Source organism: Clostridium sp. (assembly GCF_036660475.1).
In the GTDB taxonomy this organism is placed as follows: Bacteria; Bacillota; Clostridia; order Clostridiales; family Clostridiaceae; genus Clostridium_J.
In genome coordinates, this window is sequence record NZ_JAVXAO010000001.1 from 346,030 (window position 1) to 461,372 (window position 115,343).

At 31.0% G+C, this 115,343-nt stretch carries 88 protein-coding genes, 1 other RNA gene, 1 pseudogene and 3 riboswitches (2 of these 93 only partly in view); of the genes and pseudogenes, 11 read left to right on the forward strand and 79 right to left on the reverse strand.

Annotated elements, in window-relative coordinates; genetic code table 11:
- On the reverse strand, positions 1-3,093 hold the 5' portion of the coding sequence (locus RSA29_RS01485; RefSeq protein WP_346941683.1) for an AAA family ATPase. Its footprint begins 279 nt before the window's first position; only the first 3,093 of its 3,372 coding nucleotides appear in the window; it begins with the start codon at positions 3,091-3,093; its stop codon lies off the left edge, out of view.
- A 339-nt stretch (positions 3,094-3,432) separates the two neighbouring features.
- Between RSA29_RS01485 and RSA29_RS01490 the strand changes: the two genes are divergently transcribed.
- Positions 3,433-4,833 (forward strand): MATE family efflux transporter, encoded by a 1,401-nt coding sequence (locus RSA29_RS01490; protein ID WP_346941957.1) that lies wholly within the window; start codon positions 3,433-3,435, stop codon positions 4,831-4,833.
- 64 nt (positions 4,834-4,897) lie between these two features.
- Positions 4,898-5,350, forward strand: coding sequence for a MarR family transcriptional regulator (locus RSA29_RS01495; RefSeq protein WP_346941682.1), 453 nt, complete (start codon positions 4,898-4,900; stop codon positions 5,348-5,350).
- 128 nt (positions 5,351-5,478) lie between these two features.
- On the opposite strand, the gene RSA29_RS01500 is transcribed toward RSA29_RS01495, so the two are convergent.
- Entirely contained in the window at positions 5,479-6,255 is a 777-nt protein-coding gene (locus RSA29_RS01500) for an endonuclease/exonuclease/phosphatase family protein (protein WP_346941681.1), read from the reverse strand.
- A 261-nt stretch (positions 6,256-6,516) separates the two neighbouring features.
- On the opposite strand from RSA29_RS01500, the gene RSA29_RS01505 reads away from it, so the two are divergent.
- From RSA29_RS01505 to RSA29_RS01515, 3 genes are all read left to right on the forward strand, one after another.
- On the forward strand, positions 6,517-7,416 hold the full coding sequence (locus RSA29_RS01505; RefSeq protein ID WP_346941680.1) for a hypothetical protein: 900 nt from the start codon (positions 6,517-6,519) through the stop codon (positions 7,414-7,416).
- A 174-nt stretch (positions 7,417-7,590) separates the two neighbouring features.
- A complete protein-coding gene (gene uvsE / locus RSA29_RS01510) occupies positions 7,591-8,490 on the forward strand; it encodes a UV DNA damage repair endonuclease UvsE (RefSeq protein WP_346941679.1) in 900 nt (299 codons plus the stop codon).
- A 289-nt stretch (positions 8,491-8,779) separates the two neighbouring features.
- On the forward strand, positions 8,780-9,718 hold the full coding sequence (locus RSA29_RS01515; RefSeq protein WP_346941678.1) for an AEC family transporter: 939 nt from the start codon (positions 8,780-8,782) through the stop codon (positions 9,716-9,718).
- Between the two features lie 113 nt (positions 9,719-9,831).
- Here the strand turns inward: RSA29_RS01515 and RSA29_RS01520 are convergent, their stop codons facing one another.
- Both RSA29_RS01520 and RSA29_RS01525 read right to left on the reverse strand, forming a co-directional pair.
- A complete protein-coding gene (locus RSA29_RS01520; RefSeq protein ID WP_346941677.1) occupies positions 9,832-10,203 on the reverse strand; it encodes a NifB/NifX family molybdenum-iron cluster-binding protein in 372 nt (123 codons plus the stop codon).
- A 3-nt stretch (positions 10,204-10,206) separates the two neighbouring features.
- Entirely contained in the window at positions 10,207-10,590 is a 384-nt protein-coding gene (locus tag RSA29_RS01525; protein ID WP_346941676.1) for a metalloregulator ArsR/SmtB family transcription factor, read from the reverse strand.
- A gap of 275 nt (positions 10,591-10,865) precedes the next feature.
- Between RSA29_RS01525 and RSA29_RS01530 the strand changes: the two genes are divergently transcribed.
- Together RSA29_RS01530 and RSA29_RS01535 are read left to right on the forward strand one after the other, a co-directional pair.
- Positions 10,866-11,435: a LemA family protein gene (locus tag RSA29_RS01530; protein ID WP_346941675.1), complete on the forward strand. Its 570-nt coding sequence runs from the start codon at positions 10,866-10,868 to the stop codon at positions 11,433-11,435.
- Between the two features lie 2 nt (positions 11,436-11,437).
- Positions 11,438-12,241, forward strand: coding sequence for a TPM domain-containing protein (locus RSA29_RS01535; RefSeq protein ID WP_346941674.1), 804 nt, complete (start codon positions 11,438-11,440; stop codon positions 12,239-12,241).
- Positions 12,242-12,448: 207 nt separating this feature from the next.
- On the opposite strand, the pseudogene RSA29_RS01540 reads toward RSA29_RS01535, so the two are convergent.
- From RSA29_RS01540 to RSA29_RS01770, 47 genes and pseudogenes are all read right to left on the reverse strand, one after another.
- Positions 12,449-12,550 (reverse strand): annotated as a pseudogene (locus RSA29_RS01540) (undecaprenyl-diphosphatase); the annotation flags it as partial.
- A 59-nt stretch (positions 12,551-12,609) separates the two neighbouring features.
- On the reverse strand, positions 12,610-13,806 hold the full coding sequence (gene gltS, locus RSA29_RS01545; RefSeq protein WP_346941673.1) for a sodium/glutamate symporter: 1,197 nt from the start codon (positions 13,804-13,806) through the stop codon (positions 12,610-12,612).
- 97 nt (positions 13,807-13,903) lie between these two features.
- Positions 13,904-14,440: a DUF5662 family protein gene (locus tag RSA29_RS01550; protein ID WP_346941672.1), complete on the reverse strand. Its 537-nt coding sequence runs from the start codon at positions 14,438-14,440 to the stop codon at positions 13,904-13,906.
- Between the two features lie 290 nt (positions 14,441-14,730).
- Positions 14,731-16,128, reverse strand: a complete 1,398-nt coding sequence (locus RSA29_RS01555) for a peptidoglycan binding domain-containing protein (protein ID WP_346941671.1) — start codon at positions 16,126-16,128, stop codon at positions 14,731-14,733.
- 225 nt (positions 16,129-16,353) lie between these two features.
- Entirely contained in the window at positions 16,354-17,784 is a 1,431-nt protein-coding gene (gene pyk / locus RSA29_RS01560; protein WP_346941670.1) for a pyruvate kinase, read from the reverse strand.
- 152 nt (positions 17,785-17,936) lie between these two features.
- On the reverse strand, positions 17,937-19,202 hold the full coding sequence (locus RSA29_RS01565; RefSeq protein ID WP_346941669.1) for a GntP family permease: 1,266 nt from the start codon (positions 19,200-19,202) through the stop codon (positions 17,937-17,939).
- 22 nt (positions 19,203-19,224) lie between these two features.
- Positions 19,225-20,367: a glycerate kinase gene (locus RSA29_RS01570; RefSeq protein ID WP_346941668.1), complete on the reverse strand. Its 1,143-nt coding sequence runs from the start codon at positions 20,365-20,367 to the stop codon at positions 19,225-19,227.
- Between the two features lie 263 nt (positions 20,368-20,630).
- On the reverse strand, positions 20,631-21,719 hold the full coding sequence (locus RSA29_RS01575; RefSeq protein WP_346941667.1) for a sugar diacid recognition domain-containing protein: 1,089 nt from the start codon (positions 21,717-21,719) through the stop codon (positions 20,631-20,633).
- Between the two features lie 22 nt (positions 21,720-21,741).
- Positions 21,742-22,905: an SAM-dependent methyltransferase gene (locus RSA29_RS01580; RefSeq protein ID WP_346941666.1), complete on the reverse strand. Its 1,164-nt coding sequence runs from the start codon at positions 22,903-22,905 to the stop codon at positions 21,742-21,744.
- A 226-nt stretch (positions 22,906-23,131) separates the two neighbouring features.
- A complete protein-coding gene (locus RSA29_RS01585) occupies positions 23,132-23,755 on the reverse strand; it encodes a DUF47 family protein (RefSeq protein ID WP_346941665.1) in 624 nt (207 codons plus the stop codon).
- A gap of 60 nt (positions 23,756-23,815) precedes the next feature.
- Positions 23,816-24,868, reverse strand: a complete 1,053-nt coding sequence (locus RSA29_RS01590) for an inorganic phosphate transporter (RefSeq protein WP_346932484.1) — start codon at positions 24,866-24,868, stop codon at positions 23,816-23,818.
- A gap of 283 nt (positions 24,869-25,151) precedes the next feature.
- Positions 25,152-25,506, reverse strand: a transfer-messenger RNA (tmRNA) gene (ssrA, locus tag RSA29_RS01595).
- A gap of 302 nt (positions 25,507-25,808) precedes the next feature.
- Positions 25,809-26,702, reverse strand: a complete 894-nt coding sequence (locus RSA29_RS01600; protein WP_346941664.1) for a DUF1002 domain-containing protein — start codon at positions 26,700-26,702, stop codon at positions 25,809-25,811.
- 319 nt (positions 26,703-27,021) lie between these two features.
- On the reverse strand, positions 27,022-27,489 hold the full coding sequence (gene smpB / locus RSA29_RS01605) for an SsrA-binding protein SmpB (protein WP_346932486.1): 468 nt from the start codon (positions 27,487-27,489) through the stop codon (positions 27,022-27,024).
- Between the two features lie 355 nt (positions 27,490-27,844).
- Complete coding sequence (locus tag RSA29_RS01610) at positions 27,845-29,011, reverse strand: iron-containing alcohol dehydrogenase (protein ID WP_346941663.1); 1,167 nt, start codon at positions 29,009-29,011, stop codon at positions 27,845-27,847.
- 392 nt (positions 29,012-29,403) lie between these two features.
- Positions 29,404-31,617: a ribonuclease R gene (gene rnr / locus RSA29_RS01615; protein ID WP_346932488.1), complete on the reverse strand. Its 2,214-nt coding sequence runs from the start codon at positions 31,615-31,617 to the stop codon at positions 29,404-29,406.
- Positions 31,618-32,287: 670 nt separating this feature from the next.
- Positions 32,288-33,004 (reverse strand): pseudouridine synthase, encoded by a 717-nt coding sequence (locus RSA29_RS01620; RefSeq protein ID WP_346941662.1) that lies wholly within the window; start codon positions 33,002-33,004, stop codon positions 32,288-32,290.
- 414 nt (positions 33,005-33,418) lie between these two features.
- Positions 33,419-34,243 carry a lytic transglycosylase domain-containing protein gene (locus RSA29_RS01625; protein ID WP_346941661.1) on the reverse strand — a complete coding sequence of 275 codons (825 nt, stop codon included), beginning with the start codon at positions 34,241-34,243 and terminating at the stop codon, positions 33,419-33,421.
- A gap of 356 nt (positions 34,244-34,599) precedes the next feature.
- Positions 34,600-36,609, reverse strand: a complete 2,010-nt coding sequence (locus tag RSA29_RS01630) for a triple tyrosine motif-containing protein (protein WP_346941660.1) — start codon at positions 36,607-36,609, stop codon at positions 34,600-34,602.
- Positions 36,610-36,816: 207 nt separating this feature from the next.
- Positions 36,817-37,266, reverse strand: a complete 450-nt coding sequence (locus tag RSA29_RS01635) for a YaiI/YqxD family protein (RefSeq protein WP_346932492.1) — start codon at positions 37,264-37,266, stop codon at positions 36,817-36,819.
- A 2-nt stretch (positions 37,267-37,268) separates the two neighbouring features.
- Positions 37,269-38,624, reverse strand: coding sequence for a glucose-6-phosphate isomerase (locus RSA29_RS01640; RefSeq protein ID WP_346941659.1), 1,356 nt, complete (start codon positions 38,622-38,624; stop codon positions 37,269-37,271).
- 351 nt (positions 38,625-38,975) lie between these two features.
- Positions 38,976-40,505 (reverse strand): glutamine-hydrolyzing GMP synthase, encoded by a 1,530-nt coding sequence (guaA, locus tag RSA29_RS01645; protein WP_346941658.1) that lies wholly within the window; start codon positions 40,503-40,505, stop codon positions 38,976-38,978.
- 249 nt (positions 40,506-40,754) lie between these two features.
- Entirely contained in the window at positions 40,755-42,209 is a 1,455-nt protein-coding gene (gene guaB / locus RSA29_RS01650; protein WP_346941657.1) for an IMP dehydrogenase, read from the reverse strand.
- A 322-nt stretch (positions 42,210-42,531) separates the two neighbouring features.
- Positions 42,532-42,628, reverse strand: a riboswitch (purine riboswitch).
- A gap of 237 nt (positions 42,629-42,865) precedes the next feature.
- Entirely contained in the window at positions 42,866-45,694 is a 2,829-nt protein-coding gene (locus RSA29_RS01655; RefSeq protein WP_346941656.1) for a vWA domain-containing protein, read from the reverse strand.
- 45 nt (positions 45,695-45,739) lie between these two features.
- Positions 45,740-46,243, reverse strand: a complete 504-nt coding sequence (locus RSA29_RS01660; RefSeq protein ID WP_346941655.1) for a prepilin-type N-terminal cleavage/methylation domain-containing protein — start codon at positions 46,241-46,243, stop codon at positions 45,740-45,742.
- Between the two features lie 18 nt (positions 46,244-46,261).
- Positions 46,262-48,397 (reverse strand): hypothetical protein, encoded by a 2,136-nt coding sequence (locus RSA29_RS01665; RefSeq protein ID WP_346941654.1) that lies wholly within the window; start codon positions 48,395-48,397, stop codon positions 46,262-46,264.
- Positions 48,398-48,429: 32 nt separating this feature from the next.
- Positions 48,430-49,320 carry a prepilin-type N-terminal cleavage/methylation domain-containing protein gene (locus tag RSA29_RS01670; protein ID WP_346941653.1) on the reverse strand — a complete coding sequence of 297 codons (891 nt, stop codon included), beginning with the start codon at positions 49,318-49,320 and terminating at the stop codon, positions 48,430-48,432.
- The gene (locus RSA29_RS01675) at positions 49,307-50,557 is read right to left on the reverse strand and encodes a hypothetical protein (RefSeq protein WP_346941652.1); all 1,251 of its coding nucleotides are present in this window, start codon (positions 50,555-50,557) and stop codon (positions 49,307-49,309) included. The genes RSA29_RS01670 and RSA29_RS01675 overlap by 14 nt, the downstream gene beginning before the upstream one ends.
- Positions 50,544-51,119 carry a PilN domain-containing protein gene (locus RSA29_RS01680; RefSeq protein WP_346941651.1) on the reverse strand — a complete coding sequence of 192 codons (576 nt, stop codon included), beginning with the start codon at positions 51,117-51,119 and terminating at the stop codon, positions 50,544-50,546. Before RSA29_RS01680 ends, RSA29_RS01675 begins: the two co-directional genes overlap by 14 nt.
- 8 nt (positions 51,120-51,127) lie before the next feature.
- On the reverse strand, positions 51,128-52,417 hold the full coding sequence (gene pilM, locus RSA29_RS01685) for a pilus assembly protein PilM (protein WP_346941650.1): 1,290 nt from the start codon (positions 52,415-52,417) through the stop codon (positions 51,128-51,130).
- Between the two features lie 395 nt (positions 52,418-52,812).
- The gene (locus tag RSA29_RS01690; protein WP_346941649.1) at positions 52,813-53,283 is read right to left on the reverse strand and encodes a prepilin-type N-terminal cleavage/methylation domain-containing protein; all 471 of its coding nucleotides are present in this window, start codon (positions 53,281-53,283) and stop codon (positions 52,813-52,815) included.
- Between the two features lie 74 nt (positions 53,284-53,357).
- Positions 53,358-54,563: a type II secretion system F family protein gene (locus tag RSA29_RS01695; protein ID WP_346941648.1), complete on the reverse strand. Its 1,206-nt coding sequence runs from the start codon at positions 54,561-54,563 to the stop codon at positions 53,358-53,360.
- Between the two features lie 17 nt (positions 54,564-54,580).
- Complete coding sequence (locus tag RSA29_RS01700) at positions 54,581-56,269, reverse strand: ATPase, T2SS/T4P/T4SS family (protein WP_346941647.1); 1,689 nt, start codon at positions 56,267-56,269, stop codon at positions 54,581-54,583.
- 37 nt (positions 56,270-56,306) lie between these two features.
- Positions 56,307-57,044 carry a prepilin peptidase gene (locus RSA29_RS01705; protein WP_346941646.1) on the reverse strand — a complete coding sequence of 246 codons (738 nt, stop codon included), beginning with the start codon at positions 57,042-57,044 and terminating at the stop codon, positions 56,307-56,309.
- An 80-nt stretch (positions 57,045-57,124) separates the two neighbouring features.
- Positions 57,125-57,208, reverse strand: a riboswitch (cyclic di-GMP riboswitch).
- 246 nt (positions 57,209-57,454) lie between these two features.
- Entirely contained in the window at positions 57,455-59,086 is a 1,632-nt protein-coding gene (groL, locus tag RSA29_RS01710) for a chaperonin GroEL (protein ID WP_346941645.1), read from the reverse strand.
- A gap of 110 nt (positions 59,087-59,196) precedes the next feature.
- On the reverse strand, positions 59,197-59,481 hold the full coding sequence (gene groES / locus RSA29_RS01715; protein WP_346932508.1) for a co-chaperone GroES: 285 nt from the start codon (positions 59,479-59,481) through the stop codon (positions 59,197-59,199).
- Between the two features lie 170 nt (positions 59,482-59,651).
- On the reverse strand, positions 59,652-60,386 hold the full coding sequence (locus RSA29_RS01720) for a TVP38/TMEM64 family protein (protein ID WP_346941644.1): 735 nt from the start codon (positions 60,384-60,386) through the stop codon (positions 59,652-59,654).
- A gap of 56 nt (positions 60,387-60,442) precedes the next feature.
- Positions 60,443-61,327, reverse strand: a complete 885-nt coding sequence (locus RSA29_RS01725; RefSeq protein WP_346941643.1) for a DNA glycosylase — start codon at positions 61,325-61,327, stop codon at positions 60,443-60,445.
- Positions 61,328-61,475: 148 nt separating this feature from the next.
- Complete coding sequence (locus RSA29_RS01730; protein ID WP_346932511.1) at positions 61,476-61,889, reverse strand: C-GCAxxG-C-C family (seleno)protein; 414 nt, start codon at positions 61,887-61,889, stop codon at positions 61,476-61,478.
- Positions 61,890-62,154: 265 nt separating this feature from the next.
- On the reverse strand, positions 62,155-63,537 hold the full coding sequence (gene gltA, locus RSA29_RS01735; protein ID WP_346932512.1) for an NADPH-dependent glutamate synthase: 1,383 nt from the start codon (positions 63,535-63,537) through the stop codon (positions 62,155-62,157).
- Positions 63,537-64,400: a sulfide/dihydroorotate dehydrogenase-like FAD/NAD-binding protein gene (locus RSA29_RS01740; protein ID WP_346941642.1), complete on the reverse strand. Its 864-nt coding sequence runs from the start codon at positions 64,398-64,400 to the stop codon at positions 63,537-63,539. The genes gltA and RSA29_RS01740 overlap by 1 nt, the downstream gene beginning before the upstream one ends.
- Positions 64,401-64,843: 443 nt before the next feature.
- Complete coding sequence (locus RSA29_RS01745; RefSeq protein WP_346941641.1) at positions 64,844-65,692, reverse strand: 3-hydroxybutyryl-CoA dehydrogenase; 849 nt, start codon at positions 65,690-65,692, stop codon at positions 64,844-64,846.
- Between the two features lie 217 nt (positions 65,693-65,909).
- Positions 65,910-66,917, reverse strand: a complete 1,008-nt coding sequence (locus RSA29_RS01750) for an electron transfer flavoprotein subunit alpha/FixB family protein (protein ID WP_346932515.1) — start codon at positions 66,915-66,917, stop codon at positions 65,910-65,912.
- 140 nt (positions 66,918-67,057) lie between these two features.
- Positions 67,058-67,843 (reverse strand): electron transfer flavoprotein subunit beta/FixA family protein, encoded by a 786-nt coding sequence (locus RSA29_RS01755; RefSeq protein WP_346941640.1) that lies wholly within the window; start codon positions 67,841-67,843, stop codon positions 67,058-67,060.
- Positions 67,844-67,856: 13 nt separating this feature from the next.
- Positions 67,857-68,996, reverse strand: coding sequence for an acyl-CoA dehydrogenase (locus RSA29_RS01760; RefSeq protein ID WP_346941639.1), 1,140 nt, complete (start codon positions 68,994-68,996; stop codon positions 67,857-67,859).
- Positions 68,997-69,019: 23 nt separating this feature from the next.
- Entirely contained in the window at positions 69,020-69,799 is a 780-nt protein-coding gene (locus RSA29_RS01765; RefSeq protein WP_346932518.1) for a short-chain-enoyl-CoA hydratase, read from the reverse strand.
- Between the two features lie 253 nt (positions 69,800-70,052).
- Positions 70,053-70,706 carry a redox-sensing transcriptional repressor Rex gene (locus RSA29_RS01770; protein ID WP_346941638.1) on the reverse strand — a complete coding sequence of 218 codons (654 nt, stop codon included), beginning with the start codon at positions 70,704-70,706 and terminating at the stop codon, positions 70,053-70,055.
- Between the two features lie 502 nt (positions 70,707-71,208).
- On the opposite strand from RSA29_RS01770, the gene abc-f reads away from it, so the two are divergent.
- Positions 71,209-73,122 (forward strand): ribosomal protection-like ABC-F family protein, encoded by a 1,914-nt coding sequence (gene abc-f, locus RSA29_RS01775; RefSeq protein ID WP_346941637.1) that lies wholly within the window; start codon positions 71,209-71,211, stop codon positions 73,120-73,122.
- Between the two features lie 258 nt (positions 73,123-73,380).
- On the opposite strand, the gene RSA29_RS01780 is transcribed toward abc-f, so the two are convergent.
- From RSA29_RS01780 to RSA29_RS01875, 20 genes are all read right to left on the reverse strand, one after another.
- Positions 73,381-74,169 (reverse strand): OAM dimerization domain-containing protein, encoded by a 789-nt coding sequence (locus RSA29_RS01780; RefSeq protein WP_346941636.1) that lies wholly within the window; start codon positions 74,167-74,169, stop codon positions 73,381-73,383.
- The gene (locus RSA29_RS01785; RefSeq protein WP_346941635.1) at positions 74,169-75,728 is read right to left on the reverse strand and encodes a lysine 5,6-aminomutase subunit alpha; all 1,560 of its coding nucleotides are present in this window, start codon (positions 75,726-75,728) and stop codon (positions 74,169-74,171) included. The genes RSA29_RS01780 and RSA29_RS01785 overlap by 1 nt, the downstream gene beginning before the upstream one ends.
- A complete protein-coding gene (locus RSA29_RS01790) occupies positions 75,718-77,196 on the reverse strand; it encodes a hypothetical protein (protein WP_346941634.1) in 1,479 nt (492 codons plus the stop codon). The genes RSA29_RS01785 and RSA29_RS01790 overlap by 11 nt, the downstream gene beginning before the upstream one ends.
- Before the next feature lies 1 nt (position 77,197).
- A complete protein-coding gene (locus RSA29_RS01795) occupies positions 77,198-78,223 on the reverse strand; it encodes a hypothetical protein (RefSeq protein WP_346932526.1) in 1,026 nt (341 codons plus the stop codon).
- Between the two features lie 28 nt (positions 78,224-78,251).
- On the reverse strand, positions 78,252-79,499 hold the full coding sequence (gene ablA, locus RSA29_RS01800; protein ID WP_346932527.1) for a lysine 2,3-aminomutase: 1,248 nt from the start codon (positions 79,497-79,499) through the stop codon (positions 78,252-78,254).
- An 81-nt stretch (positions 79,500-79,580) separates the two neighbouring features.
- Positions 79,581-80,618, reverse strand: a complete 1,038-nt coding sequence (locus RSA29_RS01805; protein ID WP_346941632.1) for an L-erythro-3,5-diaminohexanoate dehydrogenase — start codon at positions 80,616-80,618, stop codon at positions 79,581-79,583.
- A gap of 62 nt (positions 80,619-80,680) precedes the next feature.
- Positions 80,681-81,505, reverse strand: a complete 825-nt coding sequence (locus RSA29_RS01810; RefSeq protein ID WP_346932529.1) for a 3-keto-5-aminohexanoate cleavage protein — start codon at positions 81,503-81,505, stop codon at positions 80,681-80,683.
- A gap of 59 nt (positions 81,506-81,564) precedes the next feature.
- Positions 81,565-81,945: a hotdog domain-containing protein gene (locus tag RSA29_RS01815; protein ID WP_346932530.1), complete on the reverse strand. Its 381-nt coding sequence runs from the start codon at positions 81,943-81,945 to the stop codon at positions 81,565-81,567.
- Positions 81,946-82,075: 130 nt separating this feature from the next.
- Positions 82,076-82,247, reverse strand: a riboswitch (Lysine riboswitch).
- Between the two features lie 115 nt (positions 82,248-82,362).
- Entirely contained in the window at positions 82,363-82,956 is a 594-nt protein-coding gene (locus tag RSA29_RS01820) for a hypothetical protein (RefSeq protein ID WP_346941631.1), read from the reverse strand.
- Positions 82,957-83,047: 91 nt separating this feature from the next.
- Positions 83,048-83,884: a formate/nitrite transporter family protein gene (locus RSA29_RS01825; RefSeq protein WP_346941630.1), complete on the reverse strand. Its 837-nt coding sequence runs from the start codon at positions 83,882-83,884 to the stop codon at positions 83,048-83,050.
- 108 nt (positions 83,885-83,992) lie between these two features.
- Positions 83,993-85,006 (reverse strand): hypothetical protein, encoded by a 1,014-nt coding sequence (locus tag RSA29_RS01830; RefSeq protein WP_346941629.1) that lies wholly within the window; start codon positions 85,004-85,006, stop codon positions 83,993-83,995.
- Positions 85,007-85,208: 202 nt separating this feature from the next.
- Entirely contained in the window at positions 85,209-87,236 is a 2,028-nt protein-coding gene (locus RSA29_RS01835) for a urocanate hydratase (protein ID WP_346941628.1), read from the reverse strand.
- 160 nt (positions 87,237-87,396) lie between these two features.
- On the reverse strand, positions 87,397-89,373 hold the full coding sequence (locus RSA29_RS01840) for an aminopeptidase (RefSeq protein WP_346941627.1): 1,977 nt from the start codon (positions 89,371-89,373) through the stop codon (positions 87,397-87,399).
- 229 nt (positions 89,374-89,602) lie between these two features.
- The gene (locus tag RSA29_RS01845; RefSeq protein WP_346941626.1) at positions 89,603-89,812 is read right to left on the reverse strand and encodes a heavy-metal-associated domain-containing protein; all 210 of its coding nucleotides are present in this window, start codon (positions 89,810-89,812) and stop codon (positions 89,603-89,605) included.
- Positions 89,813-89,850: 38 nt separating this feature from the next.
- Positions 89,851-92,280 (reverse strand): heavy metal translocating P-type ATPase, encoded by a 2,430-nt coding sequence (locus RSA29_RS01850; protein ID WP_346941625.1) that lies wholly within the window; start codon positions 92,278-92,280, stop codon positions 89,851-89,853.
- 15 nt (positions 92,281-92,295) lie between these two features.
- A complete protein-coding gene (locus tag RSA29_RS01855; RefSeq protein ID WP_346932538.1) occupies positions 92,296-92,562 on the reverse strand; it encodes a metal-sensing transcriptional repressor in 267 nt (88 codons plus the stop codon).
- 618 nt (positions 92,563-93,180) lie between these two features.
- Entirely contained in the window at positions 93,181-95,295 is a 2,115-nt protein-coding gene (locus RSA29_RS01860; RefSeq protein ID WP_346941623.1) for a GGDEF domain-containing protein, read from the reverse strand.
- A 205-nt stretch (positions 95,296-95,500) separates the two neighbouring features.
- Positions 95,501-96,523 (reverse strand): tRNA (adenosine(37)-N6)-threonylcarbamoyltransferase complex transferase subunit TsaD, encoded by a 1,023-nt coding sequence (gene tsaD / locus RSA29_RS01865; protein ID WP_346941956.1) that lies wholly within the window; start codon positions 96,521-96,523, stop codon positions 95,501-95,503.
- Between the two features lie 377 nt (positions 96,524-96,900).
- Positions 96,901-97,611: a YkgJ family cysteine cluster protein gene (locus RSA29_RS01870; protein ID WP_346941622.1), complete on the reverse strand. Its 711-nt coding sequence runs from the start codon at positions 97,609-97,611 to the stop codon at positions 96,901-96,903.
- 256 nt (positions 97,612-97,867) lie between these two features.
- On the reverse strand, positions 97,868-98,260 hold the full coding sequence (locus tag RSA29_RS01875) for a hemerythrin family protein (protein ID WP_346941621.1): 393 nt from the start codon (positions 98,258-98,260) through the stop codon (positions 97,868-97,870).
- A 274-nt stretch (positions 98,261-98,534) separates the two neighbouring features.
- Here RSA29_RS01875 and RSA29_RS01880 point away from each other — a divergent pair, with 274 nt between their 5' ends.
- The 3 genes from RSA29_RS01880 to RSA29_RS01890 all read left to right on the forward strand — a co-directional run bounded on the left by RSA29_RS01880 (position 98,535) and on the right by RSA29_RS01890 (position 100,967).
- Complete coding sequence (locus tag RSA29_RS01880) at positions 98,535-99,215, forward strand: RusA family crossover junction endodeoxyribonuclease (RefSeq protein ID WP_346941620.1); 681 nt, start codon at positions 98,535-98,537, stop codon at positions 99,213-99,215.
- Positions 99,216-99,388: 173 nt separating this feature from the next.
- Positions 99,389-99,925: a sigma-70 family RNA polymerase sigma factor gene (locus RSA29_RS01885; protein ID WP_346941619.1), complete on the forward strand. Its 537-nt coding sequence runs from the start codon at positions 99,389-99,391 to the stop codon at positions 99,923-99,925.
- Positions 99,909-100,967, forward strand: coding sequence for a DUF4179 domain-containing protein (locus tag RSA29_RS01890; RefSeq protein WP_346941955.1), 1,059 nt, complete (start codon positions 99,909-99,911; stop codon positions 100,965-100,967). The genes RSA29_RS01885 and RSA29_RS01890 overlap by 17 nt, the downstream gene beginning before the upstream one ends.
- 241 nt (positions 100,968-101,208) lie before the next feature.
- Here RSA29_RS01890 and RSA29_RS01895 read toward each other — a convergent pair whose 3' ends face one another.
- The 8 genes from RSA29_RS01895 to RSA29_RS01930 form a co-directional block, all read right to left on the reverse strand.
- Positions 101,209-104,964, reverse strand: a complete 3,756-nt coding sequence (locus RSA29_RS01895; RefSeq protein ID WP_346941618.1) for a cobaltochelatase subunit CobN — start codon at positions 104,962-104,964, stop codon at positions 101,209-101,211.
- A 204-nt stretch (positions 104,965-105,168) separates the two neighbouring features.
- Positions 105,169-107,166 carry a magnesium chelatase subunit D family protein gene (locus RSA29_RS01900; RefSeq protein WP_346941617.1) on the reverse strand — a complete coding sequence of 666 codons (1,998 nt, stop codon included), beginning with the start codon at positions 107,164-107,166 and terminating at the stop codon, positions 105,169-105,171.
- Positions 107,167-107,185: 19 nt separating this feature from the next.
- A complete protein-coding gene (locus tag RSA29_RS01905; protein ID WP_346941616.1) occupies positions 107,186-108,226 on the reverse strand; it encodes an AAA family ATPase in 1,041 nt (346 codons plus the stop codon).
- 82 nt (positions 108,227-108,308) lie between these two features.
- Entirely contained in the window at positions 108,309-109,043 is a 735-nt protein-coding gene (locus tag RSA29_RS01910) for an ABC transporter permease (protein WP_346941615.1), read from the reverse strand.
- Positions 109,043-109,882: an ABC transporter ATP-binding protein gene (locus RSA29_RS01915; RefSeq protein ID WP_346941614.1), complete on the reverse strand. Its 840-nt coding sequence runs from the start codon at positions 109,880-109,882 to the stop codon at positions 109,043-109,045. The genes RSA29_RS01910 and RSA29_RS01915 overlap by 1 nt, the downstream gene beginning before the upstream one ends.
- 12 nt (positions 109,883-109,894) lie before the next feature.
- Positions 109,895-110,917 carry a radical SAM protein gene (locus RSA29_RS01920; RefSeq protein WP_346941613.1) on the reverse strand — a complete coding sequence of 341 codons (1,023 nt, stop codon included), beginning with the start codon at positions 110,915-110,917 and terminating at the stop codon, positions 109,895-109,897.
- A 13-nt stretch (positions 110,918-110,930) separates the two neighbouring features.
- Positions 110,931-114,686 carry a cobaltochelatase subunit CobN gene (gene cobN / locus RSA29_RS01925; RefSeq protein WP_346941612.1) on the reverse strand — a complete coding sequence of 1,252 codons (3,756 nt, stop codon included), beginning with the start codon at positions 114,684-114,686 and terminating at the stop codon, positions 110,931-110,933.
- Positions 114,679-115,343, reverse strand: partial view of an adenosylcobinamide amidohydrolase gene (locus RSA29_RS01930; RefSeq protein WP_346941611.1) — the 3' portion only. 484 nt of this gene lie beyond the right edge of the window; the window shows 665 of its 1,149 coding nt (coding positions 485-1,149); the start codon falls outside the window, past its right edge — the gene reads right to left on this strand; the stop codon is at positions 114,679-114,681. The genes cobN and RSA29_RS01930 overlap by 8 nt, the downstream gene beginning before the upstream one ends.

Below are 115,343 nucleotides of genomic sequence, written 5' to 3' on the forward strand. Positions count from 1 at the left end.
TCCCCCTTCATCATAGTTATCAAAATCAACCCAAGTTGGGAATCTATAATTTAAAGATTGATTAGATAACACTAGTTTTTTCATTTCATCCTTATTTCCTGATAGCACTATAATAATTCTATTATTATTCTTATCTATAAATTTAATTAATTCTGCAATTATCTTATTACATTGTTCTTCTTCAATAAGTAAATGCGCCTTATCTATAAATAAAATTTTCCCTATGGACTTATTAAACATATCTTCTATTTTTATTCCTTTATTAAGCATACATATAAGTTCATATTTATCCATTTCAACTATAGTTTTTGCCTTAACAATTCCCATACTGTAATACATTTCTGAGAGTATATTTACTACTGCTTTCTTTCCAGTCCCCGCTTCTCCAGTGAAAATTATATTATTATACTTATTTATATCTAATCCAACACCTAGCTTCTTCCTTTTTTCTTTTATTTTCATTAGTTTATATTGATTTCGTAAAAATTCTTTTGACTTCTCACTTCCGACTAATGCTTTTAACCTTTTTTCCAAATCAAAATTATTATCATAATCTGATATGTTTATCTTCTCTATATCTTTTGATGTTATTAGATTCATTTCATAAACACTAATATCTTCTTCAACGATTCTTATACTTTGGTTTCTAATTAACTTCTCAACATAGTTTCGTACCATTCTACCATTCCCAGATTGAGCATCAGCATTCTCATAGATATCTACAAAGCTTTTCTTTAGTGCTACATTAGCATTTTTAGATAGTTTAAAGCCCTTTGACTCAACTAACTTTATAGCCATCCCTAGAAGCTCATTTGGATTATAATCTTGGAAATTAGTCCATAACGGAAATCTTGATCTTAGTCCTATGTTAACATCAAAGAAATCCTCCATTTCCTCTTCATATCCAGCAAGTATTACTATTACTTCCTTAGAATAATCTTCAATTAACTTAAGAAGTGTTTCTACCACCTCTATCCCTAATGAATCATTAGCAAGGGTATAAGCTTCATCTATAAACAAAATCCCACCTATAGCCTCTTTAAATTTCGCCTCAGTCTTCTTTGAGGTTTCCCCTGGAACATCCGATACAAAACTAGATCTGTCTGTTTCAATTAATTGTCCAATCTTTAATAATCCCATGCTATTTAACATTTCAGCTACGAGTCTTGCTATACTAGTTTTACCTGTACCTGGATTCCCCGTAAATACCATATTTAAATTTTGTTCTATTTTAGTATTTACTCCTACTGATTTTCTTTTTTCTTGTGCAACTATTAATTTATATTGACTTCTTAAAAGTTTTTTTACATCTTCAAGACCTATAATTCCATTTAATTTCTCTTCTAAATCAAATTTAGCATTAACCTTAAAGTTAAAGTTATCTCTCTCTAATAGATCTATTTGCTTTTCACTATTTGTTAAATATTTTTTCGATGCATCCATTATTGCATTTTCAACTATATTTCTTACAAATCTAGCATTCCCTAAATCATTTTTGCCTGTAAGTTGGTTTCTTGTAAATAAATCTATTAATCCTGATTTTACATTCTTTGCTATTCTATACCCCTTTGATTTTGCTATGTTTATAGCTATTTCATACATTTCTACTGGATTATAATCTTTAAAATCTATAATATTAGAAAATCTAGACTTAAGACCTTGATTAAAACTCAAGAAATTTTCCATATCTTTTTCATAACCAGCTAGTATAACAATTAAGTTATCCCTATTATCTTCTATACCCTTTAAAAGAGCATCAACAATTTCTTTCCCAACTTTATCCTCTTCACTTTCACATAGTGAATAAGCTTCATCTATGAAGAGTACTCCGCCTAATGCCGAACTTATAATATCATTAGTTCGTTTTGCTGTATCATTTGCATTCTCTGTAACAAAATCAGCCTTACTAACTTCTTTAAATATGCCTTTAGATAATATCCCTAGTGCATTTAGATATTCAAATGTAACCCTTGCAGCATTAGTTTTTCCTGTACCTGCATTACCCGTAAATATCATGTTCATAGATATTTTTGAAGTCTTAAGTCCAAGCCTCTCCCTTATCTTCTGCACCTTGTAATTATTTTCAACATTTATAATAAAATCCTTTAATTCTCTTATTCCAATTATGGAATCTAGCTTATATTTTGCTTCTTCCATGGTTGGTGTTAAGTAATCATCTAACTTAAATATTTCATTATCAGATTTACAGTAAATTTCATTTTCATTTGTATATATTAAAATCTGTCCTTCACCGTAAAGACCTTCTTTTTCTATTAAATTTATTATTGGCTTATATATTCTATATGAAATATACTCACTAACCCCAAAGCTACTATCTTCTCTAAAGTTCTCTTGTAAAAAGCTACATATTCCAAAGTTATCCTCACTTTCATTGTTTTCGCTAATACCTAAAAGTATATCTACATTTAAATCGTCTTGTATTTTATCGATGGATTTTAAGACCTCTCTTCTTAGTACTATATTTCTCTCATCTTCAGTTAAGTTTTTAGTAAATAATATCTTATCAACATTATTTAACAAGTCATCTTTTAAATTTACATCTTCATTATTGTAGATGAAGATAAAAAATTTATTGTGACATATAAATTCATTTATTCTATTAGTATCCTTCTCATCAGCTTCAACTAAAAATTTATTTTTCATGACATAATCATCTTTAAGTCTTAAGCATGAATTCGGATATATCTCTGCTAATACATCTAATATCTCTTTTGTCGCCTTGTCAGTATTTTTAAACATAACTATTTCAGAATCGCTATTTAACTTCTCATATAAATCACTTAAAAACGCATTGTACCCCAAATTAAAATTATATGACGCTAAATTTATTTCCTCTACTTCAGCTTTTTCTATTAAACTATTATTTTTAATTTCATCCATAAGTAATCTTATGCTGGCTTTTTTAGAAGTCCCTCTATTTCCAACTAAAAGTAATATACCCTTTTGATCCTCGGATAATTTCTCTTCAAAGTAATTACATAAATTGTGTACAAAATCCTCTTGACCTATCAACTCATTATTTAGGTTTTTCTCTATATTTATAAATCTTTTTTTTATATTTTTATTTTCCATATTATTTTACCCTCACCTTTCCTATGTAAAAAAGAAATATGCATGTTTTAATTAAATTCATGAACTCTATTCTTTAAACTCCATTAAGTTTTTTCCCTTAATTTTAAATTCTACATTTTAAATTTTTAATTTTTAATTTTTAATTATAACATATATATCTTTTCCCAACATTTTTAATCTATAAGTAACTTCTGTTTATCCTAACTACATTTTAACAGAAAACCATTAATGTTTCCAAAATCCTATTATATAAATAAAATTTCGTTGCAAGAGCAACAAGATTATGATATGCTATTTTTCGTTGCCTTTGCAACGATATCTGTAGAGAGGATGATTAACATGTCTTTTGAAAATAGTCAAGATAGTTTAGGAACTGAAAGCATAATAAAACTTTTAATCAAATTTTCCATTCCCGCAATTATAGGAATGGTTGTAAATATGCTGTATACCATTGTCGATAGGATGTATATTGGAAATATACCTAATGTAGGAGGACTTGCAATTACTGGTGTTGGTATTACTATGCCCGTAACCCAAATAATTACTTCATTTGGTATGTTAGTTGGAATAGGTACATGTGCTAGTATATCGATAGCTTTTGGACAAAATAAAAAAAAGGATGCAGCCAAATATTTAGGTAATGGATTTACTTGTATATTGATAATAAGCTTATTTATAGCTATATTGGGAAATATATTTGCCAAACAAATTTTAATGTTATTTGGCGCTAGTGAAAATACACTTCCTTATGCTCTTGCATACATAAGACCTCTATTTATAGGTACTATATGCAATTTATTCGCCTTTGGATTAAACAACTCAATACGTTCAGATGGAAACCCAAAGTTTAGTATGTTTACCATGGTTATAGGTGCTGCTGTAAATATAATTTTAGATCCAATTTTTATATTTGTATTTAATCTTGGAATACAAGGTGCTGCCTATGCCACCGTCATATCTCAATTTATAGCTGGCTGCTGGGTATTATATTATTTTACCCTCAGCAAAAAATCTTCAATAAAATTGGAATTTACTAATTTAAAACTTGATAAAATAATAATGAAAAATATATTACTAATAGGTATGTCACCATTCTTAATGCAAGTTGCAAGTAGCATAGTTTCTATAATAGCAAATAAATCTTTAATGACTTATGGCGGTGATTTAGCCATTGGTGCTATGGCAATTATTACTTCCGTATACTCAATCTTCATTATGCCTATATACGGACTTAATCAAGGGGCTCAACCTATTCTTGGATATAACTATGGTGCTAAAAATTATTCTCGTGTAAGAAAGACTTATATTTATAGTTTATTAGCAAGTACACTTATACTCGTATTAAGCTCTATATTTATTCAACTGTTCCCTAATTTAGCAGTATCGATGTTTAATAGTGATCCTACCCTTACTGAATTAACTGTATCTGGCATGCGAATATTTCTTCTTTCACTACCTATTATTGGTATTCAGATGACATCCTCAACATATTACCAAGCTGTAGGTAAATCAAATAAAGCTATGTTAATAAGTCTTTCAAGACAAGTTATATTCTTAATACCCACATTCTTAATATTACCTAAATTCTTTGGACTTAAGGGTGTTTGGTACGCTGGCCCTATAGCTGATATTTTATCTATAATTGTTTCTGGAATAATTATATTTATTGAAATGCGAAACCTTAAAAATATGGACCTACCCACTGAATTTAACTCTTATACTGAAGATATTGTAGCTTAAATCATTGTTTATTGGTTACACTATTGCTATACTTTAATCAATAATATAAGAGGGTAGTGTTAATATGAAACGATATGAAACTGAATCTATAAGTAGATATATAAGCCACTTCCATAGAATTGGTTCAAACTTTTTATCAAAAAAGTATGAAAAAGCTGACATAGGCTTTGCTCAATATAAATTTCTAATACAGTTATACTTAACCGACGGTCTAAGTCATGATGAGTTAACTGAAAAGGTTTCTGTAGATAAAGGTACTACAACAAGAGCTATAAAAAAGCTTTGGGAAAATGGATATGTAAGAATTGAATTAAATGAGAATGATAAAAGAAAGTATCACATATATCTTACTGAAAAAGCTCTATATAAACGCGAAGAAATTTTAAGTATCTCTGCTCTTTGGGAAGATAAGCTTACAGGATGTCTTTCGCCAAATGAGTTAGACACTCTACTTGAACTTCTAAGAAAGATTGGCAGAAATAATTCTGGATACTTTTTTTCTGAAAATGAAAAATAATAAAGGTTACGAACTTCGTAGCCTTTTAATTTCGGTCTATATTTCACCCCTTTTCACTATGCTATCATATTATCAATAACCGCTAAATCATAACTTAACTAAAAACTCCTTTCATACTGGAGTTTTTATCATCTTATATTTAAGTCCGCTAAAATAGGATAGTGATCCGATGGATACTTTCCCGATTTACTATAATTTATAATTTTTGCATCAAGGATTGTAAATTCCTCAGATACAAATATGTAATCAATATGGCGTCCCTTTTTTCTACCTTTAAACCTTCCCATTGTTGTCATTTCATATATTTCTCTTTTAGATTCTTGTACTGCTACAAATTGTCGTTCTCCATTTTCTTTTGCTGAAAAGTTCTTTATTAATTTGCTATTCGGTGTTGCATTAAAATCCCCCATAAGTATTATTGGTAACCCATCAATTTTATGTTGCTTTTCTATATATTCACTTATCTTTTTTAATCCGTGTTCTCTTGCAGCTGTTAAAAAACAATCAAGATGAGTATTGTATACTCTAACAACATCCCCATCCTCTAGATGTACTATAGCTGTTGTACATATTCGTGGATATAGTGAGTACCATACAGAAGTTCCTATTTTATCTGGATAATTTGACAACCAAAAAGTATTACTTTCCAAAATTTTATGCTTTTTAGATACTAAAATATCATTTCTTTCCACAAATATTTTTTTGGAACGTGGCTCACCTACAATATTATAATTTGATAACTCCATGGAAACATCTTTGAACATTAAATTATTTACTTCCTGTAACCCTATTATGTCACAATCATATTTATCAAAAATCTCATAAATTATATGAGCTCTATTTTTCCATCTATTATTTATATCTAAAATAAAATCAGTCCTTAGATTGAATGTCATAACTCTCATAATCACACCGCCCTTCCTTACTACTTATTTATCCTGTTATACCCTTATTACTCTGATGATTTCCAATATATATTATGATACACTTAATTTATCTGATGTCTAACTGCTGTTACTTCCACCTTTTTTAAATTTGGATAACAGTGAAATACCCATAGATAAGTTCTTTTAATAATATGAAGTTCTTACTAATACCATTTAAAACATACCCTGCCAAATATGATAAGTTTTTTATTCTAATTATTTAAAAAAGGAGGAATAATTATGAGCGAAAAGAAAAATTTAGAATCAATTAGATTCCTTGCAATCTGTTTGCTAATTATTAATGTTATTTCTAATATACTATTCTTCACAAATAGCCCCTATATCCCCTTCGAAATTAGGAATTTTTTAAATTTAAATACTGTAGTTAATTTTAATTTTATCCCTTTAATCGCAATTCTATTAGTATCTTTCTTTAATTTTAAGCTTAATGTTACTGAAAACGTGACACAGCAAGTAAATAGTAAAAGCAAATTTCTATATTTGCCTCACATAATTTTTATATTTTACATCTTTATTAGTACCTTTATTATAAAAAACAAAAATATTATTATCTCTTCACTCACTATGGAAATAATCTTTATCGGAATACATATTTTAACTAGAAAATGTATTGCTCTAAGTTTAAGTAGTAGACATTATCTTTGGAGAAAAGCCTGGGAAGTCCCCGGTGTAGATGTAGATAAAGAAAGTAATTTTACTTGGCGGTTAAAATTTTGGACTAGCCCCCATGTGAATGTTGAATTTAATAAGAGATGGAAAAAATTCAATTTTATATACTTAATCTTTGCATATATTTTTATTTCAAGGAGCCCTGGCATAGTAGTAATTTTTCTTATTTTATCGCCAGTGATACCAATTGCAATTTCTTGGATAGAGGCCCTCTTAGGACTTCACACTAGCTTAACAGGTTTATGCACCGCTATTACACAGCATACTTATTCTAGAAGCAGTCAGGTCTATTATAAACTCTATATAACTGACTTTCAAAAGGAGCGTGAAATCACCTTTTGTGTGGACAATCATCCATACATAGAAGAAGGCTCTGAAATAACCGTAATACATGGCATATTTTCTAAAAAAGTCCTTTATATTAAAGGCTTAAATATTAGCATTAGATAATCTGATTTTCTTTGAAATTCCTTGAATTTATTTATTAAATTAAGCACACCCTATTTATAATAGTGTATATTATTTGACTATGCTTTAATTAATTGTTGAAATCCTTATCAACATTAATTTTAAACATAGTCTTTAATTTAAATTCATGATGTCATATTTTAAGGAGATTTTCCCATGATTAATCGTATTGGTTATGCTTGCATTAATACTTCTCTTAATGATAATTTTAGAGATTGTAGACTTAATTCAGTTTACAAACAAGGAATTCCCTACCTAAAGGATATAATTATCCACAACTTAAATCTAACAAAAAATACTCTACTATGGAATATTGACAACGATATCTTCTTTTACCGGGCTACATCTAAATTAGTTCCTTTTGCTACCCACAAGGAAGTTTTAAGAGACTTTTCCTTTAGGTGGTATGAAGATGAAAATGCACTAAAAATTTTAGCTGAAATTAAAGAAATTGTTCATGAAAATAATGTTAGATTATCTATGCATCCTGATCAATTCACAATCCTTAATAGCTTAAGAGAAGATGTAGTCTTAAACTCTATTGATAATTTGATTTACCATAAAGATATCCTTGAATACATGGGTGGTAGTGATTTAATAATTCATACTGGCGGTGTATATGGTGATAAACTGGCTTCAATAGAAAGATTTATTTCAAATTTTAATAAACTACCTAAAGATATAAAAAAGTACCTTAGATTAGAAAATGATGATGTTTCCTATAATCTTAAAGACGTCTTAGATATTTCAAAAACTTGTGGCATACCAGTAGTTTTAGATATTCATCATCACAATTGTAACAATTGTGGTATAAACACTGTAAACCCTTTTATTTATGACGTATCGAATAGTTGGAAAAAAACTGGGCTTATTCCTAAATGCCATATTAGTTCTGGGATTACAACTTACACCGATAAACGTCATGCAGATTATATATCACCTAGTGACTTCTTCTCTTTCTGTGAAATTACAGAACCCTTAATAGTTGATTTGATGGTAGAGGCTAAAAGGAAGGAACAGGCAGTTTTAATGTTGAAAACCTTAATTCCAATGTAATTTTCATATAATAATTTAAAGTATCAGATTGTATTTATGCTTCTGATACTTTTATTTTAGCCCTATTTAAAAATATTATTAAGCTCCAATAGTATTTATATAAGTATCCTCATCCCCAAGTCATCATTGAACTTTTCTCAATTATTAAGTAGAATGAAATTGTACAAGCTAAGTAGTTTCAATAATTATTGAAAGTTTGCATTGAACCTATATACTACTATCTTATAGTCAATCCATATTCAAAATAAATCATAATAATTAAATAAACTTATTTGAAAGGTAATATGTTATGGAAAATTTAATTTTATCAATTAACGTGGTCCTACCACTGTTTCTTATAATGGCCTTAGGTTATGGCCTAAGAATAGCTAAAGTTTACAATGATAATACTTTAAAGACTATGAATAGTGTAACCTTTAAAGTCTTTTTACCCATGTTACTATTTCACAACATATATAATGCTGATTTGCAGGGAGCTTTTAATCCAAAGCTAATAATGTTTTCTCTGCTCAGCGTGTTAATTATCTTCATCATAATATCCACTATTATTCCATTGGTTGAGAAAGATAATAAAAAGCGTGGTGTATTAATCCAAGGAATATTCCGTAGTAACTTTGTAATATTCGGATTACCCGTTGCTTCTTCATTATATGGTGATGATAATCTTGGTGTCGTTGCTATACTTATCGCCGTGGTTGTTCCACTTTTTAACATATTAGCAGTAGTTATTCTTGAAATATTCAGAGGAGGCAAAATAAATATTAAACAAATACTAAAAGGTATTATTACAAATCCTCTTATTATAGCTTCATCAATTGCTATATCCTTCTTACTTTTTAAAATCAAACTTCCCATTGCCATAGAGAAGTCAATAAGTGATATTTCAAAAATAGCTACACCACTTTCCCTAATTTTGCTAGGAGGGTCTTTTAAATTTACCGATGTGAAATATCACCTTAAAAATACTATAATAGGTGTAATTAGCAGACTTATATTAGTTCCTGGCATACTAATGCCTATAAGCATTTGGTTCGGATTTAGAGACATAGATCTCTTAGCACTTATGCTAATATTTGCATCTCCTACTGCAATTTCATCGTTTACTATGGCTCAGAAAATGGATGGAGATAGTGATTTAGCTGCGCAAATAGTTGTATTCACTTCTGCTTTTTGCATACTTACAGTATTCTTATGGATATTTATATTGAAAGAATTAGGGTTAATATAAATTAATAGCATACTTTAAATTTAAAAAGATATATCAAAAATAAATTAAGTTATTTTTGATATATCTTTTTTAATTTTCACACTCCCCTTGGAGCTCAATTCAACATGATAATTTTAGTGGTGGCCACACCCATCATGACTACAGGTATGACTCATAGAGAATTCTATTAGTTTTCCTTTGTTTAGACTTTCTAAATTGTTTCCTATAGTTCCCTCTTGTGCTTTATATACCTTAATTCCCATGGAGTTTAGTTTAACTATAGCACCTTGACCAATTCCACCTACAACTATAGCATCTACTACCTCTCCTGATAAAGCCTTCATTGGCTGACATTTACCATGTTCATGACCTAAATCCCCATTACCTAAAACCTTAATTTCATCTTTTTCTAAATCACATACTACAAATAATGGAGCTGTTCCAAAATGTCCATATGGCATACTATCCATACCCTCATTAGATTTTACTGGAAAACAAACTTTCATTTACTACTCCTCCTTTAATCTTTTTTTACAACAGCTTTTCATTCCCTTACAATTATTATTACACTGTAAAACATTGAAATTTTCTACTTCTAAATTAAATTTATCACTTATTGAGCATATATCGTCATTAATAAGTATTCTTATAAAGCCTATTGCTTCTTCTAGGATATCTTTATTTAAATCATATATTACATGATACCCCTTCTTATATCCTATAACTAATTCCACATCCTTAAGAATTTTAATATGTTGAGATACTGCTGCTTCGGATATTTCTAGATGTCTAGCTATTCCCTTTGCACATATATTTCTCTTAGATAATAGTATTAATATTTTTATTCTCGTTTCATCTCCAATGGCCTTAAACACCTTTACGTTGTTTATCATATACTCTCCTTTGATCCATCCAATTTAATTAAGTATTAGCTTAATTAAATTATAATACTCTTAATCATATTTTTCAACCCTTAATATATAACCCCTTAAACATTTTGATAATTTTATACTATTACTTATAACAAATGTAAACTTAAGTTGAATTAAACTCTAAAATCTTGTTAAATCTGTATATATGATATAAAATATGTCTATATAATAAAAACCATATAATATCTTAATCTTAAGCATATAATAAATTAAATATAGAAAGGAGAATATTTTATATGAAAAACAGTTTAAAAACTATAATAGCTATAATCATTGTCCTCATCGTTATAGCCTTCCCTATAATTGGAGGTTATAATAATTTAGTTGGATTGGAGCAGAGCGTAACTAATGCAGAATCAAATATTGATACGCAACTTCAAAGAAGGTCTGATTTAATTCCTAATCTAGTTAATACAGTAAAAGGATATGCATCTCAAGAGAGCGAAATCTTTACAAACATCGCAGATGCAAGAGCAAAATTAGCAGGTGCTACTAATGTATCAGAACAGGCTGCCGCTGATAGTGAACTTTCAGGTGCTCTATCAAGATTACTAGTGGTTGTAGAAAAATACCCTGATTTAAAATCAAGTCAAAACTTTACTGATTTATCAGTTCAATTAGAAGGAACTGAAAATAGAATTGCTATAGCAAGACAAGATTATAATACAGCAGCCACAAACTATAACACTAAGAGAAGAAAATTCCCTACAAGTATCATAGCTTCACTATTTAATTTTGATGAAAAATCTCTTTATAAGGCAAGTGAAGGCGCTAAAGATGTTCCTTCCGTAGATTTTTCTAAGTGATTATGAACGTAAGAAATAAATTTTCAAAGATATTTTTATCTTCTCTTATTTTATTACTTGTACTTTTTTCTTTTACTGCACTTGCTGAAGATACTTACCCTACACCAACTGATTATAAATATGTAAATGATTATGTTGGTATAATAACGGATTCACAAGCTAAGAGCATTGTATCCATCGGAAAAGAACTAGAAGATAAAACCGGTGCCCAGGTAGCCATAGTTATAATAAACTCTACCTCTGGAGTACCTATTGAAGATTATTCTAATAAGCTTTTTAGAACCTGGGGACTTGGCCAGAAAGATAAGGATAACGGTATTCTCATTGTACTTGCCTTGGAAGATAAAAAGTGGAAAGTAGAGGTTGGTAGAGGACTTGAAGGTGCTATTCCCGATGCTCTTAGCAGTAGAATTATGAACTCCGTAGCTGTTCCTCAATTTAGAGAGGGGAACTATGGAGAAGGATTGGTTCAAAGCTACAGTGTCATAGCAGACCATGTAAGTGAAGAGTATGGAGTTACTTTAGATAAGTCTTTAAATATAACCCTACCTAAAGAAAATAGTAGCAATAATAATACAAGGAATAGTAAGCTATTAGTTATTGTTGTTGCAGTATTATTCTTTGCTGATTTAATATTTAATAGAGGGAGAATTTTTTCTAGTCTATTACAAGTTTTATTTTGGAGTAATATAGGTCGAGGTGGCCGTGGTCATGGTGGTGGCTCTGGTGGCAGTAGCGGCGGCGGTGGTTTTGGCGGCTTCGGCGGTGGTTCTTCTAACGGTGGAGGTTCCTCTGGTAGTTGGTAATTTTCTACACTATTTTTCCCAACTAAGAAATTTATTAAGGATTTTATCCTTCATGTATAATTAAAATTTTATCCCCATAGAGAGATAAATTTCATCTCTCTATGGGGATATCTTGTTATTTTTATTTAAAACTGTTGATAACTAATTTACATATTAGCAATTTATTCAGCTTGATTTCTTGTAAATCTACTTACACTATACCTATAACTATCCGGCTAAATTTATAACCTTAGTAAATACCAATATTGCAAGAAGTACTCCTGCTACTATTCTATATATTGCAAATACTCGCATTGGTTTCTTTTTCATCTACTTATATCTTTACATAAAATTAAGCTAATACATAACTTAAAACATCAATCGTGAGTTTACCTTAAAAAATTAATAAATATGGTTATAACTCCTGAATTTATAAAATCAATAAATAATCCTCCAACAATTGGTACTACCAAATATGGTGTTGGTGCAAATCCAAATTTTCCTGCTAATGCATCCATATTCGCTACTGCATTTGGTGTGGCACCCATTCCGAATCCACAATTCGCAGATGCAAAGACAGCTGCTTCATAGTCCTTACCCATAACACGAAACGTTATAAAGTAAGAAAACAATCCAATGAGAGCCATTTGTCCAAGTAACATAACAAGCATTGGTACTGCTAAATCTAGAAGTTCCCATAGCTTTAATCCCATTAATGCCATACACAGAAAGAATGATAAACTAATACCACCAATTGTTTCAATTTCCTTTTGTACAAGTTTAATATTTTTAGCATCACATATATTTCTTATAATAGCAGCTACAAGCATAGCTCCGATATATGATGGAAATGTTAAACCTAAATTTTGAACAAAATTAGATATGACAGATCCAATTCCCATGGCAATAAATATCCAAGAGATACCATCCATTAACCTTTTATGACACAATACCGCTTGATTATCCTCATGAAAATCACTTATAGGTATTGATTTATCTTCAGTCATTTTAGGAGTTTTAAGTTTATTTCGTTCTATTAAATTTTTAGCAACTAACCCACCTATAATACTACCCATGACTAAGCCAAAAGTTGCCGAAGCAAAGGATACTGTGGTTGCACCCACAACTCCCATTTCCTCTAAAATTGGACCAAATGATCCTGCTGTTCCATGTCCACCAATCATGGGAATTGATCCTGTACAAATCCCTAAAAGTGGATCCAAATTGAAAACTAATGCTAAAGATGCCCCAACTAAGTTTTGTAAAATAACTAACACTATTGATAAGCCTAGGAAAATTACAACATTAATACCGCCTTTTTTTAATATTTTAAAGCTAGCTGTAAATCCAATACTAGTAAAAAATGCAGTCATAAAGACACTTTGTAGTGTTATGTCTAAATTTATAGTTGCTATATTTGTAATCTTTAAAATAAGTATAATTATTGCAAAAATAAGCCCACCTATAACAGGTGCAGGTATGCAATATTTTGATAAAATATTTATTTTTGCCTTCATATATAACCCTATATAAAATACAATCGTTGCTAAAGCCATAGTTTGAAATATATCTAATGACATTTCCATATGAGATTCCTCTTTTCTTCATTTGTGTAGGCAATATTTATCTATTATTTACAAATTACTTATAAACTATTTCAGATAAATATCCTTTATTCTATACCTATTTTCCATACTTTAGAACATTGTTTTTAATATAATTTATGGTTATATCTTCCCCCTCATTAGCAAGCATATTAAGTAATTTCTCTAAAGTTTCCCTTGTTTCTTGATGTAATATACAATAATTTTTTCCTCTTTCATAGTATATTAGTGGACTCTTATCTGTATACTTTTCTTTTTCATAGTTTATTGAGGCAGCCATTCTATCTACAAACATTTCTATAACATATTTAGTTGGCATCTTCATTCCAACCATTCCATCCTCGATCTTTAACCCATAGTCAATCCAATATTCAAGATGATGTTTATTCCTCCCCTTATGATGAAGCCAAGCTTTAGACAATCCCTCCACTTGTTTTTGCACTCCATTAGGACTAATGGTTCCTCTATAGTATTTTATACCTGCTGAAAACTCCACCCAAGTATATTTAGACATATCATGAAGTAACCCCTGCTTATATAAACCTACCTTAAAGCAATATTTCATAACTAATAACTTATGTTTAGTAATTGTTCTAAAATGATTAATTATATTCACTCTTATCCCTCTATTCCAATACCTTTATATACTACTAATTATTATATATTTAGCTTCCATATTTTAAATTTTATCTCATCGCACTAGTTATTATACTATAGGTAAACATTTATAACTACAAATTAATAATTTTTTCATAACTTAACAAATTTTCAGCATGACCATATCGCCTAAATTATTTAAATATATTTATTGATACTATTATACCAATTATATTTACATTTTCTATTCAACATAAATAAAACACCTTAGTTTTAGCTAAGATGTTCAACTGCCTATTTACTAACTCACTAAAAATAACAAACTACAGGATCTCCTGCTTCTATATTGTAAAATACTGCTTCCGCAACATTGTATGGTGCATTTACACATCCATGAGAGCCATCTGTTTTATAAATATTACCCCCAAATTTAGACCTCCAAGTTGCATCATGAAGACCTATATCAAAATTAAATGGCATCCAGAAGCTAACAGGTGCTACATAATCAACACCTCTTAGAATTGCATCCTTCTGCTTATATGCTAATTTATAAGTACCTTGTGGTGTTGAATGATTGCTTGCCACGTTACCGGTAACTATGGAACCTTCAACAATAAGAATTCCATTTTTATAAAACCATAAATATTGTTTAGTTAAATCAATTTCCACATAAGTATTCCCAATGTCGTTTACTCCATCAGATGATGCACTTTGTACGTATAACGGCTTCTTTGTTACCATTTCTCCACTCTTTATTACCTTAATTAAATCTTGAACTTCTTCTTTTTTATTAACTATCCATCCATAATCCCCACCACTAACCTTTGCTATTCGTCCTGATGATGTTTGAAAATCTCTTGTATCCCCAACAGTGTTATAAATACTTGCTAAGGTATCTACATACATGTTTATTGCTTCCTCGTTAATTAGAACATTAAAATCCCTATCAACTTTTAGCCAATCATGTATTTTAGATTCATCTACCACTTCTATTTTACCACCAAAATTATAAGTTATCTTTGAGTTTGTATACTTTTCAAGGGTATTTCTAGCTTCTATAATAGCTGTAGATGTTGAAATATACTTTGACTCCTCATAACAATTAATTGCCTCTACATCTATTAATACTTCTCTAGAATCAATTGCCTCTAAGACCTTTGTGTATAAATCATTTTTATTAATTTTATTACCTTTAACTTCATCTAAAATAACATATTCATTATTTATATATTCTAACTTTGCATTTTCTGGTTGAACTATGTTCTTACTTTCAAAGCATGCTAAACCTTCAAAAGATTTTCTTAATAACTCTTCATCATATTTAACTTTGTTTGTGAGTTTAAATTTTTGATTATTAAAAATTCCATAAGCCCAACCAAACGGATTCTGCCCATCCTTTAATGTCTTAACTTCGTCAGTTAAGTTAAATTTAAAACCTATATCGCTTCCGTTAATTATATCTTTATTTCCATCCCTTAACCTCAATTCTAATGAATAAGTCTTGCTACTTAAATTAATTTCTTTCTCCACTTCTTCCACCGTTCTACTAGAAGCATCAATTCCACTAATTTCAGTTCCAAAATAAAAATGGTTTATAAAATATATAGATATGCTTAAATACATTATACTCAATATGCATATAGAAATTATAATCCCTATCGCTATTTTCATCCCTCTATTTTTATTTTTAACTTTCTCTACCTCCATATTTTTAATTTTTATAATACTCACTCCCCGGCAATATTGTTTTACTCCATACTGTAAGTATATTCAGTGATATTAATTTTGCCATCGGTTTTACAGAGATTTGCAAATTGTTCAATATTATAAAATTATCAAACTTCATAAATCTACCAAGCAAAAAAACCCTAGTAGATATCTACCAAGGTTTTCTATTATATATTAAGTGTAGTCACATTGAATTACTAATATTTATTCTAATATCTCATGAACTTTTATTAAATTTGTAGTTCCTCTTACTCCTACAGGTGAACCTGCTGTTATTACAACTAAATCACCTTTAACTAAGTATTCCATTTTCTTTGCTACTTCTATTGACTTATCTATTATTGCATCTGTATTTTCTACATGCGCTGTCTTAACTGGGTGTACGCCCCAAGTTAATGCTAATCGTCTCATTACACCGTCATCCTCTGTTGTAGCTATTATTGGACATTGTGGTCTAAATTTAGAAACCATTCTAGCTGTATGCCCTGTGGATGTGAATGTTATTATTGCAGCTGCATCTAAGTCCATAGCTGTATTACATGTAGCATAACTTATTGCATTTGTAACCGACATTTTTGCGGTCTTTTTTTTATTTAGCAATTCCAAATAATTCAATGTTTCCTCTGTTCGCTTTGCTATAGTAGCCATAGTTTTAACGGCTTCCACTGGATATTTTCCAGCGGCAGTTTCGCCAGATAACATTATAGCATCTGTACCATCATATATAGCATTAGCAACATCTGTAACTTCTGCCCTTGTTGGCCTAGGATTTCGCATCATCGAATCAAGCATCTGTGTTGCAGTAATTACTGGTTTACCTGCTGCATTACACTTTTCTATCATCATTTTTTGTGCTATAGGTACTTCTTCTGTAGCTATCTCTACACCCAAGTCTCCTCTAGCAACCATAATCCCATCAGATACATTTATTATTTCATCTATATTATCCATACCTTCTTGATTTTCTATTTTAGAAATTATCTCAACATTCTCAGCATTATTTGCTTTTAATATATCTTTTATTTCTAAAACGTCTGCTGCCTTTCTAACGAATGATGCTGCAATATAGTCTATGCCTTGTGATATTCCAAACTCTATATCACTTATGTCCTTTTGCGTTAATGCAGGTAATTGTATTTTTACCCCTGGAACATTAACCCCTTTATGATTTTTTATTATCCCTGTGTTTTCTACTGTACAAAGTATGTCTTCTCCATTTACTTCTTCCACTCTTAATCCAACTAGTCCATCGTCAATTAATATAGTATCTCCTGCCACTACATCCTTCGAAAGTCCTTTATAGCTTACTGTACAGATCTCTTTTGTTCCCATAACATCATCCATTGTTATAGTAAATTTCTGTCCTTCTTCTAATAACACTTCCGGTAATTCAAACTTACCTGTTCTTATTTCCGGTCCTTTAGTATCTAATAATATTGCTATAGGCTTACCTAATTCCGTTCTAACCTTCTTAACTAAATCCATTCTTCCCTTATGTTCTTCATGAGACCCATGAGAAAAATTAAATCTACATACATTTAACCCATTCTCTATTAATTCCTTTAATACTACTTCTTTATCTGATGCCGGTCCTAGTGTACATACTATTTTTGTTCTCTTTAAATTATTTAACATTTAACACTCTCCTAAATTTATGTATTTCTTCTTTTGTTAATCCTTTTCCTAATTCTTTATTTCCAACTTTACTGATTATTTAAAATCTACCATCACTAAATTGCCTTGCTTTATTTCTATCAATTTATATTACATAATTTTAGGCATTCTCTTTATAATATAATACCCCATATAATTGTAGAAACTATTGTCATAGAAAGCCCTACTACACATTCAAATGGTATTAATTTCAAGCGTTCACCTATAGTCATATTGGTTGCCCCTGCTGTTGCATGGAAGAATGAACCATGTGGTAAATGATCAAGCACAGTAGCTCCAGCATGAACCATTGCCGCTCCAGCTATTGGAGATATTCCAACTCCCATTATAGCAGATCCAAAAGTTGCAGATGCTATAGTTGCACCTGATGTAGTTGATGCTGTTGCTGCTGACATTAATGTACCTGATATTGGTGCTAATAAGAATGCTGGCATATTCATTGAATTGAGCAATCCTATTATTGTTACTTGTAAATCCGATGCTTTGATTATTCCTGCAATGGTTCCTGTCCCAATTAGCAATATCGCAACTGGCATCATTTTAGAAAGCCCAAAATTCATATATTCATTAATATTTTTAGCTTTTCCCATAACGCAAACTCCAACTATCCCACCCACTGGTAATGCTATAAGTGGATCTATTGAAACCCCCAGTATAGGTCTAAGTGCTAGTAGAGCTATTGCTACTAATGGACCAATTATTGCAGCAAAGAAAGACGGTGATTCTTTATCGTTCACTACCTCTACTTCTATTTTTTCTACCGTTGATCCCTTAAACTTCTTTGATAGCATAGAAGCTAGTATTACTGTAACTATTAATCCCATTATTGATGGTATTATATTAGCCGCCATTAATGAGGATAATTCTACTCCAAAATTTTCAGCTGCCGCAATAGTATTCGGATTAGGAGATATTATATTACCAGCCTTTCCCCCCCCTATCATAGCAAAAAGTACAACCAGCGGTGAATATCCTAGATTTTTAGCTATTGCAAGAGCTATTGGAGCAACAGTTATTACTGCTACATCGATAAATACTCCTACAGATGTTAATATCATGGTTGACAATGCTAGTGCTAATAAAGCTCTCTTTTTACCTAAGGTTTTTATTATTTGATCTGCAATTTTCGCTGCTGCTCCCGTTTTTATAAGCACACCCGCTAAAACTCCTGATGTTACTATACGTAAAATTGCTGGCATTATATCTTTTGCACCACTCATCATTACATTTACTGTACCTGTAAGTCCCGCTCCACCTATTACTCCACCTACCACAGCTCCTAAAATTAAACTATACACTGGTTGCACTTTTTTAATAATTAATATTATTGCTACTGTAAGCCCTAATAAAGCTCCTAAGGTTGTTATTTGTACGTCCATACCATCACCTCATATTCATATTTTAAGATTTCATTGCTTTTATAAGTCTAAATATCTGCGTTGTTGTTAATATCATATTTTTAGTTGCATTTTCTTTATTAATAGCTTCTTCTAATGTCATAGCAGAATTTACTATTGAAAAATATGCATCTATACCTTCATTATTACAAACTACAGCATCATCTGTTGTACATCCTGCTATAGCTATAACCTTTGCATTGTACTTTTTAGCAAGCTTAGCTACCCCTATTGGCGCTTTTCCCATAGCTGTCTGATTATCTAATCTACCTTCGCCGGTTATTACAATATCTGCATCTTTTATCGCTTCTTCAAGTTTTATTTCTTCTAATATTATTTTTATACCTGACTCTAGTTTAGAATTCAAAAACGTTAGGAATGCAAATCCAAGCCCACCAGCAGCTCCTACTCCTTCTACCTGAGATAAATCTCTTCCTAAATATTTTGTCACTACCTCTGCAAAATTCCTAAGTCCATTGTCAAGTTCTACAACCATATCCACTGTAGCACCCTTTTGAGGTCCATATATGTATGCTGCTCCATTTTTTCCGTATAACGGATTTGTAACATCACAAGCTATTTTAAAATTACATTGATCCAATTCTTTCAATCTATTATCTGATTTTATACTTTTTATTTTATTTAAAACCTGTCCACCTAATCCTACTAAATTATTATCTTCGTCATAGAATTCATAACCTAAGGCTTGAAGCATCCCAACCCCAGCATCATTAGTGGCACTTCCACCTATTCCTACGATGAAATCTCTACATCCTTTGTTTATAGCTTCTCTGATCATCTCTCCAACACCATAAGTTGTCGTTAGTAACGGATTCCCACCGCCTACTGGAACTAACGCAAAACCTGATGATTGAGCCATTTCTATTATCGCTGTATTAGTGTCTTTTAATATTCCATACTTAGCATTTACTTTTTCATTCATAGGCCCTGCAACGGATATTATTTGAGCTTCACCATTCATGCCTTCTACTAACGCATCCACAGTTCCCTCTCCACCATCCGCTAATGGCATTATTTTTATATCTGAACAATCATCAACTTTTAATATGCCAATTTTAATGGCATTAGCTGCTTCCATTGAGGTTAAACTCCCTTTTAAAGAATCTATTGAAATTACTATTTTCATTTTACCGCCCCCTCGTGATATCATTATATCAAAGACTCTTTGGTGCAACTATGTTACAAATACCTAAATAATACGTTTTCATATGTTTTTTTTTAGTACATCAACCATTGAAATCAAAATAATTTTACATTTCATCTTTGAGATAATCCTAAAATAATTTTAAAAATAAAAAAATCCATAAACTTTTTTGTTGAATCTTGATAATGTACAAGCTTCAACAAAATCTAAATTTATGGATTCTTATTTGTATTATAGTATTAACTTTATGTCATCAACCTTATTGCCAGATATAATACTACTGATTCATTAAAATGCCTTGGATTAAATCCCGATTTTTGATTTATTCTCTCTAATCTATATTGTAATGTATTTTTATGAATATAAAATTCCTCCGAGGTACCTTTTAATGACATATCATTTTTATAGTAAACTTCTAACAACTTAATATCTTCTTTATCCAATTTTTTCAATATTTTATCTATATATTGCTTCTTTACTTCTGTATCTACACTCTCTAAAATGATTTCTAAATTTAAGGTATCAAGATAGGTTAAAATTTCTCTATTTTTGCTAGCATATTTTAGAGCTATTCGAGCTTCTTGATAAGAATTATAAGTTTCATATAATTCTTTTAACCTTCCAACACCACCAATTAAAATCCCATGATACTTTTCTAAAATATCCATATATACACTCTTTAATTTATCATATTTTTCTGTATTAACTAGAGCTATAAATTCATTTGGATATATATATATCTTAAATATATTCCCAATAGAGTCAAACACTTTCTTGATATCATTTTCTATAATCTCTATCTCTCTAGCATCATGACATTTATCTATTTTCATAATTACAACCGCAAACTTTTGATTCGGCAATATTCCAAATTCACTTAAGATATTCTCTATTTCATTTTTATCCTCTATATTATCATAAATTAATGATTTTACTACATAATTTATCCTTTGTTTATCTGCTTCATATTTATAATTTAATTCCTGTTCCTTTATAAATATTTCAGTTATCTTTGTTACTAGAAATCCGTACTTGCTTATTTCATCAGGCTCACCCGTTATACCTATTGCTCCAGCTGCATTTCTATTTATCTTTATAGGGTAATTTATTCCCTTCCTACTCCCCTTATATTCATCACTACATTCAACCGTTACATTTTTCAAATTTTTTATAGCTTCATATCCTGCTTCATGGAAGGTATTTAGTCTCTTTTCATCAGTACTGCCTATTATCATTCCATTTATATCTATAAAGTTTATATCCTTATCTACAACTTCCTTTACTGCATTTACTATTTCCTGTGCTAAACTTAAACTTATTCTATTAATTGCCATAGATTATCATTTCCTCTTATATTTAAATTAGATTATCTTCTTTCAGCAAGTTAAATAATGTTGGTTTTAATTTAAATTCACTCGTTAAACTAGTAACTTCCTCTAAAGCCTTTTCCTTTTTTTCCTTAGATATATTTGCTTTTGATGCCCTAATCAATATATTCTTAGGGGAATGTGCTATATCTATAAATTCTAGAAGTTGTGTCTTATATCCTAGGCACTCTAGCAAATTAGCTCTTACTGAATCTGTCATCAGTGCTGAAATTCTCTCTTGCACTATTCCATATTTCGTCAATATAGATAGTGAGCTAGTTTCTATTTGACTATTAAATTCATGTTGGCAGCATGGCACTGAAAATATCATTTTGCTATTCCATTTTATTGCATTATACAAAGCATAATCTGTAGCTGTATCGCAGGCATGCAATGTAATTACCATGTCAACTTTATTATTATATTTAAATCCATTTATATCCCCTAATTCAAAATGCAAGTTTTCATAATTATATCTCTTTGCTATATCATTACATTTTTCAATAACATCAGCCTTAAGATCTAAGCCTATCATTTTAACATTTATTTTTTTAATTTCTACAAAGTAATAATATAGTACGAAGGTTAAATATGATTTACCACAGCCAAAATCTAATATGGTAAGCTCTTTATAATCGTTCTTTTTTATCTCATCATCAATAATTTCAACAAATCTATTTATTTGCTTATACTTATCATATTTAGAATTTACAACCTTACCCTCTTTTGTAAAAACTCCTAAATCTATAAGTGGTTCTATTATCATACCTTCCTTAAGGATATAGTTTTTCTCTTTATTATGACCTTTATTAACCTTATTTTCATTATCCTCTTTTTTCTTACCCAAATGTATTTTACCCTTTTTAGAAATTTTCAAATCAAATGTAGTTTTATCAGACCAAGCCCCAACCTGCTTATAGTTAGATGCTACACATTCTAAAAGCTTTCTCTCTAAATTATCTACATCAATATTTTCATGAAATACCTGCTTATCTGTATATTTTTCTATTTGATAGTATTTTCTTCCCTCATTTTCTTTTAATATAAATGTTATTTTATTATACTGTATTTCCTTATTCATTTTATTACTAACAACTATCTTTATAATTTCCTGCTCTAAAATTTCATCAATTGCTTTTTTTAATTCTTCCATTTCAACACACCTTATCATTTATTTTTCATGAGCTTTTCTATATGATAATATCACTATATATCAAATTAATAAATTATTTTTATTAACTTCCTCAATTCTTATGCTTTATTGTGATATTAAATAAGATAATAAAAAACCTTAAAGTTTAAATGTAATCTTTAAACTTTAAGGTCTTTATTAAAACTTCTTTTTAAATATATTATTTTAGCCATACAAATTTTCACTTTTACGAATTTTTCATTATCACGCTTTCAACTACTTTAGCCACATCTTCACATGCATCACAGCATTTTTCAAAGTATTCAAATATATCCTTCCAAATTATAAGTTCAATAGGGTCAGTTATTTCAGCATAAAATTTCTTTATACCGATTACATATAGTTTGTCACCCTCTTGCTCCAAAAGATTTATATTTTCTCTTAATTTAGCTATATTAGTTGATTTTTTGAAGTTGCGGAATTCTTCAATTAAACCCTTTGCTTCATTAGAAATTTTTATTATCAGTTTTGAAAATCCTAAAGCTTCTTCTCTCACAGTGCTAATATTTGACATATATACCCTAACCAAAACATCCTCTATAGCATCTGTTATATTGTCAATTTGATGTGCAAGTTCAATTATATCCCCTCTTTCAATAGGTGTAATAAACTCCTTTGCTAATTTATCCATCATATTATGCTTTTTAATATCTGCAGTATGCTCAATTTCATGCATTTCCTTTACCTTTAACTCCAAAGTCATCGCGTCAAAATTGATTAGAGTTTCGTTTAGTAAATATGCTTCCGTACAAGAATATCCAACTAATTCTGATAGCATTTCAAAATAATCATTTCCTTTTCTACCTTTCATTTTTACAGTACCCCCTCAAATATTTTTACTCATATATTATTAATCACTAATTATATTTAATTAAAAAATTGCAATAAAAATTTTCGCCATGAAGAAACCTATTAAACCACAACCTGGAAATGTAAGCACCCAGGTCCAAACCATCTCCTTAACCACTCCCCAGTTTACCGAGCTTATACGTTTCGCTGCGCCAACTCCCATTATTGAAGTAGTTTTAGTATGTGTTGTACTTACAGGTATTCCTGTTACTGATGAAACCAGAAGACATCCTGCCGCAGCTAAATCTGCAGAAAATCCTTGATATTTTTCTAATTTAACCATATCCATACCCACTGCTTTTATTATCTTATATCCACCTATAGATGTTCCAATCGCCATAACCAAAGAGCTTAGTACCATAAGCCATACTGGAATAACAAAACTAGTAACATCTGCTTGTCCATTTGCTAAAAATATTCCTAACATGAATACGCCCATAAATTTTTGACCATCCTGCGCCCCATGCATAAATGCCATAGCTGCGCCTCCAAACACTTGACCATTTTGAAAGAATTGACTTGTTCTTCGCCTATCAAATCTTTTAAATATAAATTCTACGGTTTTTACCGTTGTCCATCCCATTCCAAAACCTAATCCCGTCGAAAGCATCAAGCCATATAACACCTTTATCCATTGTTCACCATTAATACCACTAAGTCCACCTTGAATAGCAATTGCTGCTCCTGATATACCAGCAATTAATGCATGGCTCTCACTAGTAGGAATTCCAAAGTACCATGCCGTCGTTGCCCAAACAACAATAGCAAATAATGCCGCACATAAAGCAATTAACGCACTTCGTGGATCACTCCCGAAATCAACCATATTATATATGGTTTGCGCTACATTAGCATTTACCATAGTCATTACAAATACTCCCAAAAAGTTGAAAATAGCTGCCATAATAATAGCCGATCTTGGACTTATTGCACGCGTAGATACACAAGTAGCAATAGCATTAGGTGCATCTGTCCACCCATTTACTAGGATTACTCCTAGAGTTAAAATTGTTGTAATTAATAATGGTATATTATTCATTAGTTGATTTAAAAATTCTGTGAAAGAAATAGTCATAAAATATCTCCCCTCATTTTCATTAATTCATTAATAAAATAATAATATGTATTTGTTTTTATTATCTTTTATTTAATATTTTTACAATTGTTACGATATCACCTTTTATTGACATTTACAACGTTGTTAACCTAGTTTTAACATTAATATTTATAATATTTATATTTATTGAAATCATTTCCACTATATTCAAAGATTTAGATTGTTATTATATTTTATTCGAAAAATAAGAAAAACCCTTGAAATCAAGGATTTTTCTTTTATCACAATTATAGTGATTATTTGGTGGAAGCGATGGGAATCGAACCCATGTCCGAAAGCCATTCCATATAGGCATCTCCGAGTGCAGTCTCTGATTTTACATTCCCTCTATAAAACACCCAAAGACAGGTTTTTTACTTCAGTAGCTTCATAATTTCCGTTTCTTAGTCAAAGCTTTCTAAGACTCGGTTCCCTACTAATTTGACGCCCTAGTCCAAGCCGTAGGACTCTTAGGTAGAACGAGCAGCGACTAGGCTGCTAACGCGAAATTATCTTCTGCGTTTATCTTTTTCCCATAGTTTTTTAAAGCGGGCCCATAGGTTCCCTCTACTCGCTTCCTATATGTTACGCACCCCCGTCGAAACCAGTGCGCCCCCATGTTAGGCATAGTAATCATTAATATTACTACGATATATTCATTATAAACAATAACCCACCTTATATCAAGTAAAGTTTTATATATTTATTTATGATGTTTATGGTTTAGTTTCCATTTAGTTATTTGAAAATAACTAATAACTCAAAATATCCGAATATACTAATTTATTTATTTTTGAAGCCCATTTATATATTTTCCAAAATTAGCATAAATATACCAATTCACATCGTACAGAAAGTAATTCTATATTCAAGTGGAGTTCGTTTTCACTCCACCCGAATATTATGACCTATCATACTTTTAATTAAATATAGATGATACAAACTCTTTAATCCAATTAAATAACTTATCAAAGAATCCTGAGTCCTTAAGTTCCTTACCTAACGCCGCCATATCCTCTTTAAACTTTGATGAAGCTTTATCTAAAGTATCTTTAAGCTTTGAATAATCAAGGTCCAAATCATTTATATCAGACATTAACGAAACCATTCTATCTTCAATATTACCACTTAATTCTACCTTATACTTACCTTGCGTATCTTCTACAATCTTTTGGATCTCTTTTTCTGTAGACGGTTTTTCCTTTATAATAGCTGTTTTTATTTCATTTATAATTGCAGTGGCTTCTGTTTGTCCTATTTCCTCAGCTAAATCTAGAGATACTTCTATCTCCTCTTGTGCTGTCTTCTTTCCATCTAAAGATAACTCTCCACCCATTATCTTTTCAGCACCTGCTAATATCCCTGCAAGGGCTGATTCTCCTGTTACCGGAAACGGAGCTGATGCTACAACCTCTGCATTTAATATGCCTGAGGTTATTAACGCATTAGCAAGCATATCATTAGATACTAATGTTAAATTAGTAGATTTAACCGTTACTCCACATTCTTTCTCCATAAGCTTAACATAGGCACTAGAATACCATCCCCCTGTAAAGTTCTGAAGATTGTTAGGATCTAGCCCAAGTTGTTTTATTGCAACACTATTATTTACATATATAGTATCAACATTATCTGGGGCCTTAAAATATTTCTTCAACTGGTCCTCTTGTGCTTTATTTAAATCTGATCCAAGACTTAGAATTTCACCCGTTGGATATTCTCCACGAACACTTGCAAATGCATCTATTGACGTACCAAGGCACATAAAAACACATAATCCTATAGCCAACTTCTTAATATTTTTTTTAATCATTTTTAATTCTCCTTATATAAGACATCTCAAAATAGCCCAGTATACTTATTTATTTTTTTGAATATGCCTAAAATGTATTTATCACTATTTCTATTCTTAATTATATATAAGTATACTTACCATTTCTATAATTAAGCTAAACCTTAAGAAAAATTTAATAAAAAAAGTATTAGCACCTCTCTTTCAAGAAGTTATACTAATACTTTTTAATCAGCCAATAACACTTAGCCAAATCACAGATTTGGACTTTATTCTGAAACTCATTCTCACTTTGTTCAAATGAGTAAGTAACACTTAGCCAAATCATAGATTTGGAGTGTTACTTATATTTTTCTTTCATCTGTCTGTCTATATCTCTCTTTGCGGCTTTTTCTAGCATTACATCTCTCTTATCGTAATCCTTCTTACCTCTACAAACCCCAAGGTTCACTTTAACTTTACCGTCCTTAAGATATATACTAAGCGGTATTAACGTGTACCCCTTTTGTGCTGTAAACGCCATAAGCTTTTCAATTTCTGCTTTATGGAGAAGTAACTTTCTTTCTCTTAAAGGGTCTTTATTAAATATATTTCCTTGTTCATAAGGGCTAATATGCATATTCTTAACAAAAATCTCACCATTATCTATATCAGCATAGCTATCTCTAAGATTTGCTTTTCCACCTCTTATAGATTTAACCTCTGTTCCCACAAGTACAATACCTGCTTCCATAGCTTCTTCTATAAAATAATCATGTCTAGCTTTCCTATTTTCTGCTAAAGTTTTATTTCCTAATTTCTTTGCCACACTCTCACCTACTTTTATATTTATATATCTTTATTACCTTATACCTGTGATTTTACTAAATAAAAACAACTTTGTATAGTTATCTATGTATTTATTATAGCCCAAAACTCTTTGTAACAACAGTTTTATTTTACATTTTCATGCTTCTAAATCCTTGTAATTTAAGTGTTTTATCCTTTCACAATATCACAAACTTAAACTTTTAGATTTAACATTTATAATCTAAATTAAAAGAGTTGTCCCCATGTAGAATTTTCTACTTGAAGCAACTCTCTTAATTTTGATTTAATTATCTATAAGTATTTTTAAACACACTGAAATCTAATTCAGTATTGATACTAACAATTTTTTCGGTTTAGAATTCTACCTTGTTTCCATAGAATGTACATTCAAATAATTTTTCCATAGTTTCATCATCTATTTCTCTTGGATTTGAGCCTGTACATGCATCTAATACAGCATTATGAGCTACAAATTTAAGATTTTCTTTGAAATCCTCTTCTTTTACTCCATATTCTTTCATTGAATGAGGAATTTCCATTACTGTATTTAATTCATTAATCATTTCTATTAGTGAATCTGTTAACTCTGAATTGTTACAGCCTTTTAATTTTAACATTCTTGCAATATATGCATATCTTGCTTCACATTTTGTTCTATTATATTGAATTACATATGGAAGGAAGATTGCATTTGCACAACCATGCGGAATATGGAATACTGCTCCTGTCTTATGAGCCATTGAGTGAACTATTCCAAGTAACGCGTTTGAGAAAGCCATACCAGCTAAACATTGAGCTTCATGCATTAAATTTCTTGATTCTTCACACCCATTATAAGAGTTAAGTAGATTATCTCTTACCATATCTATAGCTTTTAATGCTAATGGGTCTGTAAAGTTTGATCTTAATGATGCTGTATATGCTTCTATTGCATGCGTTAACGCATCCATTCCAGTATGTGCAACCAAAGTTTTTGGCATAGTTTGAGCTAGTGCCGGGTCAACGATTGCAATGTCAGGTGTTATATTAAAATCTGCTAATGGATATTTTATTTTAGCTTTATAATCAGTAATTACAGAAAATGCTGTAACTTCTGTAGCTGTTCCACTAGTTGATGGTATAGCAACAAATTTTGCTTTTTGTCTTAATTCTGGTAGTCCAAATGGTATAACAGCCTGCTCGAAAGTAAACTCAGGGTATTCATAGAATATCCACATAGCTTTTGCTGCATCAATTGGAGATCCTCCACCGATTGCAACTATCCAATCTGGTTGAAAGTTTCTCATAGCTTCTGCACCCTTCATCACTGTTTCCACTGATGGATCTGGCTCTACACCTTCAAATAGTTCAACTTCCATTCCAGCTTCTTTTAAGTAGTCCTCTGTTTGTTGTAAAAATCCGAATCTTTTCATAGATCCGCCACCAACAACTATGAAAGCTTTTTTACCCTTCAATGTTTTAAGCGTTTCTAACGCTCCTTCTCCATGATAAATGTCTCTTGGTAATGTAAAACGTGCCATAATATGAACCCCCTTAAAATTTAACTTATATGTTATTTATTTAACTATTTACATGTTAATTATATCACAATATTTTTAATTTTCTATATTTTTTACAAAATTAAATATTTTATTTTATAAATTCACATTATAATAATGATTTTACAGTTAAATTATTATATTAAACTTCATTATTACGTCAAATAAATCCCGGAACTATATATTTATATCTAAATACAGTTCCGGGACCCACATTTAATTATTATTTGTTTGTTATTTTTTTATTTATATCTTTACAATTCACTAATTTATAATTTAAAATTATAAATTTCAGATAAAATTTCTTTATTTTACCCTTAAAACTCCACAGTAGCTCTCGCTATTTATTCTAAGTGTTTTAACCAATTAACCAACTAGTCAATTTGATTAATTTCTTCAGCTTCATGGCTTCCAAAAATTAATTCGTTAAGATCTACAGATATTTCTTCAACTTCTTCATCCTCTTCTTTTTCAGTTTTTACAACCTCAAAGAATATATCATGAGCATCTATATCAACCTTAGAACATATAACCTTTATAGAATCACCTAGTCTATAAATATTTTTAGTTCTTTCCCCGATTAATGATAAATGTCTTTCATCATAAATGTAATAATCATCATGAAGTTCGCTTATGTGAACTAACCCCTCTATTGTGTTAGGCAGTTCTACAAACATACCAAAACTAGTTACTGATGATATTATTCCTTCAAACTCTTGACCTATTTTATCTAACATATATTCAGCTTTTTTAAGATCATCAACTTCACGTTCTGCTTCCACTGCCATTCTTTCTGTATCTGATGATTGTTTAGATGCATCTACTACAAAAGTTTTTAATCTTTTTTCTCTCTTTGGAGTTAATCCCTCATTTATTAATTCTTTTATAATTCTATGAATTGCAAGGTCTGGATATCTTCTTATCGGTGATGTAAAGTGGCAATAGTATTTAGCTGCAAGTCCAAAGTGACCTACACACTGCTGCGAATATTTAGCCTTCATCATGGATCTAAGAAGTAATGTACTAACTACAGTTTCTTCTTTTTTACCTTTAACACATTCTAATATTTTTTGAAGTTCACTAGGACGTACTTCATCATCTTTAAATCTTATATGATATCCTAAATTGTACACAAACTCACTGAAGTGTAATAGCTTCTCCATATTTGGGTCTTCATGAATTCTATATACAAAAGGTGCATTCATCCAGAAGAAATGTTCTGCTACAGTTTCATTACAAACTAGCATAAATTCTTCTATTATTCTATTTGCTATAGCCCTTTCACGCGGTAATATATCAATTGGCTTACCATTCTCGTCTAATATGATTTTACATTCCTCAAAATCAAAATCAATAGCACCCCTAGATAATCTTTTTTTATTTAAAATTTTGAAAAGTTCACCCATATTTTTAAAATCTTCATGAAGATGTTTATATTTTTCTATAGTTTCAGCATCCTCATCTCTTAGTATTTTCGTAACATCTGTATATGTCATTCTCTCATTAGTCTTAATTACACTTTCAAATACATCATGATCTACAACCTTACCAGTTTGGTCAATCTCCATAAAGCAACTAAGTGCAAGTCTATCTACTTTTGGATTTAAACTACATACCCCATTAGATAAGTTCCTTGGAAGCATTGGAATAACTCTATCAATAAGATATACTGATGTTCCTCTTTTAAAGGCTTCTTTATCTAATACATTATTCTCTCTAACATAGTGAGAAACGTCAGCAATATGAACTCCTAATTTGTAATTTCCATTTTTCAAAACTTCTATGGAAACAGCATCATCTAAATCCTTTGCATCTTCTCCATCTATTGTAACCATAGTTAAGTCTCTGATATCTCGTCTTCTATCAATCTCACTCTGAGGAACTTCATCCACTATTTTTTCTGCAAACTCTTCAACCTCTATAGGAAATTCTTCCGGAAGATTATGTTTTCTAATTATTGTTAGAATATCTATACCTTTATCGCCTTTTTCTCCCAATATTTCAATAACTTTTCCTTCTGGATTTCTTCGTTGTTCTGGCCAACTAGTTATTTCTACAACAACTATTTGACCTGTTTTTGCTCCATTTCTATTGCCTTTTGAAATAAATATATCCTGATTTATTTTTTTATCATCAGCTACAACAAATCCAAAGCTTTTATTATCTTCATATGTTCCAACGAGTTTTGTATTTTTTCTTTCTACTATTCGAATAATTTCACCTTCACATTTTTTACCTTTATTTTCATCTCTTAATATCTTAACAAGTACAATGTCATTATTCATAGCACTATTAACATTGCTAGCTGGTATAAATATATCTGGTCTTTCTTCTTCTACTATTACAAATCCAAACCCTTTTTGATTTGCCGCAAAAGTTCCCTTCATAATTCCCATTCTCTCTGGAATTCCATAAAGTTCTGCTCTATTTTTAATTATTGAACCATCCTTCTCCATCTGATCTAATAAGTGCTGAAACTCTTTGGCTTCTCTCTTACTTATCCCAAATATTTTTGATAACTCCTTTATACTCATTGGCTTATAAGCCTGTTCTTTCATAAAGTTTATTAATACTTCTTTAATATTCATTTTTCACGTCCTCCAATTTTAATATAACATGTTTATGCCATAGCATTTTAATACATACCATTACCCCAATTGATAATAGTATTCCTTTTTTATATATAGTGTTATGTAAAATCCACATTAAATATTTTTTAAAACTTATATATTTATTTTTAATTATCATAATTTTCAAAATACCCAATAATACATAATAAACCTTGTAAACCTATCCCTTCAGCGGTCCACCCCTCATATTATGAGATTGGCCTATACATATATATTATATACTAATTTTTTCTAGTTTATAATAAACTTTTAACTATATTTATATAAATATTTATAAATGTTCTAATTTCTTTTAAATTTGTTCAAAAAAAGAAAAAACTACCGAAATAATCAATAGTTTTTTCTTCGCAATAATATTTAATTAAATTCGACATAAAATAACTGTATAACCTTTGGGGAAGGTTATACGAATAAATAAAAGGGGTTATTTATTCTATTTACACCTTTATTATACATATTGTTTTCTTATTTTTCAAGTGAACTAATAATTAATTTTATAAACGAAATGTTAATACATATAATTTTTCCGAATTTTTCTTTGATTATACCACTAAAATTCGACTACATACTGTTTAATATTAAAATTTTCATAAATATGCTCACTGTTATATTTTTCTCAAACTATTTGCTATAAATTTTGCAATATTTCTATCTCTTCTGCAGTTAACTCTCTATATGAACCCTCTTCCAAGGTTTCATCAAGTTCCATAGGTCCAAATTTAACACGCTTCAAATACACAACGGATTTATCCAAAGCTTCAAACATCCTTTTTACCTGATGGAATTTTCCTTCTTGTATTGTAACAAATACTTCTGATCCATCTTCGGTTGAACTTATTATTTCTAACTCTCCAGGCATACACTTATATCCATCATCTATAACTATTCCCTTTTTAAAGCTTTCTACGTCACTTTTATCTACAGGCTTATTTATTTCTGCATAATAAACCTTATTTACATGATTTTTAGGTGATATTAGTTTATGATTTAAAGCTCCATCATTTGTAAGTAATTGAAATCCAACAGTATCTTTATCTAACCTTCCCACTGGAAATGGTTCAAACACTTGATATTCTGGATCAAGTAAATCAATTACAGTTTCATCATGGTTGTCAAATGTTGCACTAACAACTCCTGCTGGCTTATTCAAAAGCAAATAAATAAATTCTCTGTAATTAACCCTTTCTCCATTCACCATAATTACATCACTAGTTGGGTCAACCTTAACAGCACTGTCCTTAACAACTTGATCATTTACAACAACTGCACCTTTTCTGCAACTAGTCTTAACCTCTTTACGACTACCATATCCCATATTTCCTAATATTTTATCTAAACGTTCCATAATATCTCCTCACATTTCTTATATTTTATTTATATATTAAATATTTATTTAAGTCTCCTATAGTTAAAATTACTTATGTTATTAGTTGCCTTAGGCATCTGTAAATAAATAACAAGTCAAAGATGCGAAAAATATTTTGGGTTAGACAATGACATAGATTCCACCTATAGCATAGCTATCTAATTATTCTGTTGACGCAGTGTAACACAAAATAGTCTAACGTACTGACTTATTTATTTTTTGAAGATGCCTTATATAAATAATGCCCCTTTTTTCACAATATAACTCAAGAATACTAATCTTCTCATAGTCCTATACTTGCAAAAATCTAGATAACTAAATGAACTCCTATTAATTCTAAACTATTTACAAAATAAAATAAACCCTTCATACCATGAAAGGTTTATATATTTATTATAATAAGTTATTTATTTTTATTAAATAATTCTTAGTTTCAATTGGCAATTTATAAAAATCACTAGAACTTTTTATTCCTCTAGATGCCATATTACCTGGCCCAAAATTATATGCTACTAATGCCATATCTAAATTATAATTATAATTTTTTAGATAATCGTTTATATGTCTAGTTCCTGCATCAATATTTTCTTCAATACTAAATGGATCATTTACACCATAATGAGATACATTTTGTGGCATAAGTTGCATAAGCCCCATAGCTCCTGCTGGTGAAACTGCGTTAGGATTATAATTTGATTCAGTCTTTATTATAGCATTTATCAGTTCTTTACTTACACCATATTTTTCTGACGCACTTCCTATAGCATTTTCAATTCTTTTAGCGTTCGGAATATTAGGATTAACACCACCCGTATTATTACCTAAAGGCCTAGTTATAATATTACTCAATTCCTCAAGCCCATTATTCTTACTATTTTTATCTATAGCCATTTGGGTTTGAGCATTTTTCTCACCCATAGCTTTTAGGAGCGATGACATAATCATACTAAATCCATTTACACTTGAGGATTCCCCGTTTTTATCTCCGCCATTCATTCCACCAGACATTAGCCCCATAGACATAAGCCCCGTAAGAAACCCTTCTGGTTCTGTAGCCGAATTTAAACTGTCATTAACGATACCAACACCTTGAACATATTTATTCTGAGTAATTTTATTTTCATTACTATCCTTAGATGTATTATCCACACCGTTCTTAATTACATTATTAACATATGCATTCACTCCATTATATACACCGCTTACGTCATAACTCATTACTTTATCCTCCTTTGTAGCTTACTTTTAGTATAGCCTTTAATCTTTTAACTTCTTACTATTTATATTCTAATTAAATTAATACATTTCCTTCTTTAGAAAGCCTTAAAGATTTTAATCTTCATTCTAATTTTAAGATTAAGTCTTAATTTTCAAATTGGAATTTTTAACGACTAAATCTTAAATTCTCAATCTTAAATTCTTAATTTTAAATTTTAAATTTTAAATTAAGAATTTTCAACTCTAATATATCTATCGACTATTTATCCGAAAAACTTAAGGGATTGTATCAATTTTGATACAATCCCTTTTAACTTTTAACTTTTAACTTTGAATTTTAATCTTTAATTTAAGCCTCATTCCTTACATTGAATCTCCATGATAGAATAATCCTCATAGGAACTCTTTGCATAGTTGCTTTTGCATAAAGCTAATATTTTATAGAAACCTTTATGGAATGGCATAAAGGTATAATAATTTTTCTTACTATATTTTTGTATTAGCTTCCATTCTCCATTTTCCATTAAATAAAATTCATATAAATTATCTTTCCCGCCATCACAATGCACATGAAAATTCACATCTTCATTACATTTCACAACTTCTTTATCAAGGGTTATATTACAATTTGTAACAGGTGCTCCCTGTAACACTTCAATACTAAGTTCTTTTCTACAATCATATTCTTTACTACTAGAAATATTTTTACAATATACCTTAATTTTATAATCCCCTGAACATTTTGGTATAAGTTTAAACTTTTTTTCACTGCTGAACTCGGTAGTTTCTACTTCTCTATTATTAATTTCCACCTTATATCTAACTAATGTATCCCTTGTATTTTCTGTGATAACCTCAATAACAATCTCATCACCAAGTATATACATCTCTTTTTGTTCTGTCAGTACATAATCTATTTTAGCTGGTATGAATTCTTTACAATCAATATATATAACTGAGTGAACATCATAATCTCTTTTAGATTTTGGATGTTTAACTTTAACCTCTACCTCATATTTCCCCACCTCTAAAGGGATAAAGTTAATGTTCGACTTCTCATTATATTCAATGAACTCTACCTGTTCCTCATCCCTCTTTATCATAAACTCATATAATAAATTACTTCCTCCAGCGGCCTCAATCTTTATGTTTAAAGGTTTATTTATTAATGCCTGCTTATCATTATCAAGAATAATATCTTTAATAAAAATATCATGAGTACAATCCTCATTTATAACAAAATCCATAGTTGATTTTTCTTCATACTCACCTTTATAGCTACTATCCTTAATCAATACTTCTACTGTATAGACTCCACTTTTTTCCGGTATCCATTTATAACTATTTTTCATAGAATACTGTGAACTTTCATTGTAATTACCGTCAATTATAAATTTATAAAGTATATTTTCTCCACCTGAACATATAGCCTTAACCTCTATCGGTGTTTTTTCCACCTGTGGAGAACTCAAATCAGACGTAACACTTAACACCTTTATAGGCTTGTATTTTACTACATTATAATGAATTATAGCTCTATCATCATATTTCTCATGTGAATACATATCCCTTACCATGCACAATAACTTATACTCACCGGGAACAGATTCTATGAAATTCACTAATCTTTTGCTAGAAAAATCCTGGATAAGTTTCACATTTCCATACTCATCAATTTTAATAAACTTATATAGTACAACTCTACTTTCATCAAATTGAGCATTAATTTCAAATATTAATTCATTGCCTACAATTAAATCCTCACTCAAACATTTTATATCTTTTATGTTGACATCCTCCATAGGCATAACTTTAAATCCAATATTTCCAAAATCATCGAACTGATTCTCTGATTTTTCATCTTTACATTCCACCAATATCTCCATATCCCCTTCATGGTCTGGTGTAAAACTTAATACATTGTCTTCTGAATAATCCTTTATAAGATCCCATTTACACTCTTTTTTAATCCAATATTTGCACATAATTGGAAGTCTACTTGTTACAACATTAATTTCTATCTTCTCTCCAAGTCGTATCTCATCACTACTTACTGTAATATTTTTTATTAACTTTTCACCAACTGCCCCTATAATAAAATCCATTCTCGAAGTAAAATTATGAGATTTTTTACTGTCTTCCGTTTTTGATAACACCATAACTATATACTTGCCATCTTCCATGGGTGTCCAATATGTAAAACTATCTTCTTGAAAATCTTTTATAGTTTCCCAACATCCCCCGTCGCATTTTACTATAAACTTGTATAGTAAGTCATCTGACATCTTATTTTCTATATATAATTTAATTTTTGTACCCTTTTGCTGTGGACTTGCTAAACTTGTCCCTATAATCATTTCATTCATTTGTATTCCCCCTAGAATATAATCTTCCGATAAACATATTCCTTTAATGACCCATTTTTTCATTATATTTGCATAATTATATTATATACCTTTCCATATTATGTAACAACATATATTAATATCTATTCTTCATACTAATTAGACAAAATCTATGAAAAAAAACACTTGTGTATTATATTTCTACAAGTGTTTTTTGGTTTATTCTATTTATGCTTTTATCTCTAAGGTTCTTTCTGCTAGCTTAATAAGATTTTCTCTAAGGCTTACATTATCATCTTCACTTCGTTTCTTGTGCTTTCCTGTCTTGCCGCCTCCACGCCTTACCTTCGCACTAATATGGCGTTCAAATAACAATTTATCAATGTTATTGTCAGAGAATATATATCCATTTGGACTTATTGCATATGACTTCTTGCCAAGAACCATTGCAGCAACGCCATAATCTTGAGTTACAACAATATCTCCATTTTTGGCCTCATTCGCAACTCTCATATCAACCGCTTGAAATCCACTATCCATTACAATAACCTCACCATATTCTGAAGTTATTACATGGTGTATATCACAAAATATCTTAAGCGGAATATTATACTGTTTTGCTACTGCTTCTATTATGTCTCTTCCTGCACATCCATCACCATCTACTATAATCGCCATATCTACTTACCCAACTTCGAAAGAAGATTCTTTTGAAGTTCCTCATATCCAGGCTTTCCAAGTAGTGCAAACATGTTATTCTTATAGGCTTCTACACCTTCTTGATCAAAAGGATTTATCTCAAGTAAATATCCACCTATTGCACAAGCTTTCTCAAAGAAGTATATAAGTTCCCCTATTACTTCTGGAGTTAATTCTTTAATGTTTATAACTATATTTGGAACTCCACCTTCTGTATGTGCCAGTGCTGTTCCTTCCATGGCCATTTTATTAACAAAATCTATAGTTTTTCCACTTAGGAAATTAAGTCCATCTACATCCTCTTCATCTTCTTTTATAGTTAATTCTATTGGCACCGTCTCCACATTAACTACAGTTTCAAATATATTTCTTTTTCCATCTTGAATATATTGTCCCATGGAATGTAAATCTGTAGAAAAGTTTACCGCTGCTGGGAATATTCCCTTTCCATTCTTACCATGACTTTCTCCGAATAACTGTTTAAACCACTCCCCAAAATACTGGAGACAGGGTTCATAGTTAACAAGTATCTCCGTAGTTTTCCCCATATCATATAACAAGTGTCTTACTGCTGCATATTTATAGGATATATTTTCATTTATATCATCATTTTCATAAGCTACTCTTCCATTCTGTGCACCCTTTAATAATCCATCAATATCTATTCCAGCAACTGCAATTGGAAATAATCCAACAGGTGTTAAAACAGAAAATCTACCACCTACATCGTCTGGAATAACAAATGTTTCATATCCTTCTGCATCTGCAAGGTTTTTAAGTGCTCCCCTAGCCTTGTCTGTAGTTATAAATATTCTATTTTTAGCCTCTTCTTTTCCATATTTATTTTCAATTAACTCTTTAAATATTCTAAATGCTATTCCTGGTTCTGTAGTAGTGCCTGACTTAGATATAACATTAATAGCAAAATCCTTACCGTCTATAAGCCTTAAAAGTTGTGATAAATATGTAGAACTTATATTGTTTCCAGCAAAATAAACTGCTGGGTAATTTCTGTCTTCGTCAGACATATTATTAAAAAATGGCCCTTTTAAAGACTCTATAACGGCTCTTGCCCCAAGATATGATCCACCAATTCCTATAACAATTAACACCTTAGAATTTTCTTGTATCTTTCTAGCAGCTTCCTTAACATTTTGGAACTCTTCTTTATTAAAATTAATAGGTAAGTCTAACCACCCTAAAAATTCATTTCCTAGACCACTTCTATCATGTAAAATTTTATGTGCTGCTGATACTCTAGGTTTAAGATTATTAATTTCATTATCACTTACAAATCCCTCAAGATTTCTAAGATTTAAATTTATAGCTTTTGTCATATATCATCACTCTCCAATGTTATAAATTAGTAATCCCTTAATTATAAAAAACTATGTATAGTATAAACATTAATATAAACTATATCCATACTATCAAAACACTGTAGTATTCCTTTACTAAAAGTATACATTATTAAACTTATTTTTTCAATTATTACCAATGACTAGTTTACCTTAGCCAAATCATAGATTTGGAGGTAAAGTTATAGCCCTAGGTATTTATTACCTAGGGCTAAGTTTGGGTGTGATTTATTTAAACATGTATAAAATTATAGATGTTAAATACTATTTAATTGTTTAACCATTGATCTGTTAAATTTCAATATCTAAAACCTGAGTTTTAAGTGAAATTTATTCCCACTCAATAGTTGAAGGTGGTTTCGAAGTTATGTCATAAACAATTCTATTTACTCCGTTAACTTCATTAACTATTCTTCTAGATACTTTATCTAGTACATCATAAGGTATTCTTGCCCAATCTGATGTCATTCCGTCAGAAGATGTAACTCCTCTTAAAGCTACAGTGTGACTATAAGTTCTTTCATCACCCATAACTCCTACTGATTTTATATTAGGTAAGCAAGCGAAGTATTGCCAAATTTCACTTTCAAGGCCAGCTATAGCAACCTCTTCTCTAAATATAGCATCTGCTTCTCGTACTATGTGTAGCTTCTCATCTGTAATATCGCCTAGTACTCTTATTGCAAGTCCTGGCCCTGGGAATGGCTGTCTCCATACTAAATCATGGGCAATTCCAATTTCCTCACCTACAGCTCTTACTTCATCTTTAAACAGTTCTCTTAATGGTTCTATAAGTTCAAATTCGATATCCTCTGGAAGACCTCCTACATTATGATGACTCTTTATTGTAGCAGAAGAATTTGTTCCACTTTCTACAACGTCAGCATATATAGTTCCTTGAACTAGGAAATCCATTTTGCCAAGTTTATTTGACTCTTCTTCAAATACTCTAATGAATTCTTCTCCAATGATTTTTCTCTTTGTTTCTGGATCTGAAACACCTTTAAGTTTTCCAAGGAATCTTTCTTGAGCATTTACTCTTATAAGGTTCATATCAAAACCTTCTCTGAATATCTTCTCAACTTGGTCTCCCTCATCTTTTCTAAGTAAACCATGATCTACAAATACACAAGTTAAGTTTTTACCAATTGCTTTATGAACAAGTACGGCAGCTACCGATGAATCAACTCCACCTGATAGAGCACAAAGTACTTTTTTATCTCCAACTAATTTCTTAATCTCTGCAATCTTTTCCTCTGCAAAAGCAGACATTGACCAATCACCCTTAACTTCGCATACATTGTATAAGAAGTTTTTTAACATTGCTGCTCCAAATAGAGTATGTTGAACCTCTGGGTGGAATTGAACTCCATAAAGTTTTCTTTCCACATTAGCCATCGCAGCTATTGGACATTGATTTGAGTATCCTATAATCTCAAACCCTTGTGGTGCGCTTTCTATAAAGTCAGTATGACTCATCCAGCATTGTTTTTCAGTTAATCCATTAAATAATGGATTATCTAAAGTTAACTCAACATCAGTCTTACCATATTCTCTTATAGTAGCAGTTTTAACAACACCACCTAAAACATGAGACATAAGTTGTGCACCATAACATATTCCAAGGATAGGAATGTTTAATTCGAATAACTCTTTATCTACTCTTGGAGCGCCTTCCCCGTATACACTATTGGGTCCACCAGTAAATATTATACCCTTTGGATCCATTTCTTTTATCTTCTCTACACTAGTGCTATATGAAATTATCTCACAATATACTCCATTTTCTCTTACTCTTCTTGCTATTAATTGATTGTATTGACCACCAAAGTCAACAACTAATACTAATTCTCTCTTCATATATAAGTTCTCCTTAAGTGACATCCCAAATACAATTTGGCTTATGGAACTTGCCTATTTCCAACTAATGGAATGAGCCATATGTTCAATGCCTAGATTTATATTTTAATTTTTCATTCAATATATATATTCTTATTAAATTGACACATTGCATTTTATAAAAATCCATTAGAGATTTTATCCTCATTTTGAATCCTAAATTGTGCATTTCAAATTATAATTTACATATCTATTTTAGTTTAACGTAATTTATTGATTAACGCTATAGTTTGGAGCTTCTTTAGTTATTACTATATCATGTGGATGACTTTCTCTGAATCCTGCTGAAGTTTGAATTACAAAATTTGCAGTTTCATATAAGTCAGTTAAAGTTGCTGCTCCTAGATATCCCATTCCAGAACGTATACCACCAATTAATTGATATATAGTATCTACAACTGTACCTCTAAATGCAATTCTTCCTTCAACGCCTTCTGGTACTAGCTTTTTGTTATCTTCTTGGAAATATCTATCCTTACTTCCATTGGCCATAGCACCTAAAGATCCCATACCTCTATATACTTTATAGCTTCTACCCTGATACATTTCAATTTCACCTGGCGCTTCTTCACATCCAGCAAACATTGATCCCATCATACAAACCTTAGCTCCAGCCGCTAGTGCTTTTACTACGTCTCCAGAATACTTTAATCCACCATCTGCTATAACTGGTACTCCTGATTTTTCTGCCTCTTCAACACAGTCCATTACCGCTGTAAGTTGAGGAACTCCAACCCCTGCAACTACTCTTGTAGTACAGATAGATCCAGGTCCTATCCCAACTTTAATACAATCTGCTCCAGCTTCTATTAATGCTCTTGTTCCCCCCGCTGTTGCAACGTTACCTGCAATAACTTGAAGTTCTGGATACTTAGTCTTAACATCTCTTACTGCATCTATAACACCCTTAGAATGTCCATGTGCTGTATCTATAGTTATAACATCAACATGGGCTTCAACTAGAGCATCTACTCTTATCATCATATCTTTTGTAACCCCAACTGCTGCTCCACAAAGTAATCTCCCTGTAGAATCCTTTGCTGCATTTGGGAATTTAATAGCTTTTTCTATATCTTTTATAGTAATTAATCCTTTTAGATTAAACTCATCATCTACTAAAGGTAATTTTTCTATTTTATGCTTTGCAAGTATTGCTTTAGCTTCTTCTATACTTGTTCCCTCTGGTGCAGTTATTAAATTTTTACTTGTCATAACTTCACTAATTTTTTTAGAATAATCAGTTTCAAATACTATATCTCTATTTGTAATTATTCCAACTAATTTGCCATCTTCAGTTACAGGCACTCCTGATATTCTATACCTTGACATTATTTCTAAAGCATCTTTTATAAGATTATCTTTTCCCGTTGAAAAAGGATTTACAATTACTCCATTTTCTTGTCTTTTAACTCTATCAACTTCACTGGCTTGAGCTTCTATTGACATATTTTTATGTATAATTCCAATTCCACCTTCTCTAGCCATGGCAATTGCCATTTTAGATTCCGTTACTGTATCCATTCCAGCACTCATTAGTGGTAAGTTTAACTCAATCTTCTTAGTTAAATTAGTTTTGAAAGTAACATCTTTTGGTAACACCTCTGATTTATTTGGAACTAAAAGTACGTCATCAAAAGTATAAGCTTGCTTTAAAATTGTAGCCATAATTAAAAATCCTCTCCTTCTTCTATTTCTATTTCTATTTCTATCAAAATTATTAATCTTCTGATTATATTATTTTCTTTTTATCTCAATATAGTCTACCCATAAATATTTTATTTTCTCATTACTTAGTTGTCGCTACATAATCATTATTTAAAAACAATAAAGACATGCTATTTTACTGACGCCTTATCATGAGCTTAAACATTTCAACTTCTTGAAATCCTTATATTACTCTTGATGAAGGAATAAGTTCCAACTACTAAATCACTGATTTAGAGTGTTACTTATAAGTAAAATTAGCATGTCCATTTGTTTATAACAAAAAAACATCTATTTTACTCATAGTCAGAAATTTTGGTTTCTGGTAGATACTCCTTGCCATATTCAAGGTATATATGAGTTAATTTATTTATTTTTATTGGCTTTTATTTATTTTTATTAAACTTATTTTAGTTAAAATAAGCCTTTTTGTCAAGGATAATTTCAATGTAAAACTTTACTTAATTAATAATAGTGCCTTTTGTTATATTAATCTATATTTTAGTAATTGCTAAAATCATTATTGGTACTAGTATTATTTTACAAATATTAAGATTCCCACAATTCATTTAGTCATTGTAGGAATCTACCTTAACTTAATTAACTCTTATATTTTTTTAGAATAGATCTGGTAGGGCTTCCTCCCCACTCTTTATACCTATACCTTTAGATGCCTTATCAACATAAATGATATTTTCAAACCTTTTATAGCTAGTGGACTCCTTAGGTAAAACCGTATTATATAGTATTACTAAGGTTTCATTTTTCCCAACATTATCTAATAATTGATCTATATATTTATGGTCATCTTCCTTTGACTTAATCATATCTTTAAAGTAGATTAATTTCCCCTGAGTATCTAATTTATAGATTTTAGGATTACCCTCTACAGTAATATTTTTATCCACTTGAAGCTGAATATTAGCTTTATTATTATAAGCTTTAAATCGGCCTGCAAAGGTTACATTCGCTCCTTTTGCTAATGTTTTCTCATTACTATATATATCATATTCATTTTTATTAGCATCATATCCGCCATAAATTCCATGTTCTATATTATCTTGGACTATTATAGTCGGCGTTATTATACCTTTGTTTAATGGCTTTCCTACCAAGTTATTATACACAATCTCATTCTTAGGTTTAAATCTATGTTCACCATATTCAAGTGGTTTAATTACAAAGGATACCTCAAATGAATTTGGTTTACCTACACTATCCTCATATATATAAGTACCATCTTTGTATACATACTTAATTTCTGGTACATTTAATACATAATTACTTGCCATATTATTTATAGAACCTAATCCAGAAACCACTTTCAATTCCTCACCTATATTGAAATATAATTTAACGTCCTTGAATACATATTTACTAATTAATGATCCATTCTTCAACCTATCCTTTAATCTAGTCATTATTCCTTCATGTGTTTCATTACCATTATTTCCGTAATTATAAATATAATTTTCACACACTTTATCTAAATCATTGTGTAAATATCCATGCACATTTTTTATATTTGTATCGTTTTCTTTTTTATCCTTACTAACATAAGTAGTGAATATATTATATTCATTATCCTTTACACTTTTAAGCTTATTTGTATAATCTGATTTAAGAACATCTCCAAATGTAACCATTACAATACTTTTAGTTGTTTTAGTACTTAACCTAAGTATTTCATCTGCCTTAATGATGGCATCTTCAATATTCCCATCACTATCACCAGTTGCCGTTAAGTTATTAATTTTTGCCTTAACAACTTTACTATCACCATTTAATTCTTGTATATCATTAACTATTCCCTTACCATCAAAAGGTATAATTGCAACTCTTACATTGTTTTGCTTCGTCATATAATCATCAACTATTATTTTATTAAAAGATTCTCTGATTTTGTCCCATTCATTCCCATTTCCTTTGCTGTCAGTGGTTGTATCCATAATAAAAATAATATCCTCACCGTTTTTACCATTATTAATAGCATTATAATTAAATGGCTGTGGATTTATTTCATATGTCACTGGTAATTCTTCACTAATTGAAGCTATTTTCACTTCATCCCCCATTAGTTTAGCTTCTATATTTGGTAAATCATTACCTAATATTGTTATAGGAACCATATTAACATTATCTACAATTATTATTTCATCTTGCCATGGGAATTTTGCTTGTGCATTTTCAAAAATATTATAATCACCTGAATTTTTACCCTTAATTATAAACTCAAATTCCACTGATTTTGCTTCATATCTTACCTTACCATTATTCTGTGTTCCTTTTGCTTTTTCATATGTAATGTTCGGAAGGCTAATATTATTTCCACCAATAGCTAAGTTAAAGTCTGTAGTAAAATTCAAATCCATACTTACATTTGTAATAGGATAACTATCTAGTATCTTATCTGCAATCTGCTGAAATACTTTATCAATAGCTCCATCACTAGTTGGAAAGAAATTTTCCTTATCATCGCTCATAGAGTTATGAATCTGATTCATCCTATCATTACCATCGCTATTCATTCCATAACCTATAGTAAATCCATTATATCCTTGATCTTTAATTATAGCTCCGATTGCCTTTGCATACCCTAGATCCTTAAAGTCATATGTGTCTGAATTCCCACCGCCACTATCATAACTTCTTCCACCAGATTCTTCCTTAACATCCATATAATAATTATCATTTTCCTTTTCTCTTGTATAAAAAGTTGGAATACCATCTGACATTAACACCACAGTCTTATTAGCATTTTTATCTTGCTCATTACTATTCGAGAGTAAATATGTTGCTCTTCTAAGACCTTCCCCCGTATTAGTTCCTCCATTTGCATCTAAATTATTTATTATATTACTTAATCCTTCTACATTACTAGAAGGTATTAATGATGTCCCATCTACTTTTCTAATCTGAGCTGTAGATTCATAAGTTACGATACCAATTTTCAAGTTCGGAACACCCTTCATTTTGTCCACAAAACTATTAGCGGCTTTTTTTAGTTCAGCTATTTTAGTTGAACTTGAACTTTCGTGATTCCCACTTAGTTTATGATCTTCACAATAATCATTTACCCAATTATGCCACCATCCTCTATGAGCAGGATCTTTACTATCATGAGCAGTGCAATATATTACCCTTGGCTCATCACACCTACCAACATTTGCACTTTCTTTCATACTCCCTGACACATCCAGTACTAACACAATCTCCTTGCTTGGCACTTGTGTTTCAAAAGGCTTAGGAGTTATAACACCACTTACTCTAATATCCTCTCCAACTTTTGCGGGATTTGGACTTAATGGATTTATTTTTACATCAAAAGAAGGTTTTGTTGGTACATCAGCCTCTGCACTTATAGTTGATTGTATAATTAATGTAGCACCTATACAAACCACAAGTGCTATAGATAATAACACTTTATAATTAGATTTAAAATTCACAATATCTACCCCCTTATTTTATTGGTAGCTTTTATATTTTCCCTTCTACTTTAAATGGATGTTTCTAAGCAAAAAACTTTCTTCTACTGAATAACTTATATCCTTTTTCTCTAACATCAGATTTACATATATATTTTTACTCTCATTAACTGAAACCTTTATTGTGTTCAAGTTAGAACATATGATTTTACTTAAAATAACTGACCCACCTTTAGCTTTTACCTCTAAAGTTATTTCAGGCTTATTTATATTAAATACTGCACCATCTTCAATTTTTGCTCCACTTTCATCTATTAAAGAAAATGTTATTTTACCTGGACTAGTTTCATTATCTACCTTCACGCTAGTAGCATCCATGGCATATTTTGAAATTGTGTCCATTGCAACTTTTGCCTCATATTGCAAATCTGCTTTTATTGATACCTCATCTAATTTTTTGTTATTTATGAAGAAGAATGAGAAAATAAATGTACTAACTATTGATAAAAGTCCTAGGGCTATAACTAATTCTATTAGCGTAACGCCTTTTTTCTTCTTACCTAACTCCATAGTTTATAACCCCCTAATTTATTTTTCTAATGTCCATTTTTCCTTATTAATTATATCCTTAGCTGTAATTACACGTTCCGTAACAAGGTTCTCACCCTTAGTAAAAATTAAATCTAATATTCCTTTGTTTTTATTAATATCGTCCTCTGATAATCCTCTAGTTAACCCTATACTTCCACTTTGATTTGCAATATTTATATCTTTTAGAGAAACAACGATGCCATTGCAAGTTTTTGAACTATTAAAATTCACTATACCTTTAGTGACAATAACATAATTAACATTACTATCATATGAAATTTCACCATTAGTGATAAGCGTTTTATCCTTCTCTAAAATACTTATTTTATTACTACTAACATCTATTATTCGGTCTGCATTATTATTTAAGATAACCTTTATATCTTTTATATCTATAATATTACCTTTCTCAGCGATTAACCTATCTACACCACTCCAATTTATCTCACTTGCAACAGTATTTTTAGGTTTTCCTGACAAGAAGTCTTCATTTAAATTCTCTGTTTTATAATCATCACTATTCATGTAGTAAACTGATTTTACAAATTCACCTTTAAACTTATTTATAGCCTCAGTCTGAGTTTCCACTGTAGCCTTCGGTAACTTTATTGGATTTGCTAAATCCTGTGAATTTGAAATATATGCTCCAGCTGTATAAGTCTCTAGTGGAAGTGATATTCCGCCTGTTCTTAATTCTAAATTTTCACTATATGCTTTAAAGTATTCTGCCTTTTCCTGTAGTGTTAACCCCTTACCCGCTTGATTCTTTGTAACCAACATTAATGGATCCAAATACTCATATTGATACTTAATCACACTTCCATCTTTATCCACCATTGGCTGACTATATGCCTTATAATTTCCTTTCAATGCTACTGATTCTCCTGTTTGGTAAGGTTCTGCCTTTGTCTTAATGTACGCTGTCCCCATAATATATGCACTATTATTTACTTTCAATTCTGCTTTATTCTGTGGCCAACTCATTGAATTTATTATAATCGAGCTAGATTCTCTAACTTCCTTACCATTATTTATGTCTGATTTCAGTGTAATATCATTAAATCCATACAAATTATCAACATTCACCTTGGCATCATTAGAGCTTATAACTAAGTCATTTGCTAAATATACATTAGTTTTTTTAGTTTTATCAGTATAATTACCTTTTACCTCAATTCTACTTGAAGAGTCGGAATTTATTAAATTTCCTAAAAATATATTCTCGGCAAAAACATTAGTATCTATTTCCTTTCCTCTATCATCTATGTCTTGAAACGTTATAACAGATTTATCAGCACTAATATTATCAACACTAATATTAGAAGCTGTATTAACTTGTCCTACAAAATTAACATCAGTATTAGTTATTTCTATTCCACCCTTATATTTATCTGTTGTAGGATTTGCCGCCATATTATTACTTCTTGTGCCCTGTACCCATATGTCTCCGTTAATCGTCATCTCTGTCTTAACCCCATCATTATTTCTAATGATAAGATTTTCGTCTGTGGCTATAGAATAATTTATAATTGGTGAAACTTTACCATCAACCTTGTCTACAGTTCTAAAATCCTCTGGTACTATAAGAGTATATGCAACACTTACCACTCTTTCTTTCCCATTAGAATCTGTATATCTTGAAGTAAGCTTAGCAATCTTATCCACTACGTCATCATTTAAAATTTCTTCGCCTTTATTTTTCAACTTACATGTAACTATAGCTTCACTTTCCCCAGCTCTGTATATACCTGATATTTTATTTCTGGTTTCCCCTCCTAAATTAGCTACAATATATTCCGTATATTTATTTTTGAAAATACTGTTTTGCCTTTCTATTGTAACTACCTTATCTTCTGGCTTATCTGATATTAATTTTGAAGCCTCAAGAATTGCTTTTTCAACTTCTTCAATTCCTTTTTTAATTCCATCATCAATTATCTTACTCATTTGCACATAAGCTTTATCAATTCCAGACTCTGCAGAATATAAATTTTTAACTCTATTATTTTCTTCTATCCTTAGCTTATAGTTGGCATATGTTGTCCCTAGCATAGCTACCCCTAAAGTTGATAATATACCAAATATAGCTATTACAAGAATCATAGATGAACCTTTAGTTTTTCTTTTTTTCATCTTCTCCCCCCTATTATCTAATGTAGATTGAATTACTTAATGAAGTCAAAGTTCATAGTCTCAATAATTTGGTTATTTTTTTTAGCTGTAAGTTCTGCTGAATAAATACTTCCATTTTTAACTTCACTAGCCTTAACTATTCCTGTTATTAATTCTATGTTCCCTTTGAATTCTGATAGTACAACATCATTTCTTTCAGATGCTCCACCCTTTTTATGCAGATATATCTTCAACTTATTTTTTCCATTGCTATTTATATTTACTTTAAGTTTATTTGTAGTATCATCTAAACAAATTAGCAATGCATCATTAACTGGATTTGCAATATCAATCCTATTCTGAATTTCACCATACACAATATTTATTGCTCCTGTGGCACTGATATCAATTGAAATAGATTCTCCTTTAGCCTGTAAATCTCCAAAGTCCCTCTCTATTGCACTATTTATTTCACTACTTCCATTTGATATAGACATGTATCCATTATTAAAATAAATAGCTCTATCTATTTTCCCCTTGTTAATATCATTACTAATAACTACAGAACTCTCTTTTATCGTTCCATTTATAGAAAATCCATGAGAATTTTCATTACTACTAGCAACTATATAACTAGATTTATGCTCCCCCGATACATCTGTTATATCCACATCTTTTTCTACTCTTACACCATTAACTAAATCTGTACTTTCCCCTATAGCACTAGGTAATTTACTTTCTGATTTTATACTCTCTACAGTATCTTGAAGGATAACTTTAGCCTGCTGTTTATTTTCTCCCATCTTATTCATTTTTACTGTGCTTAAAATCATATTAGCCATTGGTATAATAAGTATAGAAATTAGTGCAAAGCTGATTATTATTTCAAGCAATGTAAATCCTTTTTTTCGTGTTCTTTGTTTACTGATATTACTTGTTGACATACTCTACCTTACCTTCTGATATCACCTTTACTCTAGGATTTAATTTATCATCCTCTATTATTGTCACTGCAACTTTTTTATTGGTTTTGTTAACAACTTTTACATTGGCAGCAACCTTATCATTAATGTCAATTCTCGTAGATGAGTATATACCTATTTCTATGTTCCCTTCTGTTTCTTTAATCTCTGTCCCAATCTTAGTATAATCAGATGGATATGTTGATTTTGGAGTTTTGTACTTAAAATAATACTTCCCGCTATCCTCTATTACCTCAATCTCCACATCCACTTTTTCATTTTCATCACTATATATATAAGTTTCCTTATTTGAATCCTCTGATTTACCTATAGTAATACTTGGTAAGTCAGAACTAGCACTCTTTAATGACATAAGTAAAGCATACCCATCCTTCTTGCTTATTTTTGAAGTTGATAATGCTCCACTTCCCTCTAAAAATGGATTTTCCTTTCCATATTTTTCAGTAGTTGGCCATTTTAAATACTCACTGTCCTCATCACTAACTTTAGGAATTGAATAAAATTCTAAGTCTAAAGAACCTGATACCTCCTCTGTTCCTGATGATGTAATTGTTATATTAGGCATTGCAATAAGTCTTCCATATTTAGATACTAACTCTACAAATTTCATAACATTGCTATAGCTTCCTGTAAATGAAACTGAAACCTTCATTTGCTCAACTAACAGCTCTTTTGTTGCAGCTGGTGACTTCTCATCTCTTACTGCTGTTTGTTCCTTACCTAATTCCTTAGTACCTTCAAGTTTTTCTTCTATCTCCTCTTTAGTATCAGCCTTGTCTTTATCTTCAACTATTTCTTCTAGAGATGGTTGAATTTTTTCTATTCCATCCCCCTCAGGAAAATATGCTTCGATAGGTGCTATAGTTACCTCTGAGAATGTTAAATTGCCTTTTATTCCCGCCTCTTTCAATAATTTATTTATCTCAACTATGATTTTTTCTTGATAAATTTCAGGATATAATTTCATTGATTTTGAACTTATATTTTCATTGATTTTTATTATATCACCCTTATTTTTTGAAAGTGTATTTACTTTTAACAACATGTTTTCATACTCTGTATTAAGTGCCTGCTCATCTGATTTAAGAGCCTCCAACTTAGTATATTGACCTTCATATACTAATTTATAATAACCTGTACATACAATAACAATAAATAATATAGCTAATAAAACCTTTTCTCTCTTACTCACCTTCATTATAGTATGCCTCCTCAAGTTTACACGTTATTGTAAAACTAAATACTTCTTTAGTGTCATCACTTAAATCTGACATTATTCCACCAATATGAGACTCTTTTATAAATTCAACTTCATTAATATTATGCTGAAACTCTGCAATAGCCTCTCGCTTCGTTGATGATGCACTTATTTCTACTACTCCACCCGTGAAGTTCATAGATTTAAAGTAGACTTCTTTAGGGATGGTGTAACTAATTTCATGTATAAATTTAGGATTTAACTTATTTCTATCACTTACTGAAGCAAAAATTTCATTTAATATATCATTATATTTAGATAAGCTCTGTTTCTCTTTAGCAACTACTAAGCTCTCTTCATACTTACTGTTAAAGACCTCTTCATTCACTTTCATATTAAGGTCAGCTATAGATTTATTTGCTCTATATATACCATAGCTATTTATCCCTAAACTCCCTACTATAGCTATACTTGCTATTGATCCTACAATAGCAACAACCTTTTTAACCTCTGCATCATTTTCCTTTGCCGTCTCTACATGAAAAAAATTTAAATCATTCATATTTTCACCTACAATCTTATTAATGCGCCAAGGGCATTAATATATTCTTCAACAGTTCTGGTGTTTGCACTATTACTAAACTCTATATTATCTATAGTTCTAATTTTTATAGCATCAATTTCTGTTCTAAATGCTATATGCTCGTCTATACCCTTTAACTTTGAAGTACCACCATACAAATATATATGTTTAATTTTTTTACCATTGCTTTTATTTGTATAAAACTGTATTATCCTATTTAAATCAGCTAACCAATCATCTATGATATCAGCAACTCCGTTATTCAGCTCATTTTCGGTCCTATTTATCCCCACATCAACCTTCGTAGCCTTTATCTTCTCTGCATCCTCAATGGATACATGTTCGCATGAAACTATATAATTAGTTATTTCACTTCCACCCACAGGCATAATTCTAATAAATTCAAGATCTTCCCCATTAACTATAGATATATCTATAGTTCTATTCCCCATATCAAGATACATAGCACACTCATTTTTATCTATTAAATCCGAATTATACACCGTAGCCATATTCTTAATTTTTTTTATAGAATTATTGGTTATATCTAAAGAGTACGGGTTCATGAGTAAACTATGTGTCAAATTTCTATAGTTATCAATTATATTTTTAGGATATATTATAGCAAACAATTTTTGTTTTCTGAGATTATCAACTATAATTTCTTCTAAACTCATAAATTGAATTACATAATTATTCAAATTTATGGCTAAAAATCTCTCTATTTCATAATGAACCAAATTACTTAATTCATTATAATTTTCCACATAAGGCACTATTAACTCCCTACTTATGATTGTTGATGAAGAAGATACTATCGCTACATTTTTAGTCTTTATATTAGATTTACTCATAACATCCTTGATTCTAATCGAAATAGAATCTTCATTGTAAATATTTCCATCATCTATAATATCCTTAGGAGACTTTACTTTCTCCATATTATAAACCCTTATCTTACCATTCTTAACTTGTCCCTCAACAATTTTAATCTCACTAGACCCAATATCAATAGCCATAAGTCTAACACTCTTAGGTTTTATAACCCTCACCCTAGTATTAACCCCACCACCACTGAAAATTTTCTTGAAACTCAAATCCTTAAGCTTTAATTCCTGATTCCAAATAGATTCCTTCTTCTCCGAAACCTTAAGCCCCTTACCATAGCCTTCTCTATTTAATAACTCACCATCAGTTTCTAATTCTATATTTAAATCAATCTCTTTAATATTTAACTCCTGTTGTTCCTTAACCTTATCCTTACTGAATAATCCCAAAATCAACACTCCTCCCAATGTATAACTAATATTTGTCTATACTACTTATCTATATTATGTATCTATATTATCACTACAAATTTATACAAACTTTATTACCTTTGTACAAATTATGTGAATTGCTTTCTAATTTACGATTATTTTCTAGGAAATAATTTCTTTTTAGTGTTTTATTTTATGATTTGTTATTATGTTTATTTATTAATGTGTTTTCTAATTAGGTTATTGCATCTTTATATTTTTTATTTTAGCTATATATTTTCATTTTATTTAAAGTTTTAATCCAGAATTTAAATTCTCAACTTTAATTTTCTTTGAATTTATTTAAATATAAGTGTAAAGTTTTTTAGGCTTTACACTTATGTTTTGTTAAATTTAAATTAAAAACTATAATGCTAAGGAGCCACAGTTGAAACTACAATCTCGCCATTAGTATTTATAACTATTGAATATTGGCTAGGTGTTTTATTCCCAGTAACCGGAGTTTTTACGTCATTTTCTGTAGTTACAGTATATTTAGTTGCCTGCGGTAATTTAACCTCTTTAAGTGCCTCATCAATTGATTTAACCTCAATACTATCTAATCCAGTTGCGTCAGCTGGATTTGCACTTGTTGTACTTCCCCCTGTTGTATACGTAACTGTTGTTTGTGCCGTTACTTTTATGGTTTCATCAGATACTAACATTAACACTGTCCTCTTAACCGTTTCACAACTTTGCTTATCAGCTTTAGCCTTAGAATTTTCTCTTACCGCTGCAAAGTTTGGTATAGCTATTAATGCTATAATTGCCATTACTGCTAAAACTATTATAAGTTCTATTAGTGTAAACCCTTTTTTCTTTTTATTGTTTCCCTTTTTAATCATTATTAAATGACCCCCTTATTAATTTTGTATATATTTCTAACGGGTTACCCCGAAGTAGACCTTTAAATTTAACCTCACATCACGTTAAACATTTCAAACATCGGAGTCAAAATTGATATTATTAAAAACCCAACTATTACTCCCATTATTACTAACATTATTGGCTCTAGTATTGTAGTAAATGCTTCTATGGCTCTTTCTAGTTCTTCGTCGTAGAAGTCTGCTGTTTTGTTTAAGATATTATCTAGGGCTCCTGATTCTTCTCCTATTTTTATCATGGAAGTTAGCATAACTGGGAATAGATCTGATTTTCTTATAGCATCAGATAATGGTTGTCCCACTAACATGTCCTCTCGCACAATTTTTAATTTTGTATCCGCATAATTATTTTCAAGAATTGCTGATACCACTTCTATAGAGTTTGCTAATGAAAGTCCTGCCCCTATTACTGTAGCTAATCCCCTTGAGAATCTTGATACTACTATTTTTTCATTCAAATCTTTAAATGGTGAGTTTTTTAATTTAAATTTACTATACATATATATCCCGCTATCTACTTTGCTTATATAGTATTTAAATCCTACAATAATTCCCACTGCAACAATGCCTATTAATACTCCATACCTTCTTATTCCATCACCCATGCCAAGTACAATTTGTGTCATCATAGGAAGCTCTGAGCCAGCTGATTCAAACATATCCATAAACATAGGCATAATATATGTAAGTATAAACACAACTACCGTCAGTGTTACTACCCCTAATATGGCTGGATATATTAAGGCATTTTTAACCTTACCATTCATCTTAGTTTGTTTCTCATAGTAAACTGCCATTCTATTCATAATTTCATCCAATGTACCACTTTGTTCTCCAACCTCTATCATGCTAATTAACAATTGTGGAAAATCGGCTTTGTATCTTCCCATGGCTAATGATAACTCTTCGCCTTTTCTTATATCTTCATCTACTTTTCCTAAAACAACCTTGAGTTTTTTATTTGGTATTTGCTCAGATAAAAGACTTATGGAATTTGTTATAGATACACCTGCTTCTAACATAGTTGCAAGCTGTCTACAAAATATTGATATATCTTTAGTGTTAACTTTACTACCTTTTCCAAATATAATTTCTCTGCTTCCTATAACCTCCTCTATTAGAAGAGGCGAATACCCATTAGATAACATAATATTTAGCACTTCATCTCTAGTTTTGCCTTCATGAATGCCCTCTATTGTTTCACCCCTAGAGTTTATAGCTTTATATTTATATTTTGCCATAAAACTATGCTCCTTCCCTAAATACCATCCATAAAGATTATCTTCATCATCTCATGAATTGTTGTTTGACCATTAAGAACTTGTTCTCTGCAGCTATCCTCTATAGTTTTCATACCATTTCTAATAGCAATATCTTTAATTTCATCTGTGCTATTAGATTTTACAATGCTATCCTTTATATCTCGATCAATATTCATAATTTCATAAATACCTAATCTTCCACTATATCCACTATGGTTACAACTAGCACAACCTTTAGCTTTATACAGTACGATTTTTTCAGCATTGTTAATCTTCAAGATTTTTTTTTCAGCTTCATCAGCTATATATTCTTCCTTACAGCTTGGACATATCTTTTTTACTAGTCTCTGAGCTATTACACCTTTTATAGATGTAGCTACAAGAAATGGCTCTATTCCCATATCTATTAATCTTATGACTGAAGATGGGGCATCATTAGTATGAAGTGTACTTAATACTAGATGACCTGTGATCGCAGCTCTTATTCCAATTTCTGCGGTTTCACTATCTCTCATCTCTCCAATCATAACTACATCAGGGTCTTGTCTTAATATAGATCTTAATCCTGCTGCAAAGGTTAGTCCTACCTTTGCATTTACATTAACTTGATTTATGCCTTCCATAGAATACTCTACTGGATCTTCAACCGTTACTATATTCTTATGTATATCATTGAGTTCACTTAAAACCGTGTATAAAGTTGTAGATTTTCCACTTCCTGTAGGTCCTGTTACAAGAATTATGCCATGGGGTGACGATATTATATTCTCTATTTTTTTCATATCCTCTTCAGACATTCCAAGATTAGTTTTCCCTATTTTGTAGTTACTTCTATCCAATATCCTTATAACAACCTTTTCACCACTTATAAGTGGTATTATAGATACACGCATATCAACATTTCTATTACCAATCTTCGCAACAATTCTTCCATCCTGTGGAATCCTTCTTTCCGCAATATTAAGATTAGCAAGTATTTTTATTCTAGTTACTATTCCAGGCAATACCTCAATATTTAATGATGATATCTCCTGCAATTCTCCATCTATTCTATACCTCACTCTTATATATTTTTCATAAGGCTCTATATGTATATCTGATGCTCTTTGTTCTATCGCATTTTTTATCAAAGAATCCACCAGCTTTACCATTGGTGCATTTTTAACATCATCCATTTTTTCAATATCTTCAGTTTTATTAATTAAAATTCCCCTAGCCCTAGTAATTTCCTCTACAGCACTCTCTACATCTCTACCTGAGTAAAATCGCTCTGTTACATTTTTAATATCAGCCTTCGTTGCAATATATGGCACAACTCTTAGCCCCGTTGTTATTGCTACATCATCCATGGCAAATATATTTAAAGGATCCGAAATAGCCACCTTTATTATTCCATCCGCCATATGAAATGGAAATAAATCATATTTTTGGCACAACCCCTGATTAACTAATCTTACAGCATTTACATCTATATCTATACTACTTAAAATAACTTTTTCTATGCCCAACTGTTCTCTAAGAACCTCTATTATAACTTCCTCCGAAACTATACCTTCTTCAATTAAAAGTTCTCCAATTTTCTTTCTCTTTTCCTTTTGTAGTACTAATATTTCCGATAACTGCGATCTAGTGATTTTCCCTGCCTTTACTAGCAAATCTCCTAATCTAACTGTATTTCTTGCCATTTTCTCACCTCTCATTTCATATAATTTGCTTATGCACTTATATAAAGTTTAATATATATTCTTTACCAATGATTAAAACTATATATGCGCCAACGGCTAAACTCGGCCCTAATGGCATATATTCATCCTTAGCTTTCTTTTTCATAATAATTGCATTAACTGCAACTGCTCCCCCTACAATAAAGGATATCATGATAAAATATATCTCCAATTCCCACCCTAAAAAAAAACCACACAATACTGCAATTTCAATATCTCCTGCACCCATACCACCTGTAAAATAATATATTGACCCTATTATTACAAATCCTATTAAAGCTCCTATAAGATAATTGCTTACACTATGTGAATACATTAGTTTTTCAGCTGCAATAAAAATCATTCCTATACCCATCGCTGTATATACTACACTTGAATATACATCACAGGTGTCATAATCTATCATTGCAATGACTATTAAAAATAAAACCAAAATTGAGTATTTAAAAAAACTCACCCCTATTCCATACCTTATATAGATTCCTACCAATAATACCCCTGTCAAAATTTCTACCAACGGATACCTTTTAGATATTTTGCTCCCACAATACCTACACTTACCTTGCAAAAATAGATAACTCCCTATTGGAATTAAATCAGCCCATTTTAATCTAACATTACAATTTCCACAATGAGAAGGTGGTGATATTAATGATTCATTATTCGGAATTCTGTAAATACATACATTTAAAAAACTTCCTATTATTATTCCATATAAAAATACTATTAAACTCATATCTTTTATTCCTTACACCTATATTTCACTAAAATAATCTAATAAGTCCACATACTTTACTAACCAAAAAAAAGCTAAATTAAAAATTTAGCCGGTTGTACCATTAACTCAACCTATTCTAGGTACCCAAATAAAGAATAGGTTTCACAGTTTCTATAATTAATTTTTTTTAGCAACCATAATTTTAAATCTATGTAATTACAATAACATATTTTCCAATATTTTAATACATGTTTTTTCATTTTTCTTTACATTATATATATTTATTTCATTTTTATTTATTTAATGTTTATATAACCCTATATTTGAATTATTTTACACGATAATGTTGTAATCAGCATATAAGAATATTTAAACTAAAAAAACTCCCATGAATAATCATGAGAGTTTTATATATTCTTATATTTTTCTTAGTACATTCCGTCCATTCCCATTCCTGGAGCTCCTCCACCCATTGGTGATGGACTCTTTTCTGGAATATCAACTACAGCTGCTTCTGTTGTTAAGAATGTAGCTGCTACAGATGCTGCATTTTGAAGAGCGCTTCTTGTAACCTTAGTTGGGTCAACAATTCCCGCTTTAATCATGTCAACATACTTATCTCTTAAAGCATCATAGCCTATTTCATTAGGTGTATTTCTTACTTTTTCAATTACTACTGAAGCTTCTGCTCCTGCATTTGTAGCAATTTGTCTTAATGGCTCTTCAAGAGCTCTTCTTATAATATTTATTCCAACTTGAACCTCTGGAATATCTGATGTTAAATTAGAAACTGCTTCTATTGCATTAATATATGCAGTACCACCACCAGCAACTATACCTTCTTCCACTGCAGCTTTTGTAGCAGCAAGTGCATCTTCTATTCTTAGTTTTCTTTCTTTTAATTCTGTTTCAGTAGCTGCACCAACTTTAATTACTGCAACTCCACCTGCAAGCTTTGCAAGTCTTTCATTTAATTTTTCTCTATCAAACTCAGAAGTTGTATCTTCCATTTGTTTTTTAATTTGATTTACTCTAGATGTAATATCCTCTTTATATCCTTTTCCATTAACTATAACTGTAGTTTCCTTAGAAATTTTAATACTTTCAGCTCTTCCTAACATATCAATAGTTGCATCTTTAATATCATGTCCTAACTCTTCTGATATAACAGTACCACCAGTTAATATAGCAATATCTTGTATCATTTCTTTTCTTCTATCCCCAAAACCTGGAGCTTTAACAGCAACACATACAAATGTTCCTCTTAATTTATTTACAACTAACGTAGCTATTGCTTCACCTTCAACATCTTCTGCTATAATTAAAAGTTTTTTACCTTGTTGAACTATTTGCTCAAGTATTGGAAGCAACTCTTGAATATTAGCTATTTTCTTGTCAGTTATTAATATATATGGATTATCTAGTATAGCTTCCATCTTATCTGTATCTGTTACCATGTATGCACTTAAGTATCCTCTATCAAACTGCATTCCTTCAACAACATCAAGTTCAGTTCCCATAGTTTTTGATTCTTCTACAGTTATAACGCCTTCATTTCCAACTTTGTCCATAGCTGTAGCTATTAATGAACCAACTTCTTCGTCTGCTGCTGATATTGCTGCAACTCTTGCTATATCTTCTTTTCCATCTACTTGTTTAGAATACTTTTTAATTTCTTCAACAGCAACATCTACTGCTTTTCTTATTCCTGTTCTAAGTAACATTGGATTTGAACCTGCTGTTACATTTTTTAGACCTTCTCTTATTATTGCTTGTGCAAGTACTGTTGCAGTTGTAGTTCCGTCTCCAGCTACATCGTTAGTTTTGTTTGCAACTTCTTTAACAAGCTGTGCTCCCATGTTTTCATAAGCATCTTCTAGTTCTATTTCTCTTGCTATTGTAACACCATCATTAGTTATAAGTGGTGAACCAAATTTCTTATCTAATATAACATTTCTGCCCTTAGGTCCTAAAGTCACCTTAACTGTATCCGCAAGAATATCTACACCTCTTTGCATAGCTCTTCTTGACTCTTCTCCAAATAAAATACTTTTAGCCATATATATTACCTCCTACGATATCTAAAATTATTATTTCTAAATTAATCATCTTAAAAAATGAATAAATCAATCTCCTCTGATATTTGACTTATTATTTGTTTTCAGTTGACTTACTCTATAACTGCTAATATATCTTCTTGTTTTAAGATTATATATTCTTGCCCTTCAAATTTAACTTCTGTCCCTGAAAATTTAGAAAATAAAATTTTATCTCCTATGTTAACTTCCATTTTAATTTCTCTTCCATGAGAATAGCTTCCTGGTCCTACTGCAACAACTTCTGCCTCTTGTGGTTTTTCTTTAGCAGCTCCCGCTAAAACTATTCCACCTTTTGTTATCTCTTCTGATTGTAATCTTTTAATTACTACTCTGTCTCCAAGTGGTCTGATATTCATATGAATTCCTCCTATTTATTAATTAATTTTATTATATAAAGTTATTTTAATATATTTATTAGCACTCTAACCCGTCGAGTGCTAACCATAATATTATAATAAAGAATAATTACGCCATTATCAAATCTACAAACTCAATCAAATGCCCTAATATACATGATTTAATGAACTTACCTTTCATTTTCTTCCGTTTTCGAAGTTTTACTATTATCATGTTTTAATTTTCTGTGAAAAAATTCTATTATACTGTGTCCACGTAAAATTCCCACAATAAATAAGGCCCCTGATACTATTCCAATGGCTATCATCGCTATATAATTCCCACTATGTATTCCATGACCAAACATAGCCGATGCTATAATCCAAGGTATTCTTCCCACTGATGAATATATTATAAAATCTTTTATTGATGCATTTGAAACACCCGCTACATACACCAATACATCCTTAGGAATCCCAGGTATAAAGTATATTACAAATATAACTATATTATTACTTCCAGCATCTAAAATCTTTTTAATTTTAGTTAGATTATTTTTTTCTATAAGTTTATTTATATACTTCTTTCCACATAGCTTTGCTATAAGATAGGCAACCATGCTTCCAAGTACTATTCCTACTGCTGAAACAATCCCGCCAATTACAGGCCCAAATATGTACCCACCTGCAATTTGGATTACTTCCCCAGGTATAAAAAAAACTATGACTTGGATCATTTGAAGTATAATAAATGCAATTATGCTATAACTCCCAAATGAAAGTATTAAATCTTTAAGTTGCTGTGGATCTCTAAACACAGTAAATTCCTTTGAAAATTCAAAGTAAAAAAACCCCAATAAAAATATTACTCCACTCCAAATCAAACAGTTAATTATATATTTTTTTATTTTTTTTCTATCTTTCATATACCCACTCCCATTATACCCTTATGTGTATTAACAATATATACTATGACCTGGTTTTACACATCTATTTTAATATTATTCTCCCTAGCATAGTAAAACAGGTATTGTTGAGCAAACCCTGAAATATCCCCAAATTTTTCTCTTCCAAACATTCTTATTTTAGGCAATGATACATCTGGTGCTACATAGAAAAATTGCATTGCTCTCTTTACCCATACATCAACCGGAAACGCTGAATATTTTCCCATGGAAAATAGCATTATACAATCTGCCACCTTAGGACCAACTCCACTGAACTGTTGAAGTCCCTCATGACACCCATCATCACCTCTTAACATTATATCTCTCAAATTATAATTTCCACTACTTAAGTCCTGCACTGCTTTCACTATATACTTAGCACGAAATCCAACGCCAATAGCCTCAACCTCTTCTAATGTACATCTGCTAAACTCTTCAAGTGTTGGGAATGTATAATATGTATTCTCCTTATATTCTAAAGGTTTGCCATATATCCTACTTATATTCCCTATAGCTCTCTTAATCATAGGAATTCTATTATTTGCAGATATTATAAATGAAATTAACATTTCAAAAGGATCTTGCTTTAAAATTCTAATCCCATATCCAAATTCAACAGCTTTTTTTAAAAGTTCATCCTTTTTAAATTCCATTTTTATTGCTGTGTAGTCTCTTTCCATGTCAAAATAATTTATCCATATATCGTTAAAATCCTTTAAGCTACTATTATAAATAATAACATCATCACCATTTTTCTCTACCTCTATAACTCTGTTAAATGCTACCCCGATATAGTTTCCATTTTCTTGTTTATCCCACCTAAAACATTGACCACAATCAAATATGTGTGGTAGTTCAAAATCTCTAACTTTTTCAACTATAACTTTCCCCTCAAATTCTACAACACTTTTAAATTCCATACTTTTTCAGCTCCTTATCCCTCTTATGTTAATATAAATTTTACTTTAAATACCAAATTTTAAATTTTAGATTGCATCTTGTTCACGATTTTAAAAATAGTGCTAAGATTATTCTCAGCACTACGATTAAAAATTATTCTAAATATTTCTAAATAATTCTCTGTTTTTCTCTGGTAATAATATTATCTAATATTATTGCACCCTTTTCCACTATACTGTAGCATCTTATATTTTCATCTCTATATAAAGCCTTTAATTCATCACAATTTACTGCATTACATTCCTTTTTAAAGTTTTCTATAAATTCTTGCGTAAGTGTTTTAACATAATCACTTTCATGAGCTCTATCTTTTGTAAACATAATTCCAATAACACAAATTGACCCTGTAATAACTCCACAGGTACCTTCTACTGCCATACCACCGCCAAATGCAGCCATAGTTTTAAAAGTTTCCTTACTTAAATTCAATTTATATTCTTCATTTGCAGCATATATAAGAGTTTCCGCACAATTCAAATCATATTTTTCCCCATAATATTTTTTTACCATATCTACTAACATCACTATTCCCCCATCTAACCTTTTGTTTTATACGTACATCCTCCATTTTTAGACGGTTATTTAACCTATCTAACCTAAAGGTATTTTAATTTGCACAATTTCACTTCATATTATATTTATACTATAAAAAAGTCATATTTAAAAGCATTTTGTAAAACTTTTAAATATGACCTTTTCACTTATATTTTTTCTACATTGTCATAACTTTAAACTTTTCATCTAAATCAGATTAAATTTAGAATCCAAAAATTATAATTTATAATAGTTATCTGCTTAATTGCTCATCTATAGATTTTGCAGCTTTTTTACCAGCTTCCATTGCAAGTATAACTGTAGCTGCACCCGTTACAGCATCTCCACCAGCATATACCATTTCTTTAGAAGTTAGTCCTGTTTCTTCTTCTGCAACTATACATTTACGTTTATTAGTTTCTAATCCCTTAGTTGTTGCAGGAATTAATGGGTTTGGTGAAGTTCCTAGCGACATTATAACAGTATCACAGTCTAATACAAACTCAGAACCTTCTATAACCTGTGGTCTTCTTCTTCCAGACTCATCTGCTTCTCCAAGTTCCATTCTTACGCACTTCATTCCTTTAACCCAACCATTTTCATCACCTAAGATTTCAGTTGGATTAACTAATAAGTCCAGAATAATTCCTTCATCTTTTGCATGATGCACTTCTTCAACTCTAGCTGGAAGTTCGGCTTCACTTCTTCTATATACTATGTGGGTTTCTGAACCTAATCTTAATGCAGTTCTAGCAGCATCCATAGCAACGTTTCCGCCACCAACTACAGCAACACATTTTCCTGATCTAATTGGAGTTGCATAATCTTCTTTGAATGCTTTCATTAAGTTATTTCTTGTTAAGAATTCATTAGCTGAACATACACCATTTAAATTCTCACCAGGGATACCCATAAACTTAGGTAAACCTGCACCTGATCCAATAAATACTGCATCAAAGTTCTCATCACCCATAAGTTCATCAATTGTAACTGTTCTTCCAACAACTACGTTTGTTTCTATTTTAACCCCTAATTTTCTTAAGTTATTTACTTCATGCTTAACTACAGTATCCTTAGGTAATCTAAACTCTGGAATTCCATAAAGTAAAACTCCACCTGGCTCATGTAATGCTTCAAAAACTGTTACTTCATAACCCATTTTTGCAAGCTCTCCAGCACAAGTTATACCAGCTGGTCCTGATCCAATTACTGCAACTCTTTTATCTTTTTTTTCTACTTCTTTAGTTAAGTCAACATTATTATTTCTTGACCAATCCGCAACAAATCTTTCAAGTTTCCCTATAGCTACTGCTTCCCCTTTAATTCCTAGAACACATTTGCTTTCACATTGTAGTTCTTGTGGGCAAACTCTACCACATACTGCTGGAAGTGCAGTGTACTTGTCCAACGCTTTTGCCGCTTGTTCAAATTCATTATTCTTAACATGTTGAAGGAACTCAGGAATATCTATAGCTACTGGACACATGCTAACACAAGGTTTATTCTTACAATTTAAACATCTAGAAGCTTCTTGTACTGCTTCTTCTTCAGTATATCCAAGACAAACCTCCTGGAAATTTGTAGCCCTTACCTTTGGGTCTTGCTCTTGTATCGGAGTTCTTTTCATTCTATCCATTAGTTGTTTCCTCCTCTTTTGCACTCTTCTTGTATAGAATCCTTTTGCATTTCCTCTGCTTTGTACATAGTCGCTCTCTTAAGTGCCTCATCAAAATTAACTTTATGTCCATCAAATTCTGGACCATCAACGCAAGCAAATTTAGTCTCTCCGTCAACTGTTATCCTACAAGCTCCACACATTCCAGTTCCATCAACCATTATTGGATTCATACTAACTATTGTTTTTATGCCTAACTCTTCAGTCAATTTACATACAAATTTCATCATTATCATTGGACCTATAGCAATTACTGTATCATATTTATTACCTGCTTCTACTAAAGCCTTTAATTGCGCTGTAACCATACCTTTAAATCCATAGCTTCCATCATCTGTTGTTACATATACATTTTCTGCAACAGCTCTCATTTCTTCTTCTAGGATAACCATGTCTCTATTCTTATATCCCATGATTATATCAGCTTTGATTCCATTTTCATGCAACCACTTAACTTGAGGATATACTGGCGCTGATCCAACTCCACCTGATATAAACATTATTTTTTCATTTTTCAAACTTTCTTTATCTTCTTCTATAAGCTCTGAAGGCATTCCCAATGGTCCAACAAAATCAAAGAAAGAATCGCCTTCCTCGTATTGCTCCATTGCCTTTGTTGTACATCCAATAGTTTGTACAACTATTGTTACAGTTCCATTTTCTACGTCAGTGTCACATACTGTCAACGGTACTCTTTCACCCTTCTCATCCATTCTAATTATAATGAACTGTCCTGGGTTTGCTGATTTAGCAACCCTTGGTGCTAATATCTTCATCATAAATATTGAAGGTGCTAGAATCTTCTTTTCAACGATTTTATACATAAGTGTTTTCCTCCGTATTTTAAATATATTTTAATTGTTATAAATTCTAACTAAAAATTCACAATTTAGAATTTAAAATTAAGGATAAATGTTAATGCTTTTTAAATCTTAAACTGTATAAATTTAATCGGAATGTATGGATATGAATTGATATCGTTATCATAGTCATTAAATTATTAACTTTTTAAAATAAATACCATTAATGGTGAACAACTTCACGCCTTAACAACATTTTACATAATCAGCCATAAACTACATTTATATTCTATAATTATATTCTATGATAGTCAACCTTATATAAGATTTAATACTGTAAATTTTCAAATAAACAAAAATATTAAGACTATTTTGCGTAATCTTTCACTTTTACAATAATCCATTTTATCAGTTTTCACATTTAAAAGTGCAAAGACTATATATGTCATTGCACTTTTAACAGTTTATTATTTATTATATTCAAAGAATCCTTTTCCTGTTTTTCTACCTAATTGTCCAGCTCTAACATATTTTCTCATTAAACTATGAGCTCTGTACTTATTATCCCCTGTCTCTTTATATAATACATCCATAATAGCAAGGCATACATCAAGTCCAATTAAATCTCCTAGGGCAAGTGGTCCCATCGGATGATTAGCCCCAAGCATCATAGCCTTATCTATGTCTGTAGCACTAGCTATACCTTCTGCTAATATGCAAGCTGCTTCATTTATCATAGGTACTAATATTCTATTTACTACAAATCCAGGTGCCTCCTCTACAAGAACTGGCTCCTTAGCGATACTTAATACTAATTCATGCATTTTATCGTAAGTTTCAGTTGAAGTAGCCATTCCTTTTATTATCTCAACTAATTTCATTACTGGAGCTGGATTAAAGAAGTGAAGACCTATAACCTTGTCTACTCTCTTTGTTGCAGTTCCTATCTCTGTTATTGAAAGTGAAGATGTATTTGTAGCAAGAATTGCTTCCGGTTTGCAAATCTCATCTAACTCTTTAAATATTTGTTTCTTAATTTCCATGTTTTCTACAGCAGCTTCAATTACTAAATCTACATCATCAAGCAAAGTAAGATCAGTTGTACCACTAACTTTTTCTAAAATGTTTTCAGCTTCTTCTTCTGTTATTTTACCTTTTGCTGCAAGTTTCTTGATGTTTTTCTCTATCATTCCAAGACCCTTTTGTACAAACTCATCCTTTATATCTCTAATAATTACTTCATAGCCTTTAGCTGCAAAAGCTTGAGCTATACCTGCTCCCATAGTTCCTGCTCCTAGCACACAAATCTTTTCCATATTAAACACTCCTTATATAATTTTATATTAAATTAATTTTAAAATTTCCTACCTCTTTTATATTACCATAGATTTAGTAATTTATTAATGTTTGTCCAAAAATGTTTAAATTTAATATGTTAAAAAAGAGAGGGGTATACTAATTATGTATATCCCCTCCCCTTAAAAGTAATTACTAATCTGTCTTGCTTTAAAATAAATAGTATACTTTTTTATTTTATTTATTCATTTCCTTGTATTGAGCTGCAATTTCAGGAAGTATTTTTGCAAAGTCGCCTACTAGTGCTACATCTGCAGTCTTCATGATTGGGCAATCTCCATCTTTATTGATTGCTATTATGAAGCTTGATTCTTGCATTCCAGCTAAATGTTGGATTGCTCCTGAGATTCCACATGCAATATATATAGTAGGTCTTACTGTTTTTCCAGTTTGTCCTACTTGTACTGCTTTTTCTACCCAGCCGTTATCTACAGCTGCTCTTGATCCTGCTACAGTTCCGCCCATTTCGTCTGCAAGGTTTTTAAGTAGTTCAAAGTTTTCTGCACTTCCAACTCCTCTTCCTCCAGATACGATTATGTTTGCTTCTGTTATATCAACCATTTCTTTTAATGACTTAACAACTTCTATTGTTTCTGTTCTTATATCTGAAGCTGCTAATTCTACGTTGAATTTTTCAACTTTGAAAGATCTAGCTGTATCTTTAGCTAACTTCTCGAAAACTCCTGGTCTTACTGTAGACATTTGTGGTCTATGATCCCCACAAACGATAGTAGCCATTAAGTTTCCACCGAATGCTGGTCTTGTCATTAATAAGTTGTTGTTTGTTTCATCAATTTCAAGTTGTGTACAGTCAGCAGTTAATCCTGTTGAAAGTCTTCCAGCTACTCTTGGTCCTAAATCTCTTCCAACGAAACTAGCTCCAACAAATAATATTTCTGGCTTCTCAACATTTACAACTTCAGCTATAACTTTTGTATATCCATCAGTTGTATAGTGAGTTAAAGCTTCGTGATCGCACACTAAAACTCTATCTGCACCGAAAGCTCCTAATTCTTTTGTCATTTCTTCTATATTTTTATGTCCTAGTAATAGTGCTGTAAGCTCTACTCCTAGTCTATCTGCTATTTCTCTACCTTTTCCTAGTAATTCTAGGGCAACTTTTTGTAGTTCTCCGTCTCTTTGCTCAGCGAAGACCCATACACCTTTATAATCTGTTATATTCATGGTAATTTCCTCCTTAAGTGATGTTCCAAATCTCTGATTTGGTTGACTGAAGTTAAGTGAGTGTCCAAATCTATGATTTGGAAACACGAACTTACTCTTTGAGCTCTCCTTTTAATGAAACAAAAAGGAGTTTCATTAATTTAGATGAAGTGTTTTTCTTTTAGTTTTGCAAGAGCTATTGAAGCTGCTTCTTTAGGTGATACTTCAAATACTTCACCTTGTCCTTTAGCTTCTTTTGTCATAGATTTTTTAACTTTTGTAGGTGATCCTTTAAGACCAAGTACGTTAACATCTACGTCCATATCAGCTACAGTCCATACTTTAACTTCTTTTTCTTTAGCCATTGCAAATATGTTCTTTATACTCATATATCTTGGCACGTTTAGAGTCTCGATAGCAGTTAATAATACTGGAGTGTTAACTCTGATATTTTCATAACCATCTTCCCAAGCTCTTCTTACTATTAATGTGCCTTCTTTTTCTTCTTTTACTGCTTCAACATAAGTTATTTGAGGCATTCCTAAATGTTCTGCAATTTCTGGTCCAACTTGAGCTGTATCTCCATCGATAGCTTGTCTTCCAGCAAATATTACATCATAATCTAATTTTCTGATAGCTGCAGCTAATGCGTGAGATGTAGCTAATGTATCAGCTCCTGCAAATGCTCTATCTGTAACTAGTATAGCTTCGTCAGCTCCCATTGCTAATGCTTCTTCTAAAGCAACTTTAGCTTGTGGAGGTCCCATTGTTACAACAGTAACGTGTCCACCATATAAATCTTTAAGAGCTAAAGCTCCCTCTAATGCATTTTTATCATCTGGGTTTATTATTGAAGGAACACCATCTCTTATAAGAGTTCCTGTTTTTGGGTCTATTTTAACTTCATTTGTATCTGGTACTTGTTTTACACAAACAACTATTTTCATCTTTCATTACCTCCTATTTTAATACACTTGCTGCGATAACCATTCTTTGAACTTCAGAAGTTCCTTCATATATCTCAGTTATTTTAGCATCTCTCATCATTCTCTCTACTGGATATTCTTTAGTGTATCCATATCCACCAAATAATTGAACTGCTTTAGTTGTAACTTCCATAGCCACTTCTGAAGCATATAATTTAGCTCTTGCAGCGTCTACTGAATATGGTTTTCCTTGATCTTTTAAGTAAGCAGCTTTGTATACTAAAAGTCTTGCAGCTTCAGTTTTAACATTCATATCTGCAACCATCCATTGAAGACCTTGGAATGCTGATAATGATTTTCCAAACTGTTTTCTTTCTTTTAAGTAAGCTACAGCTTCATCTAAAGCTCCTTGAGCAAGTCCTAATGCTTGAGAAGCGATACCGATTCTTCCGCCGTCAAGAGTTTGCATTGCAATCGCAAATCCTTTTCCTTCTTTTCCAAGCATGTTTTCTTTTGGAACTACACAGTTTTCGAAAACTAACTCAGTTGTTGAAGATGCTCTTATTCCTAATTTCTCTTCAACTTTTCCTATTGAGAATCCAGGGAAGTCTTTTTCAACTATGAAAGCTGTTATTCCTCTAGTTCCTTTTGATTTATCAGTCATTGCAAATACTATAAATGTCTCTGCAACTCCACCATTTGTTATAAATATTTTAGAACCGTTTAATATATAGTTATCGCCGTCTAATACTGCTGTTGTTTGTTGTCCAGCTGCATCAGTTCCTGCGTTTGGCTCTGTTAATCCAAATGCTCCTAGTTTTTCACCTTTAGCAAGTGGTGTTAAGTATTTTTCTTTTTGAGCTTGTGTTCCAAATTGGTATATTGGAGCTGCACATAAAGAAGTATGAGCTGAAACTATAACTCCAGTTGTTCCACAAACTTTTGAAAGTTCTTCTACAGTCATAGCGTAAGATAGGTTGTCCCCACCCGCTCCGCCAAACTCAGTTGGGAATGGAATTCCTAGCATGTTGTATCTAGCCATTTGCTCTACATTTTCCACTGGGAATCTTTCTGTTACATCTATTTCCGCAGCAATAGGTTTTACTTCATTGATAGCAAACTCTCTTACCATTTGTCTTACAAGTTCTTGTTCCTTAGTTAATGAAAAGTTCATTATAATACCTCCTATTTATCCGATTATCTATTTTTAAAATTTTTATCTCTTTTTTCAACAAAAGCAGCCATACCTTCTTTTTGGTCTTCAGTTGCAAAGCAAATTCCAAAGGCTTCCGCTTCATACATTACAGCACTATCAATATCCATCTGTAGACCTCTATTGATTGCTACTTTGCATTGTCTTACTGCTATTGGAGCATTTTTTGCTATTTTATTTGCCATAGATTTTGCTTCTTCTAAAAGCATCTCTGGTTCTACAACCTTATTTACCAATCCAATCCTTAAGGCTTCTTCTGAATTAATCATTTCACAAGTATAGATTAATTGTTTTGCAATACCTTCTCCTACAAGCCTTGCTAATCTCTGAGTTCCGCCAAACCCTGGAGTAATACCAAGTCCTGCTTCTGGTTGTGCAAATTTCGCTTTAACTGATGCGATTCTTATATCACATGCCATCGCAAGCTCACATCCACCACCTAGTGCAAAACCATTAATTGCAGCTATAACTGGTTTTTCTAATTTCTCAAGTTTTCTAAAAACTTCATTACCAAGTACACTAAATTGCTTGCCTTCTAACGCATTTAGGTCTTGCATTTCAGAAATATCAGCTCCCGCTACAAAAGCTTTACCTTCACCTGTAATAATAACTGCATAAACTTCGTTGTCATTGGAAACTTCATCTATTACTAAACTTATTTCTCTTAACGTATCTGAATTTAAAGCATTAAGCGCTTTAGGTCTATTAAGTTTAACTATAGCCACATTGCCTTCTTTTTCTAAGATCATGTTTTTATAATCCATTTTAAAATCCCCCATGCAATTTTTAAGATTTTTGCCGTCATGTTTTGTTATTATTTTAACACAATGGTAATTAAGGCGACATCACCTTAATTACATTATAGTCTTTTTATTCTGTTTTTTCAACTATAATTAAGTTTTTAACAAAATATTTTTATTTAACTGATAGTATTAAATATTTTAACTTTACTGACATTATAAATATTGTGTGTTTTAAATCACAAATGGATACTATTCATTAATAGTATCCATTTGTTTACTCAGAAAAACTTTCATCTTTTTCATATTCATTTAATAAGTAACTAAGTGTTAGTAAACTCTCGCTTAAATGTACATTTTCTACAATAATATCATCTGCAACCTTTAAATCTACTGGAGCAAAGTTCCATATTCCCTTTACACCATTCCTAGTTACTACATCTGCCACGCCTTGTGCCCTACTTTTAGGAACACATATAATCGCAATGCTAATTTTTCTTACTTTTAAGAAATCCTCTAACTCATCCATGTCTCTAATTTCTATATCTCTTATTTTAAGTCCTATAAGCTTCACATTCAAATCAAAAATGCCTTGAAGATTAAATGCCATTTTATCAAAAGATGTATAATTAGCAATAGCCTGACCTATATTACCTGCACCTATAATCACCGTATTATATTCTTTATTCAATCCTAATATTACAGATATTTGATATAATAATTCTTTAACATTATATCCATACCCCTGCTGACCAAAATCTCCAAAACAGTTCAAGTCCTGTCTTATTTGCGATGCTGTAAATCCAATTCTCTCACTTAATTCTTTTGACGATATTCTATCAACTTCACTCTTATCTAACTCACGTAAATATCTGTAATATTTAGGAAGTCTTTTTATTACAGCCATAGAAATAACTCTTTTTTTATCCATTTTACACTACCCCTCTTTTTATTTTACACTTAATAATTTTCAAACTCCGTCTTCTGTATATTAAAAAGGTTTATCACCCTACACTTCTCCCTTTTCCATGTTTAACATAGAATTCATTCAGATATTCGCATCATATATCAATTATCTGAATTAGACTATTATAATTACTCGCACCATTAACGTCATATTAAATAACTCTTTGTCATAACGTTTTGCTACTTTCCACTACAGTTCTCTTTATTATACTACACTAAATAGGGTTTGTTATATATTTAGTAATTATTTATTTAGTGTTTTTTACATTTTCTATCACTTTTATCACAAATACAGACCACTATTCATAATAGTCCCTCACTATTTATATAATAATATATCCCATCATACAAATTAATTTAAATTTAACTTAGGCATCTACAAAAATAAATAAGTCAAGTTGTTTGACTTATTATTTATTCTCAGATTCCCTATTTCATGTTAAAATGCTATTAGGACGGTGAAATATATGATAGTTTTAAGTTGTAAAAATATAAATAAATATTTTGGAATAGATATGATCTTAAAAAATATAACCTTTAATGTAAATGAAGGTGAAAAAATAGGCTTAATTGGAGCTAATGGAGCTGGCAAGTCCACTCTATTTAAAATATTAACTAACCAGCTTGAATATGATGGCGGAGACCTTTTTATAGATAAATCAAAAGAATTAGGTTACCTTTCTCAAAATCTCTCTTTGGATTCTGAAAACACAATATATAGTGAATTACTTTCAGTTTTTAAATCTTTGCTAGAGCTGGAGGATAGACTACATACCTTAGAAGTTAAAATGAATGAACCCTATGATGCCTCCAATGAAGATTATCACAATAAAATCATTAGAGATTATACTACTTTGACTGAAGTTTATGAAAATCGTGGTGGTTATACCTACAAAGGGGAAATTAGCAGAGTACTTAAAGGTCTTGGTTTTACTGAACCAGACTTTGATAAATCTGTTTCAATTTTAAGTGGTGGTCAGAAAACTAGAGTTGCACTATGCAAACTACTTCTTAGGAAGCCTGAGATTCTTCTTTTAGATGAGCCTACCAACCATTTAGACCTAGATGCCATAGAATGGCTCGAAACCTATTTAAAAGAAATTAAAGGCACAATTATAGTAATTTCTCACGATAGATTTTTCTTAGATGCTATCACTAATAAAACTATAGAAATAGCTGGTGGTATGGTGGAAAGCTATAACGGTAATTACACTACCTTTATAGACTTAAAAGAAAAAAACAAAGAAGTCTTACAAAAATCCTTTGACCTTCAGCAAGCTGAAATAAAACGACAAGAAGATATTATAACTAAATTTAAGTCCTTCAACCGCGAGAAGAGTATCAAAGCTGCAGAGAGCCGTCAAAAGGCCCTTGATAAAATTGAAAGAATTGATGCCCCGCTCAAGGATGCAAAGGCTTCAAGGATTAAATTTGAGACACAAATTAAAAGCGGTAATGACGTTCTTTATATAGAAAATCTAAAGAAAAGTTTTGGTGATAAATTACTTTTTGAAGGCCTTAATATGGATATAAAAAGAGAAGAAAAACTTGCTCTTATAGGTGAGAACGGTCGTGGCAAGACTACTCTATTTAGAATTATAATGGATAAAATTAATGCCGATAGCGGCGTTAAAGTCCTTGGAAAGAATGTTTTTGTTGGATATTATGATCAAGAACAGTCAAACTTAAATGAAAGCAAAGCTATAATTGATGAAGTTTGGGACGACTTTCCTCATATGACTACTACAGAAGTACGTTCAGCCCTTGCTGCATTTTTATTCACAGGTGATGATGTTTTTAAACACATATCCACACTTAGCGGTGGGGAAAAGTGTAGAATTAATTTATTAAAGCTCATGTTATCAAAATCAAACTTTCTTTTACTTGATGAGCCTACAAATCACCTTGATATTATGTCTCGTGAAGCTTTAGAAGATGCCATTCTAAACTATGATGGCACTATAATCCTCATTTCCCACGATAGATACTTTTTGAACAAAATTATAAATAAAATTTTCGAACTTAATGAAGATGGTGTAAAAGAATACCTAGGAAACTATTCTTATTATGTGGAGAAGAAGAAAAATCCGCTAAGATTCCAATACGAGGAAGAAACCTCAGGAGTTACTAAAACTCAGATTAAACTTGATAAGAAAAAGAAGAAGGATGCTGAAAAAGCCGAAAAGGAAAAAGTTTCATTACTTAAAGATATAGAAAAGAAAATTGCTTCTACCGAAGAGTCTATAGAAACACTTCAAAACCAACTTTGTTTAGAAGAAGTATACTCTAACCCTGATAAAAGCAGAGAAATAAATAAAGAAATTCAACTTACTGAAGAATCCCTTCAACTTCTATATGAACAATGGGAAGAACTAGCTTAACAAAAATCTTTGCTAAGACTTCCAATATTTAAAATTAAGACTAATACTTACTTTTAAAAATAAATGACAAGTCAAAGGTACCGACTTGTTATTTTTCTCAGATACATTGGTAAATAAGTGCATATCCTAGCGATATGCACTTATTTATTGCATAAAAAAGGTAGAATGAATTTCTTCATTCTACCTAAATCCCATATTTGTTCTCACATAAACCCAATAACTCTATTTAATACGTTGATATTAAATCAAGTGCAAATTCTAAACTAAGTTTCTTGCAACCATTTCTGTTATTGCAAAACTTGCAATATCTTCTGCGAATTTTCCTGGTCCGAATCCTGCATCGTATCCTAATTCTTTAGCAAGTTCGTGAGTAATTCTTGGTCCACCACAAATTAATACAACTTTTTCTCTTAAGCCTTCAGCCTCTAAAAGTTCTACTAAGTTTGTAAGATTTTGAATGTGTACATCTTTTTGAGTAACTGTTTGAGATACTAAAAGTATATCTGCATTAAGCTCTACAGCTCTCTTAATGAACTCTTCATTCTCTACTTGGCTTCCTAAGTTATAAGCTTCTACGCCTTTATATCTCTCAAGACCATAATGTCCAGCGAAACCTTTCATGTTCATAACAGCATCAATACCAACTGTATGAGCATCAGTTCCTGTTGAAGCTCCTACTATAACTACATCTCTCTTGATGTTTTCAGCTATATATTCGCCAACTTCTGACATAGACATAGTGTCACACTCTACTGTTTGAACATGAATGTCATCATAGTTAACAGTATGCTCTAATGATCCGTAAACCACATAGAAAGTAAACTCTGCATCTAATGATCCGTGATGAGCAACGTTAGGGTTTTTAAGTCCCATAGCTTTAGCAAGTTGTGCTGCTGCTTCTACACCTTTTTCATCATCTTTAACTGGAAGAGTAAAACTAACTTGAGTTTTACCATCATTCATAGTATCTCCATAAGGTTTAAGCTTAGTTAAATCCAAGTTTGTATCAAAGTTTTTTTCTTCAGTTGAATATAATCCTCCGCTCATTATTTGTTACCCCCTAACATTAATTCTATGAATGGGTTGAAGTAATTCTTATCTAATTCAACAACACCATTAAGTCCTTTTCCTCCGTTTAGAGGTCTCTTAATTCCAGCAAATTTTCCTTGCTCTAGAGTTGAGAATAATCCTTCTTTTTCGATTTCTTCAATTAGGTCAGCAGCTTTATTTAAAACTTCGCTAACTCTAGTTTGCATGATTCCACCAGTTTTGAAAGTTATTTCAGATCCTAAATCTTTCATTGTGCTGAATATATATTGTGCATTGTCTATTGAAACAGCTCTATCACTCATGAATGGAGTGTGTATAGCTTCTGTAAGCATTCCTAATAAGTGTAACTTCTGAGAAGTCATTATTGTCACCATGTTAAATAATGTGTCTTGAACCTGTCCTTTGAAGATATCTCCAGTTTTGAACTTAGTTGGTGGCATATATTTAAGTGGTGCTTTAGGGAATATTTCTCTAGCCATTTGTGCTTGAGCAAGCTCATAAAGGAATCCATTTTCAACTTTAGGATCTATTTCAAATGCATGACCAAGTCCCATTTGCTCTTCTGGAAGTCCTGCAACTAATGCAAATTGCTCGTTTATAAATTGAGAAGCAAGTACTGTATGAGCTTCTTCAACCGCATCAGCTGTAGTTAAGTAGTTATCTTCTCCAGTGTTGATTATAACTCCTGCGAATCCATTGATGATTCTTGAGAAGTATTGGTCAACAATTGTTCTTTGCATGTTGATATCTCTGAATAGTATTCCATATAATGCATCATTAAGCATTACGTCAAGTCTTTCAACAGCTCCCATTGCAGCTATTTCTGGCATACATAATCCTGAGCAGTAGTTACATAATCTTATGTATCTTCCTACTTCTTCTCCAACTTCATCAAGAGCAGCTCTCATTAATCTGAAGTTCTCTTGAGTTGCAATAGTTCCTCCAAATCCTTCTGTTGTAGCTCCATAAGGAACATAGTCAAGTAAACTTTGACCCGTAGTTCTTATAACAGCTATTACATCAGCACCTTGCTTTGCAGCAGCTTTTGCTTGGATTATATCTTCATAGATATTTCCTGTAGCAACGATAACATATAGGTAAGGACCTGTTTTGTCTCCACCGAATTTTTCAAGATATGCTTCTCTTGTTTCTCTGTTAGCTTTAATCTTAGCAACAGTTTCTTTTGCTACTTTATCTACAGCCATTTTTATTTCGAATGCATCTTTCATTGGTAATTTAGTTAAATCTAATTCACCTTTAGCAACTTTTTCTGCAACTTCTTGTGGAGAAAGACCTGTATTAAGCATTGCATTTCCTATGAAAGTCGCAGCTCCAATTGAAAGTCCATTTCCAGCTTTAATGTTCTCAACTACTAGGTTAGGTAATGGTACCTCAAATTCGTCAACACCATCTATTCCTAATAATCTACATACTGTTCTCTCTACAGCTACTGTAGTATGTTTATCTATAAATTTCTGAGTATCCATAGCTATATTTTTTGACGCTTGTCTTGCTCTCTCAACTACATTTAAGTCTAAACCTAATTTACTTTCCATTATTGTCCTCCTCATAATAAGTTTTTGCTATATTTATTATATCATTTTCTAATCCTAATAACATTGCTATGTTAAGAGCATCCTTAGGTACTTTATTCTCCTTAGACACCTTTTCTAGCTTATATTCCATATTTTCTTGTATGATTTCAACGGAATTTTTCTTATTAAGATCTATTTTAAACTTTAATTTATTAAAATCTATATTCTTAAGCCCTACAACTTGATAGTGAACCATCGGCTCCTCAACTACTCCATCATAGTGAGTTGATATTATACTTGAAGTACTAAATCTTTGCAAATAATGTGCAAGAGATTTAACAAGATAATATCCTTCCTTAGGGTTTGTTCCTCTAGCAAATTCATCTAGTGCCACAAATCCATTTCCACGTTTAACACACTCTACAACTTCTTTTAACTTAATTATCTCCGCTCCAAAGGTACTAAGTCCTTTAGATATAGATTGCATATCATCTGATACAAAATGAACAAAATCTAAAATAGGATATGTAGCTTCTTTAGCAAATGCAAAGAATCCCATTTGTCCAAGAAATAAGTTTAACACTATAGTTTTAAGTGCCACGCTTTTCCCACCCATATTAGCTCCGGTTATTACAGTTGTACCACCTTCTAGCTCTATGGTTACTGGAGAAAATGCTTTTCCTTTTTTCTTAAGTACAGCTTCTACTTCTGGATTTATTCCATCAACTATCTTAATGTCCATCTTTTCAACTATAGTGGGTTTTACACAATTATGTTTAATTGCAACACTTGCTTTGGCCATTAATAAATCAAGAACTCCCACTACCTTTAAATTCTCTGATATCTTTTTGCTAAAAGAAGATAATTTTGAAGTGAGTTCTTTTCTTATATGTAACTCTTCTTCTTCTTCTCGAATAACAATATCTAATCTTTCTTGTTTTAATTTCTCCAAAAGATTCTCATCATCACAAGAGTATATCTCTTTTTCTTTTCGGTTCTTCAATCCTCTTATTTCAGAAAGTTTTTCACTATACTCATCATAAATATAAAAAGTAGAGATTCGCTTTCCACTCGGATCTAATATATCTATTACTTCATTAAGTGAGTGTAATTTTATCTTGTCGATGGATAAATCTATCCCTTCAAGCATCAACTTTAGCTCCTCTAAAAGCATAGCTACATATTTTATCTCATAAAGTTCAACCTCATCTAAGGTTTCTACTTTTTCTGTTCTCTTTAGAGTATTCCTTATATCTTTAATCTTATGAAAAAGTCTTACTATATCATAAAACTTATCATTATACTGATTCATATGACTTATCATGCAGTCTATGTTATCAAGCTCTTCTATAAGCTCTTTAGTTTGATTAGTTTTATAAGGCTTTATTAATTTCTTTTCTTCAGTCCCGTAAGATGTTATTATTCCAAGTTCATCCATAATAAAGGAAAATCCTATTTGAGCTCTTTGCTCATTGTCTAAAAACTTCATATTATTCCCCTCCTATTACATCAAATACCGGTATATTAATAGCTTCTCTAAGTCCCTCTAAAAATTCCTTCTTAGGGAATTCATAACCATAAGGCGATTTAGGATTTGCAGTTACGCAAACTACCGTTATTTTACTTATAGCTTTCATTTTGCCACCCTGCTTATGAAATCTGTATAAACTATCATTGTTTATGAACACCTTTGTTCCATCTTCCACAAGTAAAGTTACATTTTTATATAGTGTTGTCGATGTCATAATACCCTTTATAAGTTTATCTGACACTGCTCCCTTAATAACTACATGAGTTACCTCATCGTTTAAAGCCTCTACTATTTCCTTTGAAGCCTCTAACGCAGTTAAAACATTCAGGATTTTATAGGTTTTATCTTTATAAATAACACCTACAATTCCTTCTTCTAAAACATTTATCGCTAAATCTAAAATAGATCTATCTTGCTCATGGGGTAAACTTAATAGATCCATAGTATGTTTTGTTTCACTTATCACAGTCTTCATGCTTCTTGACAATGCTGCTCCTGTAGATAACACTGTAGCTTCAGTTATGGCGGGTGAAGCAAAGGTTTTTCTACTTAATGCACCATCTATTATAACAAGATCGCAATCAAGACTTAAAAGTTCATCTTTTATATTTGTCATATATGAATTTACAGAAGGCCCTCCTAAATCCACATATCCATCACTTAATGCTCTACAGATAACAACCTCTCCCATAGGAGTGTTTATTCCTGTAGTTTTAATGATTTCTCTTGTGAAATCACTATTTAAAAGGCATTGTTTAGCTGTAGCGATAGCTGTACCTTTTTCAATGTATATCTTAGGTTTTTCAGTGGATGTAACTCTATCAAGCTCTTCACCATCTCTACCAATTGAAGTCAGGCCTAGGGACATATTGCCCCTAGCCTCCTTCAATATGTGATTTAAAGTTGTTGTTTTACCCACATTCTTATTCATACCTATTATAGACACACTTTTATATGGTTTTAATAACTTTAAAATCTCATTCATCAAATCACTTCTTACTTATATATTTATATTAGTGAGAGTGTCTTTCATTTCTCTCAAGACCTACTGGCTCAAGGTTTAATCTTTCTCCATTTAGAAGTCCTGCAACTCCAACTTTGTGAGCTGTTTTCTTTCCAGTACATACATCACAAGTACATCCTGGAGTATAGTTTGTTGGCTCAGTATAAGTTGTTATAACACCTTCAAAGTTTCTTAAAACTATTTTATCATGGCTTTGAGAAATTACATAGTTAGGCATTACTGGTGTTTTTCCACCACCACCTGGAGCATCAACAACAAATGTTGGTACGCAGAATCCTGAAGTATGTCCTCTTAAACCTTCAATGATTTCTATTCCTTTAGAAACTGGAGTTCTGAAGTGCTCAAGTCCTAATGAAAGGTCACATTGGTAGATGTAGTAAGGTCTTACTCTCATTTTAACTAGTCCATGCATAAGGTCTTTCATAGTGTGAACGCAATCGTTAACTCCTCTTAAAAGAACTGATTGGTTTCCTAGTGGTACACCAGCGTTAGCTAATTTTGCACATGCTTCTATAGCATCTGGAGTAATTTCTGCTGGATGGTTAAAGTGAGTGTTTAACCAGATTGGGTGATATTTCTTTAACATATTTACAAGATCATCAGTTATTCTTTGAGGCATAACAACTGGAGTTCTTGATCCTATTCTTATTATTTCAACGTGAGGTATTGCTCTTAATTTGCTGATGATGTACTCTAAAGTTTCATCTGCAACTAATAATGCATCTCCACCTGATAATACTACGTCTCTTACTACTGGAGTGTTTGCAATGTATTCAATAGCTTTATCTATTCTTGCCATTGGCATGCAATCATCTTGTTGTCCAGCGAATCTTCTTCTTGTACAGTGTCTGCAGTACATTGAACACTGGTCAGTGATAAGAAGTAATACTCTATCTGGGTATCTATGAGTTAATCCTGGTACTGGAGAATCTGTATCTTCATGTAATGGATCCTCTAAATCAGCAGCAGCTCTATGAGCTTCAAGTCCAGTTGGTATAGCTTGTAATCTTACTGGATCATTCATATCACTAGGATCGATTAAGCTTAGGTAGTAAGGAGTTATAGCCATTCTTAAAGTTTCTAGGCACTTTTGAGCTCCCTCTTCTTCTTCAGCTGTTAATGGCATATATTGCTTTAACTGCTCTAAAGTCTCTATTCTGTTTTTTGTCTGCCATGTCCAATCATTCCATTGCTCATCTGTTACATTTGGAAATAATTCTTTTCTACGATTAATCATTATTAGGTCCCCCTTAAATTTTACATTTATATTTTTACTAATATAATTTATGTTGATAAAATTTATAATTTTAAATAGATATTAAACGTATAACTCTTTGAATATGTTTCTTAATGTTTCATTTTCTCTTAACTCTTCTAAAGTTATTTCAGCATGACCTTTAGTGTATCCATTTCCTACTATCATAGTTACATCTTTACCAACACCCTCAGCTCCTAATGCAGCTTTAGTGAATGATGTAGCCATTGAGAAGAAGTAAACTATTCCGTCATCTCTTACTGGTAATATAGTTGACATTTCAGTGTTTTGAACGTTAACTATGTTGATAGCTACATCAACTTCTTTACCATTATTGTTTTCTAAAGCTGTATTCATTACGTCGATAGCTTTAGTAGCATCTCCGATAACAATCTTCATTCTTAAGTTTAATTTTCTTAATCTTGCAGCTTCTTCTTCGTTTCTAACTAACCCAATAACATTTCCTGTTGGTCCAACTCTTTTAACTGCTTCGTAGCAACATAGCATTCCTGATTTTCCTGCTGCTCCTAATAAAAGAACTGACTCGCCTGGCTTAACTAATTTAGCAACTTGAGCTGGTGCTCCTGCAACGTCTAATGCTGCTAGTGCTAAAGTTTCTTCCATATCCTCTGGTAATTTAGCATATAATCCACTTTCGAATAATATTGCTTGACCTTTAATTTCTACTCTATCGATATCAGGTTTGATGTCGATTATTTCATCAATTTTAAGTGGAGTTAATGAAAGAGAAACTAGTGTAGATATTTTATCTCCAACTTTAAGGTCAGTTGTTCCTTCTAAAGCTGATCCAATTTTTGCTATTCTTCCGATAAGCATTCCGCCTGAACCAGTTACAGGGTTTTGCATTTTTCCTCTTTCTCCAACGATTTCAAGGATTTTTGCTTTTATTTTTTCTATGTCATGTCCAGCTTCTTCTTCTATTTGTGTGAAACTTGCTGAGTCAACATTTAAAGCTTGAACATCGATAAGTATTTCATTATCATATATGTTCATGTCGTTATCTATTTTCACTGCTGGTTGTGGTAATACTCCTAGTGGTGATATTACTCTGTGAGTTCCGTATTTACATCCTTTTTTCATAATTTGCACACTCCTCATATATTGTTAATTTATATTATTTAAATTCTTTAAATTAATTATTCCTATAAACCTTTAAGTCCTAATATTTCTCTTGCTTCTGCTGGTGTTGCTATTTCTCTGCCTAATTCTTTAGCTATTCTCACAGCTTTTTCAACTAGTTCTGCATTAGTCTTAGCCATAACACCTTTAGAAAGATAAACATTATCTTCGAATCCAACTCTTACATGTCCACCTTCGATCATAGACATTGCAGCTAATGGAAATTCATTTCTGCCAATTCCTGATACAGTGTATGTGCTTCCTGCTGGAATACTTTCTTTCATGAAAACAAAATCTCTCATGTTAGCGCTTATTCCACCGTTTACACCCATTACAAAATTGAAATGCATTGGTGATTTTATAAAACCTTTTTTATTAAGTCTTATAGCCATATCTATCATTCCCTTATCGAAAACTTCGATTTCTGGCTTAACATTATTTTCGATCATTTTCTTACCGAACTCTATTATAGTATTTTCAGTGTTTGTGAAAACCTCATCCCCACCAAAATTACAAGTTCCACAATCTAGTGTTGCCATTTCTGGTGCTAGATCAACTGGTTGAAGTCTTTCAGCATTACTCATTCCCACTGCTCCACCAGTTGATGGTTGGATTATAACATCCGGACATCTTCTTCTGATTTCTGCAATACATGCTTCGAATCTAGCTTTATCTTGAGTTGGCTTTCCATCATCTTCTCTAACATGAAGATGTATTATGCTCGCTCCAGCTTTGTAAGCCTTTTCAGATTCTTCGCCAATTTCTGCTACAGTATAAGGTACCCCAGCATTTTGCTCTTTAGTAACTTCCGCTCCACAGATAGCTGCTGCTATTATTAACTTTTCCATTTATACCCCTCCTAGATTGGTTAAAAAATTAACAATAATATTGCAATAAAACTTGCATATTATTTTCTTTTCTTATCCTTTGGCACTACACATGTTCCAGTTGCTCTACAAACTACTATTGGTTCTTCTAATACATCACAAGCTGAATCATTGATATCAGGTCTTGGAACTATAACTTTTCTAGCTTCAAAACTCATTTTTCTTGAAGTGTTTCCAACGTTAGTGATTGTTCCAACTGCTTCTATGTAATCTCCAGCGTATACAGGTGCTAAAAACTCTACATCAGTATAAGCCTTAAATAAACCTTCATCTCCATCATTTAGGATAAGTAACTCTGTAGCAACATCTCCAAATAATTGTAACATTCTTGCTCCGTCTACAAGATTTCCGCCGTAATGAGCATCGTGTGCACTCATTCTTAATCTAATTAATGATTCCATTTTAAAATCCCCCTCATAATTTGTTATTTTTAATAAATATAAATCAAAATAAAAGTGGTGTTGAAATATATTCAACACCACTAGCTTACTTTAAGTAACAACAGCTATTAATGCAATGAATACACTTCATTACATAAATAGCTCACCATAAAACATGGCAGTGATAAAACCTTGTGTCTTATCCCCAAGTAATACATAATACCTATGTATTCTTTCGGCCTATAAACAATTCACTGCAACATCGGATGGTAATCTCCTTAACATTTGCAAGCTACCAATTTACAAGCGCCTCTACTTATGTTCCATTTTTAATTTTAAAACAATTCAATGAATTATTTATTATACGATTATTATAAATCTATCTTTTTAGAATTGCAATATGTTTTTCGTATATTTTAATAAATATTTTGATTCTTTTTAATTATCACTGCAATTCCAAATAAATTTTCTACATAATGCATGTTTTTTCTTCACTTTTTTCATTTCTTTGGTCATATAAACCACTTCACCCATATTATCCCAGATAGATTTCACACTAGGCATAAATCTCACGAATTCTTTTTTAGAATAATTATATTCTCGTTCATTCCATTTATATTTTTCTTTCATACAATTCCCCATATAATTTCTAAAAAATTGTTTTAAATTATTTTCAAATAAAACTTCACTACATTCATTTTCACTATTTACAATAATAAGGTATACATTTTTTTGCATAGCTAATCCAGCAATAAAATTTAAAGAACTTTTATTATGATAATTAAAATCAAATAAATAGTATTTATCATCAAACCAATCTTCCACATCTATTACCACACTACCCAAAATAACACTATTCCTCTTAATAATCCCCGCTTTAAAGTGAATGTTTTCACTAGTTATTGAAGGAATTAACTTCTTGAAATCATCTTTTATAATAAAGAAAATCATACTTTGATCGTTAATTCTTGTTTCAATTAATGCAGAAACTCCAGTTTGCAACTTCTCTATTATATTATCTAACGATTCCATTGCATCCTCCCCATTCTTAAATACAAGAATTCAACTCATAATACTCTATACCTTTATATTATAACATAACAATTTATTTTAAAATACTTTTTTACAAATTTATAGTATTTTTTACATTTGTTTTTTTATATATGAACCAATAAACTAATCCAACACAAATTGATCCACCAATAATATTCCCAATTGTTACTGGTACAATATTACCAAAAATCCCAACCAAATTTAAATTGTCTATTTTTTCTGACGATACATGAGATATCTCAACAAATTGAGGATTCATTTTTGCCAATAGTCCAATTGTAAAGTAGTACATATTTGCCACACAGTGTTCAGCTCCAGATATTACGAATGCAAATATAGGGAAGAATGACATAAGTATTTTTCCACTAACATCTTTAGCCGCATAGCTTCCCCACACACCTAAACAAACAATAATATTACATAATACACCACTAGCTAGTGCTTGTCCAAATCCTAAACTTGCTTTATTTGCTGCAACCTTAATAACATAGCCTCCAACTGTTCCTGTAGACAATAGACCTGAATAAAAAACTAAAATAGCTATAAAAATAGCCCCTATAAAATTACCAATCCATACTAGTGACCAATTTTTAACCACTTGTTTAGTAGTAATTCTCTTTTGCGCCCACGCTACACTTAACAATGAATTTCCTGTAAATAATTCCGCACCACATATTAGAACCAAAATTAATCCTACTGGAAATACAGTTCCCGCTATAGCCTTTTGTATCCCTGGATCTGCAATTCCATGGGAAGCAACCGCTGCAGCATACCCACCTAAAGCTATAAACATACCTGCTAAAATCCCAAGTATTAGAGTTTGTATCCAGCGGTTGCTTACTTTTTTTACTCCAACCTCTTCTACATATGTAGTAATCTCCTCCGGTGACAACATTTTTTTGTCCATTAAATATTTCCTCCCCTTTTTTATTTATGAATAATTGTTGTTCCATCTTTTGTTAAATATACTTTAAAGGTTAATAGACCCCCAAAATCTATCAACCTTAGCATAGCTCTACCTAGTAAACCACGTTATATTGTATATACCCATATCTTGCCACGATAAGTCATCATTTATATTTTCACCTTTAAATGTATTCTTTAATATATTTTTAAGTTTTAGTGAACTATCGGCTAATTTTTTATTCAATTCACTTTCTTCCTTTATAAATTTTTCTTCCTCAACTATATATATACCATCACTACACACCAATGATAATTTCTCATTTTCATAAACTATACTTCCGTTTATTTCATAAGGTTTTACAACTTTAGTTACATTCTTTAATTGTTTATCCTTAATTTCTCCAGTGTACAAATACTCCTTTTGCTCACCTTTCTCTTTATCATAATTAAAAGTTATAAACCCAAGATTTTTTCCATTTGACGAAACTTCGCCTTTTAGAAGAACTTCACCCTTTGTCTCTAAATCATAAACTTCCACTTCATTAATAAATATAGACGTTTCACCTTGTTTATTTACGCCATAAACTAATGTTCTTCCATCATCTAATACATCAATTAAAATCCCTTCACATGTATTTACAAGCTCAAGGTTTTCTACTTCATATATTAAATATTTTGTTGTTGTAGGATTTACATATAGTTCTACAACTATATTATTTTCCATCCATGATACATTAGATATTTGATTATCACCTATATTATCAACATGTAAAACCCTATATTCCTTATTTTTCATATTATATATATTTATATTATCTTTTTCATCTACATATTTAAATTCAACATTTTCCCAATTCTGACTTATAGATGCAAATTCCTTAAACCTATTTAACTCTCCGATACCCTCTAAATACATCTCATCTTCGTCATATATATATATGTTGTTATTTTTCTCTATAAGTGCACTTGTGTAATTATTACTACGACTTGACTCGTCATTACTCTCTTGTTTTTTTCCTATAAAGCTACATCTAGCAAAAATAAATACAAAGAGAATTAGTGTCATCATTACTATAATTGGTACTCTCAAATTGATTTTTTTGTTATTTTTATTAAATACCATCACTATTCCTCCTTTTTCTTATTTTCTACGCACTTTATATATTATACTACGTGAAAATAACCTATTCAATATAATAACTACGTGTACATATATTGTTTTTATATTACTAAAAAACCGAATAAATAGATTCTTGTAAAAAGCACCTATTTATTCGGTAAAATTGTTTAAATAAGATAATATCTATATTGAAATGTATATTCTTTTATTTGTTTAAAGCCTTATTTACAACTAATTTTATTAAATCCTCATTTGGTATATATGGAAGAGTTATATGGTCTGTTCCTTGATTTTTATCATTGTATTCCATACTAGTCTCAATAGAATGTGGGTTTCTTGCCCAAGCTCTTCTAGCAACTCCACCCATAACATCCCATGCCATAGATGATTTTATTATATTATCAACTCTTTCGCTACCATCAAGAACTAATCCAAACCCGCCATTGATTGACTTACCAGTTCCAACTCCACCGCCATTATGAAGAGCAATTAAACTCATTCCTCTAGCTGCATTTCCTGCAAAACATTGTATAGCCATTTCAGCCATCATATTGCTTCCATCTTTAATATTGGACGTTTCTCTAAATGGAGAATCCGTACCACTTACATCATGGTGATCTCTACCTAGCATTATTGGCCCCACTTCGCCATTTCTTACAAGTTCATTAAATCTAAGAGCTATATCCATACGACCTTGTGCATCTTGATATAATATTCTAGCTTCTGTACCAACAACTAACTGGTTTTTCTCTGCATCTCTAATCCAAATATAGTTATCCCTATCTTGACCTCTTCTATTTGGATCTATGCAATCCATAGCCGCTTTATCAGTTTTTATTAAATCTTCATGATCATGACTTAGACAAACCCATCTAAATGGTCCATATCCATAATCAAATAGCATCGGTCCCATAATATCTTCAACATAAGAAGGATATATAAATCCATCCTTTTCATCTGTTCCATTTTTAGCTATATCCTTAGCACCTGCATCATATATAGCCTTCATGAAGGAGTTGCCATAATCAAAGAAGTAAACACCTTTATCAACAAGTTTTTTAATTATTTCATAATGTTTAAGAAGTGTCATATCTACAAGCTCTTTAAATTTATTTCTATCTTCTTTTAAAAGCCTTGTTCTCTCTTCAAAGGAAATTCCAACTGGAGCATATCCACCGTCATAAGCAGCATGACAAGAAGTTTGATCTGATAGTAAATCTATTTTCACATCATTTTCTAATATATACTCAAGTAAATCTACAATATTTCCATGGTAGGCTATAGAAATAGTTTCATTATTCTTAGCCTTTTCCTGTGCAACTCTTACAACCTCTGCTAAATCACTTGATGCCATAGACACCCAACCTTGATCAAGTCTTGTTTGTATTCTTGAATAGTCTACCTCTGCTACAATACCTACACCCTTAGCAATTTCAACTGCCTTAGGTTGAGCACCACTCATTCCACCAAGTCCTGAAGTTACAAATATTTTTCCTCTTAAATCTCCATCCTCAGCAACACCAAGTTTTAATCGTCCTGCATTAACTAATGTGTTAAAGGTTCCATGAACAATCCCTTGTGGCCCTATATACATCCATCCCCCTGCAGTCATTTGTCCATAGTTAGCCACGCCTAATTGAGTTGCTAAGTGGAAATCATCAGGATTATCAAACATCCCAATCATAAGTCCATTAGTAGTTATTACCCTCGGTGCTGTCTTAGAACTTCTGAATAATCCAAGTGGATGACCACTTTCCATAACGAGAGTTTGCTCATCTGTCATAGTTTCTAAATATTTTTTCATTAATTTATATTGCATCCAGTTTTGGCACACCTGTCCTGTTTCACCATAAGTAACAAGCTCATAAGGATATAGAGCAACCTCAAAATCTAGATTGTTATCTATCATAACTTGGAAAGCTTTTCCCTCTAAACAATTGCCCTTATACTCCTCAATTGATTTTCCACTTAAATTGCCCTCTGGTCTAAATCTGTATCCATAAATTCTTCCTCTAGTCATAAGCTCTTCCATAAATTCTGGCGCAAGATTCTCATGAAGTTCCTCTGGCACATATCTTAGCGCATTTTTAAGCGCAAGTTCTGTTTGTGCAGCGGTTAAATTAAATCCTCTATCTGGAGCTCTTCTAATTCCTTCTTGAAACTTAGGCATCTCTGGTAGTTTATCATCTAGCTTTATTACCATCTTGTTTTTAATATCCATATTGTTAATCATAACTTCCACCCCTTTTATTATAATTGAAAATTTAGAATGCAAAATGTAAAATGTTTTATAAAACTCCAATGGAATTTTATAAAAAGAAATCCAAAAGGATTTCATCCTCAATTTATAATTTTAAATCTATAATCTATAATTTTTAATCGCTAATTTATAATTAATTAAACGGTTCGTTTAATTCTTCAGTGCCCGCTAAAACAAATCTTCCTTCTTTAATTATTTCAATAACTTCTCCAGACTTCTCAATAGCATTTATAAATGCTAATTTATCATAAGGAATCGTTATATCAGTGTGGCACTGAGTATACGCATTTTCTATATCAGTTTTTCTTAAAATAGATTTTTCATTATCCTTAGCCATGATTTCTTTACCGTCAAATAAATTATATACTTTTTCATCTTCACTGTAGGAATAACATGTATCGCCAACTGCAAAGTGTGGCCCCATTTTTTCACCTATAAGAATCGGTAGAATATCTACAATTCCATGCTTTTGTGCTATTACATAAGCTAAAGTGTTTGTGCCTATTGCAAATTCTCCAAGTGGTAAAGTTTTATTTGGAAATAATAAATTCTCTTCTATATACTTCTTATTCTTTTCTTCCTCATCAAAGTTAGAGCAATTATACGCTTCTATAAATCCATCTTTAAATAAGAGTTCTAAGTTGATATATTTAAGCCCATCTAAGAATATTTCTTCTAAGTGAAGCATTCCACTCGTATCCTTTAGTGCAGGTGACGTAAACACCTCTCCTACTGGAATATTTACTGTAGCAACACAATTTTCAAAATTAGTCTCTCCCTCCGGATTTTTAAGTTCCTGCATCTTAACCTTTATATCAGTTCTATTTCCATTACATCCTTTAACATGAATAAATTCCCCTCTATCTAAGGCTTGAATTATACTATTTTGAATTCTTTCCCACTTATCTGAATCTAAAGTGTTAATTTCCATAGTATCTGCAAATATTTCTTCAAAATTCTCTCCGATTTCAGGTGTAGGGAAAGCTATAATAGTAAACGTCGTCTCCTTAGATGGAATATAACTATCTTGAAGAACTCTAATTTTAGCCATAAGATTTTGATACTTCTTGCTTTGTTCTTCACTTAATTTTAATGCTGAATTTTTACTTTCTGGTGCAAATGGAGCCTCTCCAAACCCTTCAAGAACTGCTATTCCTGAATACTTAGATAAAGCCTCTTTATATTTTTCTAAATTATTTGCCATCTTTATTTCTTTTGTTTCTGCTATTTCACTATTAAATATTAATGCATTATCAAATCTATGATCATACACAAACTGTTTATTCGCTTCAGCACATTCTAGATTTGTAAGCACTACTGTAAGGTTATACTTACCAAATTCCTTAATTACTTCCTTTACAATAGCTTCTTGACCAACTAAATACACTAATCTAACTGTAGATTTAGTAGTATAGTCTTTTTTTTCTCTAACAAAGCTATCCATATACCCTTTAACCATAGTATATGCAATCTTATTTACATCCTTATATGTTGATAAAAACTTAGCTGTTTTAACTTCATTATCTGTTATATATTTTCCATACTTAAATAAATATCTTAAATCTTCTGCACTGGCTTCTTCAACTATAGATTTATAATGACTTTCTATATTTACTGCAAGATTTTTTATCTTACCTTCAGTTTCAAAATCCATAATAGAAACTTCAAAATCTCTTATTATGTTAATAATCCCATTTACGTCCTTAGGATTTTTAATTTCATATACATAAATCTCTATAATTAACTTTATTAATTTTTCTATCTTTTCTGTTTTATGTTCATATATAAGAGCTATAACTTCATTTAATCTATTATATAAATAAGTAGCTATTTGCCCATATTCTTTCCCCAATTCTTCCACTGCATAATCTGGGTTTCCATAACTTGTTTTATAATTTTCTCCGATTATATCGCTATAAATTTTATGATTTTCTTCTAGTAATTCCTCAAAGCTTTTTTTATTAAAATATTCATCATTTAAATTTTCTTCTAAACAACATAAATCATATAGCTTTCCGCCCATTTTTTTTAAGAAAACTAATTCTTTCTTATTATCATCATTAATTAAAGATAACTCTTTAATTTGTTGCAAGTTATTAATATTCCCCATATACATATCACTCCTTCATTAAGTGCCTTCATTAAAACGGTACCATATTCAGAAAATTAATACAACCATTTGAAGCTTTTTTATCACTATGCTAAAGTGATAAAATGGTAGCATACCACTGATAAAAATCTATAATTAAAAATACCCAATATATTTAATAGCATTAAATTTCAAAATGCCATTAAACAATTGGGTATTAAAGTATTATTTTATTCCTCTATTTCTTTATTTACTGTTCTTCTATTCCTACTACATCATATCCTGCTTCATCTATTGCATCTGTCAATTCCTCATTACTAGCTGTAGTATCAACCAAAGCATATTTCCCCTCTAAATTAACTTCAAATTCAGTTACCCCAGTCAATTCTCTTAATGCCTCTTCAACATGAGCAACACAATGACCACAATTCATTCCCTGGATTAATATTTTCTTTTTCATATATAATTCCTCCTTCTATTTAATATATATTTAATGGACTAAGCTTTAAACCTCTTTAATCTTAGTGCATTTGTAACTACTGATACTGAACTTAGACTCATTGCTGCTCCTGCTATCATTGGATTTAACAATGGTCCTCCAAAGATATGAAGCACTCCCATAGCTATCGGTATCCCTATAACATTATAAGCAAATGCCCAAAATAGATTTTGTTTTATATTTCTTATAGTGGCCTTACTTAATTTTATAGCTGTGGCAACATCCATTAAGTCACTTCTCATAAGTACTATATCTGCAGCTTCTATAGCCACATCTGTACCTGAACCAATCGCTATCCCTATATCTGACTGTGCTAAGGCTGGTGCATCATTTATTCCATCTCCAACCATTGCAACTTTTCTATTTTCCCCTTGAAGCTTCTTAACCTCATTTGCTTTATCTTCTGGTAAAACTTCAGCTAGAACTATATCAATTCCAACTTGCTTTGCTATTGCCGCAGCAGTTTTTCTATTATCTCCTGTAATCATAGCTACCCTTATTCCCATTTCATGAAGGGTTTCTATAGCTTTTTTACTACTAGGTTTAACTGTATCTGCCACAGCTATTATTCCCTTAAGTTCTCCATTTATCGCTACATACATTGGAGTTTTACCCTCTTCTGCTAATTTATCAGACTTACCTGCTAGTATTTCTATATTTATATTTTTCTCTATCATTAATTTTTTATTACCAAGTAAAATATTTTTTCCTTCTATATTAACTTCAATTCCATGACCTGGTATAGCATTGAAATTCTCAATAACTTTTAATGATAAACCTTTTTCCTCGGCGCCTTTAACAATGGCTTCTCCTAATGGATGTTCTGATCCTTTTTCTGCACTGGCAGCCAATACTAAAATTTCCTCTTCTGATACCCCACTCGTTATAATATTTGTTACCTTTGGTTTTCCCTCTGTTATAGTACCTGTTTTATCAAATACAATTGTGTCAATTTTATGAGTTGTTTCTAAAGCCTCTCCACCTTTTATTAATACACCATTCTCCGCACCTTTTCCTGTACCAACCATGATTGCCGTTGGTGTTGCAAGTCCCAATGCACAAGGGCACGCTATTACAAGAACTGATATAAATATTGTTAAAGCAAATATGGTATCCTCACCTGCAATTATCCATGCTACTGACGAAATAATTGCTAATCCAATTACTATAGGCACAAAATAAGCTGATATAATATCTGCCATCTTAGCTATTGGTGCCTTTGATCCTTGAGCATCTTCAACTAATCTAATTATTTGAGATAAAGCTGTATCTGCTCCAACCTTAGTTGCCTTATACTTAATGAAGCCAGTTTTATTAATGCTTGCTCCAATTACTTTACTTCCTACAGTTTTTTCAACTGGTATACTTTCCCCTGTAAGCATGGATTCATCAATAGACGTATTTCCTTCTATTACTTCTCCATCTACAGCTAATTTTTCACCCGGCTTAACTATGACAATATCTCCAACTATTACTTCCTCTAATTGCACTTCAATTTCATTACCACCTCTAATTACTGTAGCTGTTTTAGGCGCTAATCCCATTAACTTTTTAATAGCATCCGATGTCTTCCCTTTAGAAACTGATTCTAAATATTTTCCCAGAGTTATTAAAGTTAATATAGTTGCCGCTGATTCGAAATACAAATGCATTGCATATTCATGGCTTCCACCTTGAATCTTAAATATAGCAAATATTCCATAAAGAAATGCAGCTAAAGTCCCTATAGCTATCAATGAATCCATGTTAGGACTTAATTTAAATAGGTTCTTTATTCCAATCTTATAAAACTTATATCCCACTAACATAACTGGAATTGTTAACATTAATTGCACCAAAGCAAAATTCATGGAATTTGCCATAGGGTCTATAATATTAGGAAGTGGCATTCCTGCCATATGTCCCATACTTATCACGAGTAACGGAATTGTAAAAATTAAAGAAACTATAAATCTAATTACTAATTTTTCTTTATCGCTCATTTTTTTAACTGCTTTTTTAGTATCCTCATTCTTCACTAATTTATATCCAGCTTTATCTACCGCCGCTTTCAACTGCCCATAAGTAACTTTTTCTTCATCCATTGTAACTGTAAGTTTCTCTGTTGCAAAATTAACGGATGCTGCTTCAACACCATCTAATTTCTTAGTAACTCGCTCCACTCTATTTGCACAAGCTGAACATGTCATTCCCTCAATTTTAAAATTGTAACTTTTTAAATTCTTTTTAACTCCATATCCCGCCTTTACAACGGCTCCTTCAATCTTGTCATTATTCATCTTGCTTTCATCATAATTTACAGTTAGCATTTCCGTAGCAAAGTTAACATTTGCGTTTTCAACTCCATCTAACTTGTTAATCACTCTTTCAACTCTATTTGCACAAGCTGAACATGTCATACCCTGAATTTTAAATGATTTATTAGCCATTTTTTATCTTACCTCCTATTTTCCCATTACTTTCTCTAAAATATTAATAATCTCTTCAATTTTTTCATCTCCATTATTGTTCATGCAAGCATCTTTTACACAATGGGTTAAATGCCTCTTTAATATAAACATATTAGCTCTCTTTAAAAGTGATTGAGATGCTGTTATTTGATTTGATATATCAACACAATACCTCTCATCCTCTATCATTTTTATAATTCCCTCTATTTGGCCCTTTGCCGTTTTTAAAGCTTGCATTGCTTGTTTTCTTTCTTCACTCATTTTTTATCCTCCGTTACCTCATAGGTATATATTATTTGTATCCCTATTGCATAATTTTTTATGCAGTGAATAGCTTTATTTAATTTACGATTTACCCCTCCCCCTAGGGGGGTGTCTTTATATTTTATTATATACCTATTTTTCCTCTTGTCAATATTAATTTAATTATGATTTATACATATTGTATCCAATGTATCTGTATATAATGTGAATATTTTTTATTAAAGTTTATATATATTAATGCTATAATTTTCTCATATACTACTTTTAATTTGGAGGTGATTATAATTGAATAAAGAAAAGAAAATATCTGTATTTCTATTTAAGATACTATCATGGGTTTGGGTTTTAGGTACGCTACAATTCATTTGGTATTTTTTATTTCAAGCCCTTGATAAATTTATTCAAATTGGTTTTTTTCTAAATATTATTCAAATACTTATAATGTGGGTAGTATTGCTACCAATCTCCATACCACTATCTCTACATTTATATAAAGCCTTAAATTACTATGTTACGGAAAAACTTTAATATATTCATCCAAATGTATAGGACAATCTTCTACTATAAAAGATTGTCCTATACATATATTAAAAATACATTTATATTTTAATAATTCTACATTGATTTAAAATAAGTGTTATAATCAACAACTCTATTACGACCTAGTTCCTTAGCTTTATACAAAGCTTTATCTGCAAACTTAGTTCCCTCAAAAAATGATACATCTTTGTCAACTACTATATAAGTGCCAAGACTTGCTGTAATATTTATTGTTTCAATGTCATAAACTTGATATTTATATTCTTCTATAGATTTTCTAATCTTCTCAACCACTACTCTTAATTCATATATATTAGTGTTAGGTAGAATAATTAAAAATTCTTCTCCGCCATATCTTCCCACAATATCGTTATCACTTAATTGTGTTTTTATTACATCTGCAACTGTTTTAAGTACATAATCCCCAACTGCATGTCCATATGTATCATTAATTTGTTTAAAACAGTCTAAATCTAGCATTACTACTCCAAGACCATTACCATTTTCAATCATACGGTCCCAGTTTACTTCTCCAGTTTTTATTATCTCCCTACGATTTAATACTTGAGTCAAGTTATCATACATGGCAAAATGTTCAACTTCATTAAATAGTTTAGAATTTTCTAATGCAATGGCTATATATGATGAAAGCATTTTTAATGCACTTAAATCATTTACCGTATATGAATTTTTCTCACGATTTTGAACATTTACTACGCCTATTACATTGTCGTTTATTATTAATGGACAAAAAATCAATGAGTTATTTATACCATCAGAGTCTTTATCTAGATAAGGCTTGCATGTTATATACTTTGAATATTCATTAGAAATATCATTAATAATGATATCCTTTTTATTGTTAAAAGAGTAAACCCCTAAACTTGCCTCACTATCAATAGATATATACCCCAAATTTTCCCTTTTGCCTTTTTCTATGAAAAATTCATAGTCTAAACATTTCTCATTTTCTTTATATAAAGCTATCCCAAATCCATCTGCCTCTATTAAGTTATTAACTTCGCAATAAATTGACTCTAGAGTTTCATCCTTTTTCAAATTTGCGGTAATTTTTTTTCCAATGTCAGTTATTATCTCAATCTGGTTATATAATAATTTATATACCTTAGCATCATCAATTACTTTTTTACTGTTAAGTCTACCCATCCAAATACTACTCTTACTACTATATATACTTCTTTCATATTCCATTGATTTTTTCAATAATTCAAGAGCTTCCTGTAAATTACCCATCTTTTCATAAAGAACACTTAACTCCATATATATCTCTTTCATTAAACTTGGGAAATTAATTTTATTACATTCTTCACTTGCCCTTAGCAATTTTTCTTTAGCAACACTATAATTTCCTAAATCCGAATCACATTTTGCCCAAGCAATCAATATAGAAATATATAGATTAATCTTATTATAATTAATAGAATCCTTTACAGCCTCCTCAAAATCTTTTTCCGATTCAGCGTATTTCCCCATTTTATAATTTACAATAGCTCTTATATATAAAATAGTTCCTAGATAAAATTTATACTCCGCATCCATTCTTATTAGTTCAATACTATTCTCGCAATATTTATAACTTTTCTCAACATTACCTAATTCTAATTCACATTCTGCTAAAGTACTAAATATAATAATTTTATGGCTATATGAAACTTGACAATTCATAGTATTAAATCGCTTTATAAGCTCCTTGCACTCTTTATAATATTTCATAGTTAAATAGGTTCCCGCTAAATTAATCGTTAATGGTACTAAATATTCTATATCGTTAATTCTTTCCGACAGCTCTATACCCTTTAATCCATGTTCTATGCCTAAGTCCAACATACCCAAATTTATGTAATTACACATTAGTGCATTGCTTGTTCTTGTTAACCCTTTAATCATATTATTTTCTAAAAAATATTCGTGGGCCAACGTGTAATATTCTAAAGCCTTATCATACTCAGAATTATCATGATAATACCAGCCTACGCATAAATTACACCACTGATATGCCGTTTCATATTTTTTTTGTTTTGTTTTTTTCATAGCATATTCTAAACCCTTAATTGAATTTGCTTCATTGCTACGAAATTGTTTAATAAAAACAGTATCTAAATATTTTATATACTCTTTTTCATTTTCAAATCCATCAAAAATATCTTTAAATTCTAGACATTTTTCCACATTTCTCACTCCTAAATTATTTATCACTTAATATAAATTTGATTCTTTATAGAAATGATCAAATCTAATTGTATTATTTATTATTATTTTACTTATTATTACTTATATATTATCACGAAAAACAATTTAAGTCCCCTAAAAAACCTTTCTAGGGAACTTAAATAATAGTTTATACTTTATTTAAATATTAAAATTTGTGTCACTGTTACCTTTGGCCAAGCTTTAAATTTGGCACTGCATTTAATGTTAAATCAGCAACTCTACCTGCTTTATACTCGTAATATGCAGCACTTCCTATCATTGCTGCATTATCTGTACAAAGAATATGTGCTGGAAATAACACCTTTATTCCTTCTTTTTCACCTCTTGCAGTAAGCTTTTCTCTAAGATAAGAGTTTGAAGCTACTCCACCTGATATTGCAATTTTATCTACTTTACTTTCTTTACAAGCTTTCATTGAATTATCTATAAGAACATCGACTACAGCCTTTTGAAAGGATGCTGCCACATCAGCCTTATTATAGCTTTCACCCTTCATTTGAAGAGAGTTTAAGTAGTTAAGCACCGCTGATTTAACTCCACTAAAGGAGAAATCTAAAGTCTTATCATGGAAATTAGCCCTAGGAAATTTAATAGCATCTTCATTTCCCTCTTTTGCAATCTTGTCTATTTTAGGACCACCTGGATATCCAAGGCCTATAGCCCTTGCTACTTTATCGTAAGCCTCTCCAGCTGCATCATCTCTAGTTTGCCCTAGAACATCAAAACTACCATAATCCTTCATATGAACAATAAATGTATGTCCTCCTGATACTACAAGAGTAATAAATGGTGGCTCTAACTCCTTATATTGAATAAAGTTTGCACTTATATGGCCTTCTATATGGTTAACTCCTATTAATGGTATATTAAGCCCATAAGCTAAAGACTTTGCATATTGAAGTCCTACAAGTAAAGCGCCCACAAGTCCAGGACCATATGTAACTCCTACTGCATCTATATCCTTAAAGGTCATACCTGCTTCCCTAAGAGCCTCTTCAACTACTGCTGCAATAGCTTCTATATGCATTCTTGAAGCTACCTCTGGTACAACTCCACCGAACTTTTTATGTATATCAATTTGAGAAGCTATAACATTAGATAAAACTTCTCTACCATTTACAACTACTGATGCTGCTGTCTCATCACAACTTGACTCTATAGCAAGTATCTTAAAATTTTCTTTCATTTCATTTGCTTCTTTCATAATCTTCACCCACTTTTAAATAATTATATATTGCGACATTTACATTTATAGTTTGCACTTATAATACCAACATAAACTTATCTTTTAATTCTATCCACTATATGTTTACGTAATACTCCAACTTAAACTACCTAGTAGCTACTATCTTTTATACCCATTTCTTAGCTTTATATGGAGTCAAATCTCCATCTAATCTAAGACCTCTGTTTATCCACATATTTAAATAACTTATCCACACATTTGCACATTTTTATCAACAAATGTGATTACTTTATACATTTTATCACTTTTCAGCTCTTAATTACATATTTTCTATTAAAATAAGCTAAAAGTATTTCACCTTTTCCCAAATGTTATCTCTATGATATAACATCATTTCTAATAATATCATTAAATAATTCTAGCTCATCTTCATTCATATTGTAATTATCGCAATACCATTCTAATATGTAATTTAGCTTTAAATCATTATACTTAATAACATCTTTATAATCTACTTCAAAAACCAAATCAGACAACTCTTCATTCTTAACATAATCAAAATACATTTTCACAGCTAAAGTTGTCATAAAACTTCTTATCATCAACTTAAAAAAGCTATGTTTTTTACTATCACCAAAACAAACAAATACCTTACATGTCAATGGTCTTTGCTCATATATGGTACATATATTATTTTCATCAATGAAAGGACAATTTAATTTTTTATCAAATTTTATTCTAGCTGTTTCTATATCTTCATCTAACATATCGCACTTTAATTTACTATTAAATAGTTCTATAATCTTTTCTTTTTCATTATTTGCAACTCTTTGCATAAATGGTACATCTACGATAATGTTCCACGATTTTTTACAACAAGACTCTGTACACTGGCTACAATTTATAGGATTACTTGCTATTAATTTTTCAATACTTTCTAAATAGCTCTCCAACGTTTCATTGTTATTTATACATTTAAAATCTATTTTTTTATCCTCAGTTAAAAATAATTCTATTATAAACACCCCTATTCTTTCTACTATATATACTATTGTTAATTTATATGAACTACTCAGATATACACCCACTAAGATTCTTGTAACACAGTTTAATATTTGACTTTCTACCTATTACTAGGCAACTATTTTCACATTAATCTATAAATCTTATACAAAATTATAAAAGGCTGTAATCTACAATGCCGATTACAGCCTTTATTTCATAATTTATTAAGTTTGAAAACCAATTATACCACTACATTTTTCTTTTTCATAGTTTTAACACACAAAGATGCAAAATAAATAATTAAAGTTCCATTTATCGTTATCTTGATCAATCTTATCGTTAATTCGAAGCTATTTGTTTATCTTCTGATAAAATATGAACACTAATCCAACTTATCACAAATTCTAATATTTCCATTATATATTTATCTTGATTTTCATCAATTGCATTTAAATCAATGTCATTAATTTTTTTTATAAACTCATCATGTTGTACTTTTTGAGATAAAAATTTTCTATAATTAATACTCAACATATATTCTTCCTCTGATTTAAAATGATAAATTGCATAATCCTTTAACTCTTCCAATATTTGTATAATCTTATCATACTTATCTATACAAAATTCATTTCCTAGAAGTTCATAAGCTATGTTTGTTATTTCAAATAACTTTTTATGTTGTTCATCAATTTTGCTAATCCCAATATTATAATCCTCTTTCCACTTTATCATATATTATTTCCCCCTTATATATGTTGAACTTTCAAGAATAACTTGATTACTATAAATATTCCATTCTTACAATTTAAATTTGCAACTTTACCCATATTTTACAATGTATAAATTATCTAAATCCACTTAGTATTATATACCAAATTAACTTTTCTCGTATATAGTTAATTTTATATATTTTTCTCAAACACTAGTTCCTATGATATAATATTAAGTATAAATTATTTGTTCTCATAATATATTAAAATACACTGTCAAAGAAAGAGGCTAAGATATGAATAATGTTAGTTACGCTAAGGTTGTCGTAAAGGGTTCACCCATTTCTAAATCTAACTTTAAGCTTTTTAATAGTAGCAAAAGAGCAATACTTCCCTATAACTCTGGAAAGTACCATGATAGATATGCACTTTATGAAGAGGAAATAGCTTATGAATGCATGGTCCAAAACCCAGGCATCACATTAACTGAAGCTCTAATTGCCGTACTTAAGGTTTATTATAAAAGTGAAAAACGTCATCCTGATACAAACAATATAACTAAGAGTATCTTAGATGGAGTAGAAAAAAGTGGACTCATAATTAATGATGCTCAAGTTAGAAGACTCATAATTGAAGAATTTTACGATAAGGAAAATCCTCGTTTTGAATTAGAACTGTACGGAGAAAGTACTTATTCTATGGACTATAAAATTGTTAAGCTAGAAGAAGTACAACCTATCATAGATTATGAACCACCAAGTAATAAAAAAAATAAATCTATAAACTCTTTAGAGAAAATTATAGCTAATGGATGTCTTAAGTCTACACCTTCAGAGGTGACCGTTTCTAACTCAAAGATCCATACTTCTAAGCAGATATGTGAAATCTGCAATAAAGTTGTAGATACAAATAATATAATGTCTTGTAATAAGGGGAAAAGCTTAATATGCAAGGGATGTTTTAAGAAGTTATTTTAATTATTATTTAAATAGAAAATATAAATCAATAAAAATAAAGCATTAACTAATTTTCACAATGCTTTATTTTTTTCTATATATTCAAAAATATTTTTTAAAGTGAAACTTTTTTATTATATAGCTGCGTCTAATGGTTATAAAGGATAAACAAAAACTGAATGGAGGTGAATCACTTGGACTTATTAATATATAAAGCGAAAAAAGGTGATAAGGAATCCTTTATCAAGCTTATGGAACTAAATAAACAAGCAATGTACAAAACAGCAACGGCAATTTTGAGAAACGATGAAGATGTTGCTGATGCACTTCAAGAAACTATTCTTGCATGCTATACAAACATAAATAAATTAAAAAATAGTAATTATTTCAAAACCTGGATTACCAAAATTTTAATTAATAAATGCAATGACATAGTAAGAAAAAATAAAAATGTATTGTATGTTGATAAAGTTGCAGAAGGCAGTTATTGTGATGATGTTACAGATGATATCAGTCTAAAAGAAAGCTTTCATGATTTAGGTGAAAATTACAATCTACTAATGACTCTTTGTTACATCCACCAACTTAGCATCAAGGAAATCAGCAGTATGCTAGGTTTGAATGAAAACACCGTTAAAACTAGATTGTCTAGGGGCCGAGAACATTTTAAAGAGAATTATTTGAAAAATGAAGAAGGAGGTTTTATACTTGAATATGGAAAATCTAGATAAAAAAATAAAAAAAGAATTAGATAAAGATATACTTATCCCTGATGTTGTAAATGAAAAAATTAATAATGCCTATGATATTATAATAAAAACTGAGACTAAATTTGGTGATAAAAAGAAGAAGAATAAAACTTTTATAAAAATTGCAGTTTCAACAGCCGCATGCTTTATTTTAGTCATTACCCTAGGAGTAAATAGTACCGCATTTGCTGATAAAATGACTTTTATGGAAAATGTATTTAATCTATTCCGTTCTGATTCTAACTTGAATTTCAAACAATATTTTGCAACAGGAAATCAAGGTGATTATGCAGAACCTGTAAACATACAAAAAGTTAATGAAGATATTGATATAACCATTCAGGATGTTTACTGCGACGGAAATAGTATTTTTATTACCTATATTGCAGAGACCAAAAATGATAAATTTCTTGAATCTGATGGCCTTTCATTAGGTGGTATCGAGAATTTTACTATGAATATTAATGGTCAAGAAATTGAATATCCTGAGTCACCCTTTTTAAAGAAGGTAAAAGATAATACCTATGTAGGAATGCAATATTTCAGTTTGACCTATTATAATGGCGTTCTTCCTGAAACCTTCGATTTATCAGTTGGTTTTAAAATGATTAATGGTATGAATAGCCGCTCAGATCAAGGTCAAATAATCAATACATCCATAGATGGAAATTGGAATTTTGACATAAACGTTATAAACAACACAACTGAGAATAAAGTATATGAATCAAATACCGAAGTCAATGGAGCTATTTTGAAAAAAATCGAAATGACCCCCGGGACAACTGAAATTCTCATAGATATACCTAACTCCATGGGACCAAGTGCCCATGTAATGGCCTATGATAATAACGGTAACAAGTTTAACCCAGTTCAAAGTCAAGATTTAAATAGTGAAATTGGGAAATTAAAACATGTAATATTTGAGAGTTCCTCTGAAGATATATCTTATATTATAGTAAAAATTGTTGATAAAAGCACTCAAGCCTTAACTGAACTAGCTGAATTTAAAGTTGAATTAAATTAATTAATTTTATAAACTTAAAATAGCATAGCCATCTGAACCTTACTTAAAAGGTTCAGATGGCTATATTATTTCAACAAATAATTGTTATATACTTCAAATTTAAATTCAACTTAATTGTTAAGTAACCTTACATGGCTCTTACTATAAAAACTCTTTTTAATGTAATAGCGAATTTAGTTTTCCCTATAAATTGAAATCACTTAATAAATAATTTTAGGTAATGTAAGTTATAACTGTAAAACTACTTACAAAAGATATCTTCTACTTCCTTTAAATACTTATTCCATTGTTCTATATCTTCATGGTTTAAAACTTCTATACTACCTCCTTGCATATCACCTAATGTATCTCCCACTAACGCTTCCATGTCGCCCTCTAACATAACATATTTTCTTTTAAGTTTTTCTAATACTTCTTTCTCAGGATTCCATCTTTTTCTCTCGTGCAACTCCAAAAATCTCCTTGAAATTTCTTCAAATGCATATTTGTTATTTTCTTTGAACCATTCAGCCATTTTATCATCATTCACATAAGTATTAACTAATCTATCTATATCTTTATCTTTAATGTTCATAGAAAGACTTTGCCAATCAAAAACAGTTTGGATCCTTGTCATTAACTCACTAGCTCCTTCATAACCACGTTTTTTTACATGTTCTTTCCATAGTGGATTAAAAAATGTTGCCTCCATCTCTCCGATAATCTCCTCCGAACATTCCATTACTCTACTACAACCTTTATCAATGGCTGAGCCATGATATTGCTTTAATTCTTTTCCACTTAATATTTTTTTCACATTTTTAAATGCACCTTGCACTGATGCACAAAAACTTGAAGCTAATATATCATGCCTTTTAGAATTGGTTACATCATAAGAAATATCTGCCCCTTTGACATTTTCAACAAACTCATGTTTTGCCATATCCCCGTTAAGCTTTTCTCCATATGCATAGGATGAGAAATACACAAAAATTTTAGCAATATCCTCTTCGCTTTTCCATGCACTAGCCTTTAATGCTAAATCTACTCCGGCTCCATATGTTCCTGGCTTATCACCAAATATCCTTATAGTAGAATTTCTTTCTAAATTTTCTTCTTTGCCTATACTTTTTAAGATTTCTGAAATTTCTAAAGTATTCTTTTTTACAAAATTCATCTCTATAGGTTCCTTAAGTGATGCAGCTAAAACTACGCCTTTATCTATAAGATTTACTGCCTGAGGATAGGCATCTCTAAGTACCCCTGAAATTCTTATAGTAACATCAATTCTTTGACGCCCTAACTCTTCCAATGGTATTTCTTTAACACCAACAACTTTCCCATTACTATCCCAAACAGGTTTTATCCCCATTAAATGTAATATTTGAGACAGTTGCTCCCCCTTTCTCATTGATATATCTGTAGATATCATATTCATAGCTACTTTTTCTGGTACCCTACCCTCGTCCTTAACGTATCTTTCTATAAGTTTATTTGCCAACTCACATCCAACCTCATAAGCCTGCAATGTAGGTATTTTTTCACAATCCATCAAATAAAAATTTCTTCCTGTTGGAAGGATTCTTTTTAAATCTTCTGAAGGTAGCCCAGAAAGTCCTGCTTCAATATACTTACCATCTAATGCTCTAATTAAGTTTATTTTTTCTAACTCTATACAAATCAGTTTGTTATACACTTCCTCTATTTCAATCCTAAGTTGTAGTAATAAATCTGCGTCTGATAATTTTATATTATCAAAGTTCATTTCATCACTGCGTTTTATAATCTTCTCAATGTATTCTAATATATATGTATTATAAACATATTCATCTTCACTTGCTTCTTTTATTAAACTAGCTGAATAACTATTGCCATCAATGTATTCTTTTATATATGCTATAATTTCTTCTATCTTTGGTACCTCTCCCAATATATGAAGATTTTGTGCATTTGGATTATTTACTGACTGAACTAAATAATTTTTTAATTCCCTAACACCTAAATCAAAATTCTCTTTAGAACTAACTATTTCTTCAGCACCATCTATTTCCTTTATACAATCCAGTATTTCCGTCTTTAGAAACTTCTCTTGATCACTATTAATTATTTGGGCCTCAATATACTCTCCTATTAAATTTGCTAGTTTTATATTTCTCTTATTAACGCTAAATGATGTTGGAAGATAATCAACTATTAATGCATTGTTCCTTCTTTTTGCACCTATACCTTCTGTTCCAACACCTGCATTATACACATATATATTAGGTGTATTTCCAAGAACAACATCCGGGTAACATCTACTCGAGAGCGCATTTGATTTCCCTGGTAAATACTCAAGACTTCCACCAGTTCCAACATGAATTACAGCATTAGATTTCATTATTCTTTCTACGTACCTATAAGTAGCTATATATTGATGCGGTGGTGGACATGAAGGGTCATGAAGAATCTTACATACCTCTCCAGTACATTTTGCACCATAACACCCTCTTTTGGGTTGCACCATAACTGTAACATTACCAAAATTTATTCCAGTAATTATTATTTTGTTTTCATAAACCATTCCCTGTCCTGGCGGCACTTCCCAATACTTTTCCATTTCCCTACGGGTTTCTAAATCAAACTCATTATAGAAGTTTAAGTAGCCATTTTCACCATCCATAGACATCTCATATAATACTCCTCCAGATTTGATAATATTCTCAACTGAAGTCCATCTAAAATCATGATAAGCCTTTCTATCCATTATAATTTTATGAAGTTCTTTCCCATCTTTGGGAACCCTATCTACACTATATCCATTTTTCTTTAATTCTTTTAATATATCTATTACACTTTTAAAAACATCCAACCCTGCACCCAAACCAATTGTAGCTTCAACTCCTGAACAAGGTGCATTATGGATAAATATAGCTATCCTCTTGTTGCTATTATTAGTCTTTCTTAACTCTATCCACTTATCTACTCTATTAACAAATCTCTTTATTCTAGACTCTATAGGTTTATAGTTTCTTCTTTCTCCTCTACATCCAATAATAATAGGTTCAATCATTCCTACCATTTCAGGGGTAGTAAATGCCCATGAACTTTCCATAGATACTCCACCTATATTTTCAGCCCAACTTTTTTCATTTTGACTATAACTAATAATAGGCTTAAAAACTGGTACATCCACATTTTTAAAATTTTTTTCTATTTCTTCAAAAGAAGTACATTTATTTTTATCTGTTACAGCCGTAGTCATTTGAAAATTTACTAATCCATCTACAAGCAATTTCCCCTCATATGAAAAATACTCTCTAATTATCTCATTAAAATTCTTTATTTCATTTTTTTCTCCAGATGATGCATAACTAAATACAGAAATAACTTTAACACCTATATTTTCAAACTCTCTTATTAAAGACCTTTCTACTTCTATATTCCCACTATTCCAATTATTTCTATGAGTTATAATACCAATCCATTTATAGTTACATGGGTTTTCTTCTTTTATATACCAATCTAAATAACTACTTAAATTATTAAAGTATTTATTATCTCCATAAAATATTCCATCAAAAGGCATAAATATAGGTTCTTTATAATTTTTTTCACATATTATTTTTTGTTCCTCACAAAGTTCTAAAAAGTTGTACCCTATATAGTAAAGCGCATTAGCAACATTATTTTTCCCTCCATATGTAAAATATCTTATGACCTCACTAGCCTTTTCTATATTTATGTTAAAATATCCACACTCTAAGCTCTCTACTCCTATTGGTATTATAGGCAGCTCTTCTATATTAGCCTTAATCATTGAAATACACTTATCTATCTCAACTTCCATCATTATGTTTCCTACAATTATAGCTTTGAAATTATTCTTAATAAATTCAATTCTATCTTTAAAATTATTTTTAGTAATTTCATCTTTACTCCAAAATTCAATATTTATGAAACCTATGTCTGCTAACGCATCCATAAGTTGATCTTTTACCAAATCTACACCTATTGCTAGAATCCCACTTTGAATCATATTTTCACCCCATTTTCTTTGAATATAATATTTATAAAATAATTTATTTGCTTCTATAATTAATTACTCTATGCTGAATTGCTATATTCCTCTAGCTCTTCAATTGACATTGTTATAAACTCATACACAAGATACTCTCGATAAGATATCTTAATTATCCAAAATTTTTCATTGTTTTAATGGGATACGCATATAATTATCAATTTAAATATCATTTCGTACTACATCTAAAATTTTATCTGATTCCAAATCTTTAATTTTATAGTACTTTGCATTCATAGCATCAGCTATTTTTCTTGCTAATCCTAACTTTATAAAATCTTGCTCTGTATCTATTACTATAGTTTGTATTTTTTCATTAGCTACCTTAGTGGCTATATTAATTGATTCTTCATATGGATCCCCACCATTTGCCGATGAATTAGCTCTTCCATCAGATATTAACACCATAACTGGAATCATCTCTGGGTCCTTTTTTTTCCTAGCTTTTAAAATCTCATAACCCAAATTAATACCCTCCGATATTGGGGTTTGTCCTCCTGTTGGCAAATCTTTAAGACACTTCTCTGCAAGATCAACACTTCTAGTAATTCCAAGTAAAACCTGCGCTTCTTTTTTTCTAAATGCTATCATTCCAACTTTATCTCTTTTTTGATATGCATCAGTAAGCAGGGAAACAATTGCTCCCTTAACCGATGCCATTCTTTTTTTAGCTCCCATAGATCCACTAGCATCAACCACAAATAAAATAGTAGCTCCTGTTCTTTTTTCTCTTTGCTTTTCCCTAATATCTTCCTTTTTAATTGCTATAGCTAATCCATTTTTATCTCTTGATTTTTGATATGGTGCAGCCATTCTTAATGTAGCGTCAAAAGCAATATCTCTTATTTTATCTTTTGGAATACTATACCTTACATACCTTCCTTGGGCTGAATCCGTCCTTGTTTTACTTCGCTTTCCATCACCCTTGTGATTTCGTTTATCCATGGAACTAATATTTAAAGATTTAACTATGAAAGTTCTTCCTATATCATCTATATCTTCCATGGACTCATCCATGTTATCCTTCTCCGTATTTTTATCATCGGACTCACTTTCATTTGTATTATCCTCTTGTTCCCTATTCTTATCTTCAACATCTTCATCTAAATTTTCATTATTGTTTTTTCCATCTAAATCATTATCATCTACATTATTATCTGTACTACTATCATCAGGCATATCCTTCATATTTTCCATATCTTCATTCTCATTGTTTTCATCTTGATTGTTTTGATCCTGATTATTTTCATTCTGATTATTTTCATCCTGATTACTTATTTCATTATCCTCTTTAAGTTTACTTTCTGTTTTTTCTCTTATCCTATGAGGAAGGGCGAGTTCTGCCGCTTCCTTAATATCACTAATAGTAATCACATTTCTTTTTTCTAATGCAGCTATCGTCTTAGCTGTTTCTATTATTGCAATTTCAGCTCTATGACCTGCACAGTTTCTTTCTTCTGAAATTTCACTGGCAAGTTTCATTATATTAGGTGATACCTGAACATTTTTAAGAAATTCTTTCCCTGCTAAAATTTTATTTAATAATTGTGCTGATTGTGATTCCCATAGCTTTATAAACTTGATAGGATTATTCTCGTATTGTAATCTCCTTTTAACTATTTCTTTTCTTTCAACAATGCTTTTACTGCCCTCAACTTCTATGTATAATCCGAATCTATCTAAAAACTGAGACCTAAGGCTACCTTCCTCTGGGTTCATAGTTCCAATTAGTATAAACCGCGATGGATGATTGTATGATATTCCCTCTCTCTCTACATGGTTGTTTCCTGATGCTGAAACTGATAAAAGCGAATTTATAATATGTTCACTTAGAAGATTTACCTCATCTACATATAAAATATTTTCGTTAGCATCTTTTAATATTCCAGGTTCAAAGACTTTTCTTCCTAATGCAATTGCCCGTTCAATATCTATAGTCCCAACCAACCTATCCTCAGTTATATTTAAAGGCAGATTAACTACTTTAACATCCTTAATCATTTGTGATAAGCCTCTTACCAAAGTAGATTTTGCTGTGCCTTTTTCTCCACTTATCAAAACTCCACCAATTGCTGGGTTAACTATATTTAATATCAATGATTTTTTAACTTTTTCCTGACCAACAATTGCAACAAAAGGATATACATAATTCTTACTCAATTAAAAATCCTCCTTTCATCTATTCTGATTTTAGCTCCTTAATTATATCTTCAACCTTTGAAAAGTCTATAAACCCATCTTCAAAAGGCGTTCTCCTCATTCTATGTGGAAGTACAAATTTAGCTGCTTCTACCATATCCTTACTAGTGACTCTATCTCTTTCATTTAATGCCGCTATTGTCATTGCAGTTTTTATCATACTTATATCTGCTCTATGTCCATCAACGCCCATACTAATACTTATTGTTGCTGCTATTTCATAAATCTCTTCACCTATTGTCACTTTAGGTAACTTCTCCTTAGCCTTTAATATTTTTTCTTCTAACTCCTTTTGCTTCTCGTCATAACTTAATGTGAAAGCTTCTTTATCTTTTTCATATTCTAATCTTCTTTTTATTACTTCAACCCGACTATCTGTATTTCTTTCCCCGACAACATCAACTACCATTCCAAACCTGTCTAAAAGTTGTGGTCTCAAATCCCCTTCCTCGGGATTCATAGTTCCCACAAGTATAAATTTAGATGGATGTGAATAAGATATTCCTTCCCTTTCAATAGTATTAACCCCCATTGCTGCCGAGTCTAAAAGCACATCTACGACATGATCATCTAATAAATTTATTTCATCTACATAAAGAATATTTCTATTCGCTTGGCCTAAAATACCAGACTCAAATTTCTTTTCACCCTTCTTAATTGCATATTCTATATCTAAAGTACCTACTACTCTATCTTCAGTAGCACTAACTGGTAAGTCAATAACCCTCATTTTTCCAATGACACTTTTTAACACTTCACCTTTTCCCAATTTGTTTTCACACTCATTGCAATAATTTGTAACATCATCTAGAGAACATCCAAATATGCATCCCTCTATTTGTGATCTTTCTGGTAACAATTCTGCTAATGCTCTAACTGCTGTTGATTTAGCAGTTCCCTTCTCACCTCTAATTAGAACACCCCCAAGCGATGGATTTATAATATTCAATATAAGTGCCATCTTCATAGATTCCTGTCCTACTATAGCTGTAAATGGATAAACTTTATTTGTATTTTTCATATTCTATATCTCCCTTCAATAACAAATTAATATTTTCAATCTTTAGACAAATTTAAAACTCTGTCCAAATCCAATAAGTTCTTTATTCTGCCCTCTTGCATCCCATTACACATAACCAAAATATAAGTAAAAAATAAACAACTAAAATCATAGGATGAATTATCATATTCATTAAATTTTCACCGCTATTTCTAAGACCTAATGTTGCATGAGTAAGTGGTAAGCATCCTATAAAACCTTTTAAAACTCCTGGCATCTTATTTAGAGAGAAAAATGTTCCACATAAAAAAGACATTGGAGTAATTACAAAACTAGAAAACTTTGCCATATTGCTATGTGCATTTATAAAAATCCCAGCTGCAAAACCTACTGCTGAAAAAACTAAACAATTAAGAACTATAATTAAAATGTAATACGGGCTTATAGTTAATCCAACTCCAAAAAACAAAGATAAAATTATGATTAGCACTGCAGAATACATACCTATTAGTGCACCTGCTACTATCTTTCCTAATGTATATGAAATCATAGTAATTGGAGCAATCATAAAGGCTTCAAAACTCTTATAGAATAGTCTTGATATACTTACTGAGTTTGCCGTATTGTTGTAACTCACAGTCATTGTAGTTAATGCAATAACCCCCGGAATTATAAAATTTATATAACTTTTACCCTCAACTATTACCTCTCCACCTAACCCCCATCCAAAGGCTATTAAATATAAAAGAGGTGAAATCATAGATGCAATAGTTGTAACCTTAATTTTACGTTTAAATAATACATACTCCTGCCAAATAATACTTGTAAAAGCATACATTAAACTTCCACCCTTCTATTAGTTAATTTTATAAATACATCTTCTAAATTAGATTGACGAACCTTTACATTACCCTCTATTTTAGAAGCAAATGTGGTAGCCTCTTCCCTAGTTTTAAAAAACTCTTCCTGGGTAGCTCCATTTTTAAAGTACTCAACAGTGTATTGTCCCAAATTATTAATTAATATTTTAGGTGCATCAAGTTTTATTAATCTTCCATCATCTATAAGACCCACTCTGTCACATAGTACCTCCGCTTCTTCTATATAATGAGTTGTTAATAATACTGTTAACCCCTCATCCTTTAGCCTTTTAATCAAATCCCACATCTTTCTTCTTGCTACTGCATCAAGCCCTACTGTAGGTTCATCTAATAAAAGTAATTCTGGATTATGCATAAGTGCTCTTGCAATCATAACTTTTCTTTTCATTCCACCAGAATACTCCTTCACAAAACTATTTGCTCTTTCCGTAAGCTCTGTGAATTCTAAAAGTTCCTTTATCCTTTTTCTTCTCTCATCCTTTGGCATGTTATAAAGCCTCCCATGAAGCTCAAGATTCTCCCAAGCAGTCATTTCAACCTCTAAATTATTCCCCTGTGGAACTACACCTATTTTCCTTTTTATTTCCTTTAGATTTCTATCCATATTCTTTCCATTAATAATAATATCTCCTGTAGTCTTTGGAGTGAGTGTACTTATCATCCTAATCGTTGTGCTTTTACCAGCTCCATTAGGTCCTAAAAGTCCAAAAATCTCCCCTTTTTCTATGGATAAATTTAAATCATTAACTGCAATTAAATCGCCATATTTTTTTGTAAGTTCTTTAATAATTAACATATCTAAATCCTCCTATGTCGTTTCTATAAGTTCATCCTCAACAATATTAAAGGCAACCTTTCTTAAAGCACAATCTTCAATAGTAACTCCAGTATCGTATCCATTTAAAATGCTTCTTGAAGGACATGCTCCGGTGCATATGTCTCCATATTTACAGATGCCACAACTGTTAGGTTTATTCATATGAATCTTAATGTTTTTTTGCGAAGTTTTCTCATCATAAATATTCCCCATATAGTATTGATTCATATTTATTAATGAACCACATGGATACATCTGCCCTTTCGGAAGTACCACCATAGCCCCACCATTTGCAGCATGACAATAATATAAACATTGCTTTCCCTCCTTCATTCTTTTTCTTGCATCCTCAATTTCTCTTATGAAAATTCTTCTTCCATTTAACTTTGATAATTCAATACTTCTTTCATATGCCTTTCTCACATACTTTGAAATATCATCCTTATTAGCTCTCTTTACATTATTAATAGCTCTTCCAGTATTTCTTAATAAATCAAGGCCTATTCCACCTATATTTCCAAGATAAAAAGCAAGATCAACTAATTTTTCCAGATGTCTAATATTCTCATCAGTAACCACACAATTTAAATTTACCATTACACCTTCATAGGCTAATGCTTTTATTCCATTTATAACCTTTAATGTATCACCTCTAAGAACTTCATTTATTTCAATAGGGCCATCTAATGATATACCTACTGCAATGTTCATTTCTTTTATTTCCTTTGCCATAGCCCTATTTATTAATGCTCCATTAGTCTGCATTTGTATTTTTATTTCCGGCTTGTTTTCAACTAAATATTTATGTATATCTCTTATAAGTTGAAAGTTTAATAAAGGCTCTCCACCTGCAATCTCAAGCTTAAATTTATTCTTTGGTATCTCTAAAGCCCTCTTAGCTGTTTCAAAATCCATGTATTCCTTTTTTTCTCCACCGTTTGCATAGCAATATCTACATTTTAAATTGCAATCATTAGTCATCCATAACACTAAAAAATTCACATCAGCTATCATTAGTTCTCTCCTTCTAACTATATTTCTCTATATCCCCTTCTACATGGAGGTATACCTTTTTTAATTCCTCTATGCTCTCTTCTTTAGCATTCCACATTCCTCTTTGATGAGCCTCTAATAATTTTTCTGTCATATTATGAACTGCCCAAGGGTTAACCTCATTAATCCATTCTCTATTTTTTTCATCAAATATATAGGTTTCACTTATTTTTTCATACATCCAATCCTCTATATTATCTGCTGTTGCATCCCATCCAAAAACAAAATCCATCATTCCTGAAACTTCTTGTGCACCTTTATATCCATGCTCTTTAAGTCCCTCAAACCACTTAGGATTTAAAATTCTTGATCTCATTATTTTTGCTGTTTCTTCTTTTAATCCCTTAACTTTAGCCTTTGATGGATCACTAGTATCTCCACAATATGATCTCGGAATTTTTCCAGAATTAGTCCTTACTCCTGCAATAAGACCCCCATGATAATTGTAAAAATCATCGCTTTCTAACATGTCAATTTCTTGGGAAGATTCATTTTTAACTGTAACCTGAGTTAAAGCTAATCTTCTTTTAAATACATCTTCAACATTCTTACCATGTACTTTACTACCATATGCATGTCCTCCCCAAAGAGTATATACATTACCTAAATCACTTACGTCATCCCATTTTTTACTATTAATAAGCACACTTACCCCTGCTCCATAAGTACCTGGTGGACATCCAAATATTCTCATGCCAGCCTCAATTTTTGCTTCTTCCAATGACATTCCAGCTGCAGTCAATAAATTGATTTCATTTAATACATTTTTTCTTATATAATTTTCATTTTCATCTTCTTCAAGGGCAGCTACAAGATTAACAGACTCCTCAACCAATTCAATAATATTAGGGAAAGTATCTCTGAAAAGTCCTGAAATTCTTAGTGTTACATCAATTCTTGGTCTCTTTAATTCTTCTAATGGAATTACTTCTAATCCTATTACTTTATCAGAACTTCCTAACCATTTAGGTCTTACACCCATTAGATATAATACTTCTGCTATATCATCACCGCAGGTTTTCATTGTTTCTCCAGAGTATATTATTATAGCTACTGTTTCCGGACATTTCCCCTCATCATTTATATATCTTTCTATAAGTCTATCCCCTAATTGCATTCCAACCTTCCACGCAGCCTTTGTAGGAACCGAATTTGGATCTATAGAATAAAAATTCCTTCCTGTTGGTAGTATATCTACCTTCCCACGCGTTGGGCTTCCTGCTCCACCTGAAGGAATAAATTTTCCATTTATTCCACGGATAAAATTCTTCATTTCATCTGTAGTTAAATCTAGCTTTCCTTTAACTACTACAGCCGCAAAATTTAATGTTTTCTCCAATTCTTCATACTTTCTCTCATCTAAGTTTGCAAAATGATTACTTATAATATTACCTATTTCTCCTATATCATAATTTTTCATATGCAACTCCTTAATAACACCCCTTCCATCTTCTTCCATTTTATCTAATATCATAAGATTAGTTATTCCACTGTTGTCAGTTTTATAAGGTTCATCTCTTAACCTTTCATAACTAAATCCATTTGCATTACATATCACTTCAATTAAAGATAATACATCTCCATTACCCAACCTTAAAAGTGCACAAACTAAATTTTCGTATCTATCACCTTTAGGAACCTTCCCAAATATGTGAAGACCATCTTTTATTAAAGTATTTTTAATTTCTTCTATCCAACCATGAAAAATTTCCATGAAGCCTTCAAAATCCTTATATATTTCATCTTTAGTAATATTCAAATCTAACTGATAATTGTTTTTAAAAACTAATCCTATTATCTCTTCTTTTATAAAATCTATTTTCCCATTATCTCCTTGCCTTGCATGGTAGTACTGCTTTATTAACTCATCAATACTTTCCATTTCTCCATATGTTCCACTTTGCATTAAAGATGGAATTAAATGATCAAGTATTACGGCACTACCTCTTCGTTTTGCTTGAATACCTTCTCCAACTACATTAATAATATAAGGGTAAAGGTGAGGCATATCATCTATAGCAATATCTGTATAACACTTCTCTGATAACCCTATCTCTTTTCCCGGTAACCATTCTACAGTTCCATGAGTTCCCACATGAACTATTACATCAGCTTTAAATACATGTTTAATCCATTTATAGAAAGCTATATATTGATGCGGTGGTACTATATCCGTACTATGATAAATCTGCTCTGCCTTTTCTTCAAGACCTCTAGGTGGCTGTAACCCTATAAACACATTTCCATTTAAAATTCCCGGCACTGGAATTTTATCATTACATACCATGAATTCTCCTGGAGGAGAATCCCAATCCTCAATCATTTTTTCTTGTACTTGCTTATCAATCTTAGAAAACCAATGTCTATATAAATCCCCAGGTATTATATCAACACTTTTCTCCAAAGATTTTTCGGCACTTAACCATCTCATATCATTACTTACAGCGTTTATAATCCTATTGATTATGTCATCTCCATCTTTAAAGTCATACGCTGTAGAAACGCCATCTATTTTTAAAGCTTCTACCATATTAAAAACACTTGTAGGTGTATCTAACCCAAAAGCGCATCCAATCATATCATTTCTAGGTGGCATATTATGAAATAGTATAGCAACCTTCTTATTTTCACTCTCTAAATTTCTAAGTTTTACCCAGTTTAAGGCAAGTCTACATATCTTATTAACTCTCTCATTTATTGGCTTGAAAATTAATTTTTCACCTACATTGTCTTTTTCTCTTTCACAATAAGAAGCGGTTACTGTAATAATTTGCCCATCAAATTCTGGATAATATACACAACTTGTTAAAGACATCATATCAACACCCACTATAGACTCATTCCATTGTTCATAACTTTGATAAGTGTTTAGAACTTGAAGCACAGGTACGCCTAACTGTTCATAAATGCTATTTTCTAACATTTTACTTCCATCACTAGGATTACTTAATATTGTTTGTGAATATCCAATAGTGTTTATAATCACATCTACTGTAGGTTTTCCTTCAACACTTAACAGGTTATCCATAGTCCATTGAAATCCTCTACACCCTATAGACTCATTTGGTACAGTAGCTGTATATATTGCTAGTGGAACTCCGCCTAACTTTTCTACTTCTCTTATGAAACTATCCACATGTAGTGTGTTATTTTCATTCATATATTTATAGTAAAACAAAATTCCTACTATAGGTTTATTGTTTTTTTTCACTTCTCTTATATAGTCAATGGGATTTTTAATAATTTTACCTGGATAATATATTCCTTCCCACTGCGGATTCTTGGGATTTTCATAATTAAACTTATACTTTCCAAAGTTACATCCTAGATATAAAATCATATTTTCTAAATTAGCCATATCATCTATAGAATAATAACAAAGTATCTCATTATACTCAGTATTAGAAATACCAGATTTTTTAAGCAATTCTACATTTTCATCTCCTATACCTGAATGCATAAAGAATTTCTTTTCACCCTCATACTTATCTATTATCTTACTCAGACTTTTAAATCGAGTTAATCCTCCATGAGAGCTTATAATGACAAAATCTGACTTATCAATTTCGCAAAAACACTCTTCAATACCTTCTGATTCCTCATCTATTTTATAACTATTCATAAATGTTAATTCTATTTGATTACCATATGTTTTCTTTAAACTCTCCTGCACTGCTTTCAGTTTATATACCGAATCCATAGGAGACGTTATAAATAATAATCTAAACATCTTTAATTCCTCCTGCTATAAGTGCCATAACTATCACAAAATTATCTATAACAAATTCTACAACTTCATCCTGAAACCCATTTTCATAGTTTTTACTAAATATATTAATTGAGTTATTAATATTGAATCTTTCCATAATGGTTTTCAACATAATTTGTGACTCATATACAACTTGCTCTCCCGATAAAAGCCCCCAGTTAAACTGATCAATTAAGTGAATATACAATGACAATAACGGCACTAATTCCTTGCTTCCATCTACATTGTGAAAATTATGAATGAAACTAGCCTTCTTGAGTATTGGTATTGTTTTATCTTCCATTATTTTAGTAATTATTATCACATATTTTTCCCACACGCTATCTTCATTTATTCCGAATCTTTTGACTCTTCTTAATACGCTATGTTGCCCCTCTGGACATAACCCCGTTTGTAAATATAAAGCCTCTTTAACAGCTGCCTTAACTGCAATTCCAATCAACTCTCCAAGTTTGGAATGTTTTCCTGCATGAGTTAACTTCATATCTGATTCAGCATTAGATACCAATATAGTTCCATCAGTACCTGATCCAGTGGCAATTCCACTTGAATACTTACTTCCTTCCATCAACTCCTGGATTGCTGCAGTTTTTGCCTCAGTACAAGTCACTAGCGCTC

Excerpts from the sequence above, each read along its gene's own strand:
- RSA29_RS01665 (WP_346941654.1), bottom strand. The coding sequence starts at position 48,397 with ATGAAAAAAAGAAAAACTAAAGGTTCATCTATGATTCTTGTAATAGCT.
- RSA29_RS01880 (WP_346941620.1), top strand. The coding sequence starts at position 98,535 with ATGAATAATGTTAGTTACGCTAAGGTTGTCGTAAAGGGTTCACCCATT.
- RSA29_RS01505 (WP_346941680.1), top strand. The coding sequence starts at position 6,517 with ATGAGCGAAAAGAAAAATTTAGAATCAATTAGATTCCTTGCAATCTGT.
- RSA29_RS01820 (WP_346941631.1), bottom strand. The coding sequence starts at position 82,956 with ATGGAATCGTTAGATAATATAATAGAGAAGTTGCAAACTGGAGTTTCT.
- gltA (WP_346932512.1), bottom strand. The coding sequence starts at position 63,537 with ATGGATAGAATGAAAAGAACTCCGATACAAGAGCAAGACCCAAAGGTA.
- RSA29_RS01745 (WP_346941641.1), bottom strand. The coding sequence starts at position 65,692 with ATGGAAAAGATTTGTGTGCTAGGAGCAGGAACTATGGGAGCAGGTATA.
- RSA29_RS01630 (WP_346941660.1), bottom strand. The coding sequence starts at position 36,609 with ATGAATGAAATGATTATAGGGACAAGTTTAGCAAGTCCACAGCAAAAG.
- RSA29_RS01850 (WP_346941625.1), bottom strand. The coding sequence starts at position 92,280 with ATGGCTAATAAATCATTTAAAATTCAGGGTATGACATGTTCAGCTTGT.
- RSA29_RS01815 (WP_346932530.1), bottom strand. The coding sequence starts at position 81,945 with ATGGAATCATTAATTAGATTAAGAATGAGTGCACACGATGCTCATTAC.
- RSA29_RS01760 (WP_346941639.1), bottom strand. The coding sequence starts at position 68,996 with ATGAACTTTTCATTAACTAAGGAACAAGAACTTGTAAGACAAATGGTA.
- RSA29_RS01600 (WP_346941664.1), bottom strand. The coding sequence starts at position 26,702 with ATGATTAAAAAAAATATTAAGAAGTTGGCTATAGGATTATGTGTTTTT.
- RSA29_RS01490 (WP_346941957.1), top strand. The coding sequence starts at position 3,433 with ATGTCTTTTGAAAATAGTCAAGATAGTTTAGGAACTGAAAGCATAATA.
- RSA29_RS01875 (WP_346941621.1), bottom strand. The coding sequence starts at position 98,260 with ATGATAAAGTGGAAAGAGGATTATAATATTGGGATTAGCAAAATTGAT.
- RSA29_RS01890 (WP_346941955.1), top strand. The coding sequence starts at position 99,909 with ATGGAAAATCTAGATAAAAAAATAAAAAAAGAATTAGATAAAGATATA.
- RSA29_RS01690 (WP_346941649.1), bottom strand. The coding sequence starts at position 53,283 with ATGATTAAAAAGGGAAACAATAAAAAGAAAAAAGGGTTTACACTAATA.
- RSA29_RS01495 (WP_346941682.1), top strand. The coding sequence starts at position 4,898 with ATGAAACGATATGAAACTGAATCTATAAGTAGATATATAAGCCACTTC.
- RSA29_RS01795 (WP_346932526.1), bottom strand. The coding sequence starts at position 78,223 with ATGAATGAGATTTTAAAGTTATTAAAACCATATAAAAGTGTGTCTATA.
- uvsE (WP_346941679.1), top strand. The coding sequence starts at position 7,591 with ATGATTAATCGTATTGGTTATGCTTGCATTAATACTTCTCTTAATGAT.
- RSA29_RS01535 (WP_346941674.1), top strand. The coding sequence starts at position 11,438 with ATGAACGTAAGAAATAAATTTTCAAAGATATTTTTATCTTCTCTTATT.
- RSA29_RS01750 (WP_346932515.1), bottom strand. The coding sequence starts at position 66,917 with ATGAATATAACAGATTATAAAGGTGTATGGGTCTTCGCTGAGCAAAGA.
- RSA29_RS01575 (WP_346941667.1), bottom strand. The coding sequence starts at position 21,719 with ATGGCAATTAATAGAATAAGTTTAAGTTTAGCACAGGAAATAGTAAAT.
- RSA29_RS01585 (WP_346941665.1), bottom strand. The coding sequence starts at position 23,755 with ATGAAAGGTAGAAAAGGAAATGATTATTTTGAAATGCTATCAGAATTA.
- RSA29_RS01765 (WP_346932518.1), bottom strand. The coding sequence starts at position 69,799 with ATGGATTATAAAAACATGATCTTAGAAAAAGAAGGCAATGTGGCTATA.
- RSA29_RS01570 (WP_346941668.1), bottom strand. The coding sequence starts at position 20,367 with ATGAAAATAGTAATTTCAATAGATTCTTTAAAAGGGAGTTTAACCTCA.
- rnr (WP_346932488.1), bottom strand. The coding sequence starts at position 31,617 with ATGAATATTAAAGAAGTATTAATAAACTTTATGAAAGAACAGGCTTAT.
- RSA29_RS01920 (WP_346941613.1), bottom strand. The coding sequence starts at position 110,917 with ATGATAGCTGATGTGAATTTTTTAGTGTTATGGATGACTAATGATTGC.
- RSA29_RS01910 (WP_346941615.1), bottom strand. The coding sequence starts at position 109,043 with ATGTATGCTTTTACAAGTATTATTTGGCAGGAGTATGTATTATTTAAA.
- RSA29_RS01830 (WP_346941629.1), bottom strand. The coding sequence starts at position 85,006 with ATGGTATTTAATAAAAATAACAAAAAAATCAATTTGAGAGTACCAATT.
- RSA29_RS01620 (WP_346941662.1), bottom strand. The coding sequence starts at position 33,004 with ATGGAACGTTTAGATAAAATATTAGGAAATATGGGATATGGTAGTCGT.
- RSA29_RS01515 (WP_346941678.1), top strand. The coding sequence starts at position 8,780 with ATGGAAAATTTAATTTTATCAATTAACGTGGTCCTACCACTGTTTCTT.
- RSA29_RS01785 (WP_346941635.1), bottom strand. The coding sequence starts at position 75,728 with ATGGAAAGTAAATTAGGTTTAGACTTAAATGTAGTTGAGAGAGCAAGA.
- groES (WP_346932508.1), bottom strand. The coding sequence starts at position 59,481 with ATGAATATCAGACCACTTGGAGACAGAGTAGTAATTAAAAGATTACAA.
- RSA29_RS01590 (WP_346932484.1), bottom strand. The coding sequence starts at position 24,868 with ATGACTATTTCTTTCACAGAATTTTTAAATCAACTAATGAATAATATA.
- RSA29_RS01700 (WP_346941647.1), bottom strand. The coding sequence starts at position 56,269 with ATGGCAAGAAATACAGTTAGATTAGGAGATTTGCTAGTAAAGGCAGGG.
- guaA (WP_346941658.1), bottom strand. The coding sequence starts at position 40,505 with ATGAAGAGAGAATTAGTATTAGTTGTTGACTTTGGTGGTCAATACAAT.
- RSA29_RS01625 (WP_346941661.1), bottom strand. The coding sequence starts at position 34,243 with ATGAGTTATGACGTAAGCGGTGTATATAATGGAGTGAATGCATATGTT.
- RSA29_RS01705 (WP_346941646.1), bottom strand. The coding sequence starts at position 57,044 with ATGAGTTTAATAGTATTTTTATATGGAATAATAATAGGAAGTTTTTTA.
- RSA29_RS01905 (WP_346941616.1), bottom strand. The coding sequence starts at position 108,226 with ATGAAAAATACAAATAAAGTTTATCCATTTACAGCTATAGTAGGACAG.
- RSA29_RS01840 (WP_346941627.1), bottom strand. The coding sequence starts at position 89,373 with ATGGGGAATATTAATAACTTGCAACAAATTAAAGAGTTATCTTTAATT.
- RSA29_RS01580 (WP_346941666.1), bottom strand. The coding sequence starts at position 22,905 with ATGGAAGAATTAAAAAAAGCAATTGATGAAATTTTAGAGCAGGAAATT.
- RSA29_RS01610 (WP_346941663.1), bottom strand. The coding sequence starts at position 29,011 with ATGGCACGTTTTACATTACCAAGAGACATTTATCATGGAGAAGGAGCG.
- RSA29_RS01835 (WP_346941628.1), bottom strand. The coding sequence starts at position 87,236 with ATGATTAACAATATGGATATTAAAAACAAGATGGTAATAAAGCTAGAT.
- RSA29_RS01730 (WP_346932511.1), bottom strand. The coding sequence starts at position 61,889 with ATGTTAGTAGATATGGTAAAAAAATATTATGGGGAAAAATATGATTTG.
- RSA29_RS01825 (WP_346941630.1), bottom strand. The coding sequence starts at position 83,884 with ATGGACAAAAAAATGTTGTCACCGGAGGAGATTACTACATATGTAGAA.
- RSA29_RS01810 (WP_346932529.1), bottom strand. The coding sequence starts at position 81,505 with ATGGAAAAGTTAATAATAGCAGCAGCTATCTGTGGAGCGGAAGTTACT.
- RSA29_RS01780 (WP_346941636.1), bottom strand. The coding sequence starts at position 74,169 with ATGAGCGGAGGATTATATTCAACTGAAGAAAAAAACTTTGATACAAAC.
- RSA29_RS01805 (WP_346941632.1), bottom strand. The coding sequence starts at position 80,618 with ATGAAAAAAGGATGTAAATACGGAACTCACAGAGTAATATCACCACTA.
- guaB (WP_346941657.1), bottom strand. The coding sequence starts at position 42,209 with ATGGCTACAATTTTAAAGCAAGCTTATACTTTTGATGACGTACTTTTA.
- groL (WP_346941645.1), bottom strand. The coding sequence starts at position 59,086 with ATGGCTAAAAGTATTTTATTTGGAGAAGAGTCAAGAAGAGCTATGCAA.
- RSA29_RS01755 (WP_346941640.1), bottom strand. The coding sequence starts at position 67,843 with ATGAAAATAGTTGTTTGTGTAAAACAAGTACCAGATACAAATGAAGTT.
- tsaD (WP_346941956.1), bottom strand. The coding sequence starts at position 96,523 with ATGAAAGAAAATTTTAAGATACTTGCTATAGAGTCAAGTTGTGATGAG.
- RSA29_RS01740 (WP_346941642.1), bottom strand. The coding sequence starts at position 64,400 with ATGTATAAAATCGTTGAAAAGAAGATTCTAGCACCTTCAATATTTATG.
- RSA29_RS01525 (WP_346941676.1), bottom strand. The coding sequence starts at position 10,590 with ATGATAAACAACGTAAAGGTGTTTAAGGCCATTGGAGATGAAACGAGA.
- abc-f (WP_346941637.1), top strand. The coding sequence starts at position 71,209 with ATGATAGTTTTAAGTTGTAAAAATATAAATAAATATTTTGGAATAGAT.
- RSA29_RS01895 (WP_346941618.1), bottom strand. The coding sequence starts at position 104,964 with ATGATTCAAAGTGGGATTCTAGCAATAGGTGTAGATTTGGTAAAAGAT.
- RSA29_RS01530 (WP_346941675.1), top strand. The coding sequence starts at position 10,866 with ATGAAAAACAGTTTAAAAACTATAATAGCTATAATCATTGTCCTCATC.
- RSA29_RS01635 (WP_346932492.1), bottom strand. The coding sequence starts at position 37,266 with ATGGCGATTATAGTAGATGGTGATGGATGTGCAGGAAGAGACATAATA.
- RSA29_RS01725 (WP_346941643.1), bottom strand. The coding sequence starts at position 61,327 with ATGGAATTTAAAAGTGTTGTAGAATTTGAGGGGAAAGTTATAGTTGAA.
- RSA29_RS01500 (WP_346941681.1), bottom strand. The coding sequence starts at position 6,255 with ATGAGAGTTATGACATTCAATCTAAGGACTGATTTTATTTTAGATATA.
- RSA29_RS01520 (WP_346941677.1), bottom strand. The coding sequence starts at position 10,203 with ATGAAAGTTTGTTTTCCAGTAAAATCTAATGAGGGTATGGATAGTATG.
- pyk (WP_346941670.1), bottom strand. The coding sequence starts at position 17,784 with ATGTTAAATAATTTAAAGAGAACAAAAATAGTATGTACACTAGGACCG.
- RSA29_RS01695 (WP_346941648.1), bottom strand. The coding sequence starts at position 54,563 with ATGGCAAAATATAAATATAAAGCTATAAACTCTAGGGGTGAAACAATA.
- RSA29_RS01640 (WP_346941659.1), bottom strand. The coding sequence starts at position 38,624 with ATGACAAAAGCTATAAATTTAAATCTTAGAAATCTTGAGGGATTTGTA.
- RSA29_RS01660 (WP_346941655.1), bottom strand. The coding sequence starts at position 46,243 with ATGGAGTTAGGTAAGAAGAAAAAAGGCGTTACGCTAATAGAATTAGTT.
- gltS (WP_346941673.1), bottom strand. The coding sequence starts at position 13,806 with ATGGAAATGTCATTAGATATATTTCAAACTATGGCTTTAGCAACGATT.
- RSA29_RS01680 (WP_346941651.1), bottom strand. The coding sequence starts at position 51,119 with ATGAATGATTTAAATTTTTTTCATGTAGAGACGGCAAAGGAAAATGAT.
- RSA29_RS01855 (WP_346932538.1), bottom strand. The coding sequence starts at position 92,562 with ATGAGTGAAGAAAGAAAACAAGCAATGCAAGCTTTAAAAACGGCAAAG.
- RSA29_RS01790 (WP_346941634.1), bottom strand. The coding sequence starts at position 77,196 with ATGAAGTTTTTAGACAATGAGCAAAGAGCTCAAATAGGATTTTCCTTT.
- RSA29_RS01915 (WP_346941614.1), bottom strand. The coding sequence starts at position 109,882 with ATGTTAATTATTAAAGAACTTACAAAAAAATATGGCGATTTAATTGCA.
- RSA29_RS01670 (WP_346941653.1), bottom strand. The coding sequence starts at position 49,320 with ATGTCAACAAGTAATATCAGTAAACAAAGAACACGAAAAAAAGGATTT.
- RSA29_RS01675 (WP_346941652.1), bottom strand. The coding sequence starts at position 50,557 with ATGAAGGTGAGTAAGAGAGAAAAGGTTTTATTAGCTATATTATTTATT.
- RSA29_RS01845 (WP_346941626.1), bottom strand. The coding sequence starts at position 89,812 with ATGAAAAAGAAAATATTAATCCAGGGAATGAATTGTGGTCATTGTGTT.
- ablA (WP_346932527.1), bottom strand. The coding sequence starts at position 79,499 with ATGATTAATCGTAGAAAAGAATTATTTCCAAATGTAACAGATGAGCAA.
- cobN (WP_346941612.1), bottom strand. The coding sequence starts at position 114,686 with ATGTTTAGATTATTATTTATAACGTCTCCTATGGATTCGGTATATAAA.
- RSA29_RS01770 (WP_346941638.1), bottom strand. The coding sequence starts at position 70,706 with ATGGATAAAAAAAGAGTTATTTCTATGGCTGTAATAAAAAGACTTCCT.
- RSA29_RS01720 (WP_346941644.1), bottom strand. The coding sequence starts at position 60,386 with ATGAAAGATAGAAAAAAAATAAAAAAATATATAATTAACTGTTTGATT.
- RSA29_RS01565 (WP_346941669.1), bottom strand. The coding sequence starts at position 19,202 with ATGGACGTACAAATAACAACCTTAGGAGCTTTATTAGGGCTTACAGTA.
- RSA29_RS01555 (WP_346941671.1), bottom strand. The coding sequence starts at position 16,128 with ATGGAGGTAGAGAAAGTTAAAAATAAAAATAGAGGGATGAAAATAGCG.